General features: G+C 69.9%; 94 protein-coding genes and 2 tRNA genes. 56 read left to right on the top strand and 40 right to left on the bottom strand.

From position 1 onward, the window contains the following. Positions 1-9: 9 nt before the first annotated feature. On the top strand, positions 10-912 hold the full coding sequence (locus tag ACZ3HL_RS40210; protein WP_465536921.1) for a LysR family transcriptional regulator: 903 nt from the start codon (positions 10-12) through the stop codon (positions 910-912). Between the two features lie 2 nt (positions 913-914). On the opposite strand, the gene ACZ3HL_RS40205 is transcribed toward ACZ3HL_RS40210, so the two are convergent. Next, positions 915-1496: a TetR/AcrR family transcriptional regulator gene (locus ACZ3HL_RS40205; RefSeq protein ID WP_465536920.1), complete on the bottom strand. Its 582-nt coding sequence runs from the start codon at positions 1494-1496 to the stop codon at positions 915-917. 59 nt (positions 1497-1555) lie between these two features. Here ACZ3HL_RS40205 and ACZ3HL_RS40200 point away from each other — a divergent pair, with 59 nt between their 5' ends. Continuing rightward, positions 1556-2101 (top strand): SRPBCC family protein, encoded by a 546-nt coding sequence (locus tag ACZ3HL_RS40200; RefSeq protein WP_465536917.1) that lies wholly within the window; start codon positions 1556-1558, stop codon positions 2099-2101. Here ACZ3HL_RS40200 and mptB read toward each other — a convergent pair. Then, positions 2005-3444, bottom strand: coding sequence for a polyprenol phosphomannose-dependent alpha 1,6 mannosyltransferase MptB (gene mptB, locus ACZ3HL_RS40195; RefSeq protein WP_465536915.1), 1440 nt, complete (start codon positions 3442-3444; stop codon positions 2005-2007). The two genes, ACZ3HL_RS40200 and mptB, sit on opposite strands and share 97 nt — an antisense overlap. A 111-nt stretch (positions 3445-3555) precedes the next feature. On the opposite strand from mptB, the gene ACZ3HL_RS40190 reads away from it, so the two are divergent. The 4 genes from ACZ3HL_RS40190 (at position 3556) to ACZ3HL_RS40175 (ending at position 7650) form a co-directional block, all read left to right on the top strand. Then, on the top strand, positions 3556-4191 hold the full coding sequence (locus ACZ3HL_RS40190) for a DUF4230 domain-containing protein (RefSeq protein ID WP_465536913.1): 636 nt from the start codon (positions 3556-3558) through the stop codon (positions 4189-4191). Between the two features lie 74 nt (positions 4192-4265). Beyond that, positions 4266-6593, top strand: coding sequence for a molybdopterin oxidoreductase family protein (locus ACZ3HL_RS40185; protein ID WP_465536958.1), 2328 nt, complete (start codon positions 4266-4268; stop codon positions 6591-6593). A 3-nt stretch (positions 6594-6596) separates the two neighbouring features. Next, on the top strand, positions 6597-7055 hold the full coding sequence (locus ACZ3HL_RS40180) for a hypothetical protein (protein ID WP_465411893.1): 459 nt from the start codon (positions 6597-6599) through the stop codon (positions 7053-7055). Between the two features lie 85 nt (positions 7056-7140). Continuing rightward, positions 7141-7650, top strand: coding sequence for an SRPBCC family protein (locus ACZ3HL_RS40175; RefSeq protein ID WP_465536912.1), 510 nt, complete (start codon positions 7141-7143; stop codon positions 7648-7650). Between the two features lie 217 nt (positions 7651-7867). On the opposite strand, the gene ACZ3HL_RS40170 is transcribed toward ACZ3HL_RS40175, so the two are convergent. Together ACZ3HL_RS40170 and ACZ3HL_RS40165 are read right to left on the bottom strand one after the other, a co-directional pair. Beyond that, positions 7868-9115, bottom strand: a complete 1248-nt coding sequence (locus tag ACZ3HL_RS40170) for a cation:proton antiporter (RefSeq protein ID WP_465536910.1) — start codon at positions 9113-9115, stop codon at positions 7868-7870. Positions 9116-9159: 44 nt separating this feature from the next. Continuing rightward, positions 9160-10362, bottom strand: a complete 1203-nt coding sequence (locus ACZ3HL_RS40165; protein WP_465536908.1) for a sigma-54-dependent transcriptional regulator family protein — start codon at positions 10360-10362, stop codon at positions 9160-9162. Positions 10363-10520: 158 nt separating this feature from the next. On the opposite strand from ACZ3HL_RS40165, the gene ACZ3HL_RS40160 reads away from it, so the two are divergent. Then, positions 10521-12338, top strand: a complete 1818-nt coding sequence (locus ACZ3HL_RS40160) for a flavin-containing monooxygenase (protein WP_465536907.1) — start codon at positions 10521-10523, stop codon at positions 12336-12338. Between the two features lie 130 nt (positions 12339-12468). On the opposite strand, the gene ACZ3HL_RS40155 is transcribed toward ACZ3HL_RS40160, so the two are convergent. Continuing rightward, complete coding sequence (locus ACZ3HL_RS40155) at positions 12469-13416, bottom strand: helix-turn-helix transcriptional regulator (RefSeq protein WP_465536906.1); 948 nt, start codon at positions 13414-13416, stop codon at positions 12469-12471. A 162-nt stretch (positions 13417-13578) separates the two neighbouring features. Here ACZ3HL_RS40155 and ACZ3HL_RS40150 point away from each other — a divergent pair, with 162 nt between their 5' ends. The 4 genes from ACZ3HL_RS40150 (at position 13579) to ACZ3HL_RS40135 (ending at position 18999) form a co-directional block, all read left to right on the top strand. After that, on the top strand, positions 13579-14073 hold the full coding sequence (locus tag ACZ3HL_RS40150; RefSeq protein WP_465536905.1) for a DinB family protein: 495 nt from the start codon (positions 13579-13581) through the stop codon (positions 14071-14073). A 327-nt stretch (positions 14074-14400) separates the two neighbouring features. Then, positions 14401-16437, top strand: coding sequence for an acyltransferase family protein (locus tag ACZ3HL_RS40145; RefSeq protein WP_465536904.1), 2037 nt, complete (start codon positions 14401-14403; stop codon positions 16435-16437). 118 nt (positions 16438-16555) lie between these two features. Next, a complete protein-coding gene (locus tag ACZ3HL_RS40140; RefSeq protein ID WP_465536903.1) occupies positions 16556-17311 on the top strand; it encodes a carbon-nitrogen hydrolase family protein in 756 nt (251 codons plus the stop codon). Then, positions 17308-18999, top strand: coding sequence for a flavin monoamine oxidase family protein (locus ACZ3HL_RS40135; protein WP_465536901.1), 1692 nt, complete (start codon positions 17308-17310; stop codon positions 18997-18999). The genes ACZ3HL_RS40140 and ACZ3HL_RS40135 overlap by 4 nt, the downstream gene beginning before the upstream one ends. Here the strand turns inward: ACZ3HL_RS40135 and ACZ3HL_RS40130 are convergent. From ACZ3HL_RS40130 to ACZ3HL_RS40115, 4 genes are all read right to left on the bottom strand, one after another. Beyond that, entirely contained in the window at positions 18963-19475 is a 513-nt protein-coding gene (locus ACZ3HL_RS40130; protein WP_465536899.1) for a VanZ family protein, read from the bottom strand. The genes ACZ3HL_RS40135 and ACZ3HL_RS40130 overlap by 37 nt on opposite strands. Positions 19476-19487: 12 nt before the next feature. Continuing rightward, entirely contained in the window at positions 19488-20036 is a 549-nt protein-coding gene (locus tag ACZ3HL_RS40125) for an isochorismatase family protein (RefSeq protein ID WP_465536898.1), read from the bottom strand. A 10-nt stretch (positions 20037-20046) separates the two neighbouring features. After that, complete coding sequence (locus tag ACZ3HL_RS40120; protein WP_465536897.1) at positions 20047-21030, bottom strand: hypothetical protein; 984 nt, start codon at positions 21028-21030, stop codon at positions 20047-20049. A 152-nt stretch (positions 21031-21182) separates the two neighbouring features. Continuing rightward, positions 21183-22046, bottom strand: coding sequence for an alkaline phosphatase family protein (locus tag ACZ3HL_RS40115; RefSeq protein ID WP_465411880.1), 864 nt, complete (start codon positions 22044-22046; stop codon positions 21183-21185). Positions 22047-22391: 345 nt separating this feature from the next. Between ACZ3HL_RS40115 and ACZ3HL_RS40110 the strand changes: the two genes are divergently transcribed. Beyond that, positions 22392-23027: a MerR family transcriptional regulator gene (locus tag ACZ3HL_RS40110; RefSeq protein WP_465536894.1), complete on the top strand. Its 636-nt coding sequence runs from the start codon at positions 22392-22394 to the stop codon at positions 23025-23027. Here ACZ3HL_RS40110 and ACZ3HL_RS40105 read toward each other — a convergent pair. The 4 genes from ACZ3HL_RS40105 to ACZ3HL_RS40090 form a co-directional block, all read right to left on the bottom strand. Next, a complete protein-coding gene (locus ACZ3HL_RS40105; protein ID WP_465536892.1) occupies positions 22984-23790 on the bottom strand; it encodes a serine hydrolase in 807 nt (268 codons plus the stop codon). The two genes, ACZ3HL_RS40110 and ACZ3HL_RS40105, sit on opposite strands and share 44 nt — an antisense overlap. A gap of 336 nt (positions 23791-24126) precedes the next feature. Beyond that, the gene (locus ACZ3HL_RS40100) at positions 24127-24396 is read right to left on the bottom strand and encodes a hypothetical protein (RefSeq protein ID WP_465411877.1); all 270 of its coding nucleotides are present in this window, start codon (positions 24394-24396) and stop codon (positions 24127-24129) included. Between the two features lie 176 nt (positions 24397-24572). Further along, on the bottom strand, positions 24573-26525 hold the full coding sequence (gene glpK, locus ACZ3HL_RS40095) for a glycerol kinase GlpK (RefSeq protein ID WP_465536890.1): 1953 nt from the start codon (positions 26523-26525) through the stop codon (positions 24573-24575). A gap of 13 nt (positions 26526-26538) precedes the next feature. After that, a complete protein-coding gene (locus ACZ3HL_RS40090; protein ID WP_007033228.1) occupies positions 26539-27306 on the bottom strand; it encodes an IclR family transcriptional regulator in 768 nt (255 codons plus the stop codon). Between the two features lie 151 nt (positions 27307-27457). Between ACZ3HL_RS40090 and ACZ3HL_RS40085 the strand changes: the two genes are divergently transcribed. The 3 genes from ACZ3HL_RS40085 (at position 27458) to glpD (ending at position 31592) form a co-directional block, all read left to right on the top strand. Continuing rightward, complete coding sequence (locus tag ACZ3HL_RS40085; protein ID WP_465536887.1) at positions 27458-28279, top strand: MIP/aquaporin family protein; 822 nt, start codon at positions 27458-27460, stop codon at positions 28277-28279. A gap of 77 nt (positions 28280-28356) precedes the next feature. Beyond that, positions 28357-29874 carry a glycerol kinase GlpK gene (gene glpK, locus ACZ3HL_RS40080; protein ID WP_465411874.1) on the top strand — a complete coding sequence of 506 codons (1518 nt, stop codon included), beginning with the start codon at positions 28357-28359 and terminating at the stop codon, positions 29872-29874. Positions 29875-29879: 5 nt separating this feature from the next. Then, entirely contained in the window at positions 29880-31592 is a 1713-nt protein-coding gene (glpD, locus tag ACZ3HL_RS40075; protein WP_465411873.1) for a glycerol-3-phosphate dehydrogenase, read from the top strand. Positions 31593-31661: 69 nt separating this feature from the next. Here glpD and ACZ3HL_RS40070 read toward each other — a convergent pair whose 3' ends face one another. Next, entirely contained in the window at positions 31662-32393 is a 732-nt protein-coding gene (locus tag ACZ3HL_RS40070; RefSeq protein WP_465536884.1) for an SDR family oxidoreductase, read from the bottom strand. A 108-nt stretch (positions 32394-32501) separates the two neighbouring features. Between ACZ3HL_RS40070 and ACZ3HL_RS40065 the strand changes: the two genes are divergently transcribed. Then, the gene (locus tag ACZ3HL_RS40065) at positions 32502-32984 is read left to right on the top strand and encodes an RrF2 family transcriptional regulator (protein ID WP_465411871.1); all 483 of its coding nucleotides are present in this window, start codon (positions 32502-32504) and stop codon (positions 32982-32984) included. On the opposite strand, the gene ACZ3HL_RS40060 is transcribed toward ACZ3HL_RS40065, so the two are convergent. Further along, entirely contained in the window at positions 32965-33324 is a 360-nt protein-coding gene (locus tag ACZ3HL_RS40060) for a hypothetical protein (RefSeq protein WP_465536882.1), read from the bottom strand. The two genes, ACZ3HL_RS40065 and ACZ3HL_RS40060, sit on opposite strands and share 20 nt — an antisense overlap. Before the next feature lie 7 nt (positions 33325-33331). Here ACZ3HL_RS40060 and ACZ3HL_RS40055 point away from each other — a divergent pair, with 7 nt between their 5' ends. Then, complete coding sequence (locus tag ACZ3HL_RS40055) at positions 33332-33700, top strand: hypothetical protein (protein WP_465536879.1); 369 nt, start codon at positions 33332-33334, stop codon at positions 33698-33700. Here the strand turns inward: ACZ3HL_RS40055 and ACZ3HL_RS40050 are convergent. Beyond that, on the bottom strand, positions 33690-34496 hold the full coding sequence (locus ACZ3HL_RS40050; RefSeq protein ID WP_465536878.1) for an NmrA family NAD(P)-binding protein: 807 nt from the start codon (positions 34494-34496) through the stop codon (positions 33690-33692). The two genes, ACZ3HL_RS40055 and ACZ3HL_RS40050, sit on opposite strands and share 11 nt — an antisense overlap. A gap of 139 nt (positions 34497-34635) precedes the next feature. On the opposite strand from ACZ3HL_RS40050, the gene ACZ3HL_RS40045 reads away from it, so the two are divergent. Beyond that, the gene (locus ACZ3HL_RS40045) at positions 34636-34851 is read left to right on the top strand and encodes a hypothetical protein (RefSeq protein ID WP_465411867.1); all 216 of its coding nucleotides are present in this window, start codon (positions 34636-34638) and stop codon (positions 34849-34851) included. Between the two features lie 159 nt (positions 34852-35010). Further along, the gene (locus tag ACZ3HL_RS40040) at positions 35011-37587 is read left to right on the top strand and encodes a glycoside hydrolase family 3 protein (RefSeq protein ID WP_465536876.1); all 2577 of its coding nucleotides are present in this window, start codon (positions 35011-35013) and stop codon (positions 37585-37587) included. A gap of 228 nt (positions 37588-37815) precedes the next feature. Here the strand turns inward: ACZ3HL_RS40040 and ACZ3HL_RS40035 are convergent, their stop codons facing one another. Further along, a complete protein-coding gene (locus ACZ3HL_RS40035) occupies positions 37816-38781 on the bottom strand; it encodes an aldo/keto reductase (protein WP_465536874.1) in 966 nt (321 codons plus the stop codon). Between the two features lie 2 nt (positions 38782-38783). After that, complete coding sequence (locus tag ACZ3HL_RS40030) at positions 38784-39584, bottom strand: SDR family oxidoreductase (protein ID WP_465411864.1); 801 nt, start codon at positions 39582-39584, stop codon at positions 38784-38786. A 302-nt stretch (positions 39585-39886) separates the two neighbouring features. Between ACZ3HL_RS40030 and ACZ3HL_RS40025 the strand changes: the two genes are divergently transcribed. From ACZ3HL_RS40025 to ACZ3HL_RS40005, 5 genes are read left to right on the top strand one after another with little or no spacing between them, the layout of a single operon-like run. Beyond that, on the top strand, positions 39887-46183 hold the full coding sequence (locus ACZ3HL_RS40025; RefSeq protein ID WP_465536872.1) for an SDR family NAD(P)-dependent oxidoreductase: 6297 nt from the start codon (positions 39887-39889) through the stop codon (positions 46181-46183). Then, the gene (locus tag ACZ3HL_RS40020; protein WP_465536871.1) at positions 46180-50202 is read left to right on the top strand and encodes a beta-ketoacyl synthase N-terminal-like domain-containing protein; all 4023 of its coding nucleotides are present in this window, start codon (positions 46180-46182) and stop codon (positions 50200-50202) included. The genes ACZ3HL_RS40025 and ACZ3HL_RS40020 overlap by 4 nt, the downstream gene beginning before the upstream one ends. 17 nt (positions 50203-50219) lie before the next feature. After that, a complete protein-coding gene (locus ACZ3HL_RS40015) occupies positions 50220-50519 on the top strand; it encodes a phosphopantetheine-binding protein (RefSeq protein WP_465536869.1) in 300 nt (99 codons plus the stop codon). A gap of 4 nt (positions 50520-50523) precedes the next feature. Next, positions 50524-51309 (top strand): alpha/beta fold hydrolase, encoded by a 786-nt coding sequence (locus ACZ3HL_RS40010; protein ID WP_465411860.1) that lies wholly within the window; start codon positions 50524-50526, stop codon positions 51307-51309. Beyond that, entirely contained in the window at positions 51306-52436 is a 1131-nt protein-coding gene (locus ACZ3HL_RS40005; protein WP_465536867.1) for a glycosyltransferase, read from the top strand. The genes ACZ3HL_RS40010 and ACZ3HL_RS40005 overlap by 4 nt, the downstream gene beginning before the upstream one ends. Before the next feature lie 266 nt (positions 52437-52702). Here the strand turns inward: ACZ3HL_RS40005 and ACZ3HL_RS40000 are convergent, their stop codons facing one another. Further along, positions 52703-53554 (bottom strand): ABC transporter permease, encoded by an 852-nt coding sequence (locus ACZ3HL_RS40000; RefSeq protein ID WP_465411858.1) that lies wholly within the window; start codon positions 53552-53554, stop codon positions 52703-52705. Continuing rightward, the gene (locus ACZ3HL_RS39995) at positions 53551-54495 is read right to left on the bottom strand and encodes an ATP-binding cassette domain-containing protein (RefSeq protein WP_465411857.1); all 945 of its coding nucleotides are present in this window, start codon (positions 54493-54495) and stop codon (positions 53551-53553) included. The genes ACZ3HL_RS40000 and ACZ3HL_RS39995 overlap by 4 nt, the downstream gene beginning before the upstream one ends. A gap of 387 nt (positions 54496-54882) precedes the next feature. Here ACZ3HL_RS39995 and ACZ3HL_RS39990 point away from each other — a divergent pair, with 387 nt between their 5' ends. From ACZ3HL_RS39990 to ACZ3HL_RS39940, 11 genes are read left to right on the top strand one after another with little or no spacing between them, the layout of a single operon-like run. Beyond that, positions 54883-55653 (top strand): hypothetical protein, encoded by a 771-nt coding sequence (locus ACZ3HL_RS39990; RefSeq protein WP_465411856.1) that lies wholly within the window; start codon positions 54883-54885, stop codon positions 55651-55653. 2 nt (positions 55654-55655) lie between these two features. After that, positions 55656-56459: an MlaE family ABC transporter permease gene (locus ACZ3HL_RS39985; RefSeq protein ID WP_465411855.1), complete on the top strand. Its 804-nt coding sequence runs from the start codon at positions 55656-55658 to the stop codon at positions 56457-56459. Positions 56460-56463: 4 nt separating this feature from the next. Continuing rightward, a complete protein-coding gene (locus ACZ3HL_RS39980; protein WP_465411854.1) occupies positions 56464-57303 on the top strand; it encodes an MlaE family ABC transporter permease in 840 nt (279 codons plus the stop codon). Then, positions 57300-58523, top strand: a complete 1224-nt coding sequence (locus ACZ3HL_RS39975) for an MCE family protein (protein ID WP_465536865.1) — start codon at positions 57300-57302, stop codon at positions 58521-58523. The genes ACZ3HL_RS39980 and ACZ3HL_RS39975 overlap by 4 nt, the downstream gene beginning before the upstream one ends. Further along, positions 58520-59533 carry an MCE family protein gene (locus tag ACZ3HL_RS39970; RefSeq protein ID WP_465536863.1) on the top strand — a complete coding sequence of 338 codons (1014 nt, stop codon included), beginning with the start codon at positions 58520-58522 and terminating at the stop codon, positions 59531-59533. The genes ACZ3HL_RS39975 and ACZ3HL_RS39970 overlap by 4 nt, the downstream gene beginning before the upstream one ends. Further along, positions 59530-60540, top strand: coding sequence for an MCE family protein (locus tag ACZ3HL_RS39965; protein WP_465411851.1), 1011 nt, complete (start codon positions 59530-59532; stop codon positions 60538-60540). Before ACZ3HL_RS39970 ends, ACZ3HL_RS39965 begins: the two co-directional genes overlap by 4 nt. Then, positions 60540-61544, top strand: a complete 1005-nt coding sequence (locus ACZ3HL_RS39960) for an MCE family protein (RefSeq protein WP_465411850.1) — start codon at positions 60540-60542, stop codon at positions 61542-61544. The genes ACZ3HL_RS39965 and ACZ3HL_RS39960 overlap by 1 nt, the downstream gene beginning before the upstream one ends. Continuing rightward, positions 61541-62527, top strand: a complete 987-nt coding sequence (locus ACZ3HL_RS39955) for an MCE family protein (RefSeq protein WP_465536861.1) — start codon at positions 61541-61543, stop codon at positions 62525-62527. The genes ACZ3HL_RS39960 and ACZ3HL_RS39955 overlap by 4 nt, the downstream gene beginning before the upstream one ends. Then, positions 62527-63627, top strand: coding sequence for an MCE family protein (locus ACZ3HL_RS39950; protein WP_465536859.1), 1101 nt, complete (start codon positions 62527-62529; stop codon positions 63625-63627). The genes ACZ3HL_RS39955 and ACZ3HL_RS39950 overlap by 1 nt, the downstream gene beginning before the upstream one ends. Positions 63628-63632: 5 nt before the next feature. Continuing rightward, positions 63633-64136, top strand: a complete 504-nt coding sequence (locus tag ACZ3HL_RS39945) for a hypothetical protein (RefSeq protein WP_465411847.1) — start codon at positions 63633-63635, stop codon at positions 64134-64136. Positions 64137-64147: 11 nt separating this feature from the next. Then, positions 64148-64771, top strand: a complete 624-nt coding sequence (locus tag ACZ3HL_RS39940) for a hypothetical protein (RefSeq protein ID WP_465536857.1) — start codon at positions 64148-64150, stop codon at positions 64769-64771. Positions 64772-65139: 368 nt separating this feature from the next. On the opposite strand, the gene ACZ3HL_RS39935 is transcribed toward ACZ3HL_RS39940, so the two are convergent. The 4 genes from ACZ3HL_RS39935 to ACZ3HL_RS39920 form a co-directional block, all read right to left on the bottom strand. Next, the gene (locus ACZ3HL_RS39935) at positions 65140-66384 is read right to left on the bottom strand and encodes a PucR family transcriptional regulator (RefSeq protein WP_465411845.1); all 1245 of its coding nucleotides are present in this window, start codon (positions 66382-66384) and stop codon (positions 65140-65142) included. A gap of 36 nt (positions 66385-66420) precedes the next feature. Further along, positions 66421-67611: a PucR-like N-terminal domain-containing protein gene (locus ACZ3HL_RS39930; RefSeq protein WP_465411844.1), complete on the bottom strand. Its 1191-nt coding sequence runs from the start codon at positions 67609-67611 to the stop codon at positions 66421-66423. Between the two features lie 338 nt (positions 67612-67949). Next, positions 67950-68939, bottom strand: coding sequence for an alpha/beta fold hydrolase (locus ACZ3HL_RS39925; protein WP_465536855.1), 990 nt, complete (start codon positions 68937-68939; stop codon positions 67950-67952). Positions 68940-69277: 338 nt separating this feature from the next. Continuing rightward, on the bottom strand, positions 69278-70498 hold the full coding sequence (locus ACZ3HL_RS39920) for a PucR-like N-terminal domain-containing protein (protein WP_465411842.1): 1221 nt from the start codon (positions 70496-70498) through the stop codon (positions 69278-69280). Positions 70499-70813: 315 nt separating this feature from the next. Here ACZ3HL_RS39920 and ACZ3HL_RS39915 point away from each other — a divergent pair, with 315 nt between their 5' ends. Beyond that, entirely contained in the window at positions 70814-72010 is a 1197-nt protein-coding gene (locus ACZ3HL_RS39915; RefSeq protein WP_465536853.1) for a PucR-like N-terminal domain-containing protein, read from the top strand. Here ACZ3HL_RS39915 and ACZ3HL_RS39910 read toward each other — a convergent pair. The 3 genes from ACZ3HL_RS39910 to ACZ3HL_RS39900 form a co-directional block, all read right to left on the bottom strand. After that, complete coding sequence (locus tag ACZ3HL_RS39910) at positions 71950-72489, bottom strand: GtrA family protein (RefSeq protein WP_465536852.1); 540 nt, start codon at positions 72487-72489, stop codon at positions 71950-71952. The two genes, ACZ3HL_RS39915 and ACZ3HL_RS39910, sit on opposite strands and share 61 nt — an antisense overlap. Positions 72490-72497: 8 nt before the next feature. Next, the gene (locus tag ACZ3HL_RS39905) at positions 72498-73712 is read right to left on the bottom strand and encodes a lipase family protein (protein ID WP_465536850.1); all 1215 of its coding nucleotides are present in this window, start codon (positions 73710-73712) and stop codon (positions 72498-72500) included. Positions 73713-73867: 155 nt separating this feature from the next. Then, positions 73868-74440 carry a hypothetical protein gene (locus ACZ3HL_RS39900; RefSeq protein ID WP_465536849.1) on the bottom strand — a complete coding sequence of 191 codons (573 nt, stop codon included), beginning with the start codon at positions 74438-74440 and terminating at the stop codon, positions 73868-73870. A 489-nt stretch (positions 74441-74929) separates the two neighbouring features. Here ACZ3HL_RS39900 and ACZ3HL_RS39895 point away from each other — a divergent pair, with 489 nt between their 5' ends. The 7 genes from ACZ3HL_RS39895 (at position 74930) to ACZ3HL_RS39865 (ending at position 84019) form a co-directional block, all read left to right on the top strand. Continuing rightward, on the top strand, positions 74930-76162 hold the full coding sequence (locus tag ACZ3HL_RS39895; protein WP_465536848.1) for a DUF6801 domain-containing protein: 1233 nt from the start codon (positions 74930-74932) through the stop codon (positions 76160-76162). 73 nt (positions 76163-76235) lie between these two features. After that, positions 76236-77357 (top strand): DUF6801 domain-containing protein, encoded by a 1122-nt coding sequence (locus ACZ3HL_RS39890; RefSeq protein WP_465411836.1) that lies wholly within the window; start codon positions 76236-76238, stop codon positions 77355-77357. A gap of 388 nt (positions 77358-77745) precedes the next feature. After that, positions 77746-79974: a heavy metal translocating P-type ATPase gene (locus ACZ3HL_RS39885; RefSeq protein ID WP_465536846.1), complete on the top strand. Its 2229-nt coding sequence runs from the start codon at positions 77746-77748 to the stop codon at positions 79972-79974. A 49-nt stretch (positions 79975-80023) separates the two neighbouring features. Next, positions 80024-81907: a serine/threonine-protein kinase gene (locus tag ACZ3HL_RS39880; RefSeq protein WP_465536844.1), complete on the top strand. Its 1884-nt coding sequence runs from the start codon at positions 80024-80026 to the stop codon at positions 81905-81907. Between the two features lie 9 nt (positions 81908-81916). Continuing rightward, positions 81917-83758: a serine/threonine-protein kinase gene (locus tag ACZ3HL_RS39875; protein WP_465536842.1), complete on the top strand. Its 1842-nt coding sequence runs from the start codon at positions 81917-81919 to the stop codon at positions 83756-83758. 79 nt (positions 83759-83837) lie between these two features. Then, positions 83838-83912: transfer RNA gene (locus ACZ3HL_RS39870), tRNA-Val, on the top strand. 35 nt (positions 83913-83947) lie between these two features. Then, positions 83948-84019 (top strand) — tRNA-Val (locus ACZ3HL_RS39865). Between the two features lie 155 nt (positions 84020-84174). On the opposite strand, the gene ACZ3HL_RS39860 is transcribed toward ACZ3HL_RS39865, so the two are convergent. Then, positions 84175-84780 (bottom strand): TetR/AcrR family transcriptional regulator, encoded by a 606-nt coding sequence (locus tag ACZ3HL_RS39860; protein ID WP_465536841.1) that lies wholly within the window; start codon positions 84778-84780, stop codon positions 84175-84177. A gap of 88 nt (positions 84781-84868) precedes the next feature. Here ACZ3HL_RS39860 and ACZ3HL_RS39855 point away from each other — a divergent pair, with 88 nt between their 5' ends. Beyond that, entirely contained in the window at positions 84869-85288 is a 420-nt protein-coding gene (locus tag ACZ3HL_RS39855) for a VOC family protein (RefSeq protein WP_465536840.1), read from the top strand. On the opposite strand, the gene ACZ3HL_RS39850 is transcribed toward ACZ3HL_RS39855, so the two are convergent. Genes ACZ3HL_RS39850 through ACZ3HL_RS39835 form a run of 4 tightly spaced genes read right to left on the bottom strand, consistent with a single transcriptional unit; the run spans position 85263 to position 93361 of the window. Next, positions 85263-86753 carry an MFS transporter gene (locus ACZ3HL_RS39850; RefSeq protein ID WP_465536839.1) on the bottom strand — a complete coding sequence of 497 codons (1491 nt, stop codon included), beginning with the start codon at positions 86751-86753 and terminating at the stop codon, positions 85263-85265. The genes ACZ3HL_RS39855 and ACZ3HL_RS39850 overlap by 26 nt on opposite strands. Continuing rightward, positions 86750-90946: a beta-ketoacyl synthase N-terminal-like domain-containing protein gene (locus ACZ3HL_RS39845; protein ID WP_465536838.1), complete on the bottom strand. Its 4197-nt coding sequence runs from the start codon at positions 90944-90946 to the stop codon at positions 86750-86752. The genes ACZ3HL_RS39850 and ACZ3HL_RS39845 overlap by 4 nt, the downstream gene beginning before the upstream one ends. Beyond that, positions 90943-92664: a fatty acyl-AMP ligase gene (locus ACZ3HL_RS39840; RefSeq protein WP_465536837.1), complete on the bottom strand. Its 1722-nt coding sequence runs from the start codon at positions 92662-92664 to the stop codon at positions 90943-90945. Before ACZ3HL_RS39840 ends, ACZ3HL_RS39845 begins: the two co-directional genes overlap by 4 nt. 37 nt (positions 92665-92701) lie before the next feature. Beyond that, positions 92702-93361, bottom strand: coding sequence for a hypothetical protein (locus ACZ3HL_RS39835; protein WP_465536836.1), 660 nt, complete (start codon positions 93359-93361; stop codon positions 92702-92704). A gap of 445 nt (positions 93362-93806) precedes the next feature. Between ACZ3HL_RS39835 and ACZ3HL_RS39830 the strand changes: the two genes are divergently transcribed. Genes ACZ3HL_RS39830 through ACZ3HL_RS39820 form a run of 3 tightly spaced genes read left to right on the top strand, consistent with a single transcriptional unit; the run spans position 93807 to position 96906 of the window. Beyond that, a complete protein-coding gene (locus ACZ3HL_RS39830; RefSeq protein WP_465536835.1) occupies positions 93807-94853 on the top strand; it encodes an alpha/beta hydrolase in 1047 nt (348 codons plus the stop codon). Beyond that, the gene (locus tag ACZ3HL_RS39825; RefSeq protein WP_465536834.1) at positions 94850-95683 is read left to right on the top strand and encodes an SDR family NAD(P)-dependent oxidoreductase; all 834 of its coding nucleotides are present in this window, start codon (positions 94850-94852) and stop codon (positions 95681-95683) included. Before ACZ3HL_RS39830 ends, ACZ3HL_RS39825 begins: the two co-directional genes overlap by 4 nt. Further along, entirely contained in the window at positions 95680-96906 is a 1227-nt protein-coding gene (locus ACZ3HL_RS39820; RefSeq protein WP_465536833.1) for a glycosyltransferase, read from the top strand. Before ACZ3HL_RS39825 ends, ACZ3HL_RS39820 begins: the two co-directional genes overlap by 4 nt. Here the strand turns inward: ACZ3HL_RS39820 and ACZ3HL_RS39815 are convergent. Beyond that, complete coding sequence (locus ACZ3HL_RS39815) at positions 96903-97337, bottom strand: SRPBCC family protein (RefSeq protein ID WP_465536832.1); 435 nt, start codon at positions 97335-97337, stop codon at positions 96903-96905. The two genes, ACZ3HL_RS39820 and ACZ3HL_RS39815, sit on opposite strands and share 4 nt — an antisense overlap. 210 nt (positions 97338-97547) lie before the next feature. Between ACZ3HL_RS39815 and ACZ3HL_RS39810 the strand changes: the two genes are divergently transcribed. Continuing rightward, the gene (locus tag ACZ3HL_RS39810) at positions 97548-98351 is read left to right on the top strand and encodes an LLM class flavin-dependent oxidoreductase (protein WP_465536831.1); all 804 of its coding nucleotides are present in this window, start codon (positions 97548-97550) and stop codon (positions 98349-98351) included. Between the two features lie 159 nt (positions 98352-98510). Further along, the gene (locus tag ACZ3HL_RS39805; protein ID WP_465411821.1) at positions 98511-99494 is read left to right on the top strand and encodes a TerC/Alx family metal homeostasis membrane protein; all 984 of its coding nucleotides are present in this window, start codon (positions 98511-98513) and stop codon (positions 99492-99494) included. Between the two features lie 110 nt (positions 99495-99604). Here ACZ3HL_RS39805 and ACZ3HL_RS39800 read toward each other — a convergent pair whose 3' ends face one another. Then, positions 99605-100249, bottom strand: a complete 645-nt coding sequence (locus ACZ3HL_RS39800; RefSeq protein WP_465536830.1) for a hypothetical protein — start codon at positions 100247-100249, stop codon at positions 99605-99607. Between ACZ3HL_RS39800 and ACZ3HL_RS39795 the strand changes: the two genes are divergently transcribed. The 3 genes from ACZ3HL_RS39795 to ACZ3HL_RS39785 all read left to right on the top strand — a co-directional run bounded on the left by ACZ3HL_RS39795 (position 100239) and on the right by ACZ3HL_RS39785 (position 103021). Next, a complete protein-coding gene (locus tag ACZ3HL_RS39795) occupies positions 100239-100406 on the top strand; it encodes a hypothetical protein (protein ID WP_465411819.1) in 168 nt (55 codons plus the stop codon). The two genes, ACZ3HL_RS39800 and ACZ3HL_RS39795, sit on opposite strands and share 11 nt — an antisense overlap. Before the next feature lie 171 nt (positions 100407-100577). After that, positions 100578-101357: a hypothetical protein gene (locus ACZ3HL_RS39790; protein WP_465536829.1), complete on the top strand. Its 780-nt coding sequence runs from the start codon at positions 100578-100580 to the stop codon at positions 101355-101357. Beyond that, on the top strand, positions 101354-103021 hold the full coding sequence (locus tag ACZ3HL_RS39785; protein WP_465536827.1) for a serine/threonine-protein kinase: 1668 nt from the start codon (positions 101354-101356) through the stop codon (positions 103019-103021). The genes ACZ3HL_RS39790 and ACZ3HL_RS39785 overlap by 4 nt, the downstream gene beginning before the upstream one ends. 41 nt (positions 103022-103062) lie before the next feature. Here the strand turns inward: ACZ3HL_RS39785 and ACZ3HL_RS39780 are convergent, their stop codons facing one another. Then, positions 103063-103872: a DUF2382 domain-containing protein gene (locus ACZ3HL_RS39780; RefSeq protein WP_465536825.1), complete on the bottom strand. Its 810-nt coding sequence runs from the start codon at positions 103870-103872 to the stop codon at positions 103063-103065. Between the two features lie 369 nt (positions 103873-104241). Between ACZ3HL_RS39780 and ACZ3HL_RS39775 the strand changes: the two genes are divergently transcribed. After that, positions 104242-105843 carry an ABC-F family ATP-binding cassette domain-containing protein gene (locus tag ACZ3HL_RS39775; RefSeq protein ID WP_465536823.1) on the top strand — a complete coding sequence of 534 codons (1602 nt, stop codon included), beginning with the start codon at positions 104242-104244 and terminating at the stop codon, positions 105841-105843. Positions 105844-105847: 4 nt separating this feature from the next. Here ACZ3HL_RS39775 and ACZ3HL_RS39770 read toward each other — a convergent pair whose 3' ends face one another. From ACZ3HL_RS39770 to ACZ3HL_RS39760, 3 genes are all read right to left on the bottom strand, one after another. Beyond that, positions 105848-106669: a class I SAM-dependent methyltransferase gene (locus tag ACZ3HL_RS39770; protein WP_465536820.1), complete on the bottom strand. Its 822-nt coding sequence runs from the start codon at positions 106667-106669 to the stop codon at positions 105848-105850. 187 nt (positions 106670-106856) lie between these two features. Further along, positions 106857-107870: a YdcF family protein gene (locus tag ACZ3HL_RS39765; protein WP_465411813.1), complete on the bottom strand. Its 1014-nt coding sequence runs from the start codon at positions 107868-107870 to the stop codon at positions 106857-106859. Between the two features lie 123 nt (positions 107871-107993). Then, positions 107994-109613 (bottom strand): ABC-F family ATP-binding cassette domain-containing protein, encoded by a 1620-nt coding sequence (locus ACZ3HL_RS39760; RefSeq protein WP_465536818.1) that lies wholly within the window; start codon positions 109611-109613, stop codon positions 107994-107996. Positions 109614-109676: 63 nt separating this feature from the next. On the opposite strand from ACZ3HL_RS39760, the gene ACZ3HL_RS39755 reads away from it, so the two are divergent. After that, entirely contained in the window at positions 109677-110033 is a 357-nt protein-coding gene (locus ACZ3HL_RS39755; RefSeq protein WP_192741882.1) for a DUF6412 domain-containing protein, read from the top strand. A gap of 66 nt (positions 110034-110099) precedes the next feature. Further along, positions 110100-110870: a membrane protein insertase YidC gene (gene yidC, locus ACZ3HL_RS39750; RefSeq protein WP_465536816.1), complete on the top strand. Its 771-nt coding sequence runs from the start codon at positions 110100-110102 to the stop codon at positions 110868-110870. Here the strand turns inward: yidC and ACZ3HL_RS39745 are convergent. Beyond that, the gene (locus ACZ3HL_RS39745; RefSeq protein ID WP_465536814.1) at positions 110860-111504 is read right to left on the bottom strand and encodes a GOLPH3/VPS74 family protein; all 645 of its coding nucleotides are present in this window, start codon (positions 111502-111504) and stop codon (positions 110860-110862) included. The two genes, yidC and ACZ3HL_RS39745, sit on opposite strands and share 11 nt — an antisense overlap. A 114-nt stretch (positions 111505-111618) precedes the next feature. Next, positions 111619-113967, bottom strand: coding sequence for an excinuclease ABC subunit UvrA (locus tag ACZ3HL_RS39740; RefSeq protein ID WP_465536813.1), 2349 nt, complete (start codon positions 113965-113967; stop codon positions 111619-111621). Positions 113968-114023: 56 nt separating this feature from the next. On the opposite strand from ACZ3HL_RS39740, the gene ACZ3HL_RS39735 reads away from it, so the two are divergent. Next, complete coding sequence (locus ACZ3HL_RS39735; protein WP_465536811.1) at positions 114024-114992, top strand: helix-turn-helix transcriptional regulator; 969 nt, start codon at positions 114024-114026, stop codon at positions 114990-114992. Positions 114993-115343 lie beyond the last annotated feature (351 nt).

The following is a 115343-nucleotide window of genomic DNA, read 5'->3' as shown; positions in this document are numbered from 1 at the left end:
TCGGTGCCCGTGGAGACCCGTCAGCTCGAATGTTTCGTCGCCGTCGCCGAGGAACTCAGTTTCACGCGCGCCGCCCGGCGTCTGTACGCGGTGCAGTCCACCGTCTCGGCGACGATCCAGGCACTCGAAAACGAACTGGGCGTCAAGCTGTTCGACCGCTCGACGCGCCGGGTCGCGCTCTCTCCGGCCGGCAAGGTGTTCCTGCCCGAGGCCAAGGCCGCGCTGGAGGCTTTCGACAGGGCGCGCGAGGTGGTCGCCGACGCTTCCGCCGGCCTCCGCGGCAGCCTCCGAATCGGCACCTTGACCAGCGTCGGAGACCTCGATCTGCCCGATCTGCTCGGCGCGTTCCACCGGCGGTACCCACTGGTCGATCTGCACGTCTCGGTGTCGATCACCGGGTCCACCGGGCTGGCCGAGGACCTGCGCCAGGGCAGGCTCGACGTCGCCCTGCTCGGTCTGCCCGAGTCCGATCTCGCCGGGCTCGACACCAAACCGCTCGGCTCGGCGCCATTCGTCGTCCTGCTGCCCGACGGCCACCGGCTGGGCGACCGGCGATCGCTGACCTTGGCGGATCTCGCGGACGAGTCGTTCGTGGACAATCCGCGCGGCTTCGGCAACCGGGTCGCCCTGGATCGCGCGTTCGAGGCGCTCGGGACACCTCGGCGGGTCATCGTGGAGGTCGCCGACCTGCGCGCCGTGCCCGCGTACGTGGCGGCGGGGCTCGGTGTCGCCGTCGTTCCCGATCTCCGCCTGCTGGCGGGGATCCGGACGATCCCGCTCGACGAACCCGGTCTCGCCTGGCCGCTGACCATCGCCACCAGGGGAGAGCGGCCGCCCGGCCGGGCCGCCCGGCTGTTGTTCGAACTGATCGACGAGGGGGAGTTCTCCCTCGTGCTCCCGGCGCGGGCCTGAGTTCAGCCCGCCAGCAGCGTGCGCGTGGTCCTGGCCACCAGGTCGACCGTGCGCGGCGGGGGCGCCTCGCCGCGGTCGAGATGCCGCCGCACCGCCGCGTAGGGCAGGTCGACGAGGGCGAGCATCAGTTCGTCGGTGCTCCGGCCGGTCAGCGGGCGGAGCCGCCGGAGGACCTTGGTGATCGCCGTGTCGAGGCGGCGGTTGGCCTCGTCGACGCGGGCGCGGTCTTCGGCGCTCCAGTCGTCGACGCCGAGCGCCCTGTCGCCTCCGTAGAGCAGCTTCCCTTCGGCGGGATGGGCACGGCACCAGCGGACGACCTGTGCGGCCGCCTCGACGGCGGCTTCGGTGACCGGTTCCTGTTCGAGTGCTTCGAGGTACCCCTGCTGGAAGCGGGTCACCGTGCGGAGCCAGACGGCGGCGAGCAGCGCCGGACGTCCGGGAAAGCGGTGGTAGATCGACCCGCTCGGCGCGCCGACCTCGCGGGCGACGGCCGACATGGTCACCCCGGCGACCCCTTCGGTGGCGAAGATCCGCACGGCGGCGTCGAGGAAGTCGTCGGCGGTGTGCCGCGGTGGCCGTCCCATTTTCAGAGACTATCCTCTACTATGGTTTTAGGGGAAGGTCTCTAGAACTGGGAGGCGCGATGCGCGTGTGGAACAGGCATCACCGGATCGTCGGCGTGACACAGGAGCGTGCCGGTGCGCTGATCGACACTCTGTCCATGGACGGAGACAGGCTCTGGCCCGTCGACACGTGGCCGCCGTTGCGGTTCGACCGGCCGCTCGGGGTCGGCGCCGACGGCGGGCACGGACCGGTGCGGTACCACGTGGAGTCCTACGACCCCGGAAGGTCCGTGCGGTTCAGGTTCAGCGCGCCCCGCGGCTTCGACGGGTTCCACGAATTCACCCTGCGGGCGACGGGAACCGGGGAGACCGAACTCGCGCACCTCATGGTGCTGCGGCTCCGGCACCCGGCCTGGTTCACCTATCCGCTGCTGTGGCGGCCGATGCACGACGCGCTGCTGGAAGACTGCCTCGACCGCGCCGAGCGTGAGCTCACGGGCACGGTCGGGAAGCCCGCGCGATGGAGCCTTTACGTCCGGTTCTTGCGGAGCCTGATCTCCGGCAAGAGGCCCTTTCGCTTGAGCAGGAACAAAGTGCCGCCGATGAGCACGACGGCGATCAAGTAACCGAGCGCCAGGGACACCGCGCCGCCGTTCGCGGGTGGCAGCAGCACTCCGAACACCGCGCTGACGGCGGCGAGGATCCAGCGCCCGCGGTCGGTCGTCAGGCTCACGGCCAGCAGGGCGACCGTCCACAAGAGATACCAGGGCTGGACGACCGGCCCGAGGACCAGCATCGCGGCGAAGGTCAAGCCCGCGGCGTAGAGCGGGTGCAGCTTTTCGCGATAGGTGAGCCACAACAGCCTGGCGGCGACGGCGAGACCGAGGATCGCGCCGATCAGCGAGAACACCTCGATCGCGCCGTCGGTCAGGTCGGCCCCGAAGAGCTTGCCGATCCCGCCGACGAGGAAACCGAGTTCGTTGGTGGGGGCCATCCAGCTGTGGACCTGGCCGGAAACCCCGGACAGCACGCGCACCCAGCCGAAACCGAGCCCGCTGCCGAGCGAGATCGCCGCGGTGACGGCGGCGAAACCGGCGGGCAGGCCGAGCGCGACCGCCACCCGCCCGGCGGGTGTCGCGCGGCGGAACAGGCCGGCACCGACGAACAACAGGCCGGCGACCGCCACGATCTTGATGTTCGAGGCCGCGCTCACCGCGATCACGCCGGCCGCGATCAGCGCGGGCCGGGCCGCGCCGGTCTTCGCCGCGCCCATGAGGACGAGTTCCAGCCCGGCGACCATCAACCCGACCATGAGCCCGTCGTTGTGCACGCCCGCCACGACGTGCCACAGCACGAGCGGGTTGAGCAAAGCCAGCCACAGCGCGATCGACGGCGAGACCCCGACGCGGCGGGCGAGCCGGGGGAGCGCCCACGCCATCAGCACGATCCCGATCAGCCCGAGCAGCCGGTGCAGCAGCACCGTCGGCACGAAGGCGTCTCCCGCGACATGGGCGATCGTGCGGGCCAGCGCGACGAACGCGGGGCCGTACGGCGCGGGCGTGTCCCGCCAGTAGTGGCTGACCGCCATCGTCACCGGCGAATCGGCGCCGAGCGCCTCGGCGGGCCCCACGAGGTAGGTGTCGAACCCCTTGGCCGCGATCAGGCCCTGCGCCAGATAGCTGTTGATGTCGCCGCTGAACAGCGGGCGCGCGGCCAGCAGCGGCGCGCACCACGAGACCGCGATCCAGTACAGCCGCCGCTCCGGCAGCCCGGCGGCGAGCCGTCCGATGCCCAGCCAGGACAGCACGAGGGTGGCCATCCCGGCGACGCCCAGCGCCACCACCAGCACCGAGGGGAGGCCGATCCCGGACGTGACCAGCACCAGCACGGCGATTCCGAGGAAACCCGCCCAGTGCAACGCCGAGATGTTCAGCCCGGTCTTCTCCGGCGCGGGCAAGAGGTTCTGCATGCGGCCAAACTACTCCAAGTGCGAAATCCGGTTCCGCCGATCGCACGGTAAACCGGCTTGAACGCTTCGGGGCCGCGTCCGCCGGGTACTCCACGCCGTGGAGAGGCGGTGGTGGGCGTGAAGAAGCGCTGGGTGCGTCTCGGGGCGTTCGCGCTGGCCGGACTCCTGATCGTCGCGGCGGCGCTGCAGATCACCGGGCTGCTGCCGAAGCTCGACCCGTTCGGGAAGTCCACTGTGGACCGTTCGCAGCCCGCGGTGCTCCAGGCGGTCCGGGATCTGAGCCAGTACCACGCGGCGGTCGGTGACTACCAGGTCGTCGTCGACATCGAGAAGGACGTCCAGTGGGTGCCCGCGAGCATCGCCGGGGAACGCACCCTGTTCGTCGCGGCGGGCTCTGTCGACGCGTACGTGGATTTCGGCCCGTTGGTGGAGAATTCGCTGACGGTGTCCGAGGACCGGCGGTCGGTCGAGGTGCGGCTACCCGAGCCGAAGCTCGCGAAACCCAACTTGGACAACGAACGCAGCTACGTCTTCGGCCAGGAGCGCGGTTTGATCGACCGGCTCGGCTCACTGGTCTCCGCGCAGGACCAGCGGCCGTTCTACCTCGCCGCGGAGAAACGCATCGGTGAGGCCGCGCGACACTCGGGCCTGCTGGAACGCGCCAAGGCCAACACCAAGGCGATGCTCACACAGCTGCTGCGGGGGCTGGGCTTCCAGGTCACCTTCCCGGCGGAACCGGCCACTTGACCCCGTTCGCCCGCTTTGTCCGGTGTTTCGGCTGGTGAGCGACGTGGTACGGCTTCCGCATGAACGCAAACCCGGTGCCGGATCGGATCGCGGAAGTCTGGGGAGACCGGACGCCGTACCAGCGTGGGGACACTTGGCCCCGCAGAACGGACTCGCACCTGGAGGCGGGCGTCGGGGAAACCGATGTGGACCGCTGGGTCCGGTCGGCCTGCGTCCTGTGCAGCAACGGATGCGCGTGCGACATCGCGGTGAAGGACGGCCGGATGGTCGGCGTCCGCGGGCGCGAGACCGACCTCGTGAACCACGGCCGGATGGGTCCCAAGGGGCTCTACGGGTCGTGGCAGTGGTCCGGGAAGGACCGGCTGACGCGGCCGTTGATCCGTCGCGGCGGCGAACTGGCCGAATCCGACTGGGACACCGCGATGGACCTGATCGCGCGGCGGTCCAAGGAACTGCTGGACGAGACCGGGCCGCTGTCGCACGGGTTCTACACCAGCGGGCAACTGTTCCTGGAGGAGTACTACACGCTCGGCGTCATCGGCAAGGCAGGCCTCGGCACACCGCATATGGACGGCAACACGCGGCTGTGCACGGCCACGTCGGCCGCCGCGATGAAGGAGAGCTTCGGCTCCGACGGCCAGCCCGGCACGTACGCCGACATCGACCACTGCGACGCGCTCTTCCTGTTCGGCCACAACATGGCCGAGACACAGACCGTGTTGTGGAGCCGGGTCCTCGACCGGCTCGCCGGGCCCGAGCCGCCGGCGGTCGTCGTCGTCGATCCGCGGCGGACGAAGGTCGCCGAGGCGGCGGAAGAGTCCGGCGGCCTGCACCTCGCCCCACTGCCCGGCACCAACCAGGCGCTGATGAACGGCCTGGTCCGCGAGCTGATCGTCGAGAAATGGATCGACGAGGACTACGTTTCCGCGCACACCCTCGGTTTCTCCGAACTCGAAAAGACCGTCGAGCCCTACACTCCTGACCACGTCGGCGAGATCTGCGGGATCGACCCGGAAGCGCTGGTGCGGGCCGCGGGGATCTTCGGCACGGCCGAGCGAGTGCTGTCGACGGTGTTGCAAGGCTTCTACCAGTCTCACCAGGCCACGGCGGCGGCCTGCCAGGTCAACAACCTGCACCTGCTGCGGGGGATGATCGGCAAACGGGGCGGCGGCGTGCTGCAGATGAACGGCCAGCCCACCGCGCAGAACACGCGCGAATGCGGCGCCGACGGCGACCTCCCCGGATTCCGCAACTGGGAGAATCCGGAACACGTCCGGCAGCTGGCCGAACTGTGGAACGTCGATCCGCTGACCATCCCGCACTGGTCGCCGCCGACGCACGCCATGCAGATCTGGCGGTACGCCGAACAAGGCTCGATCCGGTTCCTCTGGATCTCGGCCACCAATCCGGCCGTCTCCCTGCCGGAATTGCCCCGTATCCGGGAGATCCTCGGCAAGGAGGGCCTGTTCGTCGTGGTGCAGGACGGTTTCCGGACCGAGACCGCCGAGTTCGCCGACGTCGTGCTCCCCGCCGCGCTCTGGGGCGAGAAACAGGGGACCTTCACCAACGTCAACCGGACGGTGCATCTTTCGGAGAAGGCGGTCGATCCGCCCGGTGAGGCCCGCGCCGATCTGGAGATCTTCCTCGACTACGCGCGACGGATGGACTTCCGCGACCGTGACGGCGACCCGCTGATCGGCTGGCGTACTCCCGAGGAGGCCTTCCGCGCCTGGCAGGAGTGCAGCCGGGGCAGGTTGTGCGACTACACCGGACTGTCGTACGAGAAACTCCGCGGCGACAGCGGGATCCAATGGCCGTGCGACCAGGAGCATCCGGACGGGACCGAACGCCTCTACGCGGACGGCGTGTTCACCACGAAGACGGACGCCTGCGAGGACTACGGTCACGACCTGCTCACCGGCGGCACGGTTTCGGCTCAGGAACACAAAGCCCTGCGACCGGACGGGCGCGCGTTCCTCAAGGCCGCGGAGTACACGACTCCACCGGAGGTACCCGGCGAGCGGTATCCGTTCGTCTGCACGACCGGGCGCACGGTGTACCACTTCCATACCCGCACCAAGACCGGACGCGCCCCGAAGCTCCGGCGGGCCGCACCGGAACCCTGGGCCGAACTCGCCGCGGCCGACGCCGCCGAACTCGGGGTCACGGACGGAGATCTGGTCCGGGTCGAGTCCGTGCGGGGCGGTGTCGAGGTGCCGGCACGGATCGGCCGCGTCCGTCCCGGCGTCGTGTTCCTGCCGTTCCACTACGGCTACTGGGACACCGGCGGCGAAAAGCGTCCGCGCGCCGCCAACGAGCTGACCATGACCGAATGGGATCCGGTGTCCAAACAGCCGCTGTTCAAGATCGGCGCCGTCCGCGTCCGCAAGGTGGAGGGCTGACCCATGCATCTCGCCACCTATCTCGGGCTTCTGCACAGTTCGCTGACCACGCTCGCCGACGCCTTCCGGCAGGTCGGCGAGGGCCATGGCGAAGAGCCCGACGTCGAGCAGACGTGCCTGCTGCTCGCCGGGCGGATCGACCGGCAGACCGAAGCGCTCGTCCCGATCGTCGAGCGCTACGGCGAAGACCGCGAGCAGGAACCCGAGCGGCTCCACGCCGCGGGTCTGGAAGGCACCCGCAGCGGCGGCGTCGGCCTGCTTCGGGACCTGCAAGACCTCTACGCGCTGTCGTCGTTCACCGACATCACCTGGACCGTGGTCGGTCAGGCGGCGCAGGGACTCCGCGACCGGGAACTGCTCGATCTGGTCGAGGAACACGAACAGGAGACCGCACGCCAGCTGACCTGGCTTCGTACGCGGATGAAGCAAAGCGCTCCCCAGGCACTCATCGCCGCACGATGATTCCGCGTCCGTGCGGTGCTCACCCCGCCGGTCTTGACCAGGCGGGCTCGTGCTGGTGGGCTGGCGAAGTCGACTGGGAGGCGCGATGGTGACGAAGCCGAGGGACAGCCTGACCTACAGCGAACCGATCGCCACCGGGGAGGTCTTGATCGACACCACCCCGGAGCAGGTGTACCGGCTCGTCAGCGATCCGGTCTCGATGGCGGAGTGCACCGAAGAGCTCCGCAAGGCGCGCTGGATCCGCGGCGCGACCGAGGCGCGCGTCGGGTGCTGGTTCTCCGGGAGCAACCGCAACGGATGGCGGCGTTGGGTGACCCACGCGGAGATCATCGAGGCCGAACCCGCACGCCGGTTCGCCTACCGGGTGCGCACGCCGTTCTTCGTGCCGATCTCCCGGTGGGAGTACGAAATCGCCCCCGACGGCGACGGCACCCGGCTCACCGTCGCGAACTGGCTGCGGGTGCCGCCGTGGTTCGTCCCGATCGCCATCCTCATCACCGGCGAACCGGATCGGGCCGGGACCAACCGGGCCAACATCGCCGCCACGTTGGAGCGGGTGAAGGCGCGGCTCGAGGGCCGGGAGTGGCACCGCTAGCGGGATCGTGAGCGGCGAACGCCGCCGGCCGTGGTCGTGTCGTCCGTCGGATCACGCGTGTCGTCCGATCGGTCACGAGACCCGGCCCGCTCGGTATCGGTGCCCCTTGCTTGGCCGCAGGTTGCGAAAGCCACTTTCGCAACGTTGAAGGTTGCGAAAGTGGCTTTCGCAACGTTCGGCCGTGGCCAGGAGCCATTCGGCACCGCTGGCGGGGCCCTCACTCGAAGTTCTGCATCCCCCGGTTCTCCAGTTTGCGCATCACCGGGCCGGACAGCAGGCCGTGCACGAGCACCGAGACCGCGATCGTCAGCGCCGTGACCCGCCACAGCGAGTCGGCCATCGGGAAATCGCCGTGCCCCAGTGCGTAGGAGAGGTAGTAGAGACTGCCGATCCCGCGTATTCCGAAGAACGCGATCGCCGTCGCCGCCGGGCGGGTGGTGGTGCCGCCGAGCAGGGCCAGACCGCCGAACAGCGGACGGACGATACCCACGGCCGCGATCGCCACCAGGACTTCGGCGAGTTTCAGCCCGGCCAGTAGCCCGTCGCCCAGCGCGACGCCGAGACCGAGCAAGGCCAGGGCGACGAAAAGCCGTTCCAGCTGATCACCGAATTCGTGCAGCACCCCGTGGTATTCGTGGGAACGCTCGCTGGCGCGGATGGTCGCGGCCGCGGTGAACACGGCGACGAAGCCGATGCCGCCCAGCCATTCGCAGAGCGCGTAGGGCAGGAACGCGATGGCCAGCACCACCAGCCCGTCGGAGTATTCGCCAAGGCGCAGTCTTTCGTGCCGCACCCGGAACATCAGCCAAGACAGCAACCGGCCACAGGCGAGACCGACCAGTACGGCGACCGCGAGCGGGACGACGACCTCGGTCACCACCCAGGGAACCGGCGACGTGCTCGCCGTCCCGGCCCAGACGAGGGCCAGCAGCACGAACGGCATCGCCAGGCCGTCGTTGAGCCCGGCTTCCGAGGTCAGCGTGAACCTGATCTCGTTGTCCGAACCCCGTCCGTCGTCGGTATGCGGCGCGGGCACCTGGACGTCGCTCGCCAGTACCGGGTCGGTCGGCGACAACACGGCACCCAGCAGCAGCGCGGCGGCGGGGGACAGGGCGAGCGCCCACCAGCCGAGCAGGGCCACCGCGCAGACCGACAGCGGCATGGTGATCGCCAGCAACCGCCAGGTCGAGTTCCACGACCGCCAGCCGAACAACCGGTCGGATTTCAGACCCGCGCCGACCAGCGACACCAGCACGCCGAGTTCGGTGACCACCTCGACGGCGCCCACATGCGACCTCGGGTCGAGGACACCCTGGCCATAGGGGTGCGAGAAGGGGAGCAGTCCGAAGATCAGCCCGCCGACCAGAAGGACCAACGGCATCGACAGCGCGCGTTCGTGCAACAGGTTCGGCAGCACGGCGGCACACAACGCCAGAACGCCTGCCCCGGCGAGCAAGATCTCCATGCGCGCGGAGTACCCAGGCCGCTCCCGCGGCAACCGGGCGGGATTCAGCCGCCGACTTCTGATCCTTTGTGGACCGTCAGGGTGACGCCCGCGGCGAGCCGGTACGGCCGCGTGTCCACAATGGCCCCGAGCAGCCGTCGCAGCCGGGAGACCTCGGCGCGGACGGTGACGAGGTGTTCGGCGTCGCCGTAGAGCGCCCGGCTGAGCGCCTCGGCCGAAAGCCCGGACGAGCCCGCCGTGTCGAGGTGAACCAGGATCTCCGCGTGCCGGGGGGTCACCGTGCGGACCCAGCCGACGTCGCCCGACGCCATCCGCAGCATCGGCGCGTGACCGAGTTCGAGATCCAGCCGGACGCGGCGCGCGGTGTCGGCGGGGCGGACGAGCCAGCCTTCGGTCAGCCGTTCGGGCAGGCAGGCGCCGAGTCCCGGCACGGCGAGGATCTGACCTTCCGCGGGCGCCGCGATCCGCGCGCCGGAGGCGACCCCGGCGGAGTGGGCCACCCAGCCGTCGTCGTCCACCAGCAGTACCGGGCCGCCCACGCCGGTCACCACCGGTTCGGCGGTCCGGCGCAGCCGGTCGAGACCCTGCTGATGGTGCCGCCAGAGTTCGGATTCGACCAGGCGCCGCCCGGTCTCCACCAGCGCGCCGATCGCCGGGTGGAGGGTCAGCGCGGGACCGCTGACGTCGATCACGCCGAGCAGTTCACCGGTGCGCGGATCGTGCACCGGTGAGGCGGTGCAGTACCAGGGATGCTGACCCTGTTCGAAGTGTTCCCCGGCGAGCAGCTCCACGGGTGCGGCCTCGGCGAGCGCGGTGCCGATCGCGTTGGTGCCGACCCTGGTCTCGGTCCAGACGGCGCCCTCGGTGAAGCCCAGGGTGTCGGCCCGGCGCCGTACGGCGGACGAGCCCACCCGCCAGAGGATGATCCCGTCGGCGTCCGTCACCACCAGCAGCATGTTCGCGGTGTCGGCCGTCGCGCCGACCACCTGGCCGAGGTCCTCCACCACCAGCCGCAGCGGGGAGGCGCGGCGACGGCGGGCGACCTCGTCGAGCGGCACCGAATCCCGGGTGTTCACCCCGTCGGCGGCGAGCCCGAGGCTCAGCATCCGTGACCACGACCGCGACACCAGCGGCCGCGGCCGGACCCGCGGACGGCCGCCGCCGATCACCGCTTCGTGCATGCGGATCAGATCCCGGGCGTGCATCGGCAGGTCGACGCCGGGCGGGACCGAGCTGTGCACGCTCACAGGCCACCTCCGCACCATCGCGTCGACTGACCAGCATAGGACCGCCCGCAGAGGCGCGCCAAGGAGCCGGAGGTGCAACACGCTGCAACCTTTGCCCCCGTACCCACCCGAGGCGTGTGATCGGGGTAACAGCCGAACGCCGACGTTCAGGAGTGGCCATGACACAGACGGTGGACCGGATCGAGGCGACGGGCTCGCCGCAGGCTCGGGTGGACGCCTGGTTGAGCCGGTTCGAATCGGCTCTCGCCGCCCGCGATGTCGAAGCCGCCGCGGCGCTTTTCGCCGTCGACAGTTACTGGCGTGACCTGGTCGCCTTCACTTGGACGATCAAGACGGTCGAAGGCCGGGACGAGGTGGCGGGCATGCTCGGCGCGTGCCTCGACCGGGTCGGCCCGTCCGGGTTCCGTACGACCGAGACGCCGACCGAAGCCGACGGCGTGACCGAAGCGTGGCTCGAATTCGAAACCGCGACCGGACGCGCGAAGGGCCATCTGAGGCTGAAGGACGAAGGCGCCTGGACGCTGCTGACGAGTCTGCGCGAGCTCAAAGGTTTCGAGGAACGTCGCAACGATCAGCGGCCGAAGGGTGTCGAGCACGGTGTCGTGCGCGGCCGGAAGTCCTGGGCCGAGAAACGCGAGGAGGAACAGACCCGGCTCGGCTACGAGCAGCAGCCGTACGTCGTCGTCATCGGCGGCGGACAGGGCGGGATCGCGCTCGGCGCCAGGCTCCGGCAGCTCGACGTGCCGACGCTGGTCCTGGAACGCAACGAGCGGCCGGGCGATTCGTGGCGCAAGCGGTACAAGAACCTCTGCCTGCACGACCCGGTCTGGTACGACCACCTGCCCTACCTGCCGTTCCCGGACAACTGGCCGGTGTTCACCCCCAAGGACAAGATCGCCGACTGGCTCGAGATGTACACGCGGCTCATGGAAGTGCCGTACTGGACCAGCACCGAGGTCACCTCGGCGTCCTGGGACGAGGAACAGCGGCAGTGGCTGGTGACCGTGGTCCGCGAGGGCGAGGAACTGGTGCTCACACCACGGCACGTCGTGTTCGCGACCGGGATGTCGGGGAAGCCGAATCTCCCGTCGTTCCCCGGAATGGACGTTTTCGAGGGCGATCAGCACCATTCGTCCCAGCACCCGGGCCCGGACTCCTACGCGGGCAAGAAGGCCGTCGTGGTCGGCTCCAACAACTCCGCGCACGACATCTGCGCGGCACTGTGGGAACACGGCGCGGACGTCACCATGGTGCAGCGGTCCTCCACCCACGTGGTGAAGTCGGATTCGTTGATGGAGCTGGGACTCGGCGACCTGTACTCGGAACGCGCGGTGCGGTCGGGGATCACCACCGACAAGGCGGACATGATCTTCGCGTCGATCCCGTACCGGATCATGCCGCAGTTCCAGATCCCGGTGTACGACGCGATCCGCGAGCGGGACAAGGACTTCTACGCGCGGCTGGAAGCGGCCGGGTTCCAGCACGACTGGGGCGACGACGGATCCGGCCTGTTCCTGAAGTACCTGCGTCGTGGATCGGGCTACTACATCGACGTCGGCGCTTCGGAACTGGTCGCCGACGGGAAGATCAAACTGGCCCACGGACAGGTCGGCCATCTGACGCGTGACGCGGTCGTGCTGTCCGACGGCACGGAACTGAAGGCGGACCTCGTCGTCTACGCGACCGGCTACGGCTCGATGAACGGCTGGGTCGCCGATCTGGTCGGGCAGGAGACCGCGGATCTCGTCGGCAAATGCTGGGGCCTCGGCTCCGGGACGACGAAGGACCCAGGCCCGTGGGAGGGGGAGCAGCGCAACATGTGGAAACCCACCCAGCAGGAAGGCCTTTGGTTCCACGGCGGGAACCTGCACCAGTCGCGCCACTACTCGCTTTACCTCGCGCTGCAGCTGAAGGCGCGTTACGAGGGCATCCCGACGCCGGTGTACGGCCTCCAGGAGGTGCGCCACAAGGCGTGAGCCTCGAAACTTCGGCAACCGGGATCCCGGGCGGTCCCGGTGCCGGAGGGCACCGCCTCCGGACCCCGGGCGGTAGGCGACGTCGGGCACCGTCCCCAGACCCTGGGCGGTCCCGGCGTCGTATCCGTGTTCAGCGGGCGGCCTTCGCATAGCGGCGGGCCAGGACGGCGAAGGCCTCCTTGAGTTCGGGAGGCCCGACGACCTCGATGCCGGCGTCGAACCGGCCGATACTCGCCGCGAGCCCGGCCCATGACCACGAGCCCAGCACCAGACGGCACCGATCGGGCCCGAGTTCTTCCACGACACCGTCGCGAACGTAGTGGGACACCGTGGTCGCGGGGAGGTCGAGGACGACTTCCCCGCGACAGGGCCACTCGCCGGACTCGGACGCGCCACGGAAGCGGCTCGCGACGAACGTGGCGACGTCGGGGGCCGGCAGTTCCCGTGGGGTGAACCGTGGTCCGGTCGGGGTGCGCGGCGAGATCCGGTCGGCCCGGAAGGTGCGCCAGTCCGCGCGATCGGTGTCCCAGGCGACGAGGTACCAGCGGCCGTGCCAGGTGACCAGGTGATGCGGTTCCGCTCGGCGCGGCGCGTCCGCGTAGTCGAACCGCAGGATCTCGCGGGCGTGCACGGCCGCGCCGAGCGCGAGCAGGACGTCGCCGTCGACGCGGGGTTCCGCCCGGCTCGCCGGCGATTCGACCGCGGTGACCCGCAGGGTGTCGATCCGGCGCCGCAGCCGCGAGGGCATCACCTGCCGGACGGTGTGCAGCGCCCGCATCGCAGCTTCCTCGATCCCCGCGCCGCTGGTGGTGGCGATCTGGAGCGCGACGGCCAGCGCGACCGCCTGATCGTCGTCGAACAGCAGCGGCGGCAGTTCGGACCCGGCGTCGAGCCGGTACCCACCGTCGGGGCCCTTGATGGTCGCGATGGGGTAGCCGAGTTCGCGCAGCCTGTCGACGTCGCGCCGCACGGTGCGCGGGCTGATGTCCAGCCGCTCGGCCAGCAGTGCCCCCGGCCAGTCGCGGCGGGCCTGCAGCAACGACAGCATCGACAGCAGGCGCGCGGAGGTCTTCGGCATGTTTTCCATGATGCCTCCAGTAGAGGCCACAACCTGTCCTCTACCCCTGCGAGAGTCGTCTTGTGCCAGAAAACGACAACCCGGAGGGCCCGATGACCGCCACCATCCTCGACGCCGAGCGCGCCGACCCTGCTCGAAGCCCTCGACGCCGTCCGCGCCGCATTGACCACCACCGTCCAGGGGCTCACGGACGAGCAACTCGACGAGCATCCGACGGTCAGCGAGCTGAGCCTCGGCGGCCTGATCAAACACGTCGCCTCGATCGAGGAGATGTGGCTGCGGTTCGCGGCCGAGGGCCCGTCCGCGATGACCTACGACCTGCCGGAAGGCGTGACCTGGGCCGACCTCGGCGCCGGGACCGCCCGCGAGTTCCCGCAATGGGCGATCGACCACCAGAACAACTTCAGGATGCTGCCCGGCGACACCCTCGCGGGGATCCTCGCGCGCTACGAGCAGGTGGCCGCGCGGACGAAGGAGATCGTCTCGTCCATTCCGGACCTCTCCGCGACGCACCCGCTGCCGGAGGCGCCCTGGAATCCGCCGGGCGCGGTGCGCAGCGTGCGCCGCGTGCTGACGCACGTCATCGCCGAGACCGCTCAGCACGCCGGCCACGCCGACATCCTGCGGGAGAGCATCGACGGCCAGAAGTCGACCTGACCGTCATGCGATCGTGGCGCGAAAGCCACTTTCGGGGACTGCGTTCGCTACCCACCGGTGCGGTGGGCGGTCGAGTGCTCCCAATGTGGCATTGGGGACACTGAGCGTCTCCGATGCCACATTGGGTGCTCCGCGACACGCGCCCAGAGCCACTGGCGTTGCGAAAGCCACTTTCGCAACGCTGAAGGTTGCGAAAGTGGCTTTCGCAACCTGCCGCCGACCCCAACCCCCGGCGATGCCCCACTCACCAAGGGGGCATAGCTCGCTCACAGGCTCCTGCCGTAAGGTCCCCGCCCGTCGGCGGCCGGTGAGCATGGTGGTGGTTGTGTGCGGGAGACGGAGCGGCGGTTCCGCCCGGAAATCCAGGGACTGCGGGCACTCGCGTGCGTTCTGGTGGTCGTCTATCACGTCTGGCTCGGCCGGATCTCCGGCGGCGTCGACGCGTTCTTCCTGATCTCCGGCTTCCTCGTCACCGGACAGCTCCACCGCGCGGCGGCACGCGGGAGGATCGAGTACCGGCCGATGTGGGGCCGGATGATCAAGCGGCTGTTCCCGGCCGCGCTCACCGTGCTGCTGCTGGTCGTCGCGGTGAGCACGGTGCTGCTGCCGCAGAACCGCTGGTTCCAGACGATCAAGGAGGTCGCCGCCTCCGCGCTCTATGTGGAGAACTGGCGGCTGGCGGCGGATTCCGCCGACTACTTCGCGCAGCACAACTCGGCCAGCGTCGTCCAGCATTTCTGGTCGTTGTCGATCCAGGGGCAGTTCTATGTGGTCTGGCCGCTGCTGGTCGGCCTGGTGCTGCTGGTCGCCAAGCGGGCACGCCGCGGCGTCCGGCCGATGCTCCTCGGCGTACTCGGCACGGTGTTCGCGGCTTCGCTGGCGTATTCGGTGTGGCTGACCGCGGTCGATCAGCCGCTGGCGTACTTCGACTCGCTGACGCGGGTCTGGGAGTTCGCGCTCGGCGGCCTGCTCGCCCTGCTCGTCGATCGCGTCCGGGTGCCCCGCCCGGCGCGCGTCGTGTTGGGCTGGGCCGGGGTGGCCGGGCTCGTTTCCTGCGGCCTGGTGCTCCAGGTCGGGACGGTCTTCCCCGGCTACCTCGCGCTCTGGCCGACGCTTTCCGCGGCGCTGGTGGTCCTCGCGGGTGACACCGCCTTCAAGGCCGGCGCGGATCGTTTTCTCAGCAGCCGTCCGCTGACGTACCTGGGCGACCTGAGCTACGCGCTCTACCTCTGGCACTGGCCGGTCCTGGTGTTCTACCTCGTCGCCCGTGATCGCGAGGAGGTGGGCCTGCGAGGCGGCGCGGTGATCATCGCGCTGTCGTTCGCGCTCGCCGTGCTCACCCACCACCTGGTCGAGAAACCGGTCCGAGCCTCCGCGATCGGAACGCGGAACCGCTGGGGCGCGTACCGGTTCGGCGTCGCGACGCTCGCGGCCGTGCTCGCCGCGGCGGGCGCTTGGCAGTGGGTGAGTGTGAGCCAGGCTGAGAGCTACTCGATCGCCGTGAACGACCCCGACCACCCCGGCGCGCTCGCGCACACCGAGGGATTCGCCTACTGGGGTGCCGCCGACGCCGCGCTCGTCCCGTCGTTCGTCGCGGTGTCGGAGGACTGGGCGGGGATCGACCCGGCCCGCTGCGGCTCTTCCCCGCGCAACGCCGATCTCGAGGTCTGCACGTCGCAGGCCTCCGGGCATCCCGCCCGCCGGATCGTGGTCGCCGGCGACTCCCACGCCGGGCAGTTCCTCGGCGCGCTTCTCCCGATCGCCGAAAAGAAGAACTGGGAGGTCACGGCGATCCTTCGCGGCGGCTGCCCGTTCTCCACCGACTCGGACACCGTGCCGGGGGACCAGTCGTGCATCGACTGGAACACCGCCGTGGTCGACGAGATCGTCACGACCCGGCCCGACGCGGTGATGACGATCGGCACCAGGGATGTGAAGGCCGGCGTCGAGGAACGGGTTCCCGCCGGTTATGTCGCCCAGTGGCGCAAGGTCGACGAAGCGGGCATCCCGGTGCTGGCGGTGCGGGACAACCCGCGCTTCGGCCAGTCGCCGTCGGCGTGTGTCGAGAGCCGAGGTGCCAACGCGCCCGAGTGCGCCACGCCGCGCCATGACCTCTATGCGGCGGAGCCGCCGTATCGGGCATTGCCGGATCTGCCGCCGAACGTGCGGTTCCTCGACTTCAGCGACTATTTCTGCACCGCCGAGGTCTGCCCGCCGGTGATCGGCAACGTGCTCGTCTACCTCGACGACAACCACGTCAGCGGGACCTACATGTCGACGATGTCGGCCATCGCGGAGAAGGCGATCACCGAGGCTCTCGGCTGGGCCGACGACCACGCGGAGGAACCACCGCCGGGAGGGTGATCCAGACAACAAATCACCGTTGAATTGTGTAATGCTGCACTGATTCGACGGTCTGCCAGACCTTCACGCAACGATCAGCCCTTATCGGTGCACCGGAACGGCGGATATCGTCGTCGGCATGAAGGTCGCCGTCCACCAGGGCTCGTACGCCGAGCTGCCATCCGCGGTCGCGGCGTCGGGCGCCGATCTCGTGATCGCCGCCGAGATGATCACCTCCGGCTACCACATCGGCGCCCGTACCCACGAGCTCGCCGAGCCGGCCGACGGTCCGACGGCGGCGCGGATGTCCGCGCTGGCAAGGGAAACCGGCGTCGCGCTGAGCTACGGGTACCCCGAGTCCGACGACGGCCGCGTGTACAACAGCGTCCAGCTGATCGGCCCCGGCGGTCAGCGGCTGGCGAACTACCGCAAGACCCATCTCTTCGGTGACATCGACCGCGACTGGTTCGAGCCGGGCACCGAGGCGGTCGTGCAGGCCGAGCTCGGCGGTCTCCGCGTCGGCCTGCTGATCTGCTACGACGTCGAGTTCCCCGAGCTGGTGCGCGCGCACGCGCTGGCGGGGACCGAACTGCTCGTGGTGCCGACCGCGCTGATGAGTCCCTACGAACTGGTCGCCGACACGCTCGTGCCCGCCCGCGCCTACGAGAGTCAGCTGTTCGTCGCGTACGCGAATCGTTGCGACACCGAACGGGAACTGACCTACTGCGGCCGTTCCTGCGTCGTCGCCCCGACCGGTGAAGTGCTCGCCCGAGCGGGCGCCGTCCCGGAGCTGATCAGCGCCGAAGTCACCCGTGACGCGCTCGTCGCGTCTCGTCAGGAGAACACCCACCTCGCCGACCGACGGCCCGAGCTGTACCGAGGACTTTCCGCATGACCTCCGCCCTCCCGACCGCGATCCACCACGACGAACCGGCGGGCCGCCCGATCACCATGTTCGGCCCCGATTTCCCGTTCGCCTACGACGATTTCCTCGCCCACCCCGCCGGGCTCGGCTCGCTCCCCGCCGAGCGCCACGGCACCGAGGTGGCGGTGATCGGCGGGGGCCTCTCCGGCATCGTCACCGCGTACGAGCTGATGAAACTCGGCCTGCGCCCGGTCGTGTACGAGATCGCCGAGATCGGCGGCCGCCTGCGCACGGTGAACTTCCCCGGCTGCCCGGACGACGTCGTCGCGGAGATGGGCGCGATGCGCTTCCCGCCGTCGTCGACCGCGCTCTTCCACTACATCGACAAGGTCGGCCTGGAGACCACGCCGTTCCCGAACCCGCTGGCCGCGGGGACGCCGAGCACCGTCGTCGACCTCAAGGGGGAGAGCCACTACGCGCGCACCGCGGACGAACTTCCCGCCGTCTTCGGCAAGGTCGCGGCCGCCTGGGACAGCACACTGTCCGAACAGGCCGCGTTCACCGAGATGCAGAAGGCCATCCGCGAACGCGACGTGAAGACGATCAAGCGGCTGTGGAACGAACTCGTGCCCAAGCTGGACAACCAGACCTTCTACGGGTTCCTCTGCGACTCGCCCGCGTTCGCCTCGTTCCGCGACCGCGAGATCTTCGGACAGGTCGGCTTCGGCACCGGCGGCTGGGACACCGACTTCCCGAACTCGATCCTGGAGATCCTGCGGGTGGTCTACACCGGCGCCGACGACGAGCACCGCAGCATCGTCGGCGGGAGCAGGCAGCTTCCGTTGCGGTTGTGGGAACACGCGCCCGAGGACATGGCGTTCTGGCCCGCGGGAACGAGTTTGAGCTCGCTCCACGGCGGAAGCCCGAACCCGGGTGTCGCCAGGCTGCACCGCACCGCGCCGAACAACATCACCGTGACCGACACCGAAGGCCGCATCCGCACCTACCCGGCGGCGGTGTTCACCGCCCAGAGCTGGATGTTGCTGTCGAAGATCGCCTGCGACGAAGCGCTGTTCCCGATCGACCACTGGACCGCGATCGAGCGCACGCACTACATGGAGTCCTCGAAGGTCTTCGTCCCGGTCGACCGGCCCTTCTGGCTGGACAAGGACCCGGAGACCGGCCGCGACACGATGAGCATGACGCTCACCGACCGCATGCCCCGCGGCACTTACCTGCTCGGCGACGACCCGGACGCGCCCGCGGTGATCTGCCTGTCCTACACCTGGGCCGACGATTCGCTGAAGTGGCTGCCGCTCTCGGTCTCCGAGCGGGTCGAGGTGATGCTGCAGTCACTGAAGGAGATCTATCCGGGCGTCGACGTCCGGCGGCACATCATCGGTGATCCGGTGACCGTGTCGTGGGAGGCCGAACCGCATTTCATGGGCGCGTTCAAGGCCAACCTGCCCGGCCACTACCGCTACCAGCACCGGCTGTTCACCCATTTCAAACAGGACCGGCTGGAGGAACGCCACCGGGGTCTTTTCCTGGCGGGCGACGACGTCTCGTGGACGGCGGGCTGGGCCGAAGGCGCCGTCCAGACGGCGCTGAACGCGGTGTGGGGCGTCCTGCGTCACTTCGGTGGCGAGACGGACCCGGCGAATCCGGGGCCGGGTGACGTCTACGACGAGATCGCGCCCGTCGAACTGCCCGACTGAGCGCGGCGGTCGACCAGCCACGCCGTGCCCGCCGCGAGGAGGGCGCCGAGGACCGCGCCGATGGTGTTCATCAGCCAGTCGTTGGTGTCGCAGGCACGGCCGATCGCGGGTACGAGCGCCTGAAGCGTCTCGATCACCGCGGACAGCGCCGAGCCCGCCGCGAGCATCGTCACGGGGCGCCGGGACGCCAGGGCGGCGAAGCAGACCGGCGGAAGGAACAGCGCCATGTTGGCCAGAAGTTCCACCGAGCCGAGCGTGGGCAGGGAGAACTGGACCGTGCAGAGGACCTCGTCGATCGTGTGCACCGTCGGCACCAAGGTCAGCGCGAAGACCGGGACCGTGGACACCCCGGCGAGCGCCCACAGGATCCGCGGTCTGCCCGCGAAAGCGCGGCCCAGGACGGCGCAGACGAGCGCGAGCAGGAGGATCGCCACCGGCACGAGGGCGGAGTGGTCGAGCAGGAAGTTCGTGATCATGGTGGGCCGATCCTACGAGCCGGCGAACTCGACCTCCGACGACGAGACCACGCGCACTCGTCCGCCGGGATGGATCGCGGTGCTCAGAAGCAGGTTGTGCCGGGCGATGACCTGTTCGGCGGTCAGCCCGGCGGCCGGGTCTCCATCGGCGGACGGCGCGTGGCCGTCGGCGACCAGCACCACGTCGAGACCGTGGCTCTGCGCGGACCGGGCGGTCGCGTCGACGCAGTAGTCGGTGGCCAGCCCGGTCAGTACCACGGTGTCGACGCCCCGATCGACCAGGAGCCCCGCCAGCCCGGTGCGGTAGAAGGAGTCCGTCGCCGTCTTGTCGACCACCAAGTCGACCGGTTCGAGATCGAGCAGGGCGCTGACCCGGGTACCGGGCGAGGCGGGGTCGAAGTCGGTGCCGGGAGCGCCGATCTGCCGCAGCGCGATCACCGGGACACCGTTCTCGCGGGCCTGCCGGGCGAGCGTGGCGATCCGGGCCGCCAGCTCCTCGCCGCGCCAGACCAGCGGAACGAGCATTTCCTGCATGTCGACGATCAGCAGCGCGGCCCTCATACGCGGCAGCCTAGGGCAGTGCGGCGGGCGACTCGGCCTCCGGGATGAGCAGTCGCGGTGTTCCGGTGCCGTCGGCGGGGACGGCCCAGACGTCGGAGTGTCCCTGCGTGCGCGGGAGGGCGTAGGCGACGGAGCGGTCGTCGAGCCAGGCCGGCTGGTCGTCGACGCTCCGGGTTTCGGCCAGCGAGGTCACCGTGCCGCTCGCGAGGTCGAGCACCGAGACCCGCCAGCCCTTCGCGGGATCGCCGTCGATGGCGGACTTGTAGGCGATGCGGGTCTCGTCGGGGGAGAGGGAAGGGCATTCGACGTTGTCCCGCAACGTCCGCACGGTGCGGGCCTTCGAGTCGCCTTCGACGAGGTACCGGTGGGAGCCGGTCGACATGGTGGCGTAGAACCGGTTCGGCTGCCGCGTGAAGGTGACGCCCCAGAAGTTGACGTCGGCCGCCTTGTACGGCTTGCCGTCCACGGTCACGGCGAAGTCCTCGAGTGTGCCTTCGACGTTGTCGGTGGTGAGGTCGAGGGTGCCGGCGCGGGTGGAGAACCGGCCGCCGTTGTAGGAGTCGCCGGTGACGAACACCGTCCACGCCAGCCGCTGCCCGTCGGGCGAGACCCGTGCCCGGTTGGGCACCCCGACCAGTGGGATCTCCTGCGTCACCGCGAGACGGCGGTCGAGCACGGCCAGCTGATAGGTGGTCAGCCCGGTCTCCGGCCGCAGGCAGATCGCGGTGCCGCCCGCCGCGTGGACCCGGCTGCAGGACACGGTCGACACCGCCCGTGCCCCGCCTGGGTCGGCCGCGCTGACGCTGGACACGTGCCCGCGGTCGGCGTCGGCGGTGCTGCGGAAGAGCAACCGCGGACCGTCGAGGGTGACGGCGTCGCTGGCGCCCGCCGAGGCGGCGTCCTGGTTGCGCGCGCCCGCCACCCCGACGTAGATCACGGCGGCCGCGGCCAGCGCGAGGGTTCCGGTGACGACGATCAGGGTGCGGGTGTTCACGGTCGCGCCTTTCCTGCTGGGAGCCGAAGAAGTATCGAGGTGCAGGGCAGATGGTCAAGACGCGGCCGGTGTGCCCGGCACCGTTGCCTTACCGCCCGCCGAGGCCGCCCGCGGGCGCGTCCACAATGGACACGCTCGCGGGGTTCACCCGGCTACTGCCACACGCTCGTGATCGGCGACTTGGTGGCCGCGTTGGCGATGCCCGGCAGGCCGAACGACGCCTCGATCGTGCGCAGGATCGAGTAGTGATTGATGGATTCGCTGTAGCTGCCCGGCTTCACGTGGGCGCCGACGAACGTCGTGAAGATCTGGTTCACCGACGTCCCGCTGTCCTCGTCGAAATTGACGATCAGCAGGCTGTTGTGCGTCTTGGCCCACTGCGCGTACGCGTCGAGGTTCTTCTTCAGCCATTTGTCGCCGGTGTCGACCGAACAGTCGTGCATGTCGCTGCACAGATCCGGGGTCACGAAAGCGACGTGGGGCAGCTTGGTGAAATCGGTCGGGAACGACGAGAACCTCTTGTTCGCCGACGACGGCACGTTGCTGAAGCTGACCCAGCTGTTGTGCTTCCGGGCGTATTTGCCCTTCGTGCAGCCGGTGTAGCCGTCGGACGGCATGCTCTCCGCATAACCGACGAACTTCTTGCCGATCCCCGCCAGCTGGGAGGCGATGTTCTCCTTGTTCCCGAGATCCTGGCATTTGTTGCTGTCGACACCGTGCGTCGAGCCCGCGAACTGGGCGATGTAGTTCGGTTGGCTCGGGTGCGTCGTCCCATAGGCCTTGGTGAACTTGGCGCCCTGCGAGGCGAGTTTGTTGAAGTACGGTGCCTTGGAGCTGCCGCTGATCTCCTTGTAGTCCTTGTTCTCGAACATCACGAGGACGATGTGGTCGAACGCGGGCACCTTCGCCGCGGCGGGCTCTATCGCGGCGGCGGGAGTGTCCTGATGGGACACCACCAGCGCCGTGGCCAAACCGGTCGCGGCCACGGCCGCGACCGCGATCCGTTTCCAGAACATGGAAACCTCCTGGGAAAAAGGTTGAAACTTTGACGACCAACCATCGGGTTCAGCGGCGCTCCGCGGGCGTCGACAGAGTTGAGACATCGGATGTCTCTGGTGCATTTAAACGGCAAAGAAGTCCTCGGCCCATCAAGATCGCCTGACTGGAGTAACCGGAGGTCGTGGAACACCCCAAAACCGGCATTGGTTGGCATGAAACCATGTAAACCGGCCGCCGACCTTGTGTTCCAGGGCCGGGAACCGATGAACTTGGGGCAACTCGCTGATTCAGCCGGTCGACAGCGGTGCAGTCATTGCCCCGCTCTGTGGTGTACTCATCCGACCATTGGTTAAACTGTCGGCGTGAAGCCCTTTTCGTCGAGGCCGGCCGGATACACGATCGAAGAACTTTCCACGATCGTCGGCATGTCGGCGCGCAATATCCGGGCGCATCAGACGCGGGGACTGCTCGCCCCGCCGGTCCGGCACGGCAGGTCCGCCTACTACGGCCCGGCTCATCTGCGGCGCCTGCGGCGTATCACGATGCTGCAGAAACAGGGCTTCAACCTGGTGTCCATCGCCGCGATGCTCGGAACGACCACAGTGGACCGCGCCGAGCAGCTGGAGGCGGCGATGGCGGACATCGCCCGCGACCAGCCCGCCGTCGCCCGCTGCCTCGAACGTCACGGTGTACTCGCCAAGGACGGGACGGGAGCCCCGGCGGTCGTGCGTCCGTCCGTTTCGCGCGCGGTGGCGGACCTCGCCGTGGCCGGGATCCCGCCCGTCGCCGCCCTGCGGTTCCTCGGGCAGTTCATGGACCGGGTCGCACCGCTGGCCGGTGAGCAGTTGGCCGCGCTGAAAGCTCAGGCGGGAGACGACTCGCCGGCTCCCCGGGCCTGTTTCGCGGACCTCCTTGTAAGCGCTTTCAAGATCGCCGTGGAAAACGCGGCCGAAGTCACTTTCCCAGCCGGGGAGCCAGGGACCTGGCCACCGAGGTGACCGCCGCCGTCGCCTCGCCGAGACCGGTGCCTTCGGAGGAACCGGACAGGATGACGACGATGTAGCGGTCGCCTTCGCCGACGAGCCCCGTCGTGTGCGCGTCCACCGAACCCCGCCCGGCCGCCCAGCCCTGTTTCACGGCCCATGGCCGGTCGCCGAAGGCCGAAGGGATGCCGAAGTACTGGTCGAACCCGTCGGCGGCGGTACGGCTCGCCTGGCGCAGGGGGCCGAGGATGACGTCCCGCTTGGCCTTCGGGAGCTTGAGGACGCGCCGGTACACCGCGGCGATGTCGTCCGCGGTGGACAGTGTGTCGCCCCAGCGGCCCGCGTCGGCGGGCGGAGAGGTGTTCTTCAGGCCCGCGGCCGCCACCGTCCTGGTGACGATCGCGGGGCCGCCGTTCCTGGTCCAGAGCGTGTTGGCGACCGCGTCGTCGCTTTTCGCCAGCATCCGGCGGAGGTGGGCTTCGTCGGTCTTGCTCGCCTTGCGGGTGACGGCGTCCAGCGCGATGAACAGTTTCACCACCGACGCCGTGCGGAATCTCTCCGAACCGTGGTCGTGGATCACCTGTTCGCCCGACGTGCGGTCGAAGACCACGGTGGCGCCGCGTCTTTCGGGCGCCGGCCGGCTTTCCGCGACCGACTCGAAGATCACGTAGCCGATGATCGCGGCGATCACCGGGAAGACGATCAGGATCGTCACCCGAAGTCGTGGTCGCCGGTTCGTGCCGGGCACTGCGATGGGCCTGGTCTTCTGGTCGAACATGGTGCCGATGCTCGGAGACGATCGTCGTGGCCCCGTCTCGTTCGTGTCATGACTCTGTAACGGCGGCGGACCGCACGAAAAGTGTTTTCGCGCTTCGGGAAATGAGCTGGGAAAGCGGGATTCCGCCTCGGTCGATCGGCCGAGGCGGAATGGTCGTCCGGACGATGCGCGGACACGGGACCAGTGACCTCGGGCATGGACGACTTCGTGCCGGAACGGCGATCACGCGTGATTGAACGGCGAACACCGTGATCGCCTTCCAATCACGCGAGATCGCCCTTCAATCACGCGAGTTACGTCTCTGATCACGCGAGTTACGACTTTCGGGACAGGTGGTCAGACCAGTTCCGAAGAGACGACCGACGACAGCCCACGCAGCCGGTCCAGCAGCGGCTCGACCTCGGCGGCGTCGATCAGGACGGCGCAGGTCATGGTGCTTTCGCGGACGCCGTCGCGGACGTCGACGGACAGGTCGTGGACCAGGCAGCCGAGCGCCTCGACCAGGCCGGGGATCTGCTCGACGCCACCGACGAAGTAGGTCGCGATCCGGCGGCGGACCAGCATGGACGAGCGAGGGGCGGGAACCTGGAAAGCGGTGATCGACATCGTGGGACTCCAAGGGCGGGAAAACGTACAGGCCATGGAGGGCCAGGTCCCGGGAGATGCCCCGTGTCGAGGGGTCGCCGAACTGCGCGCCGGCGACCTGGTTCAGCCGGCGCGCTCGACTACGAGTCGGTTCAAGCGGAGTCGAGTCCAGCGGCGCACGGCGACAGGCTAGCACGTCACGAGAGGCGTAGCCGAGAACCCTGCTCGCGGACGTGTGCCGCGGTGCCGCAGTCGAGGTCCAGTTGCCGCTGCCGTTCGGCCACGAACGCCCGGCCGAGCCCGGTGCGATCCGAAGTGGACAGTGTGCGCCGCAGCTCGTTCAGCAATCCGCGTTCCTCCGCGCGGATATGCGCGTCCACCGAATTCTCCAGTACCGCCAACGCTTTCTCGGGGTCGGTGGAGTCCAGTACGGCCAGCAGTTCGTCCGCGAGCCCGCTCTCCGTCGCTTCGGGACGGACGATCCGCTCCGTCGCGGTCGCATGGGCGACCAAGGACGCCGAGAGCTCCGCGATCAGCGCGGGCCGGTCGGCCTCGTCGTTGCGGAGGTCCCGGAACAACTGTTCGATCCGGCGGTGATCGGCCAGGACGACCTCGACCAGGTCGGAGCCCGGGGGAGCGGCGGCCGGCCCGGGGCGCATCCAGCCGAACGTCAGTTCCACGGCCTGGCGCCAGTGCGAGTACTCACTGTCGCGGCGGGCCGGGTCCATCGTCGGCAGCCACTGCCCGGCGCGGTGCCAATTGCGGCGCAGGCCCTCCAGATCCGGCCAGTACCCGACCGACAGCCCGGCCGCGTACGCCGCGCCCAGCGACACCGTCTCGGCGACCATCGGGCGCACCACCGGCACGTCGAGGACGTCGGCGACGAACTGCATCAGGAGGTTGTCGGCGGTCATCCCGCCGTCCACCTTGAGCGTCGACAGCGCGAGCCCGGAGTCGGCGTTCATCGCGTCGACGACCTCGCGCGTCTGCCAGCCCGTCGCCTCCAGTACGGCCCTGGCCAGGTGGCCCTTGGTGATGTACGACGTCAGCCCGGCGATCACGCCGCGTGCCTCGCTGTGCCAGTGCGGCGCGAACAGGCCCGAGAAGGCGGGCACGATGTAGCAGCCGCCGTTGTCCTCGACCGTCCGCGCCAGCGTCTCGATCTCGGGCGCGCTGCCGATCAGTTCGAGGCCGTCGCGGAACCACTGCACCAAGGACCCGGTGACGGCGATCGACCCTTCGAGGGCGTAGACGGCGGGCTCGTCACCGATCTTGAACCCGACGGTGGTCAGCATGCCGTGGGTCGACAGCACGGGTGTCGGGCCGGTGTTCAGCAGCAGGAAGCTCCCCGTGCCGTACGTGCACTTCGCCTCGCCGGGCGCGAAGCAGGTCTGGCCGAACAACGCCGCCTGCTGGTCGCCGAGCGCCGCCGCGATCCGGATCCCCGGCACCACCCGCGACGTCGTCCCGTACACCTCGGTCGACGGGCGGATGTCGGGCAGCATCGCGCGCGGGACGTCGAAGAACTCCAGCAGTTCGTCGTCCCAGGACAACGTCCGCAGGTTCATCAGCATGGTGCGTGAGGCGTTGGTGACGTCGGTGATGTGGACGCCGCCCTCGGGGCCGCCGGTCAGGTTCCAGATCAGCCAGCTCTCGACCGTGCCGAACAGCACGTCGCCGCGTTCGGCGCGTTCACGCAGGCCAGGAGTACGTTCCAGCATCCAGCGGATCCGGGGAGCGGAGAAGTACGTCGCCAGCGGCAGCCCGCACAGCCGCCGGACGCGGTCGGCGCCGGGCTCGCGGGCGAGCTGTTCGAGCATCGCGTCGGTGCGGGTGTCCTGCCAGACGATCGCGCGCCCGACCGGGTTGCCGGTGTGCCGGTCCCACAGCACCGTCGTCTCGCGCTGGTTCGCGATGCCGAGGCCTGCCACCTGGGCGGGTTCGACGCCGGCGTCGGCCAGCGCCTGCGGCACGATCCGGCCGACGTTGCGCCAGATCTCCGTCGCGTCGTGCTCGACCCAGCCCGGCCGGGGGAAGTGCTGCTGGTGTTCGCGCTGGGCGACCGACACCAGCCTGCCGCGCGCGTCGAACAGGATGCACCGCGTCGACGTGGTGCCCTGGTCGATCGACATCACGTAGCGCTGGACCACGCGAGCACCTCCATCACCATCGGGACGCGCCGAGATCGCGGGAGACCGCCCGCGCCGCGTCGCGCACGTGGCCGAGCAGCCGCGGGATCGGGCTGCCGTCGGCTTCACAGATCCGTTCCGTCGCGCCGGACACCCCGATCGCGCCGACCACGATGCCGCCGTGGCCGCGGATCGGCGCCGCTATCCCGGCCTCACCGGTGATCATCTCGCCGTTCTCGCTCGCCCAGCCCGCCTCGCGTACCTTGCCACAGGCGCGTTTGATCGCGGTCTGGGTGACCAGGGTCCGGCGGGTGTAGGCCTCCGGTTCGCCGGTGCGCAACGATGCCACGAGACCGGTGTCGTAGGCCAGGAGTACTTTCCCGAGCGCCGTCGCGTGCAACGGCAGAAGCGTCCCGACGTCGAGGGTCTGCAGGCTGTCGTCGGGGCGGAAAACGTGGTGCACCACCAGGACCCGGCCTTCCAGCGGCGCGCCGATCCGGACGGCTTCCCCGCTGCGCGCGGCCAGCGCGTCGGCCCAGTTGATCGCGCGAGACCGGAGCTCGTTGACGTCGAGGTAGCTCGTCCCGAGGTGCAGCAGTGCCGCGCCCAGTTGGTATTTCCCGGTGTCGCGGTCTTGTTCGACAAAGCCGACCCCTTGCAGGGTGCGCAGGATCCCGTGCGCGGTTCCCTTGGCGAGTTCGAGGGAATCGGCGATCTCGCCGACTCCGAGACGCCCCGAACCGCGCGCCAGCAACCGCAGGATCGCGGCGGCGCGCTCGATGGACTGGATCGGACCGGGCACGGCCCAACCGTAGCCCGACCGGCCCTGATTCGACAATGTCGAACATCGTCTCCTGGCGTTCGACAATGCCGACCGGCGTCCGTTGACCCCGGGTTTCCCCGAACTTAACTTCGGCCTCAACAGGGCAACGGTGTCCTTTGTGGAGGAAGCAATGGTGCGAAACCTCAAGGCTCGCGGACTGGCGGGCGAACTGGCGGCGGAGTTCGTCGGGACGATGATCCTCATCCTGTTCGGCTGCGGGGTGGTGGCTCAAGTCGTCGCCGCGGGCATCGGGGACCACGACAGCATCGCGTGGGCGTGGGGAATCGGTGTCACGCTGGGTATCTACGTGGCTTCACGGATCAGTGGCGCGCATCTGAACCCCGCCGTCACGGTGGCGCTCGCGGTGTTCAAGGGCTTCTCGTGGCGCAAGGTCGCCCCGTACGCCCTGGCGCAGACCGCCGGCGCGTTCCTCGGGGCGCTGCTGGTGCGCTGGAACTACACCGAGGTGCTCAACGCCGCCGACCCCGGTCTGACGATCAAGACCCAGGGTGTGTTTTCCACCCTTCCGGGTAACGGAACGCTGCCGGTGGGTGACTGGGGCGCCTTCCGCGACCAGATCATCGGCACCGCGATTCTGGCACTGGTGATCTTCGCCATCACCGACCTGCGCAACACCGCGCCCGCCGCGAACCTCGCCCCGGTCGTCGTCGGCTTCCTGGTGGTCGCGATCGGCATGGCCTGGGGCACCAACGCCGGTTACGCGATCAACCCGGCCCGCGACTTCGGCCCGCGGCTGATGTCCTGGCTCACCGGCTACGACACCGCGTTCACCGACCAATACGGCTATCCGTACTGGTGGATCCCGATCGTGGCGCCGGTCATCGGCGCGGTCATCGGCGGCGCGATCTACAAGTTCTTCATCGAGCGTCACCTGCCCGCCGAACCGGCACCCGAAGCCTTGCCCGCCAAGGACATCGAGCGCGTTGCTTAAAGAGACTCTGCCTTTCGGGGTGCAACCCCGAACCCGCCCGGAGGCTCCGCCCCGGACCCCGGAAAAGAGAGGGAATCATGCCTGACTACATCGGCGCCGTCGACCAGGGCACCACCAGCACGCGTTTCATGATCTTCGACCACGGCGGCAACGAGATCGCCCGCCACCAGCTCGAACACGAGCAGATCCTCCCGAAGCCGGGCTGGGTCGAGCACGATGCCACCGAGATCTGGGAGCGGACCCGTTCGGTCATCGCCACCGCGCTCAACAAGGCGAAACTGACCGCCGCCGACCTCGCGTCGCTCGGCATCACCAACCAGCGTGAGACCACCGTGGTGTGGAACCGCCGGACCGGGCGCCCGTACTGCAACGCCATCGTGTGGCAGGACACCCGCACCGACCGGATCGCGTCGGCGCTCGAACGCGAGGGCAAGGGCGACGTCATCCGGCGGAAGGCCGGTCTGCCGCCCGCCACCTACTTCTCCGGCGGCAAGTTGCAGTGGATCCTGGAGAACGTCGAGGGCGTCCGCGAAGACGCCGAAAAGGGTGACGCGCTCTTCGGTACCACCGACACCTGGCTCATCTGGAACCTCACCGGCGGGCCCGACGGCGGCGTGCACGTGACCGACCCGACCAACGCGTCGCGCACCATGCTCATGGACCTGGAAACGCTGGAATGGGACGACGAACTGCTGTCGTTCTTCGGTGTTCCCAAGCAGATGCTGCCGTCGATCGCGCCGTCGTCGAACAACGGCCGCTTCGGTGTCACCCGCGCGGACGGCCCGCTCGGCGGCGAGGTCGCCATCACCGGTGTGCTCGGCGACCAGCAGGCGGCGACCGTCGGCCAGGTGTGCTTCCGCCCCGGCGAGGCCAAGAACACTTACGGCACCGGCAACTTCCTGCTCCTCAACACCGGGCACGAGGTCGTGCGGTCGAAGCACGGCCTGCTCACGACGCTGGCCTACCAGTTCGGTGACGAGAAGCCGGTGTACGCGCTGGAAGGCTCGATCGCCGTCACGGGTTCCGCCGTGCAGTGGCTGCGCGACCAGCTGGGCATCATCAGCGGCGCGTCGCAGAGCGAGAGCCTCGCCCGCCAGGTCGAGGACAACGGCGGCGTCTATTTCGTCCCCGCGTTCTCCGGGCTTTTCGCGCCGTACTGGCGATCCGACGCGCGCGGGGCGATCGTCGGCCTCACCCGCGCCACCACCAACGCGCATCTGGCGCGGGCGACCCTCGAAGCGATCTGCTACCAGACGCGCGACGTCGTCGAGGCCATGCAGAACGACTCGGGCGTCCCGCTCGACGTGTTGCGTGTGGACGGTGGCGTGACCGCGAACGAACTCTGCATGCAGCTTCAGGCGGACATCCTCGGTGTGCCGGTGTCGAAGCCGGTCGTCGCGGAGACCACCGCGCTCGGCGCCGCCTACGCGGCCGGGCTCGCCGTCGGGTTCTGGAAGAGCACCGACGAGCTGGAACAGAACTGGAACGAGGACAAGCGCTGGGAGCCGTCGTGGACGGACGAACAGCGCGCCGAGGGCTACGCGGGCTGGCAGAAGGCCGTCGGCCGCACGCTCGACTGGGTCGAGGTCGAGTGAGCCCGATGAACAGGAGGAACAGAGTGACACCCGTACCGCTTTCCCCGGTCTACCGTGCCGAGACGCTGCGCAAGCTCGCTCGCGAGGAGATCGACGTCCTCGTCGTCGGCGGGGGAGTGACCGGTGCCGGCGTCGCGCTCGACGCGGCGTCGCGCGGGCTCTCCGTCGCACTGGTCGAGGCCCGTGACTTCGCCGCGGGCACGTCCAGCCGGTCGTCGAAGCTGATCCACGGCGGGCTGCGTTACCTGGAGAACCTGGACTTCAAGCTGGTCCGTGAGGCGCTGAAGGAGCGGAGCCTGCTCCTGCAGACGCTCGCGCCGCATCTGGTCCGGCCGGTGAAGTTCCTCGTGCCGCTCAAGCACCGCGTCTGGGAACGCGGCTACATCGGCGCGGGTGTCACGCTCTACGACACCCTCGGCGGAGCGCGGGCCTTGCCGCGGCACCGGCACCTGTCCAAGCGGGGCGCGGGCAAGGTCGCTCCCGGCCTCGCGGACGACGCCCTGATCGGCGCCATCCAGTACTACGACGCGCAGGTCGACGACGCGCGCCACACGATGACGATCGCGCGGACCGCGGCCGAACAAGGCGCCTCCGTCCTCACCCGTGCTCGCGTCACGTCGTTGATCCGTGACGGCGAACGCGTCGTCGGCGCCAAGGTCGTCGACCGCGAGAGCGGCGCGGAGATCGAGGTCCGGGCGAAGACGGTCGTCGCGGCCACCGGCGTGTGGAGCGACGACATGGCCGAAGCGGCGGGCATCCCCGCGCCGTTCACCGTGCGCGCGTCGAAGGGCATCCACCTGGTGGTGCCGCGCGAGAAGATCGACCTGGACACCGGGCTGATCCTGCGCACCGAGAAGAGCGTCCTGTTCGTCATCCCGTGGGGACGGCACTGGATCGTCGGCACCACCGACACCGAATGGGACCTCGACCGCGAGCACCCGGCGGCCAGCCAGGCGGACGTCGACTACGTGCTCGACCACCTCAACGCGGTTCTGCGCACGCCGCTCACCGCCGACGACATCGAAGGCGTGTACGCCGGGCTTCGGCCGCTGCTGGCCGCGAAGGCGACTTCGACGACGAAGCTGTCGCGGGAGCACGCCGTGGCGCATCCGGTGCCGGGCCTGGTGATCGTGGCCGGCGGCAAGTACACGACGTACCGCGTGATGGCCGCCGACGCCGTCGACGTCGCGGTGGAGGACCTCGGCCGTCCCGCGCCGTCCTCGTGGACCGAGCGGCTGCCGATCGTCGGCGCGACGGGCTACCACGAGATGTGGGGCGCGCGGCACTCGCTCGTGCAGCGCACGGGGCTGCCCATCGCCCGTATCGAGCACCTGCTCCAGCGCTACGGCACCGCGATCGAGGACATCCTGGAGTCGATCTCGGAACGTCCCGAACTGGGCGAAGCGATCCCGGGGACGGCGGAGTACCTGAAGGCGGAGGTCGTCTACGCGGTTTCGCACGAAGGCGCGCTTCACCTGGAGGACGTCCTGACGCGGCGCACCCGGATCTCCATCGAGGAGCGGGACCGCGGTGTGACGGCGGCGCCGGTCGTGGCGGAGCTGATGGCGCCGCTGCTGGGCTGGGACTCGCACAAGCAGGAACGCGAGGTCGCCAATTACCTCGCGCGGGTCGAGGCGGAGCGCTCCGCGCAGGCCCAGCCGGACGACGAAGCGGCGAACGCGAGCCGTCTCGCCGCTCCGGCGCTGCTGCCCAGCTGAGTTCGTCAGTCCGTGAAGGCCTCCTTGAGGACTCTGGGTCCCTCAAGGAGGCCTTCACGGACTCGTCGTCTACTTCAGCCAGTCGAGGTAGCGGGTCTCGGCGATGTGGGCACCGTCCTTCGTGGTGAGGACGTCGCCCTTGACGGCGGCGAACATGCCCGCGGTCTCGTCGACGGTCACCGGACGCGTGTCTCCCTTGGCGGACAACGTGATCCGGCCCAGCTCGTCCAGCGGGTAGACGTCCGGGCCACCCACGTCGAGGGTCCCGTCGAGCGGCTTCGCGGCGGACACCTCGGAAACGGCGGCGGCGACGTCGGCCGCGGCGATCGGCTGGATCGGCGTACTGGGCAGGCGGACCGCCGTCTCGTCGGAGGTCCACGACAGGACCGCGTCGACGAATTCCATGAACTGGGTGGCGCGGACGATCGAGTAGGGGAGGCCGCTCTCCTTGAGGATGTCCTCCTGAAGTGTCTTCGCCCGGTAGTAGTCGAGGTCGGGTACCTGGTCGACGCCGACGATCGACAGGATCACGAAGTGCCCGGTGCCCGCCTTCTTCGCGGCTTCGACGAGGTTGTCCATCGACGTCCGGAAGAACGCGGGGGAGGCGTCGTCGAAGGTCGGTGAATTCGTGAGGTTGACGACCACGTCGGCGCCGTCGAGCGCGCTGTCCAGCCCCTGGCCGGTGAGCAGGTCGACCCCGGTGGACGGCGAATGCGGCACCGCTTCGTGGCCCGCCTCGTTCAGGTTGCGCACTACCTGCGAACCGATCAGCCCGGTCCCGCCGATGATCGCGAATTTCATGACCCAGTGCCCTTCTTCGATGGCGCCCGGTTAACCCGGACAACTAATGTCCGAGATAATACTCGGACAGATTGTGTCCGAGTCAAGAGGCGGGTTAGAGTCGTCCGGGTGAAGATGTCCGGTGGGGTCGAGTGGGCCCTGCACTGCTGTGTCGTGCTGACCTCGGTCGACGAACCCGCGCCCGCCGCGCGCCTGGCGCAGCTGCACGACGTCTCGCCGAGTTATCTCGCGAAGCAGCTCCAGGCGCTTTCCCGGGCCGGCCTCATCCGGTCGGTGCAGGGGAAGGCCGGCGGATACGTCCTCACCCGGCCGCCTTCGGAGATCACAGTGCTCGACGTCGTCGACGCCATCGACGGGCCCGGCCCGGCCTTCGTCTGCACCGAGATCCGGCAGCGCGGCCCGATGGCGACACCGCCCGAAGCGTGCACGGCGCCGTGCGCGATCAGCCGCGCGATGGCGAACGCCGAAGTCCAGTGGCGGGCGGCCTTGCGTGCCGTCACCATCGCGGATCTGGCCGACGACGTCCGGGGCGACTACGGTCCGGGCGCGCTCGCCGGGATCGGCGCGTGGTTCAAGGCCGCCGAGGGGTAGCGGCCATCAACGTGGTGGCGACCATGGTCGCCACCACCAGTACCGCCGCGAGCGAGAACGCCCGCATCGGGGAATGGCCGTGCAGGAAGACGGCGCCGAACACCGCGATGCCCAGCGTCGCGCCCACCTGCTGCACCGCGTTCAGCAGCCCCGCCGCCGATCCGGTCTCCTGTGGACGGACGACGGATAGCGCCGCGGTGAAGAACGGCACGGTGAACAGTCCAAGGCCGAGTCCGCCGATCCCGAGCGCGAGTGGCAGCGGTCCCGTCGTCGCCAGCAGGATTCCCGCCAGCAGCAGTGCCAGACCGGCGAAGGCGATACGCGATCCGTACCGGGGCACGAGCCATTTGCCCGCCACCCAAGAAGAAATCGCCAGCCCGCCCGACCAAGGCAGGAGCGTCAGCCCGGACGCGAGTACGCCGACCGCGGCGGACCACGCGCTGATCACCGCCCTGCGGCACGACGGCCGGGCGAGTATCGCGGATCTCGCCGCGGCGGCGGACCTCGACGAGGTGGCGACGACGCCGGCCACTCACGAGGAGCTGGCCGTCGCCACCACCGGGCCGACCAACCTGGCCGCGCAGGCGCTGTGCCCGGATCCCGCCGCGCTACACCACTACCTCACGCACCGGCTGGGCGCGCTGCGTGCGATCCACACGGTGCACACCGCGCCGGTGCTGGAGATCGTGAAGGCGGTCGGACCGCTCACGGCTTGAAGCGGTCGGCGTGCTCGGCGACCCACTGCGCGAAGGTGCGGGCAGGACGGCCCGTCACCTTCTCGACCGTGTCGACCACGGTGCGCGCCTCCACCGGCGGATCGCTGTGCCAGCCGATGACGTACTCGGCGTCCGCGACCGAGACACCTTCGGCCAGCAGCCGGTCGATCGCCTGCCGGCGCGTGATCTGCTCCAGTGCGATGTCACGGCCGACGCCGGAGCCGAGGATCGCGATCCGTTCGCTCGTGGTCAGCGCTTCCGGGCCGGTGAGGTTGTAGACCTTGCCCGAATGCCCGTCCTCCACGAGCGCGGTGGCGGCCACGGCGCCGATGTCGCCCTCGTGTACCACCGCGCTCGGGAGGTCGAACGGCTCACGGACCACGCCGTCGGCGCGGACGGAGTCGACCCAGGTCAGGGCGTTCGACATGAACTCCTGTGGCTCCAGCCGCGTCCATTCCACCCCGGACTCCGCCATGGCCTGTTCCGTCGGCCCGACGTAGCCGCCCCAGACGATGGTCATGCGCCGCACTCCCGCGGCCACGGCGCGTTTGACCAGGTCGGCGCCGACGTCGGCCAGCCCCGCCGTCACGGTGATGTGCAGCCGGGTGACGCCGTCGAGCGCGCCGGTCAGGGTTTCCGGCGCGGTGTGCGTGCCTTCCACCAGTTCGACGCCTGCCGGAAGCCGTGCCGCGGCGGGGTTCCTGCTGAGAGCCCGGACGTGTTCCCCGCGGCGGACGAGTTCGGCGACGACGTGGCGGCCGGTGTTCCCGGTGGCGCCGGTTACCAAGACGGTCATGAGTGATTCCCTTCGTTTTCCGTGACGTTAAAAGCTCAAGTAATATGGAGGTCAAGCGGACCGATCAGGAATCGAGAAGCGTCGGGTCCGGGGGATCCCTAGCGTCTTCGCCACAGGCAAACGACTCCAGGAGGTTCTCGTGAGCAAGGGGATCCGGACGTTCCACCGGTGGACGTCGCTCGTCTTCGTCGCCACCGTCATCGTGTGCTTCGTGGTCGTCGCGCAAGGGGACCCGGCCGAGTGGGTGCTCTACACGCCACTGCCGCCGCTCTTCCTGCTGATGTTCAGCGGCCTTTACCTGTTCGCGCTGCCGTATACCGCCAAGCGACGCAATCGGCGGCGGGTGGCCGGATGAGTCTTAGTTCACGGCAAAAATTAACAGGCGGCGTATCGTCCGGAAACTCTTGACGCGGCCGCCGGGTCCGGTGAGGATCGGCCGGTCCCCGCCTTCCGCAGAATGGACCAGACCATGGCAAGACGTGCCCGTGCGCGCCGAAGTCCGCTGATCGCCTTGATGAGTCTCACACTGCTTGGCGGGGCCGTGGTCGCCACGCCCGCCGCCGTCGCGGCCGAACAACCCGTGATCGGAAAGCCCGCGTTCGACCGGGACGGCTGCGCCCGGATCGAGAAGAGCCTCCCGACGCTCGCCGACTGGCCGAAGGTCGAGAGCCGGTTCAAGGGCAAGGGCGGTGACGAGCGGCGAATCGCCCGGATCCTCGAAGGGATGACCCTGGAGGAGAAGGTCGGGCAGATGACGCAGCCCGAGATCGCGGCGATCACCCCCGACGAGGTCCGGCAGTACTCGATCGGCTCGGTCCTCAACGGTGGCGGTTCGTGGCCGAACAAGGACAAGCACGCTTCCCAGCAGGACTGGCTCAAACTCGCGGACGCCTACTGGGAAGCCGCGAAGGGCAGCCGGACGAAGATCCCGGTGGTCTGGGGCATCGACGCCGTGCACGGCAACAACAACGTCTACGGCGCCACCGTCTTCCCGCACAACATCGGTCTCGGTGCGGCACACGACCCGTGCCTGGTGCGCGACATCTCCGCGGCGACGGCCCGGCAGATCCGTGCCACCGGCCAGGACTGGGCCTTCGCGCCGACGCTGGCCGTCGTGAAGGACGACCGCTGGGGCCGCACCTACGAAGGGTTCTCCGAGGACCCGCGGATCACCAGGGCGTACGGCTACGAGGCGATCAACGGTCTCCAGGACGGCTCGACCAAACGCATCGGCTACAACGGCGTGATCGGCACCGCCAAGCACTTCATCGGTGACGGCGGCACCCTCAAGGGACAGGACCAGGGCGTCAACCCGTCGTCCGAGGCCGAGATGATCAACGTCCACGGCCAGGGCTACTACGGCGCGCTCGCGGCGGGCTCCCAGACCGTGATGGTGTCGTTCAACAGCTGGACCAACGCCGAGCTCGGCATCGACGAGGGCAAGCTGCATGGCAGCGACAAGGCACTGAACCAGATCCTCAAGGGCAAGATGGGCTTCGACGGCCTCGTCGTGTCCGACTGGAACGGCATCGGCCAGGTGCCCGGCTGTACCAACGCTTCGTGCCCGCAGGCGATCAACGCCGGCATCGACATCGTGATGGTTCCGAACGACTGGAAGGCGTTCATCACCAACACCGTCGCCCAGGTCGAGGGCGGCCAGATCCCGCTTTCGCGGATCGACGACGCGGTGACCCGGATCCTGCGCGTCAAGCTGCGTTCGGGGCTGTACGAGTCGCAGAAGCCGTCGGACCGGTCCTACGCCAACTCCGACGAGGCGCTGAAGGAGACCTGGCTGGCGCGCGACGCCGTCCGCTCGTCGCAGACGTTGCTGAAGAACAACGGCAACGTGCTGCCGCTGAAGGCGAAGTCGAAAGTCCTCGTGGTCGGCAAGAGCGCGGACAGCATCCAGAACCAGACCGGCGGCTGGACGCTGAGCTGGCAGGGGACCGGCAACACGAACGCCGATTTCCCCAACGCGACGTCGATCCTCGCGGGGCTCAAACAGCAGCTCGGCGACGTCAACGTCACCTTCGACGAGAAGGGCGACACGGACCCGAAGGGCTACGACGCGGTCATCGCCGTCATCGGTGAGACCCCGTATGCGGAAGGCGTCGGCGACCTGACCCGGAAGACCCTGGAGGCATCGAAGCTCTACCCCGAGGATCTGGCCGTGCTGGACAAGGTCCGCGGCAAGGGCGCTCCCGTCGTCACCGTCTACGTGGGCGGCCGCCCGCTGTACATGAACAAGGAGCTCAACCGCTCCGACGCGTTCGTCGCGGCCTGGCTGCCCGGCACCGAAGGCGGCGGCGTCGCCGACGTCCTGCTCAAGGGCGGCTTCAAGGGCACGCTGCCGTATTCGTGGCCGAAGAGCGCGTGCCAGACGCCGCTGAACGCGGGCTCGGCCGACTACGATCCGCTGTTCAAACTCGGCTACGGCCTCAAGACCGGGCAGCGCGTCACCATCGGCCAGCTGGACGAGACGGCCGGGCCCGTGACCTGCGGCTCGACCGGTGGCGGCGGCACGGCGACCGAGGATCTCGAAGTGTTCAACCGCACCGATGTCGCGCCGTACAAGGGTTTCATCGGCTCGGCGGAGAACTGGGGCGGTACCGAGATCGGCCCGGACGGCACGGCTTCGCACGCCGAGATCAACGTTGTCCAGTCGGACGTGAACGTGCAGCAGGACGGGCTCAAGTCGACCTGGACCGGCACCGGGCCGGCGCAGCTCTACTTCCAGAATCCGGCCGGTACCAACGATCTGCGGGGCTATCTCAACGCCGACGCGGCATTGGAGTTCGACACCGTGGTGCACGAGGCGCCTGCCGCCCGGACGGTGATCAGCATGCACTGCGTCTACCCGTGCTTCTCCGAGGTGAACGCGACCAAGCTGTTCACCGATCTCGCGGGGGCGCCGAAGTCGACGGTGAAGATCCCGGTGTCGTGCTTCGCCAACGGGCTCGACCTGGAGAACGTCAACACGCCGTTCCTGGTGTACACCGAAGGCAAGTTCTCCGCTTCGTTCGCGAACGTGCGGTGGGTGCCCAAGGGTGCTCAAGATCCCGATGCGAGGCCCTGCTCGAGTCTGAGCTGACCTCGACGCCGGGGGTCGTCGCTGGCCCGGCATGACGCGAAAGCCACTTTCGCAACCTTCAAGGTTGCGAAAGTGGCTTTCGCGTCGTCGGGGAGCGGCGGCTTCGCGTGACTGGGCGGACGACTCGCGTGATCGGCTGGACGACACGCGTGTCCAGACGGACGACACGCGGTGGGCTCGGTCGCCCACATGTCGTCCGTCTGATCACGCGAGTTCGCGCCGCCCGCGTCAGCCGGTCGCGGGTGGCGACCAGGTCAGCCGCGGATCCGTCTGCACGAAACTGCCCAGCAGGTGATCGATCCGCGTCAGCGCGTCGAGGTCCAGCACCACGCCTGCCGCCTTGGCGTTTTCGGTCACCTGGGCGGCGGTGCTCGCGCCGGTCACCACGGAAGCGACGGTGTTGTGCTGCAACGTCCACGCGAGCGCCAGCTGGGCCATGGTCAGCCCGGCCTCGTCGGCGACCCCGCGCAGCATGGCGACGCGTTCGAGGAGGTCCGGCAGGAGCAAGGGCCGCGCCTCGGCCGACTTGGCGCCCCGTGAGCCCGGCGGGATCTCGCCCGGCCGGTACTTGCCGGTCAGCACGCCCTGCGCGAGGGGGACCGACGCGAACTGCCCGATCCCCGAGCGTTCGCACACGGGCATCACCTGGGCTTCGGCGACCCGCCAGAGCATCGAGTAGTGCGGCTGGTTCGCGATGAGCGGGACGCCGTGCCGCTCGGCGATCGGCCGCGCCTCCAGCAACTGTTCCGCCGTCCATTCCGCGGTGCCCGCGTAGAGGATCTTCCCCTGCCGCACCAGATCCGACAGCGCGAGGAACGTCTCCTCCAGCGGCGTCCGGTAGTCGAACCGCAGCAGCTGGTAGACGTCGATGTAGTCCGTGCGCAGCCGCCGGAGTGAGCCGTGCAGCGACGTGACCAGGTGTTTGCGGCTGAGGCCCGCGTCGTTGACGCCCGGGCCTTCCGGCCAGAAGACGCCGGTGCACAGGACGAGATCGTCGCGGCGGGCGTGGCTCAGTGCCGCGGCGAGGTTCTCCTCGGCGGCGCCGCCGTCCCAGGCCGCAGCGGTGTGGAAGGTCGTGACGCCCGCGTCGAGCGCGGCCTGCACGCATTCCGCGCCTTCGTGGTGGGTGAGCCAGTTGCCGTAGGAGATCTCACTGACGGACAGCCCGCTCGCGCCGAGCCTGCGGTACTCCATGGTCACCTCTTCCGCGCGCCGGTTTCGAGGATGGTGCGGTCGATCCATTCGTCCAGACCGGCGGCCTTGCGCGCGTAGGTCTCCCGTACCGACTCGTGCGGCAGGATCAGGAACTCCTCCGACGCCAGCCCATGCACGACGGACTCCGCGACGTCCTCCGGTTCCAGCAGTGGCGCGGCGGCGGCGATCGCGAGTGCGGCGGGGTGCCCGGCCGCGATCCCCGGTTCCAGCAGCGCGGTCCGCACGCCGAGCGGGCACAGCGCGCTGACCCGCACCCCGCGCGGACGGTAGGTGATGGCCAGCCATTCGGCGAGCCCGACGGCCGCGTGCTTGGTCACCGAATACGGCGCGTCGCCCGGGGTGCCCAGCAGGCCCGCGCCCGACGCCGTGATCAGCAGGTACCCGTGGCCCCGGCTCAGCATCGCGGGGAGCGCGACCTGCGCGGCGTGCACGTGCTGCATGACGTTGATCGCCCACGAGCGGGTCCACTGCTCGTCCGCGGCGTGCACGCCGGTCCCGAACGCGGCACCCGCGTTGGAGCAGAAGAGGTCCACCGCCCCGAACGCCGAGCGGGCGTCGGTCACCAGCGTCTTCAGGTCCTCTTTGGACGACGCGTCGGCGTGCCGCGCGATCGCGGCACCGCCCGCGGCGGTGATCTCGGCGACCACCTTCTCCGCGCCCTCGAGATCGAGATCCGAGACCACCACCCCGGCGGCGCCCTCGGCGGCGAACCGCCTGGCCATGGCCGCACCGATACCGTGTGCCGCGCCGGTCAGCACGACGACCCGTCCTGTTACTTCCACATGCGCTCCATGGTTATCGATTCTGCTTTCGGTGACAATTCTTCTGTTTTGTGACGCCGGTGAGCAACGCGTTGTCGAAATATGCGACGCGGATGATAAAAGTGCAGGTCAGCGGCCCGTTCTTCGGGTGTCGACATATTTGTTTCCGGCGCCGGACTTTAGCACGCGTTCCCTTGTTTTCCGAGTTTTCGCACGAGACTATTGCGCTCTCTGCGGCAAGTAGGTTATTTCTTGGGAATCCCGCTGAAAGATCGCCGAACCCGGCGAGGTTCGACCAGCCCAGCCGAACAGGAGGTCCGCCGGTGAGTCTTGCGACGGCGCGCACGCGGGTACTCGGCGTCAATCCGCTCGGACGTCCCGATCCGGGGCTGGCGGCCGCCGTCGCCAGGGGCGGCGGTCTCGGGATCGTGCCGATCGGGTCCATAGTGGACGGAGGGTTCCCGTTCGGCGTCCGGATCCCGGCCGGCCGCCACGTGCGGGACGAAGAGGTGCGGGAAAGCGGCGCGGGGCTCGTGCTGCTGGCCGAGGGGGCGGTCTGGCGGGGCAGGGCCGGCCTCCCCGTGCTGGCCGAGGTGACCGGCGTCGAGCAGGCCGTCCGGATGCTCGACGCCGGCGCCTCCGGTCTGGTGGCGAGGGGAGCCGAAGCGGGCGGCTCGGATCTCACCACGTTCGTCCTGCTGCAGCGCTTGCTGGAGCGGTTCGGCGGGGACGTCCCGGTGTGGGCGTACGGGGGCATCGGGCCGAGGACGGCGGTGGCCGCGATCGCCGGCGGCGCGGCGGGCGTGGTGCTCGACGGGCTCGGCCTGTTCCCGGAGGCCGACGTGCCTGCCGACGACCGCGCCGAACTGGCCAGGGCCGACGACGGGCTCAGCGCGATGCTCGCGAATCGCTTCCAGGACGCGGAAAGCGCCGTCCGGTCGGTCGTGCGGTCGCTCGCGGTGCCGACGGCGATCCCCGCGGACCGAGGCGAGCGGCTGTGCCGCACGTTGGGGACCCGCTTGCCGGTCGTGCAGGGCCCGATGACGCGGGTGAGCGACCAGCCCGGGTTCGCCGCCGCCGTGGCCGCGCACGGCGGCTTCCCGTTCGTCGCGGTCGCCACCGCGAACGGCGCCAAGACCACCGAGCTGCTCCGCCGCACCGCCGAAGCCCTCGGCGAACGACCTTGGGGAGCGGGCATCCTCGGGTTCGTCCCGGAGGACTTGCGCGCCGAACAGCTCACGGCGATCCGGGCGGCCCGCCCACGCTGCGTGCTGATCGCGGGCGGGAAACCCGCGCAGGCCAAGGCGCTGGAGGCCGACGGCATCGCGACCTTCCTCCACGTGCCGTCACCGATCCTCCTGCGGCAGTTCCTCGACGCCGGGATCCGCCGGTTCGTCTTCGAGGGCGCCGAATGCGGCGGGCATATCGGCCCGCGGTCGAGTTTCGTGCTGTGGGAGCAGCAGCTGGACGTCCTGCGCGAACACGGCTCCGATGACGTCGAGGTCCTGTTCGCGGGTGGGATCCACGACGCCCGGTCCGCCGCGATGGTGTCGGCGATGGCGGAGCCGCTCACGGGCATCGGTGTCCTGATGGGCACCGCGTACCTGTTCACCGAAGAGGCCGTGACCCACGGAGCCATCACCGGGACCTTCCAGGACCGCGTGCTCGACGCCGGATCCACGGTCACCCTGGAGACCGCGCCCGGACATCTGACCCGCTGCCTGCCCAGCCCGTACACCGACGAGTTCGCCGCGCTGAAGGCCGGGCTCCGCGCGGACGGTGTCCCGCCGCAGGAGGTCTGGCAGCGGCTGGAGGAGCTGAACACCGGGCGGCTGCGGATCGCGAGCAAAGGCATCCGGCGGGACGGCGACGCGCTCGTCGAGGTCGACACCCTCGGCCAGCTCGCCGAGGGCATGTACATGGCCGGGCAGGTGACCGTCCTGCGCGAAGACCGCACCGACATCGCCGCCCTGCACCGGGACGTCACCGAAGGCGCGGCGGAGCTCCTCGCCACCCGCGTTCCCGCCGAGGAGTCCGTTGTGGACGGTGACATCGCGATCGTCGGGATGGCCTGTGTGTTCCCGGGGGCGCCCGACCTCCCGGCCTTCTGGTCCAACGTCCTGCGCGGTGCGGACGCCGTCACCGAGGTGCCGGACCAGCGCTGGGACACCGACGTCTACGCGGACCAGTCGACGTCGAAATGGGGCGGTTTCCTGCCTCCGGTGGACTTCGACCCGCTCGCCTACGGCATCCCGCCCAAATCGATGGGCAGTATCGACCCGGCCCAGCTGGTCTCCCTGCAGACCGCGCGACGCGCCCTCGAAGACGCAGGCTACGGCGAGGGCGGCTTCGACCGCGAGCGCGCCAGCGTCATCTTCGGCGCCGAAGCCGGGGGAGACCTGGCGAACGCCGGAGTCCTGCGCGCGCTGCTCCCGAGCTACCTCGAAGACGTCCCGGAGGAACTCCTCGCCCAGCTGCCGGAACTGACCGAGGACTCGTTCCCCGGCACCCTCGCCAACGTCATCTCCGGCCGCATCGCGAACCGGCTCGACCTCGGCGGCGCCAACTACACCGTCGACGCCGCGTGCGGTTCGTCGCTGGCCGCGCTGGACCTCGCGGTGAAGGAACTGCGGGCGGGGACGAGTTCGATGGTCCTGTGCGGAGCGGTCGATCTGCACAACGGCGTCAACGACTACCTCATGTTCACCTCGGCGGGCGCCTTGTCGCCGACCGGCCGGTGCCGCCCGTTCGACGCGTCGGCGGACGGGATCGCGCTCGGCGAGGGCGTCGCCTGTCTCGTGCTCAAGCGGCGATCCGACGCCGAACGCGACGGCGATCGCGTCTACGCCGTGGTCAAGGGCGTCGGCGCCGCCAGCGACGGCAAGGCGCTCGGTCTCACCGCGCCGCGTCCCGAGGGACAGCGGCGAGCCCTCGCCCGTGCCTACGACGACGCCGGCGTGTCTCCGGCGGACGTCTCGCTGGTCGAGGCGCACGGCACGGGAACGGTCGTCGGCGACGCCACCGAACTGACCACGCTCACCGAGTTCTTCCTCGACGCGGGCGCCGAACCGGGCACGTGCGCGCTGGGTTCGGTGAAGAGCCAGATCGGGCACACGAAATGCGCCGCGGGACTGGCGGGCCTGATGAAGGCGGCGCTGGCGCTGTGGCACGAGGTCGTGCCGCCCACGCTGCACCTGAGCAGGCCGAACCCCGCCTGGGACGCCGAGCGCAGTCCCTTCACCTTCTCCACCGGCGCCCGGCCGACGCCGGTTCCGCGCGGACGCGAGTTCGCCGGGGTGAGCGCGTTCGGGTTCGGTGGGACCAATTTCCACGCGGTGCTCGCCGCCCCGGGAGTCCCGCCGGGACGGCGGCACGGCCCGCGTGACTGGGACGCCGAGCTGGTCCTGCTCCGTGGCACCGACGTGGACGCCGCCCGCGCCACCCTGCGGGACCTGCTGGCGGCCAACGAAGGCCGTCCGCTGCGGGAGATCGCGGCCCTCGCCGCCGAACAGGGCGGACCGGAGCCGGTGCGGCTCGCGGTCGTCGCGAGTGACGTCGCGGAACTGCGTGCGGCCGCGGAGACCGGTGGGATCGTCGCGGACGACGCCGAAGCCGGTGCGGTCGCGTTCCTGTTCCCCGGCCAGGGCAGCCAGCGGACGGGAATGCTGGCGGATCTGTTCGTGCACTTCCCCGAACTGGCCGACGTCCTGAGGCTCGCCCCCGACGTCACCGCGACGACGTTCCCGCCGCGCGCTTTCACCGAAGACGCCCGCGCCGCGCAGGACGAGGCGCTCAAGGACACACGGGTCGCACAACCCGCGCTCGGGCTCGTCGAATCGGCCGTCTGCCGCTTGCTCGCCGACCTCGGCGTCCGGCCGGATCTGCTGGCCGGGCACAGCTACGGCGAACTGACCGCGCTGTCGGTCGCGGGTGCGTTCGACACGCCGACCCTGGTGGCGCTCAGCCGGGCAAGGGCCCGCTCGATCGCCGAAGTCGCGGGCGCCGACCCGGGCGCGATGGCCGCGGTGAAGGCGTCCAGTGAGGAACTGGCCGCCGCCCTCGATCACCCGGACGTCGTACTGGCCAACCACAACGCGCCGGGGCAGACCGTCCTTTCCGGACCGACGGCCGCCATCGAGGAGGCGGTTCGCGTACTGCGGGCCCAGGGGATCGGCGCGAAGCGGATCCCGGTCGCCTGCGCCTTCCACAGTCCATTGGTGGCCGGGGCGAGCGACGTGTTCGCCGTCGACCTCGACAACGCCGAGATCGGCGAGCCGGGCCCGGCGGTGTGGTCGAACCGCACCGCCCGGCCGTACGAAGCAGGTGCGGTGCGCGCCGAACTCGCCGCCCAGATCGGCTCGCCGGTGCGCTTCGTGGAACTGATCGAGGACATGTACTCGGCGGGTGCGCGCACGTTCGTCGAGGCGGGGCCCGGTCAGGTGCTTTCCCGGCTGGTCAAGGACATCCTCGGCGACCGGCCGCACACCGTGATCCCGTGCGACCCTGGCGGGCCGGGGCTGCGCGGGTTCCTCACCGCGCTCGCGCGCCTGGCTGTCACCGGTGTCGGTGTGCGCACCGAACGGCTCTTCCGCGGCCGGGTCCGTGTCGGCCCGCTCCCCAAGCCCGCTTGGACCGTGGACGGCCAGACCGTCCGCGCGCCCGGCGGCCAGGTCCCCGCCCATGGGCTCGTGCCCGCCCGACGAATCCCGAGGACGACCATGAACCAGCCCGCGCCCGGACGTGACCAGGCCGTCGTCGAATTCCTCCGCACCAGCCGTGAAATGCTGGCGGCGCAACGGGACGTGATGCTGGGGTACCTCGGCACCGCGCCGCTCGCGCCGGCTCCGGTGCAGGCTCCGGTCGTGCCCGCGCTGCTGCCGCCGGTCGAGGCCCCGGTCGTCGTGCCCGAGCCGGAGCCGGTCGCGGAGCCGGCGGTCACGGATGTCCTGGCCACCGTGATCGGCGCGATCAGCGAACGCACCGGCTATCCGGCCGAGATGATCGACGCCGATCTCGATCTGGAAGCGGATCTTTCCATCGACTCGATCAAACGCACCGAGATCGCGGGCTCGCTGCTCGCGAAGCTCGGCCTCACCGGCCGGGTGCACGACGACACCCAAGATCAGCTCAGCCGGGACCGGACGGCGAGCGCGCTGGCCGCACGGTTGCGGAAGTGGCTCGAACCGGCGGCGCCGGTCGCCGCGACCCCGGTTCCCGCCGAGACACCGGCCGGAACCGCGCCGGGCCGATACCTGCTCGACCGCGTGTCCGCGCCGCTCGGCACGCCCGACCTCGCCGAGATGAGCGGCAAATCGGTCGCGGTGAGCGCCGAGCCGGGCCAGGAGGAGCTGGCTGAATCGGTCCGCGCGGTGTTCGCCGACGCGGGTGCCGTGCCGGGAGAACGAGCCGAAGCCGACGTCGTTGTCGTGCTGAATCCGTTGGCGGACGCCGAGGAACCCGTCGCGGCACAGGTGTTCGGCCTGCTCAAGAGCGCCAAGGGTGCGGTGGTCGTGGTGGCGAAGCCGGGTGCCGGACACACCGCCGGACTGCGCGGTCTCGTCCGGGCGGCGGCGCGGGAGCGGAGCGAGCCGACCAGACTGGTCGAGCTGGAGTCCACAGTGGACCTCGCGCGGATAGTGCTGGAAGAGGTGATCGCCGACGGCCCGGTGGCCGTTCGCTACGACACCGCGGGACGTGCGGCGTTCGAGCCGTCCGCGGGCTCGCTCGGTTCGATCGCGTATGCGGGCGCCGGTCCCGGCGGGGGAGAGGTCAAGGCACTGGGCCTCGACGCGGATTCGGTGCTGTTGCTGATCGGCGGCGCCCGCGGGATCACCGCGCGGGCGGCGGTCGCACTGGCGGCGAGCGGATGCCGCATCGAGCTGGCGGGCCGCACCCCGTGGCCGGCCGAACCCGGCGACGAGGACCTTCCCGGTGACGCGCCGGGTATGCGCTCGGCGCTGGCCGCGCGTGGCGGCTCGCTCGCGGACATCGAACGCCGGGTGCGCACCGTGCTGGCCCAGCGCGAGATCGCGCGGACGCTCGACCAGATCCGCGCGGCGGGCGGTGTCGCCGCCTATCGGTCGCTCGACGTGCGCGACGCCGCCGCCGTCCGGCAGGTGGTCAAGGATCTGCACACCCGCTACGGCCGGATAGACGGCGTCGTCCACGCGGCCGGGGTGATCGACGACAAGCTGATGGCCGACAAGGACGAACACTCGTTCCGCACGGTCTACGGGACCAAAGTGGACGGTGCCAGGGCGCTGCTCGACGCACTGGAGCATTTCGGTGTGCGACCCGGGTTCGTGACCTTCTTCGGCAGTATCGCCGCGGTGCTGGGGAACCGGGGCCAGACCGACTACGCGGCGGCGAACGACGCGCTCGAAACCCTCGGCGAGCAGTGGGCGGAACGCACCGGCTGCCGGGCGCTGACCGTCCACTGGGGACCGTGGGCGCCCTCGGAAGATCACGCGGGCATGGTGTCACCCGAGCTGGCACGCGAGTACGAGCGCCGCGAGGTGGCGCTGATCGACCCGGACGAAGGCACCGCCGCGCTCCTGCGCGAGCTGGCCTACGGACCGGCCGACGTCCGCTCGGTGCTGTACACGGCGTCGCTGTGGTGAGCAATCAGGAGCCGGTCGCGATCGTCGGGATGGGCGTGTTCCTCCCCGGCTCGTCCACTGTGGACGAGTACTGGCAGAACATCGTCTCCGGTACCGACGCGATCACCGAGATCCCGCCACACCGCTGGGATCCGAGTTTCCACGACGGCGACGGCCGCACGCCGGACCGCACGTATGGCAGGCGCGGCGGATTCGTCGCCGACAGCCTGGACTTCGACGCGACGGCGCTCGGCATCGCTCCGAGCAGCGTCGCCGGGATGGAGCCGGACCAGCTGGTCGCGCTGGCCGTGGCCGCCTCCGCGGTCGACGACGCCGGTGGCCTGCGACGGCTCGGGGACCTCGAACGCGTGGGTGTGATCCTCGGCAGGGGCGGCTACCTCTCGCCCGGGCTCCAGCGGTTCGACCAGCGGGTCCGGTCGGTCCGCCAGATCACCGGCGCGGTCCGGGAGCTGCTGCCGTCGGCGCGTCCGGAGATGCTCGACAGGCTCCGCGACGCGCTGCTGGAGCCGCTCGGCGAATTCCGGCCGGACACCGCGATCGGGCTGGTGCCGAACCTCGCCGCGTCGCGGGTCGCCAACCGCCTGGACCTCGGCGGCCCCGCGTACACCGTCGACGCGGCCTGCGCGTCCTCGCTGCTCGCCGTGGACCAGGCGATCGGCGAACTCGCGCGCCGCCGCTGCGACGTCGTGCTGGCCGGCGGCGTGCACCATTGCCACGACGACACGCTCTGGTCGATGTTCACCCAGCTCGGCGCCCTTTCGCCGAGCCAGCGGATCAGCCCGTTCTCGCGGGACGCGGACGGGCTGCTGATCGGCGAGGGCACCGCGATCGTCGTGCTGAAGCGGTTCTACGACGCGCGCCGCGACGGCGACCGGGTCTACGCGGTGCTGCGCGGTTCGGGGACGTCGAGCGACGGGAAGGGCGCGAGCCTGCTCAGCCCGGCCGTGGCCGGTCAGACCCTGGCGCTGCGCCGCGCGTGGGCGTCGGCGGGGCTCGATCCCACCGAGCCCGGCGCGCTCGGCCTGCTGGAGGCGCACGGGACCGCGACGCCGGCCGGGGACGCGGCCGAACTGGCCACCCTCGCCGAGGTCTTCGGCCCGCCGGACGGACCCCGCGCCGCGATCGGCGCGGTGAAGGCGATGATCGGGCACACCATGCCGACCGCCGGGGCCGCCGGGCTGGTCAAGGCGGCGCTCGCCCTGCATCACGCGATCCTGCCGCCCACCCTGAACTGCGCCGATCCGAGTCCGCTCCTGGACAAGACACGATTCCGGGCCTTGACCACCGCCGAGCGCTGGCGCTCGGGAGATGTCCCGCGCCGGGCGGCGGTCAACGCCTTCGGGTTCGGCGGCGTCAACGCGCACGTGGTGCTGGAGGAGGCCGACCCGGCGCCCGCGCGGCCGCGCCGGGCCAAGGTGACCGGGGAACCCGAGCGTGTCCTGCTGCTCGCGGCACCTTCCCCCGGGGAACTGCGCGTCCTGCTCGACCGCCCGGAGCCGGAATCCGGTGGGCACGGCCCGTGCCGGATCGGGATCGTCCGGCCCGACGAGAAGCGGCTCGAAGTCGCGCGGAGGGTGCTCGCCAAGGTCACGGCCGAGGGCGGTTCCTGGCACGGCCCCAACGACATCTGGTGCACGACCGCGCCCCTGCTGGACCAGGCCGGGGCGAAGACCGCGTTCGTCTACCCGGGGCTCGAAGCGGACGCGGAACCACGGTGCGCCGACGTCGCCAGGCATTTCGGCCTCGACCGGCCGGAGTGGTCGACGACGAGTGTCCTTTCGCGCGCTTCGAGTGTGTCCCAGGTCGGGCTGCTGCTCGACACCGCGCTGCGGCGGCTCGCCGTCAAACCGGATCTGCTCGCCGGGCACAGCGTCGGCGAATGGACCGCGATGCAGGCGGCGGGGATGTACCCGGGACTGTCCACCGAGGACATGCTGGACCGGTACTGGCCGCGGGGTTTCACGCTCCCGGACGCCGAGTTCCTCGTCCTCGGCTGTTCCGCCGAGCGTGCCGAGTCGCTGCTCGCGGCCGAACCGGAGCTGATGATCTCCCACGAGAACGCGCCACGGCAGACGATCGTCTGCGGTGACCCGGCCGCCGCGGCCAGGCTCGCCAAGCTGTGCACGCAGCACGGTGTCGTCGCCAGGACACTGCCGTTCCGGTCCGGGTTCCACACCCCGCTGATGCGGTCCCGGCTCGGCCCGTTCACCCGGCTCGCGGCGGAACTCGACCTGAAGCCGCCGCGGATCCCGGTCTGGTCGGCGACCACGGCGCGGCCGTATCCCGCGGATCCGGTGGAGGTCCGTGAGCTGTACCTGGCGCACCTGGTGCGCAAGGTGCGGTTCCGGGAACTCGTCGACGCGCTCTACGCCGACGGCGCGCGCGTCTTCGTGCAGGCGGGTGCCGGGCAGCTCGGTTCGTTCGTGTCGGACACGCTGGGCTCGCGGCCGCATCTGGTCATCCCGGCGTCGTCCGGTACGCGGCCCGGTCTCGCGCAGTTGCGCCGGGTCGCCACCGCGTTCTGGGTGGAGGGCGGGCGGCCCGCGTTCGAGGTACTGGAGCCGCGCCGCACCCGGATCGACACCGCCGGCACGCTGCTCTCGGTCGAGGGTGACGTCAAGGGCATGTTCGACGGCGCGGTTCCCGAACTGGCCGACGGGATCCCGGACGCGATCGTCGCGGAGTTCACCGCGCTGCTCGCGGAGACGAGGGAAGCCGCCGCGAGTGTCGCCAACGCCGCGGCGCGCCGGACCTTCGAGTCCACTGTGGACGTCTCGCTCGCGACGATGCCGTATCTGGTGGATCACCGGTTCTTCCGCCAGCGTGAGGGCTGGCCCGACGAAGCCGACTTCCGGCCCACGGTCCCGGCGACGACGTTGGTCGACCTGGCCTGCCGGGAAGCCGAACGGGCTTGGCCGGGTACGGTCGCGACCGGGGTGAGCAACGCGGCGTTCTCCCGGTGGCTGATCGCCGCCCCCGCCGTGCGTGTGCCGCTGTCGATGACCCGCGAGGGTGACCGCATCAGTGTCCAAATAGGACCGCACGCCAGTATGGACGTCCATCTGGCGCAGCGGTATCCGACGGCTCCCCGGCCGTCCCCGCCGCCGGGACCGGAAACGGCGCCACCGCTGACCGCGGCCGAGATCTACACCCGCCGCGAGATGTTCCACGGCCCCGCGTACCAGGGGCTCGACAAACTCGTCGGGCTCGGTGAACGGCATATCCGCGGCGACCTCGTCGTGCCGACGGCGCCCGGCGCGCTGCTGGACAACGTCGGCCAGCTCCTTGGCTGCTGGCTGATGGCCACGAAGGCGGACGCGCTGCTGGCGTTCCCGACGTCGATGGGCCGGATCACCTGGTACGCGCCGGAACCGCCGCCGGGCACCCGGCTGCGGTGCGTGGTACGGGTCCGGCTGCCCCGGCCGGACGTGCTGGAGATGGACGCGGAACTCGTGCTGGACGGCGCCGTGCTGGCCAGGATCGAGCAGTGGCGCGACATCCGGTTCCCGTGCGACCGGCCCGCCCACCGGGTCTACGCCTTCCCGGACCGGCACCGGCTCTCCGAGGACCACCACGGCGGCTGGACGCTGGTCACCGACCGATGGCCGAGCCCGGCCGCGCGGGACATCTACGCCGGCATCTACCTCGGCGCGGCGGAACGGGCCGAGTTCGCCGCCTGCGAGCCCCGGCGGCAGCGCGGCTGGCTGCTGGAACGGATCGCGATCAAGGACGCGGTCCGCGCGAAACCCGGCCTGGACGGTGTGTACCCGGCGGAACTCCGTGTGAGTGCCGACGGGACCAGGGTGACCGGGCTCCACGGCCGGACGCTGCCGCCGCTGGAGGTGGCCGTCGCGACCACGGGAGAGGTCGCGGTCGCCCTCGTCCGTGCACCGGCCGCGACGCCGCCCAGGATCGCGATCCGGGCGGAAGGCGAGCTGGCCGGGCTCGCCGAGGAAATCGGTATCGGGGTGGAATTCGCCGGAATCCCCGGGCATGTGGTGGCCTGGAACCGCGGGTGAGAGCAAGGAGTAAGAGCATGACGATCGAACAGCAGAGCCCGGCGTCGGTCTTCGGCACCGTGGCGGAGTTGCTGCGAGAACTGGTCGGGGACATCGACGTCCTCGGCATCGAGATCACCCCGGGGACCACCTTCCACGAGGATCTCGGATTGGAGAGCATCGACCTGGTGACCTTCGCGAGCATCCTCGCCGAGTTCTTCGGCGAGGACGTCAACCTCGCGGAGTTCCTGGCGGAGAAGGACCTCGACGACGTGATCGGGCTCCGGGTCGGCGACATCGCCGACTACGTGGCCGCCCGTCTCGGCGAACGGGGGTGAGGCGATGCCGACGATGACCGTCAACGGGCTGCGCACCAACGTGCAGCTCGTTCCGGGCGGGGGCACGGAGACCGTGGTGTTCCTGCACGGCATGGGCACCGACAGCCTCGCGAGCTTCTACCTCACGCTCGCCCCGCCGGTGGCCGCCGCCGGGGTGGACGTGATCAGCTACGACCTGCGCGGGCACGGCAAGACCGAACGCCCCGAACGCGGGTACACGATCGGGGACTTCGTCGCCGATCTCGACGACCTGCTCGACCAGCTCGACCTCGACCGGCCCGTTCACCTGGTGGGCAACAGTTTCGGCGGCACCCTCGCCTACAGCTACGCCGTGGCGAAACCGGAGCGGGTGCGCAGCATCGTGTGCATCGAGTCGGAGCCCGCCACCGAGCTGTGGGCGGGCAAGATGGCGCAGATCCTCGAACACACCGTGCGCTTCTTGAAGGTCGAGGAAAGCTTCGACTGGATCGAGGCCAACTACAGCGCGCATCACCGGCGGCTGGCGCGGATGGCGGCCGAGCGGATCATGTCCACGTCGATGGCCGAGGAGGTCCCGCTCGGTCCGCTGCTGACGCTGGACCAGGTGGCGGGGATCGGCTGCCCCGTACTGTCCATTTTGGGCAGTCACGGTTATCAGGCCGACGATCTCACCGCGTTGACGTCGGTGCTGCCCCGCGGCGAACTGCACGTGTTCGAGGGGCAGGGACATTCGGTGCTCGTCGAGCAGCACCGGGAAGTCCGGGAGCTGCTGCTGAACTGGATCTCGCGGCACGGGAGGCCACGCGGATGAAATTCCTGTTGGTCGTGCCGCCGCTCACCGGGCACGTGGCGCCGTTGCGCGCGGTGGCCGCCGAGCTGGTGGGGCGTGGCCACGACGTCGCCTGGTGCGGTCCGGAACCCACGACGTCCGAGCTCACCCGGGCGGGCCGGGTGTACGCGGCGGGGGACGCGCTGGAGTTCGCCGTCGAGCGCCGTCCCGAAGGCCTGCGCGGGTTCGCGGCGCTGAAGTACCTTTGGGAGCAGTATCTGGTTCCGCTCGCGGACGCGATGGTGCCGGGAGTCGAGAAGGCGGTGGCCGCGTTCCGGCCCGACGTCGTGCTCGCCGACCAGCAGGCGTTCGCCGGCGCCCTCGTGGCGAGCCGTCGCGCGCTGCCGTGGGTGACCTCGGCGTCGACGTCCACCGAACTCGGGGATCCGCTGGGCGCCATGCCGAAGATCGCCGCCTGGGTCGACGGACTACAGGACAGCCTGCGCGCGCGGCACAAGGTGTCCTGCGGGGATCTGCGTTTCTCCCCGGAACTCATCCTGGCGTTCACCACCGTGTCCCTGACCGGCCCGATCGCCGACGTGGGCGCGGTCCGGTTCGTCGGCCCGGCGCTGGCCCCAGCGCCCCCGGTGGGCTTCTCGTGGGACCGGCTCGACGGCCGCCCGCTGGTTCTCGCCACCCTCGGCACCGCCAACGCCGCTCTCGGCCGCCGCTTCCTGTCCGAATGCGTCGATGCCCTGGCCGGGATGCCGGAGGTCCAGGGCCTCGTCGTCGACCCGACCGGTGAGCTGCTCAGCGGCGAAGTGCTGGTGGTCAAGCGGATCCCGCAGGCGGAAGTGGTGCGGAAGGCGGCGGCGGTGATCTGCCACGGTGGGCACAACACCGTCAGCGAGACCCTCGCTTCGGGGCTGCCGCTGGTGATCGCGCCGATCCGGGACGACCAGTCGATGCTGGCTCAGCAGGTCGAGGCCGCCGGCGCCGGGTTGCGGCTGCGCTTCGACCGGGTGAAGGCACCCGATATCCGCGACACGGTCACCGAGGTGCTGACCGAGCCCGCCTACGCCGCGGCGGCCGCGCGGGTGCGGGCCTCGTTCGCGGCGGCAGGGGGAGTCGTGGCGGCGGTGGACCACCTGGAAGCCTTGCCGCGCTGACGTTTCGCCATCAGTACATGACGGGGTCTTTCATGTACTACCGACTGTCCGTGAAGGCCTCCTTCACTACCTTCAGGGTAGGCAAGGGGGCCTTCACGCCCACTCCGGTCCGGTCGCCCGGCCTTTCGCGACGCGCGCCTTGAGCATGGACTCGTCCAAGGGGCCAAGTCCCTTGCTGGAGGTTGCGAAAGCCACTTTCGCAACCTCCAGCGTTGCGAAAGTGGCTTTCGCAACGCCGGCACCCGTTATCAGCCGGACCCACGACGTCACATCGGGGCGACGCTTCGCGGCGACCGGAACGTCCGGGCCGCGATCCACCCGCCGATCGCGGCCGCCACGGCGGCGATCGCCAGCGAAACAGGGACCGACCAGCCGGAAGGCCGTCCGAGCGCGAGCGCGCGGGTGGCGTCGATCGCGTAGGTCAGCGGGTTGAGCGCCGACACCACCCGCAGCCACGTCGGCATCGTTTCGAGCGGCATGTACGCGCTGGAGGAGAACATCAGCGGGAACATGACCACGAAGGACGCCATCTGCAGCGTTTCGGCCTTGCGCAGCCAGGTCGTGATGGCGACGAAGATCCAGCTCAGGCACCAGCCGACGACGAGCGTGAGCAGAAGGGCCGCGGTGACCCCGAAAACGCCGCCGGTCGGCCGGAAACCCAGCAGCACCACGCTGGCGAGCGCGGTCACCAGCAGTTGCACGGCGAGCCGCGCGGAATCGGAGATGGTGCGCGCCACCAGGACGGCCGAAAGGCTGATGGGCATGCAGCGGAGACGTCCGGTGAAGCCACTGTAGATCTCCGCGAGCAGACCGGCGCCCGAACTCATCGCCGTCGTCATCGCGATGTTCACCAGTGTCGCCGGGACGAGGAAATTCACGTAACCCTGGTAGGCCGCGACCCCGGGCAGCGTGCTGACGCCGTTGAACACCTGGCTGAACAGCAGGAGCAGCACGATCGGTTGCAGCAGCCCGAAGAACACCAGCCGCCGGTCGCCGAACGCCGTCTTCAGCGAGCGGGCGGCGAGCACCCGGACCTGGGTGGCGAACGTGCTCGGCGGCCAGGTCGACGGGTCACCCAGCACCGGCGGGGACGGCGCGCGATGCCTTGCCTCGGTCATGGCGTGACCGCCGGATTCCGGTGCAGCGAAAGGTAGACGTCGTCGAGCGTCGGCTCGGCGACGGTGAGGTCCTTCATCGGCGCGCCCGCCGCGTCGAGCGCGCGCACCAGCACCGTGATGTCGGAGGGCCCGGACAGCGCGACACCGATCACCAGCCCGGTGGCCGACGTCGTGCAGCTCATGCCGAGCCGGTGGATCGCGGCCAAGGCCCGGCGGGCGGCGAGGTCGGTGCCGAAGGTCAGGGTCGCGGTCCGTTCCCCGAGCCGGGCCTTCAGCTCCGAGGGCCGCCCGGAAACGGTGACGTGCCCCAGCCCCAGCACGATGACGTGATCCGCCAGTCTGTCCGCCTCCTCGAGGTACTGCGTGGTGAGCACGATGGTGGTGCCGCGGGCGGCGAGCCGTTCGACGCCGTCCCAGAGCCCCGCCCGGCTGAGCGGGTCGAGGCCGGTCGTCGGTTCGTCGAGGAAGAGGACGTCGGGGGAGCCGACGAGCCCGGCGGCCAGGTCGAGCCGCCGCCGCATGCCGCCGGAGTACGTCCGCGCCGGGCGGTCGGCCGCGTCGTCGAGGCCGAACATGGCGAGCAGTTCGGCCGCGCGGGCCCTGGCCTGGCGCCTGTTCGCACCCAGCAGCCGGGCGACGAGTTCGAGGTTGCCCCGGCCGGAGAGCGCGTCGTCGACCGCGGCGAACTGGCCGGTGACCCCGATCCGCCGCCGGACGTGATGCCCGGCGCGCACGACGTCGAATCCGCAGACCTTGGCGCTGCCACCGTCCGGTTCGACACGGGTGCTGAGGATGTCGATGAGGGTCGTCTTGCCCGCGCCGTTGTGGCCGAGCACCGCGAGCACGGTGCCGCGGCCGACCCGGAGACTGACGCCGGCGAGGGCCGTCACTTCACCGTAGTGCTTGGCGAGGCCGGTCACCTCGATGGCAGCCTGCTCCATTCGCCGAACGTAGCGGGGGTTTCGGTGCGGCCGCAATGAACGGGCGTGTACTCCGGGTGCGCGTGACAATTCCCCGGCCGTCTCGGCTGACGGAGGTGACAAAAAGAATTACCGCCGCTTCCCGCGAGACCGGCCGGATTCTTGAAGTTTCGCGACACGGCGGCTGCCACGGGGCGCCAGAGCAGGGTCGCTACGTCTCCTTGGCACTCACGTCAAAAGAACCGTCATTACCACTCACGAGCCGCGCCGCGAAACAGTTACGCCCGTGACAACCTTTTCCCCTCGCGGAGCCGCCATTCCCGAATTACTTGTCCCTCCGGCATTCCGTCAGTAGCGTGCTGCACCAGTTGGCCGTTCGGCCGGAGAAGTCGAAATGAGGAAGCCCGAATGTCAGTGCTGACCGGGCGCGTTCTGCGCGCCTTCCTGCTCCCGGCGGTGCTGGGGCTGGGTGCGCTTTCCCTGGCTTCCGCCTCCGCCGACCCCGCGCGGACACAGCAGACACGGGTGCCGGAACCAGCCATCGCCCAGGCGGGGCTCAAGTTCGGTTTCTACGTCGGCGACGAACAACAGCCCACGACCAGCCGAGTCGCGAAACTCGGTTCGGACATCACCTTCCCGCAGGGCCGGTTCGACGGCATGATTCTCGGCTTCAGCGACAAATCGCCGATCACCGGCAAGCTCGCCATCCCGTCGACGTCGAGTTACTTCGTCTCCTTCCGGTTCATGCCCGCCACCGGCGACGTCGAACTCATCCCGGACGGCGACGCGACCGGCGTGGTCGACGTGGACACCGGCTCCACCGGCGACTGCAAGGAGGTCGGCACCAACATCTGCGCGCACACCGACGTCACGAACAAGGTGTTCATCAAGCTCTCGAACGTCAAGGTGGACGGCAAGGTCCTCGACGTCGGCCCGAACTGCCGGACCGCGCAATCGGTCTCGGTGAACATCAAAGCCCTCGTGCCGCTCGCGTTTCCCGCTCCGCCCGTGAAGGTCACGAGCACCTTCACGACACCGGGATTCGCCGGATGCGGGGTCCGTGAGGACCTGAGCCCGTTGCTCACCGGCCTGGTCTCCGGCCCCGGCAACACCCTGGTCACCAATCTCAGGCTGCGATGCGTCGGCGATGGCCCGCCCCCCAACGGATGTGGAGCCTGACGATGGCCAATCCAGTCGCCCTGCTCGCCCGCGCGCCGGAGAAGGCCGCCGCGGGCCTGCGCGAATTCGGCCGCATGTGCGCCATGGGGATCGACGTCGTCCTCGCGATGTTCCGCCGCCCGGTGCAGGTCCGCGAGTTCATCCAGCAGTTCTGGTTCATCGCGAGCGTGTCGATCACGCCCGCGATCCTCGTGTCGATCCCGTTCGGCGCGGTCATCTCGCTGCAACTGGGTTCGCTCACGAGCCAGATCGGCGCACAGCAGTTCAACGGCGCCGCGAGCGTCCTCGCCGTCGTGCAGCAGGCCAGCCCGATCGTGACCACGCTGATCATCGCGGGAGCGGGCGGGTCGGCGATCTGCGCGGATCTGGGCGCACGCTCCATCCGCGAGGAGATCGACGCGATGGAGGTGCTCGGCGTCTCGCCGATCCACCGGCTGATCGTGCCCCGTGTGCAGGCGGCCATCGGCGTTTCGGTGCTGCTGAACGGTTTGGTCAGCGTCGTCGGCGTGCTCGGCGGCTACTTCTTCAACGTCATCGTGCAGGGCGGGACGCCGGGCGCGTACCTCGCGAGTTTCAACGCGCTGGCCCAGCTGCCCGATCTCGTGATCAGCTCGATCAAGGCGTTCATCTTCGGTTTCCTCGCCGGCGTCGTCGCCGCTTACCGGGGCCTGAACCCCAAGGGCGGCCCCAAAGGCGTGGGCGACGTCGTCAACCAGTCGGTGGTGATCACGTTCCTGCTCCTGTTCTTCGTCAACACGATCCTGACCGCGCTGTACCTGCAGCTCGTCCCCGCGAAGGGAACCTGATCCCGTGACCAGCGTCCCCGAACGGGCCCGCGAGGCGTTCAAACGCCCCGGCAACAGTCTTTTCGAGCTGGGCGACCAGTTGCTGTTCTACATCCGCGCGCTCGCGGCGATCCCGATGGCGGTCACGCGCTACTTCCGGGAAGTGGTGCGCCTGCTCGCCGAAGTGACCTTCGGCAGCGGGGCACTCGCGGTGATCGGCGGCACCGTCGGGGTGATGGTCGGACTGTGCGTCTTCACCGGGATCACGGTGGGATTGCAGGGCTTCAGCGCGCTGAACCAGATCAACATCTCCGCGATGACCGGCTTCCTCACCGCCTACTTCAACACCCGCGAGATCGCGCCGCTTTCGGCGGGGCTCGCGTTGTCCGCGACGGTCGGCGCGGGGTTCACCGCGCAACTGGGCGCCATGCGGATCTCCGAAGAGATCGACGCGCTCGAAGTGATGGCCGTGCGCAGCATGCCGTACCTCGTCACCACCCGGATCGTGGCCGGCTTCATCGCGATCATCCCGCTCTACGTGATCGGCCTGCTGATCTCCTACCTTGGCTCGCGGGTGACCACGGTCGTCTTCTTCGGACAGTCCGGCGGCACCTACGACCACTACTTCTCCTTGTTCTTACCGCCTGAAGACGTGCTGTGGTCCTTCGTCAAGGTGCTGGTGTTCGCCGTCGGCGTCATCCTCACGCACTGCTTCTACGGCTATCGCGCCGCGGGCGGCCCGGCGGGGGTCGGGGTGGCCGTCGGCCGCGCCGTGCGGACGTCGATCGTGCTGATCAGCGTGCTCGACCTGTTCCTCAGCCTGGCGATCTGGGGCGCCACCACGACGGTGAAGGTCTCCGGATGAGCGCGCGGGCACGGACACAGGCGGCGGGGGTGGTCTTCCTCGTCATCCTGGTGCTGCTCGGCTGGCTCTCCGTCGCGATCTTCAACAAGGACTTCGATCGCGCGGAGCTGGTCACGCTCAAGACGGACCGGGTCGGCAACCAGCTGGCCCCGCCCGCCGAGGTCAAGGTCCGCGGGGTCCCCTTCGGCGAGGTCAGGGCGGTCCGCGCCAGCGGGGACGGCGTCGAGGTCGACCTCGCCATGGACCCGGCGAAGATAGATCAGCTGCCGCGCAACGTCTCGGCCCGGCTGCTGCCCAAGACGGTGTTCGGCGAGCGGTACGTCAATCTCGTGCTGCCGGACCGGCCCGAGGGCGGCTCGCTGGCGGCGGGCGACGTCATCACCCAGGACCGGTCGTCCAACGCGATCGAACTGGAACGCGTCCTCGGCGATCTCCTGCCCCTCCTGCGGGCGGTGCAGCCGCAGAAGCTGAACAGCTCACTCGGCGCGATCTCGCTCGCGCTCGACAATCGCGGAAAGTCGTTGGGGGACAGCATCGTCCAGCTCAACGACCTCCTCAACCAGCTGAACCCGCTGATGCCGCAGTTCAAGGCCGACGTCACCGGGCTCGCCGACGTGGCGGACCTCTACACCGGCGCGGCGCCGGACATCCTCAAGGCCCTCTCGGATCTCTCCACCACCGCGAAGACCATTGTGGACACTCGGGCCGACCTCGACAAGCTGTACTCCAGCGTCACCACCGCGAGCGGCGACCTGAACAAGTTCCTGGTGCAGAACAAGGACAACATCATCGGTGTCAGCGTGAAGAGCAGGCCGACCCTGGAGCTGCTTTCCCGCTATTCACCCCAGTTCCCCTGTCTGTTCGACGCGGTGAACCGGCTCAAGCCGGTGATGGAGAAGGCCTTGGGCAAGGGTACCGGCGAGCCCGGCCTGCACGTGACGTTGTCCGTCCACGACCCGCGCGACAAATACGTGCCGGGCCGGGACGATCCGCGGTTCGACCAGAAGGGCGGGCCTCGGTGCTATGGCGGGGGTGGGTCTTCGGCGGCGGTTTCGTTCGCCGCCGATGGGGACCTCGGCCCGGCCAATTCGAAGGGGGAGCGGGGGCTGGTCGCCGAGATCCTGGCGCCGTCGCTCGGGATGAAGCCGGCCGAGGTCCCGGACTGGAGCAGCGTGCTCGTGGGCCCGGCCTTGCGCGGTACGGAGGTGACCGTCCGATGAGGAACATCGCGGGTCCGGCGATCAAGGGCCTGATCTTCTTCGTGATCACCGTGGTGGCGACCGGGATCCTGGCGATCACCATCGCCAACTCCGGGGTCGGCACGACGGTCGGCTACACCGCCAGATTCACCGACGCCACCTCGGTCAACCCCGGGGACGAGGTCCGGATGGCCGGGGTACGGATCGGCCAGGTCGATTCGATCGGCGTGGTCGAGCGGCGACTGGCGGACGTGCGGTTCTCGATCGAGAACAAGCGCCGCCTCACCGCCGGGGCCACCGTCACCATCAGGTACCGCAACCTCGTCGGCCAGCGGTACCTCTCGATCGACCCCGGCCCGGACGGGCCGGCGATGCTCGACGAGGGCGCGTTGATCCCGCCCGAGCGGACGCAGCCGGCCCTGGATCTCACCGCGCTGTTCAACGGGTTCAAACCGCTGTTCCAGGCGCTTTCGCCGAGCGACGTCAACCAGCTGTCGTTCGAGATCGTCCAGGTGCTGCAGGGCGAGGGGAGCACCATCGACAGCCTGCTCGAACACACCGCGTCCCTCACGAACACGCTGGCGGGCAAGGACGAGGTGATCGGCCAGGTGGTCGGGAACCTCAACACGGTGCTCGACACGCTCAATTCCCAGGGCGACCAGTTCGACAAACTCGTCGACGTCACCGCGCAGCTGGTCTCCGGGCTCGCCGGTGACGCGAAACCCATCGGGCAGGCGATCGGCGGGCTCGGCGAGCTCACCACCGCCACCGCGGATCTGCTCCAGGACGGCCGCGCGCCGTTGAAGGACAGCATCACCACCCTCGGCGACCTGTCGAAGAACCTCGCCGACAACACCCCGGTGTTCGAGCAGTTCCTGGCGAACCTGCCGAAGAAACTGGACCGCATGGGCTCGATGGTCTCGTACGGCTCGTGGTTCAACTTCTACCTGTGCTCGGTGAAATCGGACGCGCCGCCCGCCCCCGGCGGTCCGCCGGTCGGTATCCCGCTGACCCAGGGACGGTGCCGGTGAAAGCGCCGAGGATCAAACCCTTCCGCAGCCGCAACCCGATCGTCGTCGGCGCCGTCACGGCGCTGCTGATGGCGGTGGCGGGTTCGGCGACCTTCTTCTCCGACGATCTCCCGCTGGTCGGCGGCGGAACCACGTACGCGGCCGAGTTCACCGAAGCCGCCGGTCTCAAACGCAACGACGAGGTCCGCGTCGCCGGGGTCAAGGTCGGCGAGGTCTCCGACGTCCTGCTGGACGGTGGCCGGGTCAAGGTCCTGTTCCGGGTCAGGGACACCTGGATCGGCAACCGCACCACCGCCGCGATCAAGATCAAGACCTTGCTGGGGCAGAAGAACCTGGTCCTCGACCCGGTCGGCAACGCGGAACTGGATCCGGACGAGCCGATCCCGGTGCAGCGCACGAGTTCCCCCTACGACGTCACCACGGTGTTCAACGACCTCGCGAACACGGTGGGCGCGATCGACACCGACCAGTTGGCGAAGGCGTTCGGAACCATGTCGGAAACCCTCGGTGCTTCCACCCCGCAGGAGGTCCGGACCGCTTTCGACGGCATCACCGCGCTGTCCAAGACGCTCGCTTCCCGCGACCAGGAACTGGTGAAGCTGTTCGAGAACACCAACAAGGTGTCGAAGACGCTCGGGGACCGCTCGCAGCAGATCGAGGCGCTGATCCGCGACGGCAACACGTTGCTCACGGAGCTGAACGCCCGCAAGGACGCCATCGCGAAGCTGTTCAGCGGCGTGAAGAACCTGTCGATCCAGCTCAAGGGACTGGTGGCGGACAACCAGAAGACCCTCGGCCCGGCGCTCGACCAGCTCGATCGCGTCGCCACCGTGCTACTGCGGAACCAGGACAAGCTCGACGAGAGCCTGCGGCTGGCCGGGCCCTTCTACCGCCTGCTCGGCAACGCGGTCGGCAACGGCCGCTGGATCGACACCTACATCTGCGGGCTCGTCCCGACCGGCGGCACGCCGGGCAGCTGCATGCCTTCGAGGAAGGGGGGACGCTGATGGGGCGCCACTTCACGTTGTCGGATCTCGGGGCCCAGACCCGGAGGCGGGCCTGGGTGCGGAGGCTCGCGCTCGCCGTCGTCGCCGGGCTGCTCGTGACGGCGGCCTGGCCACTGCTGACCAGGCAGGCCGACCGCGTCCTGACCGGTTTCTTCACGGCTACCGTCGGCGTGTACCCGAACACCGAGGTACGGGTGCTCGGCGTCCCGATCGGCTCGGTGACCAAGGTCGAACCGCGCGGCACGAACGTCGAGGTGACCATGACAGTGCGGCCCGACGTGAAACTGCCAGCCGACGTCGGCGCCGTGGTGATCACCCCGAGCCTGGTCGCCGACCGGTACGTGCAGCTCACCCCGGTGTACGCCGGCGGGCCGGAGCTGGGCGACGACGGCCGGATCCCGCCCGAGCGCACGGTCACCCCGGTCGAGGTCGACGAACTCCTGGGCAGCCTCAACCAGCTGATGACCGCGCTGGGACCGAAGGGCGCCAACCGGGACGGCGCGGTCAGCGACGTCCTGACCAAGGCCGCGGAGTATCTCGACGGCAACGGCGGCAAACTCGGCGAGGCGATCAAGAACCTCGGCGAGTTCGCCAGGACCGCGAGCGATTCCAAGGACGACCTGTTCAACTCGGTCGACAACATCAGCAAGTTCACCGCGATGCTCGCGTCGAACGACGACAAGGTGAAACAGGCGATCCAGCAGATGTCCTCGCTCAGCAAGATCCTGGCCGATCAGCGGGACCAGTTCTCCGGCGCGATGACCGAACTCACCGAGGCGCTCAGCGTGGTGCAGGGTTTCATCAAGGACAACCGGGGCAAGGTGAAGTCCGATGTGGACAAACTCGCCGAGATCACCAAGCTGCTCAGCAAACAGAAGGCTTCGCTGAGCGAAGCGCTCGACGCCGCGCCGAACGCGCTGGCGAACGTGCTCGGCGCGTACAACCAGGGCGCGGGAACGCTGGACGGCCGGGGGAACCTCACCGAATTCTCGGGGGCGAAATGAAAGCCCGGCGCAGGACACTATCTGCCGTCCTGGTCCTCGTGCTGGCCGCCACCGGTTGCAGCGGCGGTGTCGACGTCTACGACATCCCGTTGCCGGGCGGGGCCGCGCTCGGCGAGCGCCCGATCCACGTCACGGCGAGTTTCACGAACGTGCTGGACCTCGTGCCCCAGTCCGGGGTGAAGGTCAACGACGTCCCGGTCGGCCAGGTGCGGACCGTCGAGCTGGCGCCGGACGGCCGCAGCGCGGTGGTCGGCCTGCTCATCAACGGGGACGTGAACCTGCCTGCCAACTCCGTCGCACGGCTGCGGCAGGCGAGCATCCTCGGCGAGAAGTTCGTCGAGCTCGCCCCGCCGCCCGAGGGCACGCCGAGCGGGCGGCTGGTCGACGGCGCGGTGATCCCGCTGGCCAGCTCTTCGCTGACCCCGGAGATCGAGGAGGTGTTCGGCGCGCTTTCCCTGCTGCTCAACGGTGGTGGTGTCGCGCAGGTGCAGAACATCACCCGCGAACTCAACGACGCGCTCGGCGGCAAGGAGAGCGCGGCACGCAGCCTGCTGTCCAATTTGGACAAATTCGTGCGCGGGCTCGACGAGCACAAGGCCGAGATCACTCGTGCCATCGAGAGCGTGAACAAGCTCGCGGCGACGCTGAACGCGAACACCGAGGAGATCAAGGCGACGCTGAACGGGCTCACCCCCGGGATCGAGGTGCTGAACCAGCAGCGTCAGGCGCTGGTCGGGATGCTCAAGTCGCTGGACGGGCTCACCTCGGTGGCGGTCGACACGGTGAACCGCAGCAAGGACGACCTCGTCGCCGACCTCAAGGCGCTCGAACCGCTGCTGCGGAAGCTGGCCGAGTCCGGGGACAAACTGCCGAAGGCGATGGAGATGATCTTCACCTTCCCGTTCCCCGACGCCGCGCTGGAGGCCATCCGCGGGGACTACCTGAACACGTTCCTGACCTTCAAGAACAGCGGTGGCCGCTGATGCTGACCAAGTTCGTCCGAGTGCAGCTGGTGGTCTTCGTGACCATCGCGGTCCTCGGCGTCGCGTACGTCGGCGCCACCTATGCGGGCCTGGACAAACTGGTGCTCGATCGCGGGTACACCGTCAAAGTGCGGCTCGCCACCGGTGGCGGCATCTTCAGCAACGCCGAAGTCACCTACCGGGGCGTACCGATAGGCCGGGTCGGTGAACTGCGGCTGACCGCCTCCGGCATGGAGGTCGATCTCGAACTCGAGCCGGGCGGCCCGCAAGTGCCCGCGGACACCGAAGCCGTCGTCGCCAACCGATCCGCCGTCGGCGAACAGTACGTCGATCTGCGGCCCCGCCGCGCCGACGGCGCCATGCTGCGGGACGGTTCCGTGATCGCCGAGGCGGACACGAAGATCCCGCTACCGGTGGACGTCGTCCTGTCCAGCGTGGACTCTTTCGCCAACTCGGTGCCGAAGCCCGCCCTGCGGACCGTCGTCGACGAGCTGTACAAGGCGACGTCCGACGCCGGCCCGGCGCTGGACCAGCTCGTCGGGCGGGGGATCGAGTTCGTGCGAGAGGCGAGCGCGCATGTCGGCCCGCTGACCAGGTTCGTGACCGACGCGCAGACCGTGCTCGACACCCAGGTCTCGCAGGCGGACGCGATCCGCTCGTTCGGCGCCAACGCGAAACTGCTCGCCGCGACGCTGAAGAACTCCGACGGCGATCTGCGGCGGCTGATCCCGGCCGTCCCGGCGGCCGCGAACGAGGTCAGCACGCTCCTGCGGGAGACCGGCCCGAGTCTCGGCATCCTGCTGGCCAACCTGCTGACCACCGCGGACGTGCTGGAAACGCGCCAGGACGGCATCGAGCAGCTGCTGGTCACCGCGCCGAAAGCGGTCGCCGCGGGGCACGCGATCATGGGACCGGACGGCGCGCGCGTCGGCCTCTCGCTGACGTTCTTCGATCCGCCTCCGTGCGTCACCGGCTACGGGACCGCCTACCGCGACGGACTCGACACGTCGCCGCGTCCGTTGAACACCGCGGCGCGCTGTGCCCTGCCCAAGGGCAACCCCACGAACGTGCGCGGCTCGCAGAACGTGCCGGGAAGGTGAAGGCCATGACTCGAATCGCCGCTTTCCTCGCCGTGGCGGCCACCGCGCTGGCGGCCTGGTTCGGTTACTCGTGGTGGGACGCGAGCCACGACGAAGGCGTCGCGCGGGCGACGGTCCGCGAGGAGGCGTTGCAGGTGGGCAGGCAGGCGGTCGCCGCTCTGACCACTTTGGACTACCGGCAGGCGGAGCAGGGCTACCAGAACTGGCTGAACCTGTCCGGTGGCGCGTTGCACGACGAACTGGCGCGTGACCGCGAAGGCGGTCTCGGCCGGATCGGCCAGGCGAAGACCGTCACCACCGGCCGGGTCGTCGATGCCGCGGTGACCGAAGTGGACAGTGGCGGTGGAACGGCCGAGGTGATCGCTTCGGTCGAACTCGAGGTGCGGCCCGAAGGCGGGGAAGCGGTGACCAAGCACAACCGGTTCCGCGCCGGCCTGAACCGGACACCCGACGGGTGGCGCGTCACGTCGCTCGGCCAGGTGCCGGTGACCGACACCGGAAAGCCCTGACGGAGGACGGGATGACCACGAAACGAGCCGTCAAACCGCCGCGGCGCGCGGTGAAGGTCGCCGGGAAGATGGGCGGGAGCACGCGAGTTCTCGAAACTCCTGTCGAAGAGGCTCCTGCTGTCGTTTCGGAGGCTCCGGTGCGGCGGCGGGGAGCGGTGGTGCTGGGCGCGGTCGCGCTGGTGATGGCGGGCCTCGCGGGGTGGTTCGCCATCGAGGCGAGGGACGCCACGGCGGTGCTGGCGCACAACACGGCGCTGACCGACGTCGCCACCACCGCGGAGGTGAGCGATCAGATCGGCAAGGCGCTCGGTACGGTCTTCTCCTACCGCTACGACGACCCGGCCAAGAGTGAGCGAGCCGCGAAAGAGGTCCTCACCGGGCCGGCGCTGGGACAGTACGACCAGCTGTTCGCGCAGGTCCGGGGGCTCGCGGCGGACCAGAAGCTGGTCGTGACCTCGACCGCGGTGGTGTCGGGGGTGAAGGTCCTCGACGGGGACCGGGCGTCGCTGCTGGTGTTCCTGGACCAGACCGGCGTGCGCGGGGACGGGCAGCGCAGTACCGGTGCGGCTCAGCTGAGCGTCAACGCGGAACGGGCCGAAGGGAAGTGGCGGGTGACGGCCTTGGCTGCCGCCTGACCGCTTCGGTTGTACGTGAAGGCCCCCTTCCTTGCGCCAGACGCAAGGAAGGGGGCCTTCATGTACTACGTACGGGGTGCTGCTGGGTGCCGGGCCTGACCGGGGGTTGCGAAAGCCACTTTCGCAACCTTCAACGTTGCGAAAGTGGCTTTCGCAACGTCGGCTGCGGCCGGGCTCCCCGACCCGTCGACGATCACGTCGCGAAAGCCACTTTCGCGACGTCTGATGTCCCGAAAGTGGCTTTCGCAACCTCGGCTGCGGCCGCTCCCCGGATCCCGTTGTGCGGGCGGCCCGCCGTCCAGTCCGTGAAGGCCTCCTTGAAGGACCCTGGGTCCCTCAAGGAGGCCTTCACGGACTTTCCAGAAGCCTCAGGAAGGGGCCGCCCGCAGCGCGAGGATCATCTCGAACCGCCGCTCCGGATCCCGCAGCCCGTCCGCGAACAGCGCCTCCAGCTCCTGGGCGCGGGACCGCACGGTCTGCGGATGCACGGCGAGCCGTTCCGCCACCTCGCGGACGTTTCCGCACGTCTCCAGCCACGCCAGTAGCGTCCCCGCCAGCCGCGAATGCTGCTTCCCGGTCAAGCCGGCCAGCGGCCCGAGCCGTTCCCGCACGAGTTCGGTGGCCAGAAACGGCTCCTTGAGCAGCCACAGGCGCGAAAGATGGTCGACGCACCACGTCACGGGCTCGTCGGCGAGCGCGCCGGAATCGACGAGCCGCAGGGCCTCGCGTGCGGCCCGCAGCGAACGTGCCGCGAAAACGGGCGGGACGGCGGGGCCGATCGCGGCCCGCCAGCCGGTCAGTTCTTCGGCGAATCGGTCTCGTTCGTCCGGTTCCGGTGCGGGGAGCAGAAGACAGGGGGAGGCGCTCTCGAAGTCGGCGAGCGCGGTCGGCGCGGCCGCCGGTGCTTCGTCCGGCGGCCGGTCGAGGGCGACGGCGACGAGCAGGTCCGGTAGCTGCCAGCGTGCCAGGTCGGCGGCGTGCTTGACGACCTCTGGGGGCGACGGAGGCTCGGCGAGCAGGAGTTCCATCAAGCGGTGCCGCCGGCGCTCCAGTGCGCCGGCGGCCTTTTCCCGGGCTTCGGCGTGACCCTCGACCGAGAGCGCCGACAGTTCGTCGATATAGGCGAAGATGGCCTCCGCGAGAAGGCACAGCGTCGCCGAAGGAACTCCCGCGCGACGGCCCGCTTCGGCCACCCGGCGCCAGGTCACCCTGGCGCCGACGCGGTACGCCGCCTGGAGGACGTCGACGTTGCGGCCCTGGTGGAACTCCTGGACACCCAGGCTCAGGAACACGCTCCGGCGGTCCTCCGACGGCGCGTCCGGGTTCCCGATCCGCTCCACGAACTGCAGGAACGCCATCTGGACGCCGGTTTTGAGCGCCTTCCCGAACGCGCCGTCCAGTGGCCGCGCGTAGTCGGGGATGGTCCGCTGGATCTCGCGGACCACCTCCCCGGCCACGTCGGCCAGCACGGGTCTGAACACGGTCGCCAGCTCTCTCGGCAGCAGCGCCCAGAGCTGGACCGGGCGCCCGCCCGGCCCACCCGGCCGGGCAGGCGTGAGCAGCGGACCGTACGTCGCCTGCACCCCGCTGCGGGCGTCCTGCGGTCGGGTCACCTCGTCACCTCGTTGTGAGTGGGAAACGCTGATCTGTCAGTCCTCGGCGAGCAAGGCCTCCGCACGCAGGGCGATCTCCATGTCGAGCCGGTCGTCGGCGTTGTTCAACCGGTCGCCGAAGAGATCGATGAGCTGGTGCATGCGGTACCGGACGGTCTGCGGGTGCACCTTGAGCTTCTTCGCGATCTCCGGAGCGCTGCCCCGGGATTGCAGCCAGATCAGCAACGTCTCGCCGAGCCGCGCCCGCTGTTTGGGGGTGAGGTCGTCGAACGGCGCGAGGCTGCGCGTGCACAGTTCACGGACCAGGAACTCGTCGGCGAGCAGCCACAGGGTGGACAGATGATCGCTGTACCGGGTGACCGGATTGTCCGGAAGGACCCCGCGCTGGACCAGCCGCAGCGTGCGGCGGGCCCACATCAGGGAGCGCGGTGCTTCGGTGAGCCGCACGGCCGGGCCGATCACCGCGCGCCAGCCGGGGAGCCGTTCGGCGAGATCCTTCAGGTGCTTGTCCGGGTCGCCGGTGACCAGGCAGGGTTTGGGGCCCTCGAAGTCGACGAGGACGTCGGCGTCCAGGTCGGCGCTGTCGGGGTCCAGCGGGCCGAGCCGTCGCTCCAGTGCGACGACCGTGATCTCGGTCGGCAGCGCCCACTGCGCGTTGGCGGCGTGGGACGCGATCGACTGTGGTGAGGCCGGGGGATCGGAGAGCATCAGTTCGAGCAGCCTGCGCCTGCGTCTGGCCCTGGTGCCCGCGGCCCGCTCCTGCGCGGCCGTGTAGCCCTCGATGGACAGGGCGGAAATCTCGTCCACGTAAGCGAAAATCGCTTCGGCCGCGGTGCACAGGAGATCGGCGTCCGCTCCGATCGCCTGTCCGAATTCCGAAACGTGCCGCCACGCGACGCGGCCGCCGACGCGGTAGGCCGTCTGCAGACAGTCGAGGCTGCGGCCCTCGTTGAATTCGACCTTTCCGAGGTTGCGGAACACCGCCGACCATTTGTCGAGTGGCGCCGTCCCCTGACCGACGGTATCGAGGCAGTGCAGGATCGCCTGCCGGATACCCTGCGTGATGATCTGTCCGAACGCGCCTTCCAACGGCTGCGCGTACTCGGGAACGGCTCGTTGCACCTCCTGCAGGATGGCTCGTGCCAAGGGGTCGGCCCGCGGCCGGAACCGCTCGCCAAGGTCTCTGGGCAGTGACGCCCACAGTCCATTCGCACCGGTGCTGCGCACAGGTCGGTTCTCCACTGGGGTTCTCGGTGCCGGCGTGAAGGCGCGCGGTCGCTGGACCGGACCCGGTGGCTGGCGGAGCGGGGTGGCGGGGTGACGCACGCCGGGTTCGGGTCGTGCGGACCGCAGATCGTGCCGCGAGAATCCGGTATCCAAGTCGGTCATGTTTTTATCCTTGCTGGCAACAAAATCAGCCTCTTCAACGGTGAAGCCGATCCAGATTTTGTGGCTCACGCAACATAAAATCGTCCGGGGGCACTGTCAACGGCTGGCGGGAGCTTGATCGGCCACCTGGATGGACTACACCCGAACGGGTGGTCCGATCCGATGGTGGGTGACATTTAGGCAGGCCTGAGATGGCGTCCGGATGACAATTTTTCCGGGACGTTTTCCGGCGCTTCCGCCGCCTCGCTGGCGCGGATGAGCACCTCGACGACCTCGTCCAGGCTCAACCTGGCCGGCGCGGTCTCGGCGAGGAAGCGTGCGAGCTCGTCTCCGAACCGGGCCGGGTCGGCCACATGTGGAAAGTGTTTCGCATTTTCGAACACCGTCAATCGGCTGTCCGGCAGCACTTCGGCCGTCTTGCGGCCGTGGGCGACCGGGATGAGCGGGTCGTGCGCACCCCAGACGACGAGAGTGGGCACCTCCCGGGCGAGGTAGAGCTTGTCGATCGCGCTCGCGCGCTGACCCCTGAGGTCGATCAGGCTGCGCGCGATGAACAGGAAAGCCCGCTTCCGGCCCGGGTCGGCCAGTGACGCGAAGTGACGGGTCAGCTCCCGGGTCTCGGGAGAGAGCTTTCCGCCGAGCGAGCGGCCGGCGGCGGCGATCCCGCGGGCGATCGCGACGGTGACCGGGTTGACCGCGAGGGTGAGTGTCGCGTTGGCCCCCGGCAGCGCCGTCGCGCGCAGTACCGGGGTCACCTGCGGGCCGAGCCCGGCGCTGCCCACGAGCACCAGCCGGGCGCACATCTCGGGGAACTGGTAGGCGAACTGCATCGCGATCCCGCCGCCGAGGGAGTGCCCGACGATGGTCGCGTGCCGGTTGCGCGTGAGCGCGAGGACGTCGCGGACCACGCTGGCCATCGCGCCGAGGCCGTAGTCGGCCCGAGGGGCGGCCGAGTCGCCGTGGCCCGGCAGGTCGGGGGCGAGGACATGGCGCCCGAACCCGGTCCGCTCGAAGTGGTCGAGCAACGGCGCCCAGGTCTCGCTGCTTCCCGAGATGCCGTGCAGCAGCACGAGCGGTTCGCCGGACGGGTCCTTTGTGGACGGGACGTATTCCCGTAGCCGGATTTCCCGCCCGTGCAGGGTCAGTGTGCGCGCTTCGAGGGCCATGTCCAGCCTTTCCGTTGTCAGGCGTCAAAATAACGTGTAGAACGCCGGGTACGTCAGCGTGTCGCCGGACATGTCCGGCAATTGCGATCCGGGTGACAAGAATGCCTGGGCCGACCCCGAGCCGGATGCCAAAACCGTGCGGGCTGGGCAATTGCGCATCGACTTTCTCCCGTCGTCCCGGTATTCAGGAAAGCGTCGGTAAACACCCGTAACGACGGAGAACGCGATGGCCTGCCGGGCGGACTTCCACGTCGATCAGCCGAGGGCGAAGCGCGCCCGCCGCGGCCTCCGCTGGGTGCTCCCCACCGTGCGGCCACCGGAACGCCGGGTCCGGCGGGTCAGCTCCCTGGCGTCCCTTCGTCGCGGCGGTGGGCGCGCATGAGCCGCCGCGCACGGAGCGCGAGTTGCATGTTCAGCCGGTCGTCGGCGTCCTTGAGCCGGTCGCCGAACAGCTCCTCCAGCTGACGGAGGCGGTTCCGCACGGTCTGCGGATGCACCCCGAGCCGCTGCGCGATCTCCGGCGCGCCGCCGCGCGTTTCCAGCCACGCCAGCAGGGTTTCGCTGAGCCGTTCCTGTTGTTTCCCGCTCAGCGAGGTGAACGGGTCGAGGCTCTGCTTGGCGAGTTCGTCGCCGAGGAAGTCCTCGGCGAGCAGCCACAGCGTGGCGAGGTGATCCCGGCACCAGATGACCGGACCGGGCGCGTCGTCGCTGTTCAGCAGTAGCGCGCGGCGCGCGGTGCGGAGGGCGGCCGGGGCGTCGGCGAGCGGCACGACGGGGGAGACCGCCACGCGCCAGCCGTCCAGTGCGTCCTTCAGCGGGGCGAGGTCGGTGTCCGGATCCGCGGTGAGCAGGTACGGCTCGGTCGTGTCGAGGTGGGCCAGCACGGTGGTGTCCAGCAGGTGGACGGGGAAGGCCGGCGCGCCGGGAGCGCGCTGGAGCGCGACCATGGCCGCGGCCCCCGGAACCCGCCAGCCGGCGCCGTCGGCGAGGCTGGCGATGCTGCACGCGGACCCTTCCGGTGCCTGGGCGATCAGTTCGAGCAGGCGACGGCGGCGGAGCGGGATCGCGCCCGCCGCCCTGGCTTCCGCCTCCTGATATCCCTCGATCGTCGTGGCGCACAGTTCGTCGACGTAGACGAAGACGGACTCGGCCGCGAGCGAGATGACGTCGAGGCCGACGCCGAGCCCGCGCACGATGGGCCGCATCGCCCGCCATGCCGCCCGTGCGCCGATGGTCACGCTGTCGTGCAACGGTTCCAGGCTGCGGCCCTCGGTGAATTCGATCCGCCCGCGCATGCGGTAGAAGTCGATCCAGCGGTCGTGGGGCACGTCCGGATCGCCGATGCAGTCGACGTAGTGCCGCACCGCCCGTTCGCAGGAGACGACGAGGACGCGGCCGAAGACACCGCGCAACGGCTGCGCATAGGCGGTGACCGAGCGCTGCACCTGCTTGACCATGGCGGCCGCGGCGTGACCGGTATACGGACGCAGTTCTTCGCCGAGCGAACGCGGCAACGTCGCCAGCATGCCGAAACCGCGGTACTGGACCACCAAGACCATCCTTTGATTTTCTTCGAACGGCGGAAGGAAACATGAATCCGTTTGCATAACCCACGTCGGATCGACGGGGAACGGTGCGGGCCGTTTGTACTGGATCGGCGGACGGCGTGTACCCCGAATGTGACGTTGAATTTGCAACGGAAAGTCGTGACGCTCAGCCACGTGACAACGAGCGGGCGTTTCGGTGTGACGTCTTTTGACACGGATGTGTGGACGGTTCTACGCTCCGTGCATTCGAGTGCGCCGGTGGCGCGCGGACGAAAGGGAATGGGTGCCCGTAATCGTCGGCCTACTTCACAGCGGGGGATCGCACACGTGAGCTGGCAGCCCGTTGGCGTGTTGTGGGAACGCCTGCCGAGGGAGCTCGGTGACGCCATCCGCCCGCGGATCCCGGCGATCGCCCGGCACTGTGTCGAAGGCGTGGTGTCCGAGATAGCCGAATGCGCCGAAGTGTTCAGCGACGACGAGGCCCGTGCCGCGGCCGTCGAGTTGACCAGGCGCAGTATCGAACGCGCCATCGACCGGGTCGGCGTCCCCGAACTCCTGCAGAACGACCTCCTGGTGGATTTTCGCGCGCAGGGCCGGATCGCCTTCCAGCAAGGCCTCAGCCGGGAGGCCGCGCAGGCGGCGTTCAGGGTCTCGAGCCGGGTGCTGTGGCGCTCGATAGCCGCGATCGGCCGCCGGCTCCAGCTGCCCGGCGACGTCCTCTACGGTGCGGCGGAATGCCTGTTCGGCGACGTCGTCGAGGTGACGATGGCGCTGACGGAGGGATACAACGCCGCGCAAGCCGAGGCGACGGGGCCCGCCGAGCAGCGGGCCAGGCTGTTCCGGCTGCTGACCGGTGGCTCCGGGTACAGCCAGGCCGACGCCGGCGCGCTCGCCGTCGCGATCGGCTGGCGGATCCCCGAACGGATCACCGCGGTCGTCTTCACCGCGGCGCCCGGTGCGCCCTCGTTCCCATCCGGCCTGCTGCCCCCGGCGGTTCCGGTGGACCTCGTCTCCGACGCGCCCGGCGCGCTGGTGGCCTGTCCGGAGGCCGACCTCGGCGGCCTGCGGGAACTGCCGTCAGGCTGGTCGGCGACGGTCGGGGTGTCCGTCCCGGCCGCGCAGGCCGCCGAGTCGTTCCGGATCGCCAGGCGCGCGTCCGAACTCACCCGGCGGGGGATGATCACGACGGTCGGCCCCGTGCTGTGGTGCGAGGAGCACATCACCACGCTGCTGTTGCTCGCCGACGAGTTCCTGCTCGACCGGCTGGCCGGGGAGGCGCTCGAACCGTTGTCGGGGCTGGCGCCGCGCCAGCACGACGAACTGGCGGCGACCCTGCTCACCCAGGTGCAGACCCGGGGGAGCGCGCCGGAGATCGCCCGGCGGCTCGCCGTGCATCCGCAGACGGTGCGGGCGCGGCTGCGGCGGCTCACGGAGCTGTTCGGCGAACGGCTGGACGATCCGGATCAGCGGTTGCGGATCGAACTGGCGCTGCGCGCGGAACGGCTGCGCCCGGCGGACGTCTGACGCGCTCCCGCCACCGGGAACACCCAGCGGCGGTAGCCCCACCAGCGGAACGCCGAACCCGCCGCGGTGCCCAGCAGTATCCCGCTGACGAAGTCGGCGATCTCCTGGGTGAGGAAGCTGACTTCGGGCACCTCGAGCCGCAGGACGTAGCGCGAGATCAGCGGCGGGCACAGGGTGATCGTCACGGCGATCGCGTTCACCGTGAAGAACAGCGCCGCTTCCGGGAAGCCGCGTCTGCCGCCGCGGGTGTGGAACGCCCAGCGCCGGGACAGCAGATACGCGAAAGCGGTCGCCACGACGCTCGCGATCGCGAGCGCCGTGACCGGTTTCTCTTGCAGGACGGTGAGTTTGAGCCCGTAGTTGGCTGTGAGCGTGAGCCCGAACGCGGCGAGGCCGACGGTGGCGAACCGGAGCAGCTCACGCCGCCCGCCGGTCCGCGCACCGTCGTCCACAAAGGATGCCGGGGCGGTTCCGAGCACCGCCCCGCTCAGCAGTTCGACGTCACCGGGGCGCCCGCGACCCGGTCCTTGAGGAAGGCGAGCACGTCGGCGTTGCCGGTGTAGACCGCCGTGATGTGGTCGGTGTCGAAGGTCTTCCAGGTCGTCTTGACACCCGCGGCGCAATAGGCCTTGTGCAGCGCGTCGGCCTGGGCGAACTGGACGAGCTGGTCCTGTGTGGCGTGGTAGAGGAACACCGGGACCTTGGGCGGAGTACCGCCGAGCTTGTTCTCGTTGAGTCGCTTCACCCATTCCGGCCGCACGTACCCGGCGCTGGTGGTGTAGTCGGCGATCTTCTGGTTCGCGTACGTGGTGAGCAGCTCGAACGTGCACGCGCTCTTCTGCATCTCCGCCAGCTTCACGCGGCCGTTGTCGCTGAGGAACGAGTCCAGCTTCAGTTCGGGATAGGCCTGGTCGAGGCCGATCAGCGCGTAGGCGAAGACGCCGAAACCGAACTTCCCGTCGAGTTGCAGGGTGACCTGGACGAGGTCGGCGGGCACACCGCCGGCCGCGACGCCGACGAGGTTCAGCTCCGGCGCGTAGGCGGGTTGCAGTTCGCCTGCCCAGGCCGCCGCCCCGCCTCCCTGCGAGTACCCGCGGAAGAGCACCTTGGCGTCGGTGGACAGCTTCGCCTCCGGCAGGCGCTGCGCGGCGCGGACCGCGTCGATCATCGCCGGCCCTTCCGAACGCCCGACCACGTACGTCGTCTTCGGATCCTGGCGATAACCCTCATAGTCGGTGAGCGCGACGGCGAATCCGGCGTCGAGCGCGTCGTCGAGGCCCGACTGCTCGTAGAACGCGCCGATGTCGATCATCTTCGACGGCGTGCAGTGGAACGCCGGACCGTGCGTACCGGCGCCGAACGAGAGGATCGGTGCCTTGGCCGGGTCCACGTTCTTCGGCACCAGCACGGTCCCGGTCACCGCGTCCGGCCGTCCGAGGGCGTCCGTCGACAGGTACATCACCTGCCACGCGTTGACGGAATCCTTACGCGGACCGGCTTTCGAGACACGCGAGCGGATGATGTCACCCGGTTTGCCCGCCGGGAGCGGGGACGGCGGGGTGTAAAACGAATCGTCGGACACCGCCGGGGCGGCGGAACTCGCCGGGCTGCCGCTCAGCACGGTCAGGAGACCGGCGGACAGGACGATCGCCAGCGCGGCGGCGAGCGCCCGGCGGGGCGGGCGGGGGAACGGGGTCGGCACGGCCGGGCCTCCAGGGCGGGTGGGCTGAATGTCGGATTCGGGTTGTTCGCGAGCGGGCCGGCCCCGGGCATCGACGCGTTGCGAAAGCCACTTTCGCAACCTTGATGGTTGTGAAAGTGGCTTTCGCGACACCGCTTCCGCGCCGGGCACGGTACTCAGGCGCTGCCGCCGTAGACCTGGCGGCAGGTCGTGGACTCGGCGAACGCGAGCTCCAGTTCGGGGTTGGCGCGCAGATGCTTGATCGGGCCTTCCGGCTCGCTCAACCCGCTCATCGTGCTGTCGGCGTCGGCGACCACCTTCTGCAGGCTCGCCTGGTCGGTGACCTTGGCGTCCTGCATCCGCGTCAGGGTGGCGGACACCTTCGACTTGGTCTCGCCGAGCGTGGTGGTGGCCTTGTCCACAGCGGACTGTCCATCCGGGACCGGCGGCACACCGGCGTTCCGGATACCGCCCGCCATGTCGTCGAGGGCGGCGGACAGCGAATTCAGGAAGCCCACCATGGCGGTCTTCGTCCCCTGCGGGTCGGCCGGGTCGAACGCGGGCGGCTTGGACAGCTTCGCCGAGCCCGTCGCGACGCCGGAGCACACCTTGTCCACCCAGGCGAGCGCGGCCGGGTCGGCGTGCCTGCCGGCGTCGGCGGGGTCGTCGGACCCGCAGGCGCTCAACAGGACCGCCGCGGCGGTCGTGGAGACGGCGGCGAACGCGATTCGCGCTGCCGTGCGGCGCATTCTTTTCATGGTTTCCCCGTCGAATTCGGCGAAAGAGGGCCTGCCCCCGCCCGCGACGAGCGGGATTCCGCGCTGGTCGGCGGTGACCGGCTTGCTGAACCGCGAGGTTACTCACGAAAGATTCCGGCAGGCAAGGCGGTGGCGCTGTCGAAAAAGCCGGTTGGCACGCGCGAGATAGTTTTCGGTGGTGCGATTGTCACCTGCGTCAGCGGTTCCGTATGCCGTCTTGCCTGGCTCTGAACTGGGGAAACCCATGTGTCGCTACTAGGAAGCATCCGGTTCTACCGTGTCTGCGTGACAATTTACCCGTTGCCGGTCAACTTTTCCGGTGAAGCACTTGATAGCAGTGTGGACGCGTCGTTAGTTTACTGTTCGGTTGCGATCCGTCAGACATCGTCGCTACCCGGAGAATTCTCCCGGGCCGATATTCATTGCTCTGGGGAATTGTACGCCGTTTCGTATCATCGTTGATACCACGGAAGGACGATCGTGAGTCACCGAAGAGGAACCAAGAAGGCGGTCGCCGCCGCCGCAGCCGGTGCCGTGGGGCTTGCCGCCGCGGTACTCGTGGTCGGGGCGCAGTCCAGTGTCGCCGATCCGATCTCGCTCCCGCTCAACTACCACTGCGACCTGCCGCTCGTGGGGTCGCAGTCGCTGAAGGTGGTGATCAACACCGATCTTCCGCTGTCGGTCAAGACCGGTCAGCCGACCGGCACGTTCGACATCAAGGCCGTTTCCACGATCAACGCGGACACGGTCAGCGGGCTCAACCTGATCGGTGCGACCACGCTGGAAGGACAGGCCGTCGCCGCTGCGACCGTGGCGGCACCGGGGCTCAACCTCCCGGTCAACGTCCCGAACGACATCGCCAAGCAGAACATCCCCACCTCGGGCGAGATGACGGTCAACGCGGCGGGCAAGACGCCTTCGCTGACCTTCAACCAGCCCGGCGAGGCGAAGATCACCGTGGGCGACCTGCGGCTGAAGGTCACCCCGCGCAAGGCCGACGGTTCGGTCACCGGCATCACGCCGGACGGCACGATCGACGCGCCGTGCACGCAGGATCCCGGTCAGAACAACACCCTGGCCACGATCAAGATCGGTGACGGCGGTGGCGGCACGACCACGCCCACCACCCCGACCACGCCCACCACCACCCCCACGACGCCGACCACGCCGACGACCCCGCCCACTACCACCACCACGCCCGGTGGCGGCGGGATCAAGTACGCGTTCGGCATCAAGGGACAGACCGCGCTGAAGTCGCTCGGCAGCACCGCGGCGATCAACGGTGGCTTCGACGCGGACGTGGACCTCGCGTCGAAGACGTTCACCGGTGACCTGAAGCTCGACCCGTCGTCCACCCAGTTCAAGCTGTTCGGGTTCATCGACGGCCGTTCCGAGATCAAGGTCGAGCAGGTCGGCAAGCAGACTGGTGAGCTCGTCGGCACCGGGTTCAAGGCGCACATCAAGTTCAACGTGTTCCTGCCGAGCGTGCAGATCTTCGGGATTCCCATCAGCAGCGACCCGAAGTGTGGCACGGTCAGCCCGTCCACCAGCGAGATGACCACCGGTCCGGACTTCGACCTGCTCAAGGGCGGGAAGCTCACCGGCACCTACTCGCTGTCGGCCCTGCAGAACTGCGGTCAGCTGAACGACTGGATCAGCGCGTTCGCCAAGAGCGACGGCAACACGCTCGATCTGAACCTCGCCAAGAAGTAAGTCAGGCAGCCGGTCCCCGTCGCGTTCCGTGACGGGGACCGGTGCCGTTTCCGCGCCGTTCAGGAAGGCGACCATGCCCCTTCGCATCAACGTCCGGATGCTGCTCGCGGCGGGCCTCACCGTCCTGCTCACGGCGGGCTGCCTGCTGTTCGTCGCCGTCCGCGGCGCGGCGGCCGGTACGCCCGTCGACAAGAAGCTGTCGTTCACCTGCCCGTTCCCGCTGATCGGGCTGCAGAAGCTCGACGTGAACATCAAGGCCGACTTCGAGGTGCCGACGGCGCCCGGCGGCACGCTCACCACCTCCGGGCTGACCATCACCGTGACCGTGCCGGACAAGGCGGCGCGCGGGCTCAATCTCGTCGGCGCCACCACCATCGAGGGCACGGCGGCGGCAGGCGTGACCCTGGTCAACGGCGACGCGAACCCGCTTCCCGTGCGCATCCCGCTGAACGTCGGCAAGACCGACGTCCCGCCGTCCGGCTCGTTCAGCCCGGTGGCGACCGGCTCCGTGCCCACCATCACGCTGGCGAAGCCGGGCAAGACGACGCTGACCGTCGGCGACTTCACCACTCGGCTCACCCCGAAGAAGGCCGATGGCTCCTTCACCGGGCTCGGCTCCTTCACCTCGGACTGCACGCTCGACCCCGGCCAGGATCCCGTCCTGCTCTCCTTCGAACTCGGCGACAAGCCGGCGGGGCATCGGTTCGCGATCGCCGGGAAGACCGGCGTCAAGGCGCTGGGTGCCGACGCGCCGCTGAACGGCACCTTCGAGCTGAGCCCGACCGCGGCGACGGTGTTCAGCGGCGGCCCGGTGTTCGACAAGACGCACGCCGACTTCCGGTTGTTCGGCTTCCTGCCGGGCTCGGCCGATCTGGAGTTCGTCGCCGACGGGCCGCAGGGCGGCGACCTCGCCGGGACCGGTTTCGTCGCGCGATCCCGGTTCACCACCGTTCTTCCGCTGGTGACGCTCGTCGGCATGCCGGTCAGCACCGGACCGGGCTGCCGGACGTCGGCCCCGTCGACGGCGGAACTGCGCACCGGCGAGGGTTTCACCATGGCGAAGGGCGGCGCGCTGCGCGGTACCTACTCGCTGGCGCCGCTGACCGGCTGTGGCGCTTTCACCTCCTACGTGAGCACCCTGGTCCAGGGGGACGGCAACACCTTCGAACTCGCGCTGACGCCGCGCCAGGCTTAGCACCCTTGCGCGGTACTGGGGACAGGCCGCGCGTACAGGGATTTCGCGTGATCCGATGGACGACACGCGTGATCCGATGGACGACACGCGTGATCCGATGGACGACACGACCGCGGCCGGGCTCCGCCGCGAGTCGTCCGCTGGATCACATGTGTCGTCCGTTCAATCACGCGTGTCGTCCATCCAGACACGCGAGACCGCCACCCCCGCACCCGCGAAGATCCGACTCTCTGGACCAGTTGCACTCCGGCACCTGTTTCCACCACCACCGCAGTAGTCGGGCCGACGGCGGCCCCGGTTCCCGGCGGCGGTAATCTGCCTCGCGACACGACCCGGACACCTGTTCCACCACCGAGGAACCACTGGTGAATCCTGGGAGTGCCACGAAATGACGATTTCCGCGCCGGAGGCCGCCGTCCGCACGGTGGAACTGACCGTGTCGGGGATGACCTGCGCCGCTTGTTCGGCGCGGGTGGAACGCACGCTGAACAAGCTGGACGGCGTCCGCGCGTCGGTGAACTATGCGACCGAGCGTGCCACCGTGCAGGTACCCGAAGCGCTGGCCGACGACGTGCTCATCGAGCGGGTCCGCAAATCCGGCTACACGGCGGCGATCCGCGGCGAAGAGGATCCGGACATCGGCTTCGCCCGCGTCCGGGATCTGCGTCGGCGACTGGTCGTCGCCGCGCTGCTGGCGATCCCGCTGGGGAACCTTTCGATCACCCTCGCGCTGGTGCCGCGGCTGCGGTTCCCCGGCTGGGAACTGCTGTGCCTCGCCCTGGCCGTTCCGGTCGTGTTCTGGTCCGCGCTGCCCTTCCACCGTGCCACGCTCCGGAACCTCCGTCATCGGTCGTCCAGTATGGACACTTTGGTGTCACTGGGCGTGCTCTCGTCTTTCGCGTGGTCGGCGTGGTCCGCCTTCGCGGGCGGCACGGAGCCCGGGTACTGGATCGGTTTCGGCCCGACGGCGGCCGGCGCCGACGCGATCTACCTCGACGTCGCCGCCGGGGTGACCACCTTCCTGCTGGCGGGCCGGTATTTCGAGAGCCGGTCCAGGCGCAGCGCCGCCGGGCTCCTCGCCGCGTTGGACGCCTTGGCCGCCAAGGACGTCCGGGTGCTGCGGGACGACGTCGAGCGCATGGTCCCGGTCGGCGAGCTGGCCGTCGGGGACCTGTTCGTGGTCAAGCCGGGGGAGTCGATCGCCGCCGACGGCGTCGTCCACAACGGATTGTCCACTGTGGACGTCAGCGCGGTGACCGGTGAGCCGGTGCCCGCGGAAGTCGCCACCGGTGACCGGGTCGTCGGCGCTTCGGTGAACCGGGACGGCAGGCTCGTCGTGCGCGCGACCGCGGTCGGCACGCATACCCAGCTGGCCCAGATGACCGCGCTGGCCGAACGCGCACAGGCCCGCAAAGCCGCGGTGCAACGCCTGGTCGACCGGATCTGCGCGGTGTTCGTCCCCGCCGTGCTCGGCGTGGCCGTGGTGACGCTCGCGGCGTGGCTGCTCGGCGGGGCACCCGCCCGCGAAGGATTCGCGGCGGCCGTCGCCGTCCTCATCATCGCCTGCCCGTGCGCGCTCGGGCTGGCGACACCGACCGCGCTGATGGCCGGGGTCGGCCGCGGTGCCCAGCTCGGCATCCTCATCAAGGGGCCGGACGCGCTCGAGGCGAGTCGCACCGTGGACACCGTCGTACTCGACAAGACCGGCACCGTCACCACCGGGAAGATGACCGCCACCGCGTGCCGCCCCGCCGACGGGTTCACCCGCGGCGAGCTCCTGCGGTTCGCCGGGGCCGTGGAGGCCGGTTCGGAGCACGCGATCGCGGCGGCCGTGGTGATCGCGGCGCGGGCGGAACTGCCGGATCTGCCCCCGGTCGAAGGATTCTGCGCACTGCCGGGGCTCGGGGCGAAGGGCGAGGTGGAGGGGCAGGAGGTCCTCGTCGGCAACGCGCGCTTGTTCGCCGAACGCGGGATCAGCGTCTCCGACGACGTCACGGCGGAGGACGGCGCCACGGCGATCCTCGTCGCGGTCGGCGGCCGGCTCGCCGGGCAGCTGGTGGTCCGGGACGTCGTGAAGCCGTCGGCACGGGCCGCCGTCGAGGCGCTGCACGCGCTCGGTCTGCGGACCGTGCTCCTGACCGGGGACAACGAAGCCGCCGCCCGCGTGGTCGCGGACGAGATCGGCGTCTCCGACGTGCGCGCCGGAGTGCTGCCCGCGGAGAAGGCCGCGGTCATCGAGGAACTGCGGGCCGGGGGAGCGCGGGTCGCGATGGTCGGCGACGGCATCAACGACGGCCCGGCGCTGGCCACCGCGGATCTCGGCATGGCGATGGCGCGGGGGAGCGACATCGCGGTGCGCTCGGCCGACATGGTGCTGGTCCGGGAAGACCTGCGCGTGGTCCCCGACGCCATCCGGCTCGCCGACCGCACTCTGCGGATCATCCGGGGGAACCTGGCCTGGGCGTTCGGGTACAACGTCGCCGCGATCCCGCTGGCCGCGCTCGGCCTGCTGAACCCGCTGATCGCCGGGGCGGCGATGTCGTTGTCCTCGGTGCTCGTCGTGTCCAACAGCCTCCGGCTCAAGGACTTCGGCCGGGCGGACCGACGCGCCGCGTGACACTTGCGGGTGGTTTTGTACCATCGCCCCTCGGAACAAGGGGGCCTTCGTGAAGCCGTTGAACACCGGCGAACCCACCGGCGTGGGGCGCTACCGGGTGTTCGCCGCGCTCGGTGAGGGCGGGATGGGCCGGGTGCTGCTCGGGATCTCCGCCGACGGGCGCCTGGTCGCGATCAAGCAGGTCCACCCGGGTTTCGCACACGATCCCGGCTTCCGCGAGCGGTTCCGCCGGGAGGTCGAAACCTCCCGGCTGGTGTCCGGCGCGTACACCGCACCGGTCATGGACGCCGACCCGAACGCGCCGACACCGTGGCTGGCGTCGGTGTTCGTGCCCGGACCGGCGCTGTCGGAGGCGGTCTCCGCCGCCGGTCCGCTGCCGCCGATGGCGATCCGTCATCTCGCCGCCGGGCTCGCGCTGGCGCTGGGCGACATCCACCGTGCCGGGCTGATTCACCGCGATCTGAAACCCAGTAACGTCATCCTCACCGGTGACGGCCCGAGGGTGATCGACTTCGGGATCGCGCGTGCCGTCGAGGGCGACTCCGAGCTCACGCACACCGGCGCCGTCATCGGATCGCCCGGCTTCATGTCCCCGGAACAGGCCGAGGGGAAGCCGCTGACCGCGGCGAGCGACATGTTCTCGTTCGGCGCGCTGCTGGTGATGGCCGCGACCGGCCGCGGCCCCTTCACCGGGACGTCCACTCCGCACACGTTGTACAACGTCGTGCACCTCCAGCCCGACCTGCGGCACCTGGCGCCGGAACTGCGCCAGATCGTCGAGCCGTGCCTGGCGAAGAACCCTGCCGACCGGCCGTCACCCGCCTGGGTGCTGGAGCGGCTCGGCCCGATCCCGCCGACGGCCGGCCCGTGGCCGCCGGTGGTGTCGCACCTCATCGAGGCACAGCAGGCCGAGGTCCGGCGGCTGCTGAATCCGCCGCCGCCGAAGCGATCCCGGCGCGGCCTTTACGCGGGGCTGGCCGCGGCCGCCGTGGTGCTGCTGGTCGGCGGCACCGTTGCGGCGGTCTCGCTCTCCGGAGACGACCCGCCTCCGGCCGCCATCGCGCCGAGTTCGCCGCCGCAGCCGGACGAACCGGTCGCCACCCCGGTCAACCAGGATCCGCTCGGCCCGGACAACCTGCGCCGCGTCGACCTGTGCAAGGTGCTCGCGGGCCGTGACGTGCCCGGGTTCGGCAAGCTGAGCACGGAGATCGACATCCAGTTCGACTCGTGCACGTACGCGTCGCCGACGGGTAAATGGCTGGAGCTGAGCGTTGGCGGCGACCTGATCGAAGGCGAAGCCGGCGGCGAGCTGGAAGGGCTTCCGCTGCGGATCAAGGGCTCCGACGACGCGTGCGCGGTCGCCGTTCCGGTCAGCGGTCTGCCGAACACCAAACTCAGCGTCGACGTCAACTCGATGTCCACAAAGGACCAGGCGTGTTCGGTGGTGAAGGCGGCGCTCGCCGACGCGGTCAAGAGGATCCGCGCCGGAGGCCACGAGCGCGAGCTCCCGGCGGGCACCCTGGCTCCGCTGGACCCGTGCGCGCTGCTCGGCCCCGCGACCACGGACCGGCTGATCGGGCCGGTCGTCGAAACGATCCGCGAACACCTGCACCAATGCCGGTACGACGCGGCGGGCAGCGTCCGCCTGAGCTTCGTGCGCGGGTACCCGCCCGCGCAATCGAAGGATTCGTACTACACGGCGACCGCCACTCTGGATCTCGGCGGTGCCAAGGTGTACCTGGCGAAGCTCGACGACGGCATCGCGCGCTCCCACTGCTCGCTGACCTGGCAGCACCGGTCCGTCAGCGAACGCGACGGGGAGAACGTCGAGCTGACGGTCGGGACAAGTGGTACCAAGATGACCGCCGACGAAGCCTGCGAAAAGGCGAAGGGCTTCGCCGGGGCGCTGCTGCCGAAACTTCCGAAACCCTAGGGCTGGCCAGTGAAACCGTTGAACCCCGGCGAACCCCGGCAGATCGGCCCGTACCGGATCGTCGCCGAGCTCGGTGAAGGCGGGATGGGCCGCGTCGTACTCGGCCTCGCCCCGGACGGCAGGCTCGTCGCCGTCAAGCAGCTGCACGCCCAGTTCGCGCACGATCCGCGCTTCCGTGAACGGTTCCGGCGCGAGGTCGCCACGTCGCGGCTGGTCTCCGGCGCCTACACCGCCGCCGTCATGGACGCCGACGCGGAAGCGGAAACCCCGTGGCTCGCCTCGGTCTTCGTCACCGGACCGTCCTTGAAGGAGGCCGTGGACGGTACCGGGCCGCTGCCCGTCGAGTCGGTGCGGCTGCTGGCGTCCGGGCTCGCCGCGGCGCTGACCGAGATCCACCGTGCCGGGCTGATCCACCGGGATCTCAAGCCCAGCAACATCATCCTGACGAGTGACGGCCCCAGGGTGATCGACTTCGGTATCGCGCGGGTGGCGGAGGACGCGCAGGAGCTCACCGGAACGGGCGCGATCATCGGGTCGCCCGCGTTCATGTCCCCGGAACAGGCGGGCAGCGGGCGGATCACCGGCGCGAGCGACGTGTTCTCCCTCGGCGCGATCCTGGTCATGGCCGCGACCGGACGCGGCCCCTTCACCGGGCCGACCGCGCCACAGACCCTGTATAACGTCGTGCACACCGCGGCGGATTTCAGCGGCGTCCCGGACGAAATCCGGCGCATCGCGGAGCCCTGCCTGGCCAAGGATCCCGCGCGACGGCCGACTCCGGAACAGATCCTGGACTTCCTCGGCCCGGTGCCGCCGGGCGCGGCGCCCTGGCCGCCCGCCGTGCACGCCCGGATCCAGCGGCAGGACGCGGAAGTACGTTCGGTACTGGCCCTGCCGCTGCCGATCTGGCGTCCGCCGCCCAAGAAGATGGCGCCGCGGACGAAGAAGATCCTGTTCGGCTCGCTCGCCGCGGTCGTCCTGGTCCTCATTTCGGGGATGGTCGCGCTCGGTCTCACCATCGCCGACTACGCCAAACCGGAAGATCCCGGGACGACCTCGCTGTCGGCGACCGAGGCGCTCGGCGCGGAACGCCTGCGTCTGGTGGATCCGTGCAAGGTGCTCGCGGGCCGGTTCGTGCAGGAATTCGGCACCCTGAAACCGGAGACGCGCCCGACCTTCCCCGCTCGCTGCAAGTACACCGGTCTCAGGGGCGTCACCTTCGAACTCCGGCTCGGCGAAGGAGTGAGCACCAGCAGCCTCGAACGGACGGACCGCACGGCCGAAGGCTTTCCGTTGCTGCGCAGCACGATCAGCGGCGGATGCGATTCGGTGGCCCAGCTGCCCACGGACCGGCGGCTCGGCGTCGTCGTCTCCCATCCCGGCCGGGATGGTGATCCGTGCAAGGCCGCCGACGACATGCTGACCGCCGCGCTCACCCGGCTGCGCACGCACGAGGTCGACCGAGCGGGTGAACCGGCGAGCCTTCTCCCGCTCGATCCGTGCACGATCGCCGATCCGGCGGTGCTCGGCAAGACCATGCCCAACGCGCAGGCAGCCCCGCGGACATTGCGGATCTGTGAGTGGGTGGGTGGCGGGGACACACTGACCGTCGAGTTGCAGCGAGGTTCCTACGCGCCGGAGGGTTCGCCGGTCGACCTCGGCAGCGGGGTCACCGGCGACCTACGGGAGTCCGGCTCGAACTGCGGCGTCACCTGGCAGCATCGCCCGCTGCCGGACCGCGAAGCCGAACACGTCGCCGTCCGGCTGCTGGGGCGGGACGGGAGCAGAAGCCCCTGCGACCGGGCGAAGGAGATCGCGGGCTCGGTCGCTGCGCGGCTGCCGAAACCGTGAGCTCCGCGGGAAGGCAACCCCCTGTGACAGCCCGGAAACGGGGTCCGCTAAGCTATTGCCAGTACGAACGACACACCACGCGCGTTTAGCTCAGCGGGAGAGCGCTTCCCTGACACGGAAGAGGTCACTGGTTCAATCCCAGTATCGCGCACCAGGTTCGCTTCCCCGGCGGACCGGAGTTCGTACCGCGGGCGATTAGCTCAGGGGGAGAGCGCTTCGTTCACACCGAAGAGGTCACTGGTTCGATCCCAGTATCGCCCACCGCAGTGAAGGCCCCACCCGGCGAGGGTGGGGCCTTTTTGCGTCTCTAGCGCGCGACAGGATCGGCCAGGCGGTCGTGAGCTGGCGACGGCCGACGTTGCGAAAGCCACTTTCGCAACGTTGAAGGTTGCGAAAGTGGCTTTCGCAACCCTTCCTCAAGCGGGCAACGAGCCGCGAAGCCTCAGTGCCTCGATCATCGGCGTGAGCGTGTCCATGGTCGCGGCGAGGTCGGCCTTCGGCTCGGGAGAGTGGGCGAGCCAGACGGCTGCCTCGTTCATCGCACCGGAAAGCAGGCGTACCAACGGTTCGACGGGCCGCTTCGCCAGGACACCGTCGGCCATCAGGCCGGTCAGCGCCTCGGCGAGGTGCCGGGCGGACGACTCCGCGTCCAGCTCACGCCAGTCCTGCCAGCCGACCACCGAAGGGCCGTCCAGCAGCATGATCTGCTGGGTCTCCGGATCGGTCGCCGCGGCGAGGAACGCGCGGCAGCCGGCGAGCAGCCCGGCCCACGAGTCCGGCGCGGTGTCCGCGGCCCGCGCGATCTGCTCGCCGACGTCGTGCTGCACGACGCCGAGCACGTGCCGGAACAGGTCCGCCTTGCTGCTGAAGTGGTGGTAGAGCGCGCCTTTGCTCACGCCCGCGGTCTGCGCGATGGTCTCCAGCCCGACCTTGCCGTACCCGTGTTCGGCGAACAGCCGCCGGGCGGTGGCGGTCAACGCCTCCATCGTCTCTTCGCGTTGCTGCTGCTTCGTGCGGGTCACGGCTCGAATCTTGACATACCGACCGTCGGTTGGCTAACTTCGGAGAAACAAACCGACGGTCGGTATTGTTCGCGAGCAAGGTGGCATCATGCGTCTGACCAGCTTTTATCCCGTCCTCATGACCGAGAAGATCGCCGAGACCCGGGACTTCTACTGCCACCACTTCGGCTTCGAGCCCACGTTCGAAGCCGACTGGTACGTCAGCCTCAAACGCGGCGAGTGGGAACTGGCGATCCTCGCCCCCGGGCACGAGACCATTCCCGCCGGGGCGGGCAAGCCCGTGCAGGGACTGTTGCTGAACTTCGAGGTCGAAGACGCCGACGCCGAGCACCGGCGGCTGGTCGTGGAGGCGGGCCTGACCGAGGCGCTCTCCCTGCGCAGCGAGGAGTTCGGGCAGCGGCATTTCATCGTCGCCGACCCCAACGGCGTGCTGATCGACGTGATCCAGGAGATCCCGCCGACCGGCGAGTTCGCCGGGCAGTTCACCGACGAGGCGCGCCCGAGCTGACGAGAACGGCCAAAACGAACAGCCCGCAAGCGACGGCCGCCGACACCTGCAACCCTGTGGTGCAGGCGGCTTTCGCGGCATCGAGCACTTCGCCGGCTAAATGCGACGTGAGGCCCGAGGCGGCCGTCTCCGCCTGGGCCGGTCCTGACAGCGCGAGCAGCCGCGCGGGTTCCGGTACGCCGGACGGGACGGCCAGGTGTCCCGCGTACACCGCGGCGGCCAGGGAACCGAACACCGTCGTCCCGAAGCCGGCGCCCAGTTCGTAGCCCGTCTTCTCCACCGCCGCGGCGCCGCCGGCCTGGTCCGCGGAGGTCGCCGAAAGCAGGGTGTCGGTGCTCGACGTGAGCGCGAGTGCCATTCCCAGGCCCAGCCCGGTCAGCCCCGTGCCCAGCAGTACCGGCGACGTGAGCGCGGCCGATCCCGCCGCCGGGACCAGCAACGACACCGCCGCGACGGCGAACCCGGCCGTGCGGACCCGGGCGTTGCCGAAGCGTCCCAGCAGTGACGGGGTCACGACACTGCCGACGGCCGAAGCGCCCAGCACCAGGAGCAACCGGCCCGCCGCCGCGGTGGGCGAAAGCCCGAGCACCACCTGCAGGTACTGGGCGAACAGCAGGCCGAGACCGACGAGGGTGCTCATCACCAGCAGCACCCCGCCCACCGCGGCCCGCACGCCCGGCCGCCGGAACAGGGCGAGGTCCAGTAGCGGCGGATCGGTCCGGCGCTGGCGGCGCAGGAACAGTCCGATGAGGACACAACCGGTCGCCCCCGACGCGACGGCCGTGGTCCACGAGCCGGGATGCCCGACGGCGAAGGCGATCCCGAGGACGCCGCCCGCGGCGAGGGCGGCGCTCAGCGCGTCCCACGAGCCCCGGCCCGGCGGACTACGGGGGAGCCACCGCAGCGCCAGCACGACCGCCGCCAGGATCACCGGCGGATTCAGCAGGAACGTCGCCCGCCAGCCCCACGCCTCGACGAGCACTCCGCCGAGGATCGGCCCGAACACCGATCCGGTACCCGCGATCCCGCTGCACACCGCGATCGCCGTGCGGCGACGGCGCTGCTCCGGGAACAGCTCGCGGAGCAGCGACATCGTCACCGGCATGATCATCGCGCCACCGCAGCCCAGCAACGCGCGGAACGCCAGCAGTACCGGGACGTTCGGCGCGAACGCGCAGCCGAGCGACGCGAGCCCGAACACGACGTACCCGGCGACCAGCACGCGCCGCCGCCCGTACCGGTCGCCGAGGGTGCCGAACGGCAGCAGCAGCGGCGCGGCGGTCAGCGGGTAGATCGCCACGATCCACACCTGAGCCGCCGCGCCCGGCCGCAGCTGCCGGACGAGATCGGGCAACGCGACGTGCAGCACGGTCGCGTCGACCGCCACGAGGAAGAGCCCGGCGCCGAGTACCGCCAGCAGCGGCCAGGCGCGGTCGACCGCTCGCTCGGCCCGGGCCGTGGTCACAGGAGTCCCGTCAGATGCCTCGCCACGACATCGACGCAGGGCGGGTCGACGACCGACAGGTGATGCGCCTCGACCGGCACGATCTCCAGCCCCGGGCACACCTCCGCCCAGCCCGCCGCGAGATCCGTGCGCGAATATCGCGGCTCCATCGCCAGCCCGGCCGCGTACTGCTCGGTCGCCCGGTAGAGCACGACCCGTCCGTCGTAACGGCGGGGCGTACCGCGTTCGGCGGCGAGCGTGTCCAAAAAGGACTGACGCTGGTGCCGGAGCACACCGGGGCTGAGCAAGCCCGCCTCGGCGACCCGCCGCATGGTCAGCTCGATCTGTTCCTCTTCGGGCAGCGGGGCGAGTTCCTCGTGGCCGAGCCGCACTTCGCGGCCGTAGGTCCCCTCGACGTAGCCGGTGAACCGCAGGAACCGCCGGGCGGACGACGCCCTCGGATCGAGGTCCGGCTCCGGGAGCGGGAGCATGGTGTCGATCAGCGCGACGAACTCGACCTCTTCCCCTTCTTCGGCGAGCCGCGCGGCGACGCCGTAGGCCAGCGCCCCGCCGAACGACCAGCCCGCCAGCCGGTACGGCCGGCCGCGACGCTGTGCCCGTACCAAGGGCAACAACTGCTCGACCCGGTCTTCGATGCTGGCGCCGGGAACGCGTTCGAACCCAACGCACGGCACCGAGGTGGGCAACCGGTCCAGCAGCGGCCGGTACACGGTGCAGGTGCTCCCGCCGGGGTGGAACAGCAGGAGCGGCGCGACTCCCGCTTCGCCAGGGGCGAGGACGTGCACCGGCCCTCGCTCCTCTCTCGTGTCGAGGATGGCGCGGGCGACGTCGGCGATGGCCGCGAGCGAATCGTGCCGCCGGAGTTCGGCGGCGGTGACCGGCGTGTCGAGCTCGGTGCTGAGCCCCTCGGCGAGCAGTTCGGCCAGCCGGTCCGGTGTGCCCGTCTCGGTCAGCCGAACGTGCGTGCCGGTCGCTTCCGCCCCGGTGTACTCCTGCCACAGGCGCAGGACGAGGCGGTCCGCCGCGTCCCAGGCTCGGCCCCGGGACGGCAGTGGTTCCTCGTTTTCGCGGGGCACGAGATCGCGGCTGAGATCGGCGAGGGTGGCGCCGCGAAGCACACTCACGGCGTCGGGTTCCGTGCCGAACTCCCGGCGGACGGCTTCGCGGATCCGGTTCGCCATCAGGGAATCCAGCCCGAGTTCCACCAGCGGGACGTCGGCGTCGAGGCGTTCGGGACGCAGTCCCATGACGGCGGCGACGATCTCGGTCAGCCGGTCGCCCCCGGCGGCCCGGACGGGTTCGGGCTCCGGCGCGCGTGCCGCGAACGCCGGTGGCGCTTCGGCCGTGGTGTACCAGTGGCGTTCGTGCCGCCACGGCATCGGCGGGACGTCGGCCAGCCGGGCACCGTCGTCCGGATCGGCGGTGGTGATCCGGGTGCCCGCGCAGTACAACTCGGCCGCGGCGGCGCCCAGCGTGCGGACCTCGTCCTGGCCCCGGCGCAGGGTTCCGGTGACGACGGCGTCGTGGACGCCCTCGGCTTCGAGTGTCCTCGCCACCGAGCCCCGCAGGATCGGATGTGGCGAGACCTCCAGGAAGACACGGTGCCCGTCGCCGGCGGCGGCCGCCACGGCCTGCCGGAACCGCACCGGGCGGCGCAGGTGCGCGGCCCAGTACCCGGCGTCGAAGTCCGGCAGTTCCCGGGGATCGGCCAGAACCGTGTCGTACCAAGGCACCGTCGGACGGCGGCCGCCCAGTTCGGCGAGCGCCTCCCGGAGCGCGGGCAGCACCGGATCGACCCGGGCGGAGTGCCCGGCGACCTCGACCGGCAGCCGCCGCGCGGCCAGCCCGGCGGCTTGGAGTTCCGCGACGAGCAGATCGAGCACGGTCGCGTCCCCGGCCACGGTCAGCTGCCCCGGCGCGGACTCGACGGCGAGTTCGATGTCGGGGTACAGCTCCAGTTCCTCCGGCGCCAGTTCGACCGCCGCCATCGCGCCGCCCGGGCCGAGGGTGCCCAGAAGCCGGGCACGGGTCGCGACCAGGTGGACGGCCTCGTCCGGGGTGAGCACACCGCTCACCACGGCGGCGGCCGCGGAGCCGAGCGAGTGCCCGACGACGGCCGAGGGCCGGACCCCGAGCGCCTCCCACTGCGCGGCCAGCGCGATCTGCGTCCCGAAGATGGCCGTCTGGGTTTCGGGCAGGGACAAGGAATCCCCGCTGGTGAGCAGCGCGCGCAGCGAGCGGCCGGTGTGCTCGGTGAACAGGTCGTGCAGCTTGTCGACCTGCGCGGCGAACGCGGGTTCGGCGCGCAGCAGCCCTTGCCCCATCCCCGGCCACTGGGAGCCGTGACCGGAGAACACGAAGACCGGGCCGCCGGTGCTCACGGTGGTGCCGGTGACAGCGCCAGCGGGCAGCGGATCGGCGCCGGAACCGACGGCGCGCAGCAGGACCGCCAGTTCGGCGGTGTCGCCCGCGACGACGGCGGCGCGGTGTGGTCCGCCGTTGTCGCGCCGGGACAACGTGTGGGTGATGTCGGCGAGGGACGCCGACGGCGCAGATTCCACCCAGTCCGCCAGCTGAGCCGCGCGTTCGGTGAGCCGGTCGCGGGTGCGGGCGGACAGCAGCCCGATCCGGACGTCGGCCCGGTCCGGCACGGGGTCCAGCGGCGGCGCCTGTTCGAGGACGACGTGCGCGTTGGTCCCGCCGAACCCGAACGCGGACACGCCCGCCGTGGCGCGGCCGGACCGGCGCGGCCACGGCGTCGGTTCGGTCACCACCTTCAGGCGAAGGTCGTCGAACGGGATGTGCGGATTGGGGGCGGAGAAGTGCAGTTGTGGCGGTAGTTCGTCCTTGGTCATCGCGAGGACGACCTTGATCAGCCCGGCGATCCCCGCGGCCGCCTCGGCGTGCGCGATGTTCGTCTTCACCGAGCCGATCAGCAGCGGGGCGTCGGCTCGCCGGTCCTTGCCGAGCACGGCGCCGAGCGAGCGGGCCTCGATCGGGTCACCGAGCAGCGTGCCGGTGCCGTGCGCCTCGACGTAGTCCACAGTGGACGGATCGAGCCGGGCACCGTGGTACGCCGTGCGCAGCATGTCCTGCTGGGCGACGGGGTTCGGTGCCGCCATGCCCTGTGACCGGCCGTCGGAGTTGACCGCGGTGGAGCGGATCACCGCCAGGACCCGGTCACCGTCGTACTCGGCGTCGGTCAGCCGCTTGAGCACGACGACACCGCAGCCCTCGGCACGCGCGATGCCGTCGGCCTCCGCGGCGAACGTCTTGCACCGCCCGTCCGAGGCGAGCAGCCCCGCCGCGGCGAACGCGGCGGTCGGACCGGGCAGCAGCATGAGGTTCACCCCGCCGGCCAAGGCCAGATCCGCCTCGCCGTCACGCAGCGCCCGCACCGCGTGGTGCACCGCGACCAGTGACGACGAGCAGGCGGTGTCCACCGCCATACTCGGCCCGCGCAGGTCGTAGACGTACGAGAGCCGGTTGGCCGCGATACTCCCGGCGGCGCCGGTCGCGGTCCAGAGGTCGACACCACCGCCCGACATCGTGAGATGCCCGTAGTCGTGGGTCGAGATCCCGGTGAACACGCCGGTCCGGCTGCCACGCAGGGAGGCCGGGGCGATGCCGGCGTGTTCGAGCGCGGCCCAGGCGACCTCCAGCAGCATCCGCTGCTGCGGGTCCATTGTGGACGCCTCGCGCGGAGTGATGCCGAAGTGGTCTGCGTCGAAACCGGCCACGTCGTCGAGGAATCCGCCCACGATCGGCGCCGCCTCGGCGTCCCACCGGCCCGGAGGCGCGGTCCGGACGGCGTCCCGTCCGCTGCGGAGCAGCTCCCAGAACTCGTCGAGACCGTCCGCGCCCGGCCAGCGGCAACCGAGGCCGACGACGGCGATCGGGTCGGTCCGGCGACGGTCCGTGCCCGGCTGCCCGGGTTCGGGCTCCGTGTCGCCGGTGAGCGAGCGGGCCAGGTGATCGATGGTCGGGCTTTCCCACAGCAGGGTGGCCGGGAGCGGGGTGCCGAGCAGCTCTTCGAGATCGGCGGCGATACCGACGGCCTGGCGGGAGGACAGGCCGTAGTCGCTGAGCGGACGGTCGGCTTCGAGCCGGGCCGCGTCGACGCCGGTGTGCCCGGCGACGGTGTCGAGCAGCCAGCGGCGCAGTGCCGGGGTGTCGAACGACGGGTTTCTCATCGCACCAAGGCCTTTCCGTAATCACCGGCGAGATAGCGGTCGCGGCAGGCGCTCCGCGCGATCTTCCCGCTGGAGGTCCGCGGGACCAGGCCCGCCGGGACGAGCACGACGTCACGCAGGGCGAGGCCGTGCGCGTCGGAGACGAGCCGCCGGATCGACGCTTCGAGCGCCCGTTCGTCCTCCGTGGTCAGCGCGGTGTGACCGCGGTGCTCGGCGACGACGACCGCGGATTCGGTGTCGGTGCCTTCGATGGCGAACGCGGCGACACTGCCGGGTCGGATGTCACGGTCGGCCGAGGCAGCGGTCGCCTCCACGTCCTGCGGGTAGTGGTTACGGCCGTCGACGATGAGCAGGTCCTTGATCCGGCCCGCGATGTAGACCTCGCCGTCGTGCCGGACACCGAGGTCGCCCGTGCGCAGCCAGGGCCCCGCCGGCAGTTCCCCGTGGTCGCCGGTCAGCCGGGCACCGAAGGTTTCGGTGCTCTCCAGGGGTTTCTGCCAATAGCCGGTGCCGACGTTGGGACCGTGGACCCAGATCTCGCCGACCGCGCCGTCTTCGAGCGCGACACCGGTTTCCGGGTCGACCAGCGCGACGTGCTGCCCCACCGGGACGCCGCAGGCGACCAGCCGGAGACCGGTTTCCGCCTGCCGCGCCGTTCCCGCTCCCAACGCGACGCGGTCGAACGTGGTGACCCGCGGGGGGACGCCGGGACCGGTGGTGACGAAGACGGTCGCCTCGGCCAGCCCGTACGCGGGCCGCGTCTTGTCCGGGGTGTACCCGACCTCGGCGAAAGTGTCATGGAACCGGTCGAGCACGCCGGGGTTGATCGGCTCGGCGCCGTTGACGATCGCGGCGACGCGGTCGAGGCGGAGCTTGGCGCGGTCCTCCTCGCGCACGCGGCTCGCGGCGTAGTGGAACGCGAAGTTCGGGGCGGCGCTCCAGCTCGCGTTGTGGTCGCCGAGCAACTCCAGCCAGCGCACGGGGCGCTCGATGAAGGCCAGCGGGTCCATCAGCACCGACCGCATACCCATCGCCAGCGGCGTGATCAGGCCGAGCACGAGACCCATGTCGTGGAACAACGGCAGCCACGACACCGTCGCGCCCGCCGGGTCGATCCCGAGTCCGTGCACCGCCTGGCTGACATTGGCGAGCACGTTCTCGTGGGTCAGCACCACTCCCGCCGGGCTGCGGGTCGAACCTGACGTGTACTGCAGGTACGCCACGTCGTCCGGCGCCGGGGCCGGGGCGGGCCAGGCGCGGCCAGGCCCCGCGGCCGGCTTGTCGGCCGCGACCATGGCGACGCGCTCACCGCCGGGAAGGCCTGCCAGGAACTCGCGGACCGCGTCCACCGACGCGGACGTGGTGACCACCGCGGTGGGGGCGCAGTCGGTCAGCACCGCGGCGAGTCGTCCGGCGTGCCCGGGCAGCCCGGGATCGAACAACGGCACGGCGATCGCGCCCGCGGTGATCGCGCCGAGGAACGCGACGACGTAATCGGCGCTCTGCGGGCACAGCACCGCCACCCGGTCGCCGGGCCGGACGGGCAGTGCCGCCGCGACGGCGTCGACGCGCTCCTGGAGTTGTTTCCAGCTCAGCGTCTTCCGTCGTCCGGCGCGATCGGCCGAAAAGTCGGCGAAGGTGAGCGCGGGCCGGTCGCCGTCGGTGTCCGCCCAATGCCGGAGGCAGGCGGGGAGGGTGTTTCCGGGGGCCAGGGACATGGCGTCTCCTCGGGGTTCGGCGGGGTGGTGCGGGGGATCAGCGGCCGAGCGGCCCTGCGGCGTGCAGCCAGGCGGCGACCGCGAGGGCGTCGAGATCGAGGCCGGTCGTTCCGGCGTCACGAAGCACGACCAAAACGTCGTCGGCGGCGATGGCGACGGTGCGCAGACGCAGCCCGGGAAGCTCGGGGGGCTGCCCGGGTAGCGTCAGGAGTTGTTGATAGGAAAGGGTTTTCGCCCCCGGAACGGCGGGGGCGGGGTGGACGGTGACGGTCGACACCGCGGTACCGGCCGCGTCGTCGACCGTCACCTTCGAGCACCGTCCGGCCTGCGCGGCCCACGCCGTCAGATCGGGCGGGTTCGTCGTGCGCGCGACGAGTTCGGAGACCTGTCCGCCGGGTACGGCGGACTGGAAGCCCTGCCCGGTGGCGCCGGTGCCGACCAGCCTGCCGTGGACGACGTCCTCGCATCCGCCGACGTCGACCCTGCCGCGTTTCCCGTCCGAAGTGGACAGTGTCGACGCCAGGTCGAAGCCGTCGCGCGCGGACGCGTCCGGCACGGTTTCCGGAGGCAGCAGGGCGGTGGGCGGAACGGCGGGGGAAGGCGGTGCGGGCGCCGCCTGAATCGATTCTCCGGAGGCGCCGGAAAGGGTCGCCACCGCGGCGGCGGATACGACGAGAGCGCGAATTCGGGCAGCCATGAATAGCCCTTTCGGAAGGGTCCTGATGGGGTCTGGTCCCTTCGGTGGGACGCGGGCGCCGGGTCGCGTCAGAGGACGCCGAACCCGGGCGGCACGACGAAGGCTACGACGGGAAATCGAATACCGGAAGGCGTCAAGAGAACGTAAATGTCCTTCGTGTACGGGGCGTGACCTGCGGGTTCCGCGATTTCCGCTGGTATGCGAGCAGGTCTGGTACTCCCGTGCCACAGTCCTTCACTGTCCGTGAGCGCCGGGTCACCCTGATGGGGGAGGTGGAGGCATTTCTTGTTTCCCTGGCATTCATATTGTCCTCCCGGATTGTGGGCAGGACAATTGCCTGCAGGGGGTCCGTCCGCTTAACGTGTCGCCACCTCTGATTTTCTTTCTCGGGTAATCGCCGTCACATTTTCGAATTCGATCGAACGACCGGGACGAAGGATTTCGTATGCGCACTACTTCGAGGCGGCTACGGGCCGTCGCGTCGCTGGCGGTCGCGGCGTGTTTGCTGCCGAGCGTCGCCGCGGCACCGGCGTGGGCCGAGGGCGGGATCCCGGACGCCCGTGCCGACGACGGCTCGCACGTCGTCGCCCAGACCACTGTGGACGGTGACCCGCGGATGCTGGATCTCACCGTGCGCTCGGTCGGCGTCGGGAGCTATGCGATGGTCCGGCTGATCCTGCCGTCGCGGTGGGCCGCGGAACCGGACCGGAAGTGGCCGGCGGTGTACCTGCTCGCCGGGGAGACCCGTCTGCAGGACTACCGTGGCTGGACCGCCAATACCGACATCCGGAAACTCGCCGACGATTCCGGTGCGCTGGTGGTGATGCCGGGTTCCGGATCCGCCGGGTTCTTTTCCGACTGGTGGAATTACGGCAAGAACGTCGTGCTCAACCAGTGGGAGACGTTCACCGCGGTCGAGATCCCGCAGCTGATCGATCGCGGCTACCGGGGGGATGGGCGGCGGGTCGCGGCAGGGCTCTCGCTCGGCGGGTACGGCGCGGTGGAACTCGCCGCCCGGCGGCCGGGGGTGTTCCGGTTCGCCGGGTCGTTCAGCGGCAACCTCAACCCCACCGGCCCGTACGGCGAGCTTCTGACCAGCGCGATCGTCGCCTCGGCCAGGCAGGATCCCGAAGCGCTCTGGGGCGACAGGCGGCGCGAGTCGTCCCGCTGGGACGCACACGATCCGCTGGTGAACGCCGACCGCCTCCGCGGCACCGAGCTGTATCTGTCCACGGGCAACGGCCTGCCTGGGCCGTTCGACGGAAAGCTCCCGATCGACGTGCTGCCCGGCGCGATGCTGCTCGAATTCCTGTGCTCCGGCCAGACCACCGCGATGGCGGACCGGCTGAACCGGCTCGGCGTCCCCGTCATGACGGACTTCTACGGGCCGGGCACACACCACTGGGCGTACTGGCAGGACCAGCTGCACAAGACCTGGCCGAGGATGTTGCGGGCGCTTTCCGCGCCGGTGAAGCAGGGGGAGGCGTCGTGACCCGTCCGTCCTTTGTGGTCACCGGGGCTTCGAGCGGGATCGGCCGGGCGTGCGTGGCCGAACTCGTCCGGCGGGGAGCTCACGTCTGGGCCGGTGTGCGCACCGACGCGGACGAAGCGGACCTCGTGCGCACCTTCGGCGAAGCGGTCACCGTGCTGCGCATGGATCTCCGCGACACGGCGTCGATCGCGGCGTGCGGCGAGAAGGTCGCGGCCGCGGGTCCGTTACGCGGTCTGGTGAACAACGCGGGAATGGCCCGGCCGGGACCGCTGGAACACGTCCCACTCGAGGACTTCCGGCAGCAGCTGGAGGTCAACGTCACCGGCCAGCTGGCCGTCACGCAGGCGATGCTTCCCGCGCTGCGCGCCGCGTCCGCCGCCAGGGTGGTGACGGTCGGGTCGATGGGCGGGCGGATCGCCGGACCGATGGTCGGGCCGTATCACACCTCGAAGTTCGCGCTGGTCGGCTTGACCGACAGCCTGCGCGCCGAACTGGCCCCGTCCGGGATCCGGGTGGTCCTCGTCGAGCCCGGTGCCGTCGCCACGTCGATCTGGCCGCGCGCCCGCGCCGCCGCCGAAGAGGTCCGTGCCGCCCTGCCGCGGGCTGCGCGGGAAAGGTATGCGGCGCAACTGGACGAGGCCGAACGCAGTGCGGAGCGGTCCGCGCGGAACGGTGTCTCGCCCGAGCGGGCGGCACGGGCCGTCGTCCACGCGCTGACCGCCCGGCGGGTCGCGCCGCGGTACCTGGTCGGCAGGGACGCGCATGTCGCGGCGGTACTGGCGAAGCTGCCGTTCCGCCTCCGCTACCGGTTGACGGCAGCGAAGCGATGACCCGGCTCGTCGTGATCGTCGCTCCGGGTTCCCGCGGCGACGTCCAGCCGTGCATCGCACTGGGGCGCGGTCTCGACGGCGATCGGGTCCGGGTGCTGGCGGCCGAGCGGTTCCGGACGCTGGTGACCTCGCACGGCCTGGATTTCGCGCCGCTTTCCGCCGACCCGAGCGAGATCCTGGGTTCGGACGGTGGCCGCGAATGGACCGAGGGGCGCACGCCCGCGGCCTTCCTTCGCGGGTTGCGCGGCGCACTGGCGCCGGTGATGGAGCGTCTGCTGGCCGACGTCCGGCAAGGAGCGGCCGGTGCCGATCTCGTTCTCGCTCCGACGCTCGGGTTCCTCGGCGCGCACCTGGGTGCCTCGCTCGGCGTCCCCGACGTCGAACTGCATTACCAGCCCAGCGTGCCGACGCGGACGTTCGCGCATCCACTGGTGCCGTGGGCGGCCAGGACCGGGCCGTGCGGCAGGTGGCTGAGTTTCCACGCCGTCGACACCGTCGCCTGGCAGGTGCTGAGGCCGGAGGTGGACCGGTGGCGCGAGCGGTCACTGGGTCTGCCCGCGGCCGGTCTCCGCGGGCCACGGCGATCGGAAACCCCGGTGCTGTGCGGTTTTTCCGACGCGGTCGTGCCGAGGCCGAAGGATTGGCCATCGAGGGTGCACGTCACCGGGTACTGGTTTCTCGAAGCGCCCGCCGCGTGGCGGCCGGACCCGCGACTGCGGGATTTCCTCGCGTCCGGGCCGCCTCCGGTGTACGTCGGCTTCGGCAGCATGCGGCCGTCGGAGGCGGAACGGACGTTCGGCGCCGTCCGCGCGGCGTTGCGCCGGGCAGGGTTGCGCGGCCTGCTCGGTACCGATGCCGCGTCCGAAGACGACGACCTGCTGACGATCGGGGACGTCCCGCACGCGTGGCTGTTCCCACGCACGGCGGCGGTGGTGCACCACGGCGGCGCGGGCACGACCGCGGCCGCGTTGCGTGCGGGCGTCCCTTCGCTGATCTGCCCGGTGTTCTCCGATCAGCCGTACTGGGGTGATCGCGTTTTCCGGCTCGGTGCGGGGCCGCGGCCGTTGCCGCTACGGGAGGTCGCGGCGGACTCGTTGACCGCGCGGCTGCTGGAGCTGTCCGGCAACCTGCTGTTCCGCCGCGGTGCCCAGTACGTCGCCGGGCGGCTGCGGGAGGAGGACGGGGTGGCACGGGCACGGGACGTCCTGCGCGAGCTGGGTTAGCGTCGCTCCGCGAGGTGGGTGACGAGGCGGCTGAAGCAGGACTGCCAGCCTTCGGAGTGGCTGTCGCGCTCCTCCACGGTCTCGAAGATCGCCTGGTGGAACGACATCTCGGTCTTCCCGTCGAGGTCGGAGAGGGTGACCGTGACGAGCGTGTCGTGCCCCCGGAAGCCTTCCGGCTCTTCCCAGGCGAAGCTGAAGACGAGCCGCTCCGGCGGGACGATCTCGTGGTAGACGCCCGACGCCCACAGGTCCGTCTCGCCGTCACTCATACAGATGCGCCACTTACCGCCCTTGGTGAGATTGACGGTGCAGGAAGTGGCGGTGAACCCGGTCGGGCCCCACCAGTGCGCGAGGTGGTCCGGGTCGGTCCAGACGCGGAAGACGAGGTCGCGGGGCGCGTCGAGGAGACGGTTGATCGTCAGGTCGGCCATGGATTCTCTTCCGCAGGGTATTCAACTCATCAGTTAATCAACGTACTGGTTGAACTGTAGTGGTCGTGTCAAGCGGCAGAGCCGTAACTCACGTGGTGCCGTGTGTTCCGCCTCCAAGCACGCGAGTTACGGCTGGAAGCACGCGAGTTACGGCTTGCCGCACGTCCGGAACTCGCCGCGAGTGTCGGTGCCGGTCCGTACGGTCGACGCATGACTCTGCGCTCAGCACTCTGGCTGCCGATCTTCGACGAACTGGCCGATCCGGTGATCATCGCGCGTCTCGCCGCCGAAGCCGAGGAAGCGGGCTGGCACGGCCTGTTCGTGTGGGATCACGTCCGCTGGCGTGAGCCGGTGCGGGCGATCGCCGACCCGTGGATCACCCTCGCCGCCGTCGCGTCCGCCACCGAGAACCTCGCCATCGGTCCGATGGTCACGCCGTTGGCCCGCCGCCGTCCGGTCAAACTCGCCCGGGAGACGGCTACCCTCGACCGGTTGAGCGGCGGGAGGCTGATCCTCGGCGCAGGGCTCGGCAGCGACCGCTTCGGCGGGGAGTTCTCGAAGACCGGCGACGAACAGAACGACCGCAAACGCGCCGAGATGCTCGACGAATCGCTCGACATCCTCACCGCCGCGTGGTCCGGCGAGCCCGTGCGGCATCACGGCGCGCACTACACGGTCGACGACATCACCTTCCTGCCCCGGCCGGCGCGGCCGATCCCGGTGTGGCTGGCTGGCTTCCCCGGGAAGGCGAAGCCGATGCGCAGGGCGGCGCGGTACGACGGGTTCTTCCCGGTGCACCTGCCGCACGCGGAGGAGTACGCCGAGATGGTCGAGACGATCACTTCGCTGCGCGAAGACACCGAGAAGCCGTACGACTTCGCCATCGGCGTCCCCGCGGGCACGGATCTCGCGCCCTACGAACGGGCGGGCGCCACCTGGTGGATGGCCGAATTTCCCTGGGACGACCTGTCCGTCGACGCGGTGCGCGGCGTGCTGCGGGATGGCCCGGCTTGACCCAACCTTTAATATCTCTTTACCAAGTGCGATACTGGACCGGCGAGGGGAGTACTTCCCAAGGGTCTGCCCGGTCAATACGGACGCTCCGCTGGTGTCCCCGGGAGGCCGCCCCACAGGGGTGAAGGAGACCTCGAACTTCGAGTTCGAGGAGGCTCCATGCCCGAGTCCGTGGCAACCGTGGGATCGCCGGGGTTGTGGGCGATCAGTATCGCCGTCCTGCTGGCGCTGCTCGTCGCCGATTTCGCGGTGACCCGTCGCCCGCACGAGGTGTCGATGCGGGAGGCCGTCGGCTGGTCGGTCTTCTACCTCGCGCTTCCGGTCGTGTTCGGGCTCTGGCTGTGGCTGGAGTTCGGTGGCGGCCAGGCGCTGGAGTTCATGACGGGTTTCGTCGTCGAGAAGTCCCTGTCGGTCGACAACCTGTTCGTCTTCATGCTGCTGCTCGCCGCCTTCGCGGTCCCTGCGGCCGTGCAGCAGCGTGTGCTGTTGTACGGCATCGTGGGGGCGCTGGTGCTCCGCGGCCTGTTCATCGCGGCCGGTGCCGCCATGCTGTCGGCGGGCACCTGGGCGTTCCTCGTGTTCGGCGTGATCCTGTTCGTCTCGGCGGTCAAGATCCTGCACGAGGCCATGTCCGGCGGCGAGAAGGAGCTGGACCTTTCGAAACTGCGGTCGGTCCGGTTGCTGCGACGGCTGATGCCGGTCACCGACGACTACCGCGGCACCCGGCTCACCGTGCGTGAACACGGGCGCCGCGCGCTCACCCCGCTGGCGGTCGTCGTCGTCGCGGTGTTCGCCACCGACGTGGTGTTCGCGGTCGATTCGGTGCCCGCGGTCTACGGCATCACCGAAGACCCGTACCTCGTGTTCGCCACCAACGCCTTCGCGCTGATGGGCTTGCGCGCCTTGTACTTCGTGCTCCACTCGGCGCTCGCGAAGCTGGTCCACCTGAACCACGGCCTCGCCATCATCCTCGCCTTCATCGGGGTGAAGCTGGTCCTGCACTGGGCACACGGGATCTGGCCGTCGGTGCCGCAGGTCCCGACCCCGGCCTCACTGGGCGTGATCGTCGCCGTCCTGGTCACGGTTTCGTTCACCAGCCTGTACGCACGCCGCCGGGAAGCCGCCAGGACGGCACGGGAGTGAGCGATGATCACCGAACTCGTCGTCGGCTTCCTGCTCGACCTGGCCATCGCCGCCGTCTTCCTCGCCGCGGTGCTTCTGGTCTTCGCGGCGATGCGGCCACCGCGCTGACCTCAGGGAAAGCGGATCACGGTGATGCCGGCCAGTACGAAGAACACCAGCACCACCAGGGTGCCGCTGTGCCCGCCCGACGAGCTGGTCACCACCTGCTCGACGGCGCCGGTCAGCCGCACGCCGCAGTCGGCGACGACGGTGTGCCTGCCCGCCTCGATCCGGGTGAACTCGACGGCCGCGGTGAAGGCCCCGGTGCCGTCGGCGTAGGCGCCGCCGACGCGCTCGCCGTCCGACGTCAGCGTGACCCGCTCGCCGGGTGGACATCCTTTGCCGGTCGCGGACAGCGCGTCGCCGGGCCGCACACTCGGCCGGTCGAGGATCAGGTCGTCCGGGCCCGGCGGCGTGCTGCTCGACGACGGGACGTCGGACGGCGGCGGGGGAGTGTCCGTTGTGGAGGGTGGGGTCGTCGGGGGCGGCGTCGTCGTGGTGACCGGCGTGGTCGGGGTGGTGGTCGTTCCGGGTCTGGTCGGGGTGGTCACCGGGACGGTCGGCTTCGTCGTCGGGGGCACCTTCGTCGTCGGCGGCGCCGTCGTCACGGTCCCGGTCACCTGGAAGGTCGCGGTTCCGGTCAACGGCTGACCGGTCCGCGCGTTCGTGCAGGTGCCCGTGACCGGGTGGCCGCCGGGCGTCGCGTTGCCCGGCACCGTCGCCCCGACCTGTCCGCTGGGGGCGCTGACCGAAGTGATGGCCGCTCCTTCCCAGGTGAAAGAAATCGGGCCTTTGCACGGGGAGAAATTCCAGGAAATGGTGAAAGAACTGCCGGCGGGACCGCTCGAAGGTTTCAAACCAACCGTGGACTGATAAGGGGACTGCTGCGCGTTTCCCGCTCCCACCTGGGAAATCAGGAACAACAACCCGGTCACGGTGCCGAATATCAGGCGAACCACGATACGCATTGGGACGTCCCTCTCCGGTGAGTACTCGCTGTAGCATTCCGGACCAGTCGGATAACGCAAACAGGGGATGCGCAAAATGGGACGTGTCATCGCGGCAGGGGTTGCGTTGGGTCTGTGCGCGGTCCTCCTCGGTTCGCCACCGGCAGGCGCGGACAGTGGCGGACTCGACCTGGCGGTCACCTTCGACGACCGGCCGATCACCAACGCCACGGTCGTGGTCGATCCGGCGAAACCACTCGAACTCACCGTCACGGCGACCAACAGCGGCGGTACCGCGGTCAAGGTCCGGAGCGTGCGGGTGTCCGGTGTGGCGCTCGCCCTGACTTTCTTCGCCTACGACACCACGGCGCCGTTCGAAGTCCCCGCGCACAGTCGCGTCACCAGGACCTTCGTGCTGGACATGGCCGACCTCTCCGGTCAGGCGATCGGGCTGCTCCCGTCGACGGTCGAATTGCTGGACGCCCAGCGCGGAACCCTCGGCGAGGCGACCACGGTCGCCGACATCCGCGGGTCCTTCTGGTCCGTCTACGGCGCTTTCGGGCTCGCGATGCTCGTGCTCACCGTGCTGGCCTGGCTGACGGCCCTGCTCGCGCTCGCCCGCCATCGGCTTCCCGCCAACCGGTGGCGCCGCGGCCTGCGTTTCCTGCCCGCCGGATTCGGCACCGGGCTCGTCGCCGTCGTCTCGCTGTCGGTGCTGCGGCTCGTCCCGCCGGAGCCCGCGATCGAGATCCCGGTGGTCCTCGGGGCCGCCGTCATCGCGTTCCTGCTCGGCTACCTCACCCCGCATCCCGCGCCAGGGCCCGCCGTCGACGAGACGGTCCGTATTCCCGGCTCCACCAAGGAATTCAACCGATGAGCGCACCCGCCGAGGTCGTCGCCGCGCTGCCGCAGTACGAGATCGGGCCGGCGATCGGCCAGGGCGGGATGGGGGTCGTCTTCGCCGGCGTCCACCGTTCGCTGCGCCGCGACGTCGCCATCAAACAGTTGCCGTGGGACGTGCTGAACCACGCGGTCAGCAGTGAGCTCTTCGACCGCGAAGCGCGCGTCCTGGCCAGCCTCGACCACCCGCATATCGTGCCCGTGTACGACTACGTGCGCACCGGCCGCGAGCACCTGATGGTGATGGAACGCCTCGACGGCGGCACCGTGCACAGCCGCTTCCGCAGCGGGGAGATCGGCGGGGAGCAGGCCTGCGCGATCGGGCTGGCGATGCTCGCCGGGCTCCACGCGGCGCACGAAGCCGGCGTGCTGCACCTGGACGTCAAGCCGAAGAACCTGCTCTTCACCACCCAAGGCGTGATGAAGGTGGCCGACTTCGGCATCGCGAAGGTGATCAGCGAAGGCGCCACCCTCGTCACGCACGGCGGCGAGGTCCTCGGCACACCCGCCTACATCGCGCCCGAGCAGGCGATGGGCAACGCGCTGAGCCCGGCGGCCGACGTCTACTCCGCGGGCACGGTGCTCTACGAACTGCTGTCCGGGAAGCTGCCGTTCGACAACACCCGCGGCGCGATCAGCATGATGCGCCAGCACATGTTCACCGATCCGCGCCCGATCGACGGCGTGCCCTCGCCGATCGCCGGGGTCGTCATGCGCAGTCTCTCGCGCGAGCTCGACTCCCGCTACCGCGACGCGGAGACCTTCGCCGCCGACCTCGCCTCGGCCGCCACCGCCGTGTACGGACCGGGCTGGCTGGAACGCTCGCGGGTGCCGGTGCGGCACCTCACCCCCCGGGTGATCTCCGCGTTCGGCACGTCCGCGCCGGCGGGAGACGGCCCGACACGGCCGGTTCACCGCCCCGCACCGGATCCGACGCTGTCGGCGACCCGCGCGGGCGTCGAGCCCGAGACCCGGCCCGGTGCGGTGCTCTGGTTCCGGCTGGCCGCGGCGGTCGCCGCGATCGCGCTCGTGGTGCTCACCCTGCTCACTCCGGAACGGCTGCCGCACGAGGCCACGACGCTGAACATCGACGGCGCCGCCGCATCGTCCGCGTCCGTCGACCTCAGCAAGACGTTCGCGGTGACGGGGGAGGGGCGCCCGGATCAGGTGACCCTCGACCTTTCGGCCGCCGGGATCCCGCTCGGTTCCGCGTCGGCGGTGCCGAAACCCGAGGGCGAGGGTTTCCGCGCCGATCTCGCTTTTCCCGGGCTCACCCGCTGGATCGCCGGCGGAGCCGTGACCGCGACCTTGACGGCCGACGGCGTCCCGAGGACTTTCACCGTCGTCACCCGGCAGCATCCGCTCGCGAGCGCGCTCGGCGCGGGCAGCCTGATCCTCGCCCTGTTCGCCTTGGCGTACCTGGAATCCGGGCTGCGGACCATCCGGAACGGACACCGCTGGCGTGGCGCGCTCGCCGGTGGCCCGGTGCTCGGCCTGCTGTTCGGCGCGACGGCGTGGCTATGCGTCTCGGTCCTGCGAGTGCACGAGCCCGCGGTGCCTTTCGGCGTCGGCTGTTCGATCGCGGGTGCCGTCGCGGCCGGTTTCGTGGTCGCGGCCGCCCGCGTCCGGCGCACGCGCTGAAACCCCGGGGGCGGCCTTCGCGGGCCGCCCCCGCGCCGGGATCACGACTTGCGGTGCTTGCCGTCGTCGTCGGTGACCTCGAACTGTTCCTTGCGCACCTTGCCGGAGATCGTCTGGTCCTCGGTGACGGTCTCGGTCTTGAGCCTCGCCCGTTCCACCGCGACGGTTTCCTTGTTCACCACCGGTTTCTCGGCGTGGAGCACGACTTCCTGCTCGTCCTCGGTGATCTCGGCGCGCTCGCCGCCCGGCTTCGTGATCGGCTCCCGTTCGACGCGCACCTCTTCGTGGCTGACCGGCACGGTGACCTGCTGTTCCTCGGTGACGACGTACTTGCGCAGCCGGACGTGCCCGGTCTCGACCTGCTCGGTGCCGACGTTCAGCTGTTCCTCGGACCGCGTCATGGTGGGCTCGGCGTCCCGGTTCTTCCGGCCGGCGTCCGTTCCCGTGTCCATGCCGGCCCTGGTCCGGCCGGCCTCGTCCCGGCCCCTGCCCCGGCCCTGCGCCCGGTCGTCCATCCGGCCGTCCGGCGAGGTCCTCGGCATCGGCAGCCCGTAGTGCTTGTAGAGCTGCGCGCTCTCCTCGGCGGACAAGTGGCCGTCGGCCTCGATACGAGGCGCGTCGGTGACCGCGTCCTTGTCGACGCGGACGTGCACTCCGTCCTGGTCAGCGTGCGCTCCGGAGAGCGGAACGAAGCTCTCCTTCGTGCCGAACAGGCCCGTCTTGACGGTGATCCATTCCGGCTGGCGAGTCGCGTCGGCGAGGTAGACGTTGCCCACCTTGCCGAGCTTGTTGCCGGTCGGGTCGACCACGGCACTGTCGATGAGTTCTTGCGGCTGCATGGTCTTCGCCATCGGTCCCGCTCCTCTCGGAAGATCCTTGCTGAGAAGCCCACCGTCGAACGGGCCGATGAGCACGGCAACCGTCGTGATGCACCTGTGGGTGACCCCGGAAAGTGGTGGTTTGAAGCCGCGATCACGGGCTAGGGCAGGCGTGTCGTCGCAGGTGAAGGGGGGTCTCCGCGGGGTGACCGCCAGTCGCGGGGGATGGCGCGAACGTGTGGTCCGAAAATCGGGTGCGGGGATCCGGAGACGTGCCCTACCCTCGTGATCGTGATGCAGCAACTGCTGTTCCTCTGAGGAACGACGCCTCCACCGGTACCGCGAGCCGCGATACCGGACTTCGTTCTTCCTGCTCATCACTTCACCGGAGGCAGTTCCTTCATGTCATCCCCTCTTTCGCCCGCGCCTGTGCGCGCGGCGCACGTCCGTCTGTCCGGCGTCCATCTCTCCTTCGGGGGACGGCCCGTCCTCTCCGGGGTCGACCTCGCCGCCGCCGCCGGCGATCGTGTCGCCATCGTCGGGGAGAACGGTCGCGGCAAGACCACACTTCTCCGGGTACTCGCCGGTGACCTGGCCGCCGACCGTGGCGAGGTGCACCGCTCCGGTTCGGCCGGCGTCGCCGACCAGCAGATCCCGCTCGGGGCGACCGACACCGTCGGTGCGTTGATCGACCTCGAACTGGCCGCCGTCCGCGGCGCGCTCGCCCGGCTCGAGGCCGCCACCGAGGCGCTCAGCGACGGACGTCCCGGAGCCGACGACGCCTTCGCCGCCGCACTCGAAGAAGCCGAGGCCCTCGACGCGTGGGACGCCGACAGGCGGGTCGAAGTGTCGCTGGCCGCCTTGACCGCCGTCGACGACCGTGACCGTCCACTCGGGACACTGTCGGTCGGGCAGCGGCACCGGGTGCGGCTGGCCTGCCTGCTCGGCGCCGGACACCCGGTGCTGCTGCTCGACGAGCCGACCAACCATCTCGACGCGGCCGGGCTCGACCACCTCACCGAGCGGTTGCGCGCCCATCCGGGCGTGGTCGTGCTGGTCAGCCATGACCGGGCCCTGCTCGCGGACGTCGCCACCACGGTGATCGACCTCGATCCGTCGAGCGACGGACGGCCGCGCGTCTACGGCGGCGGGTACGCGGCCTATGTGGAGGCCCGTCGAGCCGAACGCGCCCGCTGGGAATCGGCGCACGCCGATCAGCTCGCCGAGCGGCAGCGGCTGGCCGACGACCTGTCCGCGGCGCGAAACCGGTTGCGCGACAACTGGCGGCCGCCCAAGGGCACCGGCAGGCACGTCCGCGCCACGCGTGCGCCCGGGCTGGTCCGCGCGGTCCACCGGCGCCAGGAAGAGCTGGCCGGGCACGTGGTCGCCGTTCCGCCGCCGCCCGCCCGGTTCGCCATGCCGGAGCTACCGGCGCACGGAGGCGCGACCCTTCTCCGTGCCGCCGGGGTGAAGGTGGCCGGACGGCTCACCCGTCCGGTCGACCTGGCGCTGGAAAGCGGCGACCGGCTCGTTGTCACCGGCCGCAACGGCGCGGGCAAATCGACGCTCCTGGCCGTGCTGGCCGGGGAGCTGGAGCCCGGGACCGGCACGGTCACGCGTTCGCGGTCCGCGCGGATCGGCAGGCTGAGCCAGGAATCCGACCTGCCGGGCAGGCGGACGGCGATGGAGCTGTACGACGAACAGCTCGCCAGGATCGGGACACCCGGGCCGGGGCTGGGCGAATTGGGCCTGCTCGCCGGCTACGACCGGCACCGGCCGGTGGCCGAACTGTCGGTCGGCGCGCGGCGACGGCTCGACCTGGCGCTGGTGCTGGCCCGGCGTCCGCACGTCGTACTGCTGGACGAGCCGACCAACCACCTCTCCGTCGCGCTCGTCGACGAACTGACCGCCGCGCTCGACACGACCCCGGCCGCGGTGGTGATCGCCACGCACGACCGGCAGTTGTCCCGGGACACGGAGTCCTGGCCGAGGCTCGCGTTGTGAGCCGTCAACCGCGGTGGGCGAGGGTATAGCGCACGGTCTGCGCGAGCACCACGCTCCCGTCGTGCTCGCGGAGTGGTTCGAGCTCCGCGAGCACGGCGTGGTGCACGGCGTCGAGGCGGTCTTCCGGGATCAGCTCCCAGAACATTCGCTGGCCGTGTGACCAGGACCAGGTGATCCAGTGCGCGGGGTCGGCGAACTTCACCGGATAGACGCGTTCCACGGACCTGACACCGGTGAAGCCGGCCGACTCCACCGCCTGGCCGAATCCTTCGATGGTGGCGAACAGGCCCGACCTGATGGCGAGTGTCCAGGCCAGCTCCGGCGGAACGAACGGTTTGAACACCTCGCGCACGGCCGCCCACCGGGGATCGTCGGCGCCGAACGTGGTGACGCCCAGCCTGCCGCCGGGTGCGAGGAGGCGATGCCAGGACCGCAGGCCGGCGACCGGATCAGGCAGGAAGAACACCACGAACGACGCGAGGACGGCATCGAAGGTGGCATCGTCCAGCGCCGGTTCTTGGGCATCCATAAGGGAAACCGAGGCGTTGGCTCCGCGCGCCTCGATGTCCTTCGCGGTGCGCTCGACCATCTCCGCGGAAAGGTCGATCCCCAGCACCGATCCTTCCGGGCCGACCCGCTCGGCCGCCGGGAACAGCACCGCGCCCCGGCCACAGCCGACGTCCAGCACCCGCTCACCGGGGACGAGGCCGACCCGGTCGAGCAGTTCCGTGGCGAACGCGCCGAAGAAGTCGACGCCGAGCGCGTCGTAGGTCTCCGCCGTCCGGTCGAACAGCCGCGCCATCGCCTGCCGGGTGTAAGCGCTCATGCGCAGGACGATGACCCCGCGAAAACGGTGTTGTCAAACGGCGGAGGGGGATTTGTCATGGCGCTCCGAGTGATGGGGCCCGACGTTCGTCCCGGGGTGCCGGTTTCTTCCGCCGGCCGGGCGTGCGTGTTGCGAAAGCCACTTTCGCAACACGCGTGCTCACCGGTGCCGCCACGGAGTTACCCACTCACGAGAAGGCGCGCGAGACCTGCGAAAGCACGATGAGCCCGCAGACGATCAGGTTCTTGTACTTGTGGTCCACCAAGATGGCCACGAATTCGCGAAGGGTGGCGCTCGGCCAGAAGTACCAGGCCGTCGGTGACCCGATGACCTGGCCGTTCACCTTGGCGCGGCGGGCGATGAGGGCGGCGCGGAGCACGTGGAAGTTGTTCGTGACCACCGTGCACCGGTAATCCGACTTCCGCCGCTCCATGATCTCGGCGCTGAAAGTGAGGTTCTCGAACGTCGTTCGCGAGCGGTCCTCGAGAAGGATCCGCTCTTTCGGCAGCCCGTTCTCGACCAGGTAGGCGGCCATGGCGTGGGACTCCGGCAGGTCCTCGTCGGGTCCTTGCCCGCCCGAGGTGACCACCATCGGCTCCCGGCCGCGCCGGGCTTCGGCGTCGATGACGCGTTTCGCCCGGTTCAGGCGGCCCGCAAGCAACGGCGGCACCTGATGCCCGTTCAGCAGACCCGAACCCAGCACCACGACGAAGTCCACGCCCTTTTCGGTGCGGATGCGGCCATAGACGATCGAGTACAGGAGGAAACAGACGAAAAGGAACGAGAAGTAGACGACGAGTCCGTTCAGGATGCCCCGAACGATGTCGAGCGGTTCCCAGGCCAGCCGGGTGACCGTCGCGTTGAAGACGATCAGCGCGCAGATGCCGAGCCCCGTCAGGAGCGAAAGGACGTTGGCCAGCCGCCGTCCCTCGCGGCGCAGCATGGTGATCCCGTTGCAGATCAGGAAGACCGTCAGCGCGAGGACCGTCGGGATGATCAACAGGATCACCCCGACCGCGACGAAACCCGCCGCCTCGGGCGAAACCGAGGCGAGCAGCGCGATGAACGTCACGCCGAGGAACAGCAGCGCGAAGAAGAGGTAAAAGCCATTCCGCAACCGGCGCCGGTCGCGAAGGAAGCTCACGAGGAACGCCGCGCAGCACAAGGCCGCGATGGCGAAGGGGATGGCAGCGGCCTTCACGAGAACTCCAGCCTGGGGACGATGCGAGCACTCGGGTGTCGGCACGCGGCGGCATTCAAACACACGATGCAGCCGCCGCAGGCAACCTCTCGTTGGTGTGTCGCTCTTCCTGACCCGAGTGAGTCACCGGGCGCGCTGCACCGGCCGCTCGTCCCACACCGGTTCCGCGGTTTCGCGCACGTGCCCGTCCGAGCCGAACACGAGGTACCGGTCGAAGGATCGGGCGAACCACCGGTCGTGCGTCACCGCGATCGTGGTTCCTTCGTAGGCTTCCAACGCTTGCTGCAGCGCTTCCGCCGAGGCGAGGTCGAGGTTGTCGGTCGGTTCGTCCAGGAGCAGGATCGTCGCGCCGCCGATCTCCAGCAGCAGGATCTGGAACCGCGCCTGCTGGCCGCCGGACAGCTTCTCGAACCGCTGGTCGCCCTGGCCGTCGAGTTCGTAGCGGCGCAGGATGTTCATCGCGGGCCCCCGGCTCCGCGCGTAGCCGGTCCAGAGGATGTCGACGAGTGTGTGCCCGAGCAGTTCGGGATGGGCGTGCGTCTGCGCGAAATGGCCGGGGACGACGCGGGCACCGAGTTTCCACCGTCCGTCGTGCGCGACGTCCTCGCCCGCCAGCAGCCGCAGGAAATGTGATTTACCGGAGCCGTTCGAGCCGAGTACCGCGACCCGTTCGCCGTAGAAGACCTCCAGGCCGAAGGGTTTCATCAGGCCGCGTAGTTCGAGGCCTTCGCAGGTGACGGCTCGGACACCCGTCCGGCCGCCGCGCAGGCGCATCGTGATCTTCTGTTCGCGCGGGGGTGCGGCGGGCGCTCCGGCCTCCTCGAACTTCCGCAACCGGGTCTGCGCGGCGTGATACCGCGAAGCCATCTCGTCGCTTCGCGCGGCGTACTGCCGCATGTCGGCCACGAGTTTCTTGAGCTGGGCGTGCTTTTCGTCCCAGCGGCGGCGGAGTTCCTCGAAGCGCTCGAAGCGTTCCGCGCGGGCCTGGTGGTAGCTGTCGAAGCCGCCGCCGTGCACCCAGACGTCGCCGCCGGAGGGCCCGGGTTCCACGCTGATGATCTTGTTCGCCGCCCGCGCGAGGAGTTCCCGGTCGTGCGAAACGAACAGCACGGTCTTCTGGGTCTCACGCAGCCGCTCTTCCAGCCACTGTTTGCCGGGGACGTCGAGGTAGTTGTCCGGCTCGTCGAGCAGGAGCACGCCGGATCCGCCGAGCAGCAGCGCCTCCAGCACCAGCCGCTTCTGTTCACCACCGGACAGCGTGCGCACTTCGCGCCAGCGTGCCTTTTCGTACGGCAGGTTGAGGGCCGCCGTCGTGCACTTGTCCCACACGACTTCGGCTTCGTAGCCGCGAGCGTCGCCCCAATCGCCGAGCGCTTGGGCGTACGCCATCTGGTTCGCTTCGTCGTCGCGTTCCATCAAGGCGAGTTCGGTCTCGTCGACCGCGCGGGCGGCGGCGCGGAGCGCTTCCGGCGACACCGAGACGAGCAGATCCCGCACTGTCCGTTCGTCTCGCACTGAGCCGACGAACTGCGGCATCACCCCGAGCCCGCCGCTGATCGTCACCGACCCGCCGCTGGGGGAGAGCTCCCCCGAGATCAGCCGCAGCAACGTCGTCTTGCCCGCACCGTTGGCGCCGACGAGCGCGCAGACGCTGCCCTCCCCGACGCGGAACGAGACGTCGTCGAGGAGCAGCCGGCCGTCGGGCAGGTGGTACTCGACGTGCGCGACCTCGACGTGACCCATTCCGACAGCCTGCCCGCGCGATCGGGAATCACGCAACGCAATAACTCCGGTAGTGTCGGTGACGTGGAGCGAACCTACTTCGGCGTGCGGCTCAAGCTGATGCTTGCGCTGTTCCTGCCCGAGTTGTTCGTCGTGCTCCCGGTCGTCGGCGGGATCAACCCGCTGAGCCTGGCCACCGCGCTGACGGCGTCGGTGGCCGTCGCCAATCCGCTCGGCCTGGCCGCCGCGCTGACCGCGTCCCTCGCCGCCGTCCTGCTCGCGCTGGCGGCGCATTTCCGCCTGGAACCGGCGGCCGCCGCGATGCGGGTGCGCGCCATCAGCCTGCGCGAACGCGCGCAGCTGTTCCTGAGCCTGCGCGACCCCGACGCGCGTGGCCGCGTGCGGCCCCGGGCTCCGTCACTGGGCATCGCGACTGCCTGACCTTCCGTTCGAAGGTGAGGCAGTCACTCCTGCCCACACCCCTTCGACCGACGGAGTGACCCGGTCATGTTCGATGTCTTCCTGTACCCCGTTTCCGCCATTCTCTGGTTCTGGCACAAGGTTTTCGGCGCCGTTTCGAGTCCCGACTCCGGCGTGGCCTGGGTGCTGTCCATCGTGTTCCTCGTCTTCACCCTGCGCCTGCTGCTGGTCAAACCCGCCCTCGGCGCGCTGCGCGCCGGCCGTCGCATGCAGGCGCTCGCGCCGCGGATGCGGGAGATCAAAGAGAAGTACGGCAAGGATCGCCAGCGGATGGCGAAGGAGATCCAGAAACTCCACGCCGAGACCGGTGCGAACCCGCTGGGCGGTTGTCTCCCGGCGCTGATCCACCTGCCGGTGTTCCTGTCCCTGTACTGGGTTTTGCGCGACTTCACCCCGGGAGCGCAGTCGAACCACGTTTTCGACGCCGCCGGGGTGCGGTCGTTCTTGAACGCCGACCTCTTCGGCGCGAAGCTCGGCAACTGGCTTTCGCAACCGGCGGCGGAGCTGGCCGCGTTCGGCACGGATCACGTCCACATGATCGCCGTCGGGGTGCCGCTGATGCTGATCGCGAGCCTGGCCACGTTCTTCTCGATGCGCTCTGGGCTCGCGCGGCAGCCCGAGGCGGCTGGGATCACCAAGCTGATGATGTACCTGGCGCCGCTCGGCATGCTGGTCTCGGGAGCGTTCTTCCCGGTGCCGATCGGGGTGCTGCTGTACTTCCTGGCCACCAACGTGTGGACGCTGGGACAGCAGCATTTCCTCACCAAGGTCGTCGACAGGGAGGAGGCTAGCCGCTGACGGCCGAGCGGCGGGCGGCCACCGAGTACTGAACCGCCTTGCGCAGTCCGGGAAGGGCGGTGTCGACATGCGCCGCCAGCGCCTTGACGGCTTTCCGGTTCGCGCGATTCTCCTTCGAGGTGAAGACCGTGCGGACGTCGCCCTCGTACGACAGCATGGCGAGGACCGCGTCCTCGATCGGGACGGCGCCCGGGTCTTCGCCGCTCAGCACCACGTTCCGGATCGGCTCGCGCAGCGCCCGCTGAGGTTCGGTCAGCGTGACGTCGCGAACCGGGAAGATGCCCATCGCCCGGCGCTTGTCGACCCTGATCGTCCCGGAAGCGGCGAGCTGGTCGCGGACGATGTTCTCGGCTTTGTGCCAGTCGCGGTCGATGAGGGCGAACCAGCGGCGAGGCTTCTCTTCGGGAGCGTCTTCCAGCACTTGCGCGAGGAAGGGGTCTCTCGGAGTGAGGCCTGCCGCGGCCGTGCGGGCGGCCTTCCCGTCGCGATCGGCGAGAAGACCCGCGATGACCAGCTCGGCCACCGCGGCCGCCCGCAGGAGCGTGCCTCGCACCAGGGCGCTGGTGGGGTCGAGCCGGTTCTTTTCGGTGTCGTAGCCGAGCAGGTACATCCGCTGGGGCAGTGACTCGGTCATTTCGTCCTCCCGCCGCACAGCATTCCGTTCCGCTGGACGAAGGGCCAGACGGGAGCGGGTATCAGGGCGAAGAACTGTTCGGTACCGGCGTGTCGGGCAAAGCCGGATGGGGAATCATCGCGCTCGCCCGGGAACTGTTCCCGGGCGGGTGGGTGTTCCCGGCGCCGTCCGGCGCCGGGAACGCGTTCGCAGATGACGCCCCGTGATCGACGCGGAGTCCTCGGCCAGTGCCGACGGCGTGCCCTCGAACACCACCGTCCCGCCGTCGGTTCCCGCGCCCGGTCCGATGTCGATGACGTGGTCGGCGTGCGCGATCACCCGTTGGTCGTGTTCGATCAGGACGAGTGTCGCGCCGCCGTCGACGAGTTCGTCGCAGAGGGCCAGCAACCGGTCGACGTCGCTGCCGTGCAGGCCGGCGGTGGGTTCGTCGAGGACCAGACGCAGCTCGTCCGCGGGGCCGGCGTCGGCGAGGTGGCGGGCCAGCAGCAGCCGTTGCCGTTCGCCGCCGGACAAGGTGTCGAGGCTCTGCCCGATGGTCAGGTAACCGAGCCCGACGCGGTCCAGCCAGCGCAACCGCCGGGCGATCGCGGGATGTTCGCCGAACAGCGCGGCGGCGTCCGCCGGGTTCATCGCGAGGACGTCGGCGATGGTCCGGTCGTCAAGGCGTGCGGCGAGCGCGTCCGGGTTGAACCGGGTGCCACCGCAGGCGTCACAGCCGGTCTGGACGTCGTCGAGGAACGCCAGGTCGGTGATGATGACGCCCTTTCCCTTGCAGACCGGGCACGCGCCGCGGCCGTTGGCGCTGAACCACGACGGATGTCTCCCCGTGGCTTTCCCGAACGCCTCGCGGATGGGCTCGGCGACGCCGAGCACCGTGGCGGGCGTGGACCGGATGCCGCCGCGCAGCGGAGCCTGGTCGACGACGACGAAATCGGGATGCTGCCGGGGGAGTTCGCCCGTGATCAGGCTGCTCTTGCCGGAACCGGCGACTCCCGAGACGACGGTCAGGACGCCGAGCGGCACGTCGACGGTGACGTCACGCAGGTTGTGACCGCGGGCGCCGGAGATCGTCACGGCCCCTCGGGCGGCGCGGATCCGCTCCCGGAACCGGAGCGGGCTGCCGAGGATCCGCCCGGTCTCGGTGCCTGCCGCGACGAGTTCGCCGGGGCGGCCTTCGAACTGGACGCGCCCGCCGCCGTCACCGCCGCCGGGGCCGAGATCGATGACGTGATCCGCGGCCGCGATGACCGCGGGATGGTGCTCGACCACGAGGATCGTGTTGTGCGCGTCGCGGAGCTTGGCCAGCAGTTCGAGGAGCCGGTGCACGTCGTGCGGGTGCAGGCCGGTGCTGGGCTCGTCGAACACGTAGCAGACGTCGCTGAGCGCGCTCCCGAGATGGCGGACGATCTTGACGCGCTGCGCTTCGCCACCGGACAGCGTCCTCGACTCCCTGGACAGGCTGAGATAGCCGAGACCGACCGAGTCCAGCGCGTCGAGGCGTTCCCGGATCGCCTGAAGCAGCGGCGCCACCGACGGATCGGAAACCTTCGCGACGACGTCTCGTAATTCGCCGACCGGTAGCGCGGACCAGTCCGCGATGGAGCGTCCGTCGATCAGGCTGCCGCGCGCCGCCTCGGACAGGCGGGTTCCCGCGCACTCCGGGCAGACACCGCGGGTGACGACTCCGGCGAGTCCTTCCCGTTCCTCGGCCGTGAGCCGCGATGGGGTCTTGCGCAGGTACGTGTCTCGCAGCCGCGGGACGATCCCGTCGAAGAGGCCGTGCTTGGGGTAGTCGTCACCCGGGTCGTCGAGGGGGAGCCCTTCGGCGTGCAACAGGGTCTCGACCTTCGCCGGCGGCAACCGTTCCAGCGGGACATCGGGGTCGACCAGTCCGGAGTGGACGAGCCGTTTCCACCGGTAGGTCCCGGGAGCGAAGGTCGGGAAGCGCACGGCGCCGTCACGCAGGCTCCGCGAGCGGTCGAGCAGCCGGTCGAGATCGATTTCGTCGACCACGCCGAGCCCTTCGCAGCGCGGGCACATCCCCACCGGATCGTTGAACGAATAGGCGGGCGAGAATCCGGCGTTCGGTTCGCCGAGACGCGAGAACAACAGCCGCAGCAGCGGCGCGATGTCGCTCGCCGTGCCCACGGTGGACCGCGCGTTGCCGGTGAACCGCCGTTGATCGACGATCGTCGTGAAGACCAGCCCGTCGATCCGGTCGACGTCGGCGGGCGGATGCTGGGGCAGCCGGTTCCGCACGAAGGCGGGGTAGCTCCCGGTGACCAGGCGTTCGGCCTCGGCCGCGATCGTGTCGAAGGCCAGCGACGACTTCCCGGATCCGGACACACCGGTGAACACGGTCAGCCGGTGCTTCGGCACCCGCACCGACACGTCGCGGAGGTTGTGCGTCCGGGCGCCTTCCACCGTGATCCACCGGCCACGGTCTGCTTGAACTTTCGCCATGACCCGAGGCTACGATGAGATGTGGCCGGTTTTCGGCCACAATTACGGGAGGCGTAGTGACGGCACCACGGGAACGGATGCTGCGGCTGCTGTCGCTCCTGCAGTCCGGCCGGGCGTGGCCCGCCGCCGAACTCGCGACGGCCATGGAAGTCCCGCCGCGCACGCTTCGCCGGGACATCGACCACCTTCGCGGCCTGGGGTATCCCGTGGAGAGCAGTCGTGGCCCGGGCGGCAACTACCGGCTCGTCGCGGGAACCGCGCTGCCGCCGCTCATGCTGGAACACGACGAGGCGATCGCCACCGTGCTCGGGCTGCGGCTCGCCGCGGCGGGCGGCACCGGCGTCGACCTGACCGCCGAGTCGGCCGACCGCGCCGCCGCGAAACTCCGGCGCGTCCTGCCGGCGGCGCTGCGCAGGCGGACCGACGAAATGCTCGCCGCGGTCGAGTTCGGGAGCGGTGAGCAGCCGCGGGTCACGCAGGACGTCCTGAACGTCCTCGCCGCGGCGATCGCGGCTCGCCGATGCCTCGAGTTCGCGTACACGGCGAAGGACGGCCCGTCGTCACGGACGGTCGAGCCGATGCGCCTGGTCCAGCTCGGCAGGCGGTGGTACCTGTACGCGTGGGACCTCGGCAGGCGGGATTGGCGGAGCTTCCGCCTCGACCGGATCGCCGGGCCGAAGACGACGGACGTGGCGTTCTCGCCTCGCGAGCTTCCGGTCGACGACGTCGCGGCTCATCTCCAGGAACGCTTTCACAGCCCGAAATCGCTGCGGATCACGCTGACCCTGGACGTCGGCGCGGACGAGGCCGCGGCCCGGCTGCATCGGATCGACGGGAGTTTCGAGGCCCTGGGCGACGACAGGTGCCGGTATGTCGCCCACGTCGACTCCTTCGAGTGGCTCGCCGTCGTCCTCTTGCTGACCGACATCGGGTTCACGGTGGAGGAACCGGCGGAATTCGGCGAGTATCTCGCGCGGACGGGGGAGCGGCTGCTGCGGGGGAGCGGCACGTCTCGTGAGTGGTAAGGGACGGTTCTGGCTGAGGGTGTCTCAGGTATCTGCTGGCTCCGGCCGCCCTGATGCCGGGCCCGGTTCGTCAGGGTCTGTGGGTCTGGAGCCGACATGCTCACCAGGACGGTACCGGGCCCGGCCACGGCCGACGTTGCGAAAGCCACTTTCGCAACCTTCAACGTTGCGAAAGTGGCTTTCGCAACCCGTCGGCCGAGCCCAGCACCCAGCAGAACCCCTGGGCCGCCTGGTCTCGTGAGTGTTTAGGACGGTTCTAGGGCCTGTATCGAAGTAGTTCAGAGCCACTCGTTGATCGCGGCGATGTGCGCGGTGGCTTCGTAGCGGACGGCGAGTTTGTCGTAGCGGGTG

The organism is Amycolatopsis sp. NPDC000009, assembly GCF_055563465.1.
This window is presented reverse-complemented; position numbering and strand designations above follow the sequence as displayed.

Bases quoted from the DNA above. Each gene is read 5' to 3' on its own strand.
- ACZ3HL_RS40205 (WP_465536920.1), bottom strand. From the start codon at position 1,496: ATGGGACGGCCACCGCGGCACACCGCCGACGACTTCCTCGACGCCGCC.
- ACZ3HL_RS40200 (WP_465536917.1), top strand. From the start codon at position 1,556: ATGCGCGTGTGGAACAGGCATCACCGGATCGTCGGCGTGACACAGGAG.
- mptB (WP_465536915.1), bottom strand. From the start codon at position 3,444: ATGCAGAACCTCTTGCCCGCGCCGGAGAAGACCGGGCTGAACATCTCG.
- ACZ3HL_RS40180 (WP_465411893.1), top strand. From the start codon at position 6,597: ATGCATCTCGCCACCTATCTCGGGCTTCTGCACAGTTCGCTGACCACG.
- ACZ3HL_RS40175 (WP_465536912.1), top strand. From the start codon at position 7,141: ATGGTGACGAAGCCGAGGGACAGCCTGACCTACAGCGAACCGATCGCC.
- ACZ3HL_RS40170 (WP_465536910.1), bottom strand. From the start codon at position 9,115: ATGGAGATCTTGCTCGCCGGGGCAGGCGTTCTGGCGTTGTGTGCCGCC.
- ACZ3HL_RS40160 (WP_465536907.1), top strand. From the start codon at position 10,521: ATGACACAGACGGTGGACCGGATCGAGGCGACGGGCTCGCCGCAGGCT.
- ACZ3HL_RS40155 (WP_465536906.1), bottom strand. From the start codon at position 13,416: ATGCCGAAGACCTCCGCGCGCCTGCTGTCGATGCTGTCGTTGCTGCAG.
- ACZ3HL_RS40140 (WP_465536903.1), top strand. From the start codon at position 16,556: ATGAAGGTCGCCGTCCACCAGGGCTCGTACGCCGAGCTGCCATCCGCG.
- ACZ3HL_RS40135 (WP_465536901.1), top strand. From the start codon at position 17,308: ATGACCTCCGCCCTCCCGACCGCGATCCACCACGACGAACCGGCGGGC.
- ACZ3HL_RS40130 (WP_465536899.1), bottom strand. From the start codon at position 19,475: ATGATCACGAACTTCCTGCTCGACCACTCCGCCCTCGTGCCGGTGGCG.
- ACZ3HL_RS40125 (WP_465536898.1), bottom strand. From the start codon at position 20,036: ATGAGGGCCGCGCTGCTGATCGTCGACATGCAGGAAATGCTCGTTCCG.
- ACZ3HL_RS40115 (WP_465411880.1), bottom strand. From the start codon at position 22,046: ATGTTCTGGAAACGGATCGCGGTCGCGGCCGTGGCCGCGACCGGTTTG.
- ACZ3HL_RS40105 (WP_465536892.1), bottom strand. From the start codon at position 23,790: ATGTTCGACCAGAAGACCAGGCCCATCGCAGTGCCCGGCACGAACCGG.
- ACZ3HL_RS40100 (WP_465411877.1), bottom strand. From the start codon at position 24,396: ATGTCGATCACCGCTTTCCAGGTTCCCGCCCCTCGCTCGTCCATGCTG.
- ACZ3HL_RS40085 (WP_465536887.1), top strand. From the start codon at position 27,458: ATGGTGCGAAACCTCAAGGCTCGCGGACTGGCGGGCGAACTGGCGGCG.
- glpK (WP_465411874.1), top strand. From the start codon at position 28,357: ATGCCTGACTACATCGGCGCCGTCGACCAGGGCACCACCAGCACGCGT.
- glpD (WP_465411873.1), top strand. From the start codon at position 29,880: ATGAACAGGAGGAACAGAGTGACACCCGTACCGCTTTCCCCGGTCTAC.
- ACZ3HL_RS40070 (WP_465536884.1), bottom strand. From the start codon at position 32,393: ATGAAATTCGCGATCATCGGCGGGACCGGGCTGATCGGTTCGCAGGTA.
- ACZ3HL_RS40050 (WP_465536878.1), bottom strand. From the start codon at position 34,496: ATGACCGTCTTGGTAACCGGCGCCACCGGGAACACCGGCCGCCACGTC.
- ACZ3HL_RS40040 (WP_465536876.1), top strand. From the start codon at position 35,011: ATGAGTCTCACACTGCTTGGCGGGGCCGTGGTCGCCACGCCCGCCGCC.
- ACZ3HL_RS40035 (WP_465536874.1), bottom strand. From the start codon at position 38,781: ATGGAGTACCGCAGGCTCGGCGCGAGCGGGCTGTCCGTCAGTGAGATC.
- ACZ3HL_RS40015 (WP_465536869.1), top strand. From the start codon at position 50,220: ATGACGATCGAACAGCAGAGCCCGGCGTCGGTCTTCGGCACCGTGGCG.
- ACZ3HL_RS40010 (WP_465411860.1), top strand. From the start codon at position 50,524: ATGCCGACGATGACCGTCAACGGGCTGCGCACCAACGTGCAGCTCGTT.
- ACZ3HL_RS40005 (WP_465536867.1), top strand. From the start codon at position 51,306: ATGAAATTCCTGTTGGTCGTGCCGCCGCTCACCGGGCACGTGGCGCCG.
- ACZ3HL_RS40000 (WP_465411858.1), bottom strand. From the start codon at position 53,554: ATGACCGAGGCAAGGCATCGCGCGCCGTCCCCGCCGGTGCTGGGTGAC.
- ACZ3HL_RS39995 (WP_465411857.1), bottom strand. From the start codon at position 54,495: ATGGAGCAGGCTGCCATCGAGGTGACCGGCCTCGCCAAGCACTACGGT.
- ACZ3HL_RS39990 (WP_465411856.1), top strand. From the start codon at position 54,883: ATGTCAGTGCTGACCGGGCGCGTTCTGCGCGCCTTCCTGCTCCCGGCG.
- ACZ3HL_RS39985 (WP_465411855.1), top strand. From the start codon at position 55,656: ATGGCCAATCCAGTCGCCCTGCTCGCCCGCGCGCCGGAGAAGGCCGCC.
- ACZ3HL_RS39975 (WP_465536865.1), top strand. From the start codon at position 57,300: ATGAGCGCGCGGGCACGGACACAGGCGGCGGGGGTGGTCTTCCTCGTC.
- ACZ3HL_RS39970 (WP_465536863.1), top strand. From the start codon at position 58,520: ATGAGGAACATCGCGGGTCCGGCGATCAAGGGCCTGATCTTCTTCGTG.
- ACZ3HL_RS39960 (WP_465411850.1), top strand. From the start codon at position 60,540: ATGGGGCGCCACTTCACGTTGTCGGATCTCGGGGCCCAGACCCGGAGG.
- ACZ3HL_RS39955 (WP_465536861.1), top strand. From the start codon at position 61,541: ATGAAAGCCCGGCGCAGGACACTATCTGCCGTCCTGGTCCTCGTGCTG.
- ACZ3HL_RS39950 (WP_465536859.1), top strand. From the start codon at position 62,527: ATGCTGACCAAGTTCGTCCGAGTGCAGCTGGTGGTCTTCGTGACCATC.
- ACZ3HL_RS39945 (WP_465411847.1), top strand. From the start codon at position 63,633: ATGACTCGAATCGCCGCTTTCCTCGCCGTGGCGGCCACCGCGCTGGCG.
- ACZ3HL_RS39940 (WP_465536857.1), top strand. From the start codon at position 64,148: ATGACCACGAAACGAGCCGTCAAACCGCCGCGGCGCGCGGTGAAGGTC.
- ACZ3HL_RS39925 (WP_465536855.1), bottom strand. From the start codon at position 68,939: ATGGCCCTCGAAGCGCGCACACTGACCCTGCACGGGCGGGAAATCCGG.
- ACZ3HL_RS39920 (WP_465411842.1), bottom strand. From the start codon at position 70,498: ATGGTCTTGGTGGTCCAGTACCGCGGTTTCGGCATGCTGGCGACGTTG.
- ACZ3HL_RS39900 (WP_465536849.1), bottom strand. From the start codon at position 74,440: ATGCGCCGCACGGCAGCGCGAATCGCGTTCGCCGCCGTCTCCACGACC.
- ACZ3HL_RS39890 (WP_465411836.1), top strand. From the start codon at position 76,236: ATGCCCCTTCGCATCAACGTCCGGATGCTGCTCGCGGCGGGCCTCACC.
- ACZ3HL_RS39885 (WP_465536846.1), top strand. From the start codon at position 77,746: ATGACGATTTCCGCGCCGGAGGCCGCCGTCCGCACGGTGGAACTGACC.
- ACZ3HL_RS39855 (WP_465536840.1), top strand. From the start codon at position 84,869: ATGCGTCTGACCAGCTTTTATCCCGTCCTCATGACCGAGAAGATCGCC.
- ACZ3HL_RS39845 (WP_465536838.1), bottom strand. From the start codon at position 90,946: ATGAGAAACCCGTCGTTCGACACCCCGGCACTGCGCCGCTGGCTGCTC.
- ACZ3HL_RS39840 (WP_465536837.1), bottom strand. From the start codon at position 92,664: ATGTCCCTGGCCCCCGGAAACACCCTCCCCGCCTGCCTCCGGCATTGG.
- ACZ3HL_RS39835 (WP_465536836.1), bottom strand. From the start codon at position 93,361: ATGGCTGCCCGAATTCGCGCTCTCGTCGTATCCGCCGCCGCGGTGGCG.
- ACZ3HL_RS39830 (WP_465536835.1), top strand. From the start codon at position 93,807: ATGCGCACTACTTCGAGGCGGCTACGGGCCGTCGCGTCGCTGGCGGTC.
- ACZ3HL_RS39820 (WP_465536833.1), top strand. From the start codon at position 95,680: ATGACCCGGCTCGTCGTGATCGTCGCTCCGGGTTCCCGCGGCGACGTC.
- ACZ3HL_RS39815 (WP_465536832.1), bottom strand. From the start codon at position 97,337: ATGGCCGACCTGACGATCAACCGTCTCCTCGACGCGCCCCGCGACCTC.
- ACZ3HL_RS39810 (WP_465536831.1), top strand. From the start codon at position 97,548: ATGACTCTGCGCTCAGCACTCTGGCTGCCGATCTTCGACGAACTGGCC.
- ACZ3HL_RS39805 (WP_465411821.1), top strand. From the start codon at position 98,511: ATGCCCGAGTCCGTGGCAACCGTGGGATCGCCGGGGTTGTGGGCGATC.
- ACZ3HL_RS39790 (WP_465536829.1), top strand. From the start codon at position 100,578: ATGGGACGTGTCATCGCGGCAGGGGTTGCGTTGGGTCTGTGCGCGGTC.
- ACZ3HL_RS39785 (WP_465536827.1), top strand. From the start codon at position 101,354: ATGAGCGCACCCGCCGAGGTCGTCGCCGCGCTGCCGCAGTACGAGATC.
- ACZ3HL_RS39780 (WP_465536825.1), bottom strand. From the start codon at position 103,872: ATGGCGAAGACCATGCAGCCGCAAGAACTCATCGACAGTGCCGTGGTC.
- ACZ3HL_RS39775 (WP_465536823.1), top strand. From the start codon at position 104,242: ATGTCATCCCCTCTTTCGCCCGCGCCTGTGCGCGCGGCGCACGTCCGT.
- ACZ3HL_RS39770 (WP_465536820.1), bottom strand. From the start codon at position 106,669: ATGAGCGCTTACACCCGGCAGGCGATGGCGCGGCTGTTCGACCGGACG.
- ACZ3HL_RS39760 (WP_465536818.1), bottom strand. From the start codon at position 109,613: ATGGGTCACGTCGAGGTCGCGCACGTCGAGTACCACCTGCCCGACGGC.
- yidC (WP_465536816.1), top strand. From the start codon at position 110,100: ATGTTCGATGTCTTCCTGTACCCCGTTTCCGCCATTCTCTGGTTCTGG.
- ACZ3HL_RS39745 (WP_465536814.1), bottom strand. From the start codon at position 111,504: ATGACCGAGTCACTGCCCCAGCGGATGTACCTGCTCGGCTACGACACC.
- ACZ3HL_RS39740 (WP_465536813.1), bottom strand. From the start codon at position 113,967: ATGGCGAAAGTTCAAGCAGACCGTGGCCGGTGGATCACGGTGGAAGGC.